The sequence below is a fragment of the Streptomyces echinatus genome, from assembly GCF_014203595.1.
GTDB lineage: Bacteria > Actinomycetota > Actinomycetes > Streptomycetales > Streptomycetaceae > Streptomyces > Streptomyces echinatus.
The window spans coordinates 1-110,274 of sequence record NZ_JACHJK010000005.1 but is presented as its reverse complement, the minus strand read 5'-3'; the positions used below and the strand labels follow the sequence as shown (position 1 = coordinate 110,274).

The 110,274-nt window shown below is 70.8% G+C and carries 117 protein-coding genes, 1 rRNA gene and 2 pseudogenes (1 of these 120 only partly in view); 64 read left to right on the top strand and 56 right to left on the bottom strand.

The genetic code is table 11. The features are described from left to right. The 5 genes from cysS to FHS34_RS15720 all read right to left on the bottom strand — a co-directional run. Positions 1-243, bottom strand: the beginning of a protein-coding gene (gene cysS / locus FHS34_RS15740) for a cysteine--tRNA ligase (protein WP_184965561.1). It extends 1,161 nt beyond the left edge of the window; only the first 243 of its 1,404 coding nucleotides appear in the window; it begins with the start codon at positions 241-243; its stop codon lies beyond the left edge, outside the window. 59 nt (positions 244-302) lie between these two features. Further along, positions 303-707: a PPOX class F420-dependent oxidoreductase gene (locus FHS34_RS15735; protein ID WP_184965558.1), complete on the bottom strand. Its 405-nt coding sequence runs from the start codon at positions 705-707 to the stop codon at positions 303-305. An 86-nt stretch (positions 708-793) separates the two neighbouring features. Next, a complete protein-coding gene (ispF, locus tag FHS34_RS15730) occupies positions 794-1,303 on the bottom strand; it encodes a 2-C-methyl-D-erythritol 2,4-cyclodiphosphate synthase (RefSeq protein WP_184965556.1) in 510 nt (169 codons plus the stop codon). After that, complete coding sequence (ispD, locus tag FHS34_RS15725; protein ID WP_184965554.1) at positions 1,293-2,045, bottom strand: 2-C-methyl-D-erythritol 4-phosphate cytidylyltransferase; 753 nt, start codon at positions 2,043-2,045, stop codon at positions 1,293-1,295. The genes ispF and ispD overlap by 11 nt, the downstream gene beginning before the upstream one ends. A 285-nt stretch (positions 2,046-2,330) precedes the next feature. After that, a complete protein-coding gene (locus FHS34_RS15720; RefSeq protein ID WP_003953493.1) occupies positions 2,331-2,813 on the bottom strand; it encodes a CarD family transcriptional regulator in 483 nt (160 codons plus the stop codon). 615 nt (positions 2,814-3,428) lie between these two features. On the opposite strand from FHS34_RS15720, the gene FHS34_RS15715 reads away from it, so the two are divergent. Next, on the top strand, positions 3,429-4,109 hold the full coding sequence (locus tag FHS34_RS15715; protein ID WP_184965552.1) for a copper chaperone PCu(A)C domain-containing protein: 681 nt from the start codon (positions 3,429-3,431) through the stop codon (positions 4,107-4,109). A gap of 75 nt (positions 4,110-4,184) precedes the next feature. Here the strand turns inward: FHS34_RS15715 and FHS34_RS44375 are convergent. The 3 genes and pseudogenes from FHS34_RS44375 to phoR all read right to left on the bottom strand — a co-directional run. Beyond that, a pseudogene (locus tag FHS34_RS44375) lies at positions 4,185-4,265 on the bottom strand (DNA-binding response regulator); the annotation flags it as partial. 77 nt (positions 4,266-4,342) lie between these two features. Continuing rightward, positions 4,343-5,014: a two-component system response regulator PhoP gene (gene phoP / locus FHS34_RS15705; RefSeq protein WP_466437636.1), complete on the bottom strand. Its 672-nt coding sequence runs from the start codon at positions 5,012-5,014 to the stop codon at positions 4,343-4,345. Positions 5,015-5,019: 5 nt separating this feature from the next. After that, on the bottom strand, positions 5,020-6,321 hold the full coding sequence (gene phoR / locus FHS34_RS15700) for a two-component system sensor histidine kinase PhoR (RefSeq protein WP_184965551.1): 1,302 nt from the start codon (positions 6,319-6,321) through the stop codon (positions 5,020-5,022). 248 nt (positions 6,322-6,569) lie between these two features. Between phoR and phoU the strand changes: the two genes are divergently transcribed. The 3 genes from phoU to FHS34_RS15685 all read left to right on the top strand — a co-directional run bounded on the left by phoU (position 6,570) and on the right by FHS34_RS15685 (position 7,931). Continuing rightward, positions 6,570-7,259, top strand: a complete 690-nt coding sequence (gene phoU / locus FHS34_RS15695; protein WP_184965549.1) for a phosphate signaling complex protein PhoU — start codon at positions 6,570-6,572, stop codon at positions 7,257-7,259. Positions 7,260-7,377: 118 nt separating this feature from the next. After that, entirely contained in the window at positions 7,378-7,533 is a 156-nt protein-coding gene (locus tag FHS34_RS15690; protein ID WP_184965547.1) for a hypothetical protein, read from the top strand. 149 nt (positions 7,534-7,682) lie between these two features. Further along, positions 7,683-7,931 carry an SCO4226 family nickel-binding protein gene (locus FHS34_RS15685; RefSeq protein WP_184965545.1) on the top strand — a complete coding sequence of 83 codons (249 nt, stop codon included), beginning with the start codon at positions 7,683-7,685 and terminating at the stop codon, positions 7,929-7,931. 83 nt (positions 7,932-8,014) lie between these two features. On the opposite strand, the gene FHS34_RS15680 is transcribed toward FHS34_RS15685, so the two are convergent. From FHS34_RS15680 to FHS34_RS15670, 3 genes are all read right to left on the bottom strand, one after another. Next, a complete protein-coding gene (locus FHS34_RS15680; RefSeq protein WP_184965543.1) occupies positions 8,015-9,199 on the bottom strand; it encodes a GAF and ANTAR domain-containing protein in 1,185 nt (394 codons plus the stop codon). Positions 9,200-9,309: 110 nt separating this feature from the next. Beyond that, entirely contained in the window at positions 9,310-10,059 is a 750-nt protein-coding gene (locus tag FHS34_RS15675; RefSeq protein WP_184965541.1) for a GAF and ANTAR domain-containing protein, read from the bottom strand. Beyond that, positions 10,059-10,973, bottom strand: coding sequence for a GAF and ANTAR domain-containing protein (locus tag FHS34_RS15670; protein WP_184965539.1), 915 nt, complete (start codon positions 10,971-10,973; stop codon positions 10,059-10,061). Before FHS34_RS15670 ends, FHS34_RS15675 begins: the two co-directional genes overlap by 1 nt. A 1,248-nt stretch (positions 10,974-12,221) precedes the next feature. Here FHS34_RS15670 and FHS34_RS44170 point away from each other — a divergent pair. The 3 genes from FHS34_RS44170 to FHS34_RS15655 are packed head-to-tail and all read left to right on the top strand — an operon-like array spanning position 12,222 to position 13,687. Continuing rightward, complete coding sequence (locus tag FHS34_RS44170) at positions 12,222-12,383, top strand: colicin E3/pyocin S6 family cytotoxin (protein WP_184966329.1); 162 nt, start codon at positions 12,222-12,224, stop codon at positions 12,381-12,383. Then, entirely contained in the window at positions 12,376-12,705 is a 330-nt protein-coding gene (locus tag FHS34_RS15660) for a hypothetical protein (RefSeq protein ID WP_184965537.1), read from the top strand. The genes FHS34_RS44170 and FHS34_RS15660 overlap by 8 nt, the downstream gene beginning before the upstream one ends. 1 nt (position 12,706) lies before the next feature. Further along, on the top strand, positions 12,707-13,687 hold the full coding sequence (locus tag FHS34_RS15655; RefSeq protein WP_308288292.1) for an ImmA/IrrE family metallo-endopeptidase: 981 nt from the start codon (positions 12,707-12,709) through the stop codon (positions 13,685-13,687). A gap of 267 nt (positions 13,688-13,954) precedes the next feature. Here the strand turns inward: FHS34_RS15655 and FHS34_RS15650 are convergent, their stop codons facing one another. The 5 genes from FHS34_RS15650 to FHS34_RS15630 all read right to left on the bottom strand — a co-directional run bounded on the left by FHS34_RS15650 (position 13,955) and on the right by FHS34_RS15630 (position 18,301). Further along, positions 13,955-15,748, bottom strand: a complete 1,794-nt coding sequence (locus FHS34_RS15650; protein ID WP_184965527.1) for a hypothetical protein — start codon at positions 15,746-15,748, stop codon at positions 13,955-13,957. 359 nt (positions 15,749-16,107) lie between these two features. Next, complete coding sequence (locus FHS34_RS15645; protein WP_184965513.1) at positions 16,108-16,503, bottom strand: hypothetical protein; 396 nt, start codon at positions 16,501-16,503, stop codon at positions 16,108-16,110. A 541-nt stretch (positions 16,504-17,044) separates the two neighbouring features. Further along, entirely contained in the window at positions 17,045-17,425 is a 381-nt protein-coding gene (locus FHS34_RS15640) for a hypothetical protein (protein WP_184965511.1), read from the bottom strand. Beyond that, the gene (locus FHS34_RS15635; RefSeq protein ID WP_184965509.1) at positions 17,419-17,847 is read right to left on the bottom strand and encodes an ATP-binding protein; all 429 of its coding nucleotides are present in this window, start codon (positions 17,845-17,847) and stop codon (positions 17,419-17,421) included. The genes FHS34_RS15640 and FHS34_RS15635 overlap by 7 nt, the downstream gene beginning before the upstream one ends. Before the next feature lie 46 nt (positions 17,848-17,893). Continuing rightward, positions 17,894-18,301 (bottom strand): NUDIX hydrolase, encoded by a 408-nt coding sequence (locus FHS34_RS15630; RefSeq protein ID WP_184966327.1) that lies wholly within the window; start codon positions 18,299-18,301, stop codon positions 17,894-17,896. A gap of 109 nt (positions 18,302-18,410) precedes the next feature. Here FHS34_RS15630 and FHS34_RS15625 point away from each other — a divergent pair, with 109 nt between their 5' ends. The 11 genes from FHS34_RS15625 to FHS34_RS15575 all read left to right on the top strand — a co-directional run bounded on the left by FHS34_RS15625 (position 18,411) and on the right by FHS34_RS15575 (position 26,039). Further along, positions 18,411-19,199, top strand: coding sequence for a GntR family transcriptional regulator (locus tag FHS34_RS15625; RefSeq protein WP_028421051.1), 789 nt, complete (start codon positions 18,411-18,413; stop codon positions 19,197-19,199). A 167-nt stretch (positions 19,200-19,366) separates the two neighbouring features. After that, a complete protein-coding gene (locus FHS34_RS15620; RefSeq protein WP_030790247.1) occupies positions 19,367-19,723 on the top strand; it encodes an SCO3933 family regulatory protein in 357 nt (118 codons plus the stop codon). Next, complete coding sequence (locus FHS34_RS15615) at positions 19,723-21,099, top strand: FtsK/SpoIIIE domain-containing protein (RefSeq protein ID WP_184965507.1); 1,377 nt, start codon at positions 19,723-19,725, stop codon at positions 21,097-21,099. Before FHS34_RS15620 ends, FHS34_RS15615 begins: the two co-directional genes overlap by 1 nt. 34 nt (positions 21,100-21,133) lie before the next feature. Then, positions 21,134-21,754 carry a DUF2637 domain-containing protein gene (locus FHS34_RS15610; protein ID WP_184965505.1) on the top strand — a complete coding sequence of 207 codons (621 nt, stop codon included), beginning with the start codon at positions 21,134-21,136 and terminating at the stop codon, positions 21,752-21,754. An 11-nt stretch (positions 21,755-21,765) separates the two neighbouring features. After that, entirely contained in the window at positions 21,766-21,957 is a 192-nt protein-coding gene (locus tag FHS34_RS15605; RefSeq protein ID WP_103809705.1) for a mobile element transfer protein, read from the top strand. Positions 21,958-21,973: 16 nt separating this feature from the next. Continuing rightward, positions 21,974-22,168, top strand: coding sequence for a hypothetical protein (locus tag FHS34_RS15600; protein WP_184965503.1), 195 nt, complete (start codon positions 21,974-21,976; stop codon positions 22,166-22,168). 25 nt (positions 22,169-22,193) lie between these two features. Further along, positions 22,194-22,439 (top strand): SpdD protein, encoded by a 246-nt coding sequence (locus FHS34_RS15595; RefSeq protein WP_184965501.1) that lies wholly within the window; start codon positions 22,194-22,196, stop codon positions 22,437-22,439. 140 nt (positions 22,440-22,579) lie between these two features. After that, the gene (locus FHS34_RS15590; protein WP_184966325.1) at positions 22,580-23,884 is read left to right on the top strand and encodes a replication initiator; all 1,305 of its coding nucleotides are present in this window, start codon (positions 22,580-22,582) and stop codon (positions 23,882-23,884) included. Then, positions 23,877-24,116 (top strand): helix-turn-helix transcriptional regulator, encoded by a 240-nt coding sequence (locus FHS34_RS15585; RefSeq protein ID WP_184965499.1) that lies wholly within the window; start codon positions 23,877-23,879, stop codon positions 24,114-24,116. The genes FHS34_RS15590 and FHS34_RS15585 overlap by 8 nt, the downstream gene beginning before the upstream one ends. Beyond that, entirely contained in the window at positions 24,116-25,333 is a 1,218-nt protein-coding gene (locus tag FHS34_RS15580; protein WP_184965497.1) for a tyrosine-type recombinase/integrase, read from the top strand. Before FHS34_RS15585 ends, FHS34_RS15580 begins: the two co-directional genes overlap by 1 nt. Before the next feature lie 541 nt (positions 25,334-25,874). Then, a complete protein-coding gene (locus FHS34_RS15575) occupies positions 25,875-26,039 on the top strand; it encodes a hypothetical protein (protein WP_184965495.1) in 165 nt (54 codons plus the stop codon). 136 nt (positions 26,040-26,175) lie between these two features. Here FHS34_RS15575 and FHS34_RS15570 read toward each other — a convergent pair whose 3' ends face one another. Then, the gene (locus FHS34_RS15570; RefSeq protein WP_184965493.1) at positions 26,176-26,937 is read right to left on the bottom strand and encodes a phosphoglyceromutase; all 762 of its coding nucleotides are present in this window, start codon (positions 26,935-26,937) and stop codon (positions 26,176-26,178) included. 191 nt (positions 26,938-27,128) lie between these two features. Here FHS34_RS15570 and FHS34_RS15565 point away from each other — a divergent pair, with 191 nt between their 5' ends. From FHS34_RS15565 to FHS34_RS15550, 4 genes are all read left to right on the top strand, one after another. Then, the gene (locus FHS34_RS15565; RefSeq protein WP_184965491.1) at positions 27,129-28,856 is read left to right on the top strand and encodes a stealth family protein; all 1,728 of its coding nucleotides are present in this window, start codon (positions 27,129-27,131) and stop codon (positions 28,854-28,856) included. 12 nt (positions 28,857-28,868) lie between these two features. Next, positions 28,869-30,950: a stealth family protein gene (locus FHS34_RS42585; protein WP_225817478.1), complete on the top strand. Its 2,082-nt coding sequence runs from the start codon at positions 28,869-28,871 to the stop codon at positions 30,948-30,950. A 90-nt stretch (positions 30,951-31,040) separates the two neighbouring features. Further along, a complete protein-coding gene (locus tag FHS34_RS15555; RefSeq protein WP_184965490.1) occupies positions 31,041-32,363 on the top strand; it encodes an MDR family MFS transporter in 1,323 nt (440 codons plus the stop codon). A gap of 94 nt (positions 32,364-32,457) precedes the next feature. Continuing rightward, on the top strand, positions 32,458-32,931 hold the full coding sequence (locus FHS34_RS15550) for a carboxymuconolactone decarboxylase family protein (protein ID WP_184965488.1): 474 nt from the start codon (positions 32,458-32,460) through the stop codon (positions 32,929-32,931). 16 nt (positions 32,932-32,947) lie between these two features. Here the strand turns inward: FHS34_RS15550 and FHS34_RS15545 are convergent, their stop codons facing one another. Continuing rightward, complete coding sequence (locus FHS34_RS15545) at positions 32,948-33,373, bottom strand: DUF2000 family protein (RefSeq protein ID WP_372478572.1); 426 nt, start codon at positions 33,371-33,373, stop codon at positions 32,948-32,950. A gap of 49 nt (positions 33,374-33,422) precedes the next feature. On the opposite strand from FHS34_RS15545, the gene FHS34_RS15540 reads away from it, so the two are divergent. Beyond that, positions 33,423-34,220, top strand: a complete 798-nt coding sequence (locus FHS34_RS15540) for a helix-turn-helix transcriptional regulator (protein WP_184965484.1) — start codon at positions 33,423-33,425, stop codon at positions 34,218-34,220. Here the strand turns inward: FHS34_RS15540 and FHS34_RS15535 are convergent. From FHS34_RS15535 to mshA, 3 genes and pseudogenes are all read right to left on the bottom strand, one after another. Further along, a pseudogene (locus FHS34_RS15535) lies at positions 34,199-34,972 on the bottom strand (hypothetical protein); the annotation flags it as partial. The gene FHS34_RS15540 and the pseudogene FHS34_RS15535 sit on opposite strands and share 22 nt — an antisense overlap. Before the next feature lie 149 nt (positions 34,973-35,121). Continuing rightward, on the bottom strand, positions 35,122-35,622 hold the full coding sequence (locus tag FHS34_RS15530; RefSeq protein ID WP_184965482.1) for a type III secretion system chaperone family protein: 501 nt from the start codon (positions 35,620-35,622) through the stop codon (positions 35,122-35,124). Continuing rightward, positions 35,615-36,985, bottom strand: a complete 1,371-nt coding sequence (gene mshA, locus FHS34_RS15525; protein WP_184965480.1) for a D-inositol-3-phosphate glycosyltransferase — start codon at positions 36,983-36,985, stop codon at positions 35,615-35,617. Before mshA ends, FHS34_RS15530 begins: the two co-directional genes overlap by 8 nt. A 226-nt stretch (positions 36,986-37,211) precedes the next feature. Between mshA and FHS34_RS15520 the strand changes: the two genes are divergently transcribed. From FHS34_RS15520 to FHS34_RS15510, 3 genes are all read left to right on the top strand, one after another. Continuing rightward, positions 37,212-38,051, top strand: a complete 840-nt coding sequence (locus tag FHS34_RS15520; RefSeq protein WP_221508990.1) for a class I SAM-dependent methyltransferase — start codon at positions 37,212-37,214, stop codon at positions 38,049-38,051. Positions 38,052-38,403: 352 nt separating this feature from the next. Then, positions 38,404-39,495 (top strand): C40 family peptidase, encoded by a 1,092-nt coding sequence (locus FHS34_RS15515; protein ID WP_184965478.1) that lies wholly within the window; start codon positions 38,404-38,406, stop codon positions 39,493-39,495. Between the two features lie 341 nt (positions 39,496-39,836). Next, complete coding sequence (locus FHS34_RS15510; protein WP_184965476.1) at positions 39,837-41,138, top strand: PP2C family protein-serine/threonine phosphatase; 1,302 nt, start codon at positions 39,837-39,839, stop codon at positions 41,136-41,138. 198 nt (positions 41,139-41,336) lie between these two features. Here FHS34_RS15510 and FHS34_RS15505 read toward each other — a convergent pair whose 3' ends face one another. The 3 genes from FHS34_RS15505 to FHS34_RS15495 all read right to left on the bottom strand — a co-directional run bounded on the left by FHS34_RS15505 (position 41,337) and on the right by FHS34_RS15495 (position 42,964). After that, the gene (locus FHS34_RS15505; protein ID WP_184966322.1) at positions 41,337-41,684 is read right to left on the bottom strand and encodes a DUF2516 family protein; all 348 of its coding nucleotides are present in this window, start codon (positions 41,682-41,684) and stop codon (positions 41,337-41,339) included. A gap of 109 nt (positions 41,685-41,793) precedes the next feature. Then, positions 41,794-42,393: a hypothetical protein gene (locus FHS34_RS15500; protein ID WP_184965474.1), complete on the bottom strand. Its 600-nt coding sequence runs from the start codon at positions 42,391-42,393 to the stop codon at positions 41,794-41,796. A gap of 82 nt (positions 42,394-42,475) precedes the next feature. Further along, positions 42,476-42,964 carry a helix-turn-helix domain-containing protein gene (locus tag FHS34_RS15495; RefSeq protein WP_184965472.1) on the bottom strand — a complete coding sequence of 163 codons (489 nt, stop codon included), beginning with the start codon at positions 42,962-42,964 and terminating at the stop codon, positions 42,476-42,478. Between the two features lie 176 nt (positions 42,965-43,140). Between FHS34_RS15495 and FHS34_RS15490 the strand changes: the two genes are divergently transcribed. Then, entirely contained in the window at positions 43,141-45,525 is a 2,385-nt protein-coding gene (locus FHS34_RS15490; RefSeq protein ID WP_184965470.1) for an ATP-binding cassette domain-containing protein, read from the top strand. A gap of 4 nt (positions 45,526-45,529) precedes the next feature. Here FHS34_RS15490 and FHS34_RS15485 read toward each other — a convergent pair whose 3' ends face one another. From FHS34_RS15485 to FHS34_RS15470, 4 genes are all read right to left on the bottom strand, one after another. Then, on the bottom strand, positions 45,530-47,560 hold the full coding sequence (locus FHS34_RS15485; RefSeq protein ID WP_184965468.1) for a HelD family protein: 2,031 nt from the start codon (positions 47,558-47,560) through the stop codon (positions 45,530-45,532). 50 nt (positions 47,561-47,610) lie between these two features. After that, positions 47,611-48,231 carry a TetR family transcriptional regulator gene (locus FHS34_RS15480; RefSeq protein WP_184965466.1) on the bottom strand — a complete coding sequence of 207 codons (621 nt, stop codon included), beginning with the start codon at positions 48,229-48,231 and terminating at the stop codon, positions 47,611-47,613. Positions 48,232-48,313: 82 nt separating this feature from the next. After that, complete coding sequence (locus FHS34_RS15475; protein ID WP_184965465.1) at positions 48,314-50,536, bottom strand: phosphotransferase family protein; 2,223 nt, start codon at positions 50,534-50,536, stop codon at positions 48,314-48,316. Positions 50,537-50,576: 40 nt separating this feature from the next. Beyond that, positions 50,577-51,716: a phosphotransferase gene (locus FHS34_RS15470; protein ID WP_184965463.1), complete on the bottom strand. Its 1,140-nt coding sequence runs from the start codon at positions 51,714-51,716 to the stop codon at positions 50,577-50,579. A gap of 193 nt (positions 51,717-51,909) precedes the next feature. Between FHS34_RS15470 and FHS34_RS15465 the strand changes: the two genes are divergently transcribed. After that, complete coding sequence (locus FHS34_RS15465) at positions 51,910-52,656, top strand: HAD family hydrolase (protein WP_184965461.1); 747 nt, start codon at positions 51,910-51,912, stop codon at positions 52,654-52,656. Positions 52,657-52,754: 98 nt separating this feature from the next. Further along, entirely contained in the window at positions 52,755-53,741 is a 987-nt protein-coding gene (locus FHS34_RS15460; protein ID WP_184965459.1) for a hypothetical protein, read from the top strand. Here FHS34_RS15460 and FHS34_RS15455 read toward each other — a convergent pair. The 3 genes from FHS34_RS15455 to FHS34_RS15445 form a co-directional block, all read right to left on the bottom strand. Next, positions 53,738-54,373, bottom strand: coding sequence for a GntR family transcriptional regulator (locus FHS34_RS15455; protein WP_184965457.1), 636 nt, complete (start codon positions 54,371-54,373; stop codon positions 53,738-53,740). The two genes, FHS34_RS15460 and FHS34_RS15455, sit on opposite strands and share 4 nt — an antisense overlap. Positions 54,374-54,449: 76 nt before the next feature. Next, positions 54,450-55,187 (bottom strand): HAD family hydrolase, encoded by a 738-nt coding sequence (locus FHS34_RS15450; RefSeq protein WP_225817477.1) that lies wholly within the window; start codon positions 55,185-55,187, stop codon positions 54,450-54,452. Next, on the bottom strand, positions 55,187-56,065 hold the full coding sequence (locus FHS34_RS15445; RefSeq protein ID WP_184965453.1) for a winged helix-turn-helix domain-containing protein: 879 nt from the start codon (positions 56,063-56,065) through the stop codon (positions 55,187-55,189). The genes FHS34_RS15450 and FHS34_RS15445 overlap by 1 nt, the downstream gene beginning before the upstream one ends. A gap of 130 nt (positions 56,066-56,195) precedes the next feature. On the opposite strand from FHS34_RS15445, the gene FHS34_RS15440 reads away from it, so the two are divergent. After that, positions 56,196-56,384, top strand: coding sequence for a hypothetical protein (locus tag FHS34_RS15440; protein ID WP_184965451.1), 189 nt, complete (start codon positions 56,196-56,198; stop codon positions 56,382-56,384). Here FHS34_RS15440 and FHS34_RS15435 read toward each other — a convergent pair. Together FHS34_RS15435 and FHS34_RS15430 are read right to left on the bottom strand one after the other, a co-directional pair. Further along, positions 56,379-57,287, bottom strand: coding sequence for a winged helix-turn-helix domain-containing protein (locus tag FHS34_RS15435; protein WP_184965449.1), 909 nt, complete (start codon positions 57,285-57,287; stop codon positions 56,379-56,381). The genes FHS34_RS15440 and FHS34_RS15435 overlap by 6 nt on opposite strands. 440 nt (positions 57,288-57,727) lie before the next feature. Next, positions 57,728-58,321, bottom strand: a complete 594-nt coding sequence (locus tag FHS34_RS15430) for an RsiG family protein (RefSeq protein WP_184965447.1) — start codon at positions 58,319-58,321, stop codon at positions 57,728-57,730. Positions 58,322-58,480: 159 nt separating this feature from the next. On the opposite strand from FHS34_RS15430, the gene dtd reads away from it, so the two are divergent. Beyond that, positions 58,481-58,906, top strand: coding sequence for a D-aminoacyl-tRNA deacylase (dtd, locus tag FHS34_RS15425; RefSeq protein ID WP_184965445.1), 426 nt, complete (start codon positions 58,481-58,483; stop codon positions 58,904-58,906). Positions 58,907-59,026: 120 nt separating this feature from the next. Here the strand turns inward: dtd and ygfZ are convergent, their stop codons facing one another. The 4 genes from ygfZ to FHS34_RS15405 form a co-directional block, all read right to left on the bottom strand. Further along, a complete protein-coding gene (gene ygfZ, locus FHS34_RS15420) occupies positions 59,027-59,992 on the bottom strand; it encodes a CAF17-like 4Fe-4S cluster assembly/insertion protein YgfZ (RefSeq protein ID WP_184965443.1) in 966 nt (321 codons plus the stop codon). A gap of 9 nt (positions 59,993-60,001) precedes the next feature. After that, positions 60,002-60,439, bottom strand: a complete 438-nt coding sequence (locus tag FHS34_RS15415) for a Fur family transcriptional regulator (protein ID WP_184965441.1) — start codon at positions 60,437-60,439, stop codon at positions 60,002-60,004. A 16-nt stretch (positions 60,440-60,455) separates the two neighbouring features. Then, positions 60,456-61,031 carry a heme-binding beta-barrel domain-containing protein gene (locus FHS34_RS15410; RefSeq protein ID WP_184965438.1) on the bottom strand — a complete coding sequence of 192 codons (576 nt, stop codon included), beginning with the start codon at positions 61,029-61,031 and terminating at the stop codon, positions 60,456-60,458. 210 nt (positions 61,032-61,241) lie between these two features. Beyond that, the gene (locus FHS34_RS15405) at positions 61,242-61,451 is read right to left on the bottom strand and encodes a hypothetical protein (protein ID WP_184966391.1); all 210 of its coding nucleotides are present in this window, start codon (positions 61,449-61,451) and stop codon (positions 61,242-61,244) included. An 18-nt stretch (positions 61,452-61,469) separates the two neighbouring features. Here FHS34_RS15405 and FHS34_RS15400 point away from each other — a divergent pair, with 18 nt between their 5' ends. Then, positions 61,470-61,832, top strand: a complete 363-nt coding sequence (locus FHS34_RS15400) for a DsrE family protein (RefSeq protein ID WP_184965436.1) — start codon at positions 61,470-61,472, stop codon at positions 61,830-61,832. A 16-nt stretch (positions 61,833-61,848) separates the two neighbouring features. On the opposite strand, the gene FHS34_RS15395 is transcribed toward FHS34_RS15400, so the two are convergent. After that, on the bottom strand, positions 61,849-62,112 hold the full coding sequence (locus tag FHS34_RS15395; protein ID WP_184965434.1) for a DUF3099 domain-containing protein: 264 nt from the start codon (positions 62,110-62,112) through the stop codon (positions 61,849-61,851). A 132-nt stretch (positions 62,113-62,244) separates the two neighbouring features. Here FHS34_RS15395 and FHS34_RS15390 point away from each other — a divergent pair, with 132 nt between their 5' ends. The 4 genes from FHS34_RS15390 (at position 62,245) to FHS34_RS15380 (ending at position 64,584) form a co-directional block, all read left to right on the top strand. Further along, positions 62,245-62,982: an LmeA family phospholipid-binding protein gene (locus FHS34_RS15390; protein WP_184965433.1), complete on the top strand. Its 738-nt coding sequence runs from the start codon at positions 62,245-62,247 to the stop codon at positions 62,980-62,982. A gap of 203 nt (positions 62,983-63,185) precedes the next feature. Further along, entirely contained in the window at positions 63,186-63,266 is an 81-nt protein-coding gene (locus FHS34_RS44165) for an Ms5788A family Cys-rich leader peptide (protein WP_350751515.1), read from the top strand. Positions 63,267-63,395: 129 nt separating this feature from the next. Further along, the gene (locus tag FHS34_RS15385; protein WP_184965431.1) at positions 63,396-64,241 is read left to right on the top strand and encodes a sulfurtransferase; all 846 of its coding nucleotides are present in this window, start codon (positions 63,396-63,398) and stop codon (positions 64,239-64,241) included. Positions 64,242-64,296: 55 nt separating this feature from the next. Continuing rightward, positions 64,297-64,584 carry a DUF1416 domain-containing protein gene (locus FHS34_RS15380; protein WP_004986406.1) on the top strand — a complete coding sequence of 96 codons (288 nt, stop codon included), beginning with the start codon at positions 64,297-64,299 and terminating at the stop codon, positions 64,582-64,584. Positions 64,585-64,706: 122 nt separating this feature from the next. On the opposite strand, the gene FHS34_RS15375 is transcribed toward FHS34_RS15380, so the two are convergent. The 3 genes from FHS34_RS15375 to FHS34_RS15365 are packed head-to-tail and all read right to left on the bottom strand — an operon-like array spanning position 64,707 to position 67,196. Next, entirely contained in the window at positions 64,707-66,029 is a 1,323-nt protein-coding gene (locus tag FHS34_RS15375; protein ID WP_184965429.1) for a hypothetical protein, read from the bottom strand. Between the two features lie 3 nt (positions 66,030-66,032). After that, on the bottom strand, positions 66,033-66,287 hold the full coding sequence (locus FHS34_RS15370; RefSeq protein ID WP_184965427.1) for a MoaD/ThiS family protein: 255 nt from the start codon (positions 66,285-66,287) through the stop codon (positions 66,033-66,035). A gap of 48 nt (positions 66,288-66,335) precedes the next feature. Then, positions 66,336-67,196, bottom strand: coding sequence for an alpha/beta hydrolase family protein (locus tag FHS34_RS15365; protein ID WP_184965425.1), 861 nt, complete (start codon positions 67,194-67,196; stop codon positions 66,336-66,338). A gap of 178 nt (positions 67,197-67,374) precedes the next feature. Between FHS34_RS15365 and FHS34_RS15360 the strand changes: the two genes are divergently transcribed. The 6 genes from FHS34_RS15360 (at position 67,375) to FHS34_RS15335 (ending at position 72,978) form a co-directional block, all read left to right on the top strand. Next, positions 67,375-68,154 carry a response regulator transcription factor gene (locus FHS34_RS15360; RefSeq protein WP_184965423.1) on the top strand — a complete coding sequence of 260 codons (780 nt, stop codon included), beginning with the start codon at positions 67,375-67,377 and terminating at the stop codon, positions 68,152-68,154. A 94-nt stretch (positions 68,155-68,248) separates the two neighbouring features. After that, on the top strand, positions 68,249-69,274 hold the full coding sequence (locus FHS34_RS15355) for a LacI family DNA-binding transcriptional regulator (RefSeq protein ID WP_184965421.1): 1,026 nt from the start codon (positions 68,249-68,251) through the stop codon (positions 69,272-69,274). A gap of 158 nt (positions 69,275-69,432) precedes the next feature. Next, a complete protein-coding gene (locus FHS34_RS15350) occupies positions 69,433-70,422 on the top strand; it encodes a S1C family serine protease (RefSeq protein ID WP_184965419.1) in 990 nt (329 codons plus the stop codon). 48 nt (positions 70,423-70,470) lie between these two features. Then, positions 70,471-70,701: a hypothetical protein gene (locus FHS34_RS15345; protein WP_184965417.1), complete on the top strand. Its 231-nt coding sequence runs from the start codon at positions 70,471-70,473 to the stop codon at positions 70,699-70,701. Positions 70,702-70,792: 91 nt separating this feature from the next. After that, positions 70,793-71,527: a response regulator transcription factor gene (locus tag FHS34_RS15340; protein ID WP_184965415.1), complete on the top strand. Its 735-nt coding sequence runs from the start codon at positions 70,793-70,795 to the stop codon at positions 71,525-71,527. Further along, positions 71,524-72,978 carry a HAMP domain-containing sensor histidine kinase gene (locus FHS34_RS15335; RefSeq protein ID WP_184965413.1) on the top strand — a complete coding sequence of 485 codons (1,455 nt, stop codon included), beginning with the start codon at positions 71,524-71,526 and terminating at the stop codon, positions 72,976-72,978. Before FHS34_RS15340 ends, FHS34_RS15335 begins: the two co-directional genes overlap by 4 nt. Before the next feature lie 9 nt (positions 72,979-72,987). Here FHS34_RS15335 and FHS34_RS15330 read toward each other — a convergent pair whose 3' ends face one another. Beyond that, positions 72,988-73,467, bottom strand: coding sequence for a MarR family winged helix-turn-helix transcriptional regulator (locus tag FHS34_RS15330; protein WP_184965411.1), 480 nt, complete (start codon positions 73,465-73,467; stop codon positions 72,988-72,990). Between the two features lie 106 nt (positions 73,468-73,573). Here FHS34_RS15330 and FHS34_RS15325 point away from each other — a divergent pair, with 106 nt between their 5' ends. Next, on the top strand, positions 73,574-74,440 hold the full coding sequence (locus FHS34_RS15325) for an NmrA/HSCARG family protein (protein WP_184965410.1): 867 nt from the start codon (positions 73,574-73,576) through the stop codon (positions 74,438-74,440). Positions 74,441-74,650: 210 nt separating this feature from the next. Here FHS34_RS15325 and FHS34_RS15320 read toward each other — a convergent pair whose 3' ends face one another. Further along, complete coding sequence (locus FHS34_RS15320) at positions 74,651-76,438, bottom strand: bifunctional metallophosphatase/5'-nucleotidase (RefSeq protein ID WP_184965409.1); 1,788 nt, start codon at positions 76,436-76,438, stop codon at positions 74,651-74,653. A gap of 160 nt (positions 76,439-76,598) precedes the next feature. Between FHS34_RS15320 and mshD the strand changes: the two genes are divergently transcribed. The 8 genes from mshD (at position 76,599) to FHS34_RS15280 (ending at position 84,747) form a co-directional block, all read left to right on the top strand. Next, positions 76,599-77,525, top strand: coding sequence for a mycothiol synthase (mshD, locus tag FHS34_RS15315; protein WP_184965408.1), 927 nt, complete (start codon positions 76,599-76,601; stop codon positions 77,523-77,525). Between the two features lie 92 nt (positions 77,526-77,617). Then, positions 77,618-78,004 (top strand): GntR family transcriptional regulator, encoded by a 387-nt coding sequence (locus tag FHS34_RS15310; RefSeq protein WP_184965406.1) that lies wholly within the window; start codon positions 77,618-77,620, stop codon positions 78,002-78,004. Further along, positions 78,001-78,882, top strand: coding sequence for an ABC transporter ATP-binding protein (locus tag FHS34_RS15305; RefSeq protein ID WP_184965404.1), 882 nt, complete (start codon positions 78,001-78,003; stop codon positions 78,880-78,882). Before FHS34_RS15310 ends, FHS34_RS15305 begins: the two co-directional genes overlap by 4 nt. Continuing rightward, positions 78,879-79,886 (top strand): ABC-2 membrane transporter-related protein, encoded by a 1,008-nt coding sequence (locus FHS34_RS15300; protein WP_184965403.1) that lies wholly within the window; start codon positions 78,879-78,881, stop codon positions 79,884-79,886. Before FHS34_RS15305 ends, FHS34_RS15300 begins: the two co-directional genes overlap by 4 nt. Continuing rightward, positions 79,883-80,629, top strand: a complete 747-nt coding sequence (locus tag FHS34_RS15295; RefSeq protein ID WP_184965401.1) for an ABC-2 membrane transporter-related protein — start codon at positions 79,883-79,885, stop codon at positions 80,627-80,629. Before FHS34_RS15300 ends, FHS34_RS15295 begins: the two co-directional genes overlap by 4 nt. A gap of 159 nt (positions 80,630-80,788) precedes the next feature. Continuing rightward, the gene (locus tag FHS34_RS15290) at positions 80,789-83,152 is read left to right on the top strand and encodes an RNA degradosome polyphosphate kinase (protein WP_184965399.1); all 2,364 of its coding nucleotides are present in this window, start codon (positions 80,789-80,791) and stop codon (positions 83,150-83,152) included. After that, entirely contained in the window at positions 83,133-84,302 is a 1,170-nt protein-coding gene (locus FHS34_RS15285; RefSeq protein ID WP_184965397.1) for a CHAD domain-containing protein, read from the top strand. Before FHS34_RS15290 ends, FHS34_RS15285 begins: the two co-directional genes overlap by 20 nt. 19 nt (positions 84,303-84,321) lie before the next feature. Then, positions 84,322-84,747, top strand: coding sequence for an NUDIX hydrolase (locus tag FHS34_RS15280; RefSeq protein WP_184965395.1), 426 nt, complete (start codon positions 84,322-84,324; stop codon positions 84,745-84,747). A 55-nt stretch (positions 84,748-84,802) separates the two neighbouring features. Here the strand turns inward: FHS34_RS15280 and FHS34_RS15275 are convergent, their stop codons facing one another. Next, positions 84,803-84,988 (bottom strand): hypothetical protein, encoded by a 186-nt coding sequence (locus FHS34_RS15275; protein WP_184965393.1) that lies wholly within the window; start codon positions 84,986-84,988, stop codon positions 84,803-84,805. A 143-nt stretch (positions 84,989-85,131) separates the two neighbouring features. On the opposite strand from FHS34_RS15275, the gene FHS34_RS15270 reads away from it, so the two are divergent. Together FHS34_RS15270 and FHS34_RS15265 are read left to right on the top strand one after the other, a co-directional pair. Beyond that, the gene (locus tag FHS34_RS15270) at positions 85,132-86,016 is read left to right on the top strand and encodes an SCO4651 family lipoprotein (RefSeq protein WP_184965391.1); all 885 of its coding nucleotides are present in this window, start codon (positions 85,132-85,134) and stop codon (positions 86,014-86,016) included. Positions 86,017-86,135: 119 nt separating this feature from the next. Then, positions 86,136-86,297, top strand: coding sequence for a hypothetical protein (locus tag FHS34_RS15265; protein ID WP_184966389.1), 162 nt, complete (start codon positions 86,136-86,138; stop codon positions 86,295-86,297). Between the two features lie 84 nt (positions 86,298-86,381). Here the strand turns inward: FHS34_RS15265 and FHS34_RS15260 are convergent, their stop codons facing one another. Continuing rightward, on the bottom strand, positions 86,382-86,690 hold the full coding sequence (locus tag FHS34_RS15260; protein WP_181795224.1) for a metal-sensitive transcriptional regulator: 309 nt from the start codon (positions 86,688-86,690) through the stop codon (positions 86,382-86,384). A 215-nt stretch (positions 86,691-86,905) separates the two neighbouring features. Here FHS34_RS15260 and FHS34_RS15255 point away from each other — a divergent pair, with 215 nt between their 5' ends. Together FHS34_RS15255 and FHS34_RS15250 are read left to right on the top strand one after the other, a co-directional pair. Next, on the top strand, positions 86,906-87,526 hold the full coding sequence (locus FHS34_RS15255; protein ID WP_184965389.1) for a DUF47 domain-containing protein: 621 nt from the start codon (positions 86,906-86,908) through the stop codon (positions 87,524-87,526). Between the two features lie 7 nt (positions 87,527-87,533). Next, on the top strand, positions 87,534-88,532 hold the full coding sequence (locus tag FHS34_RS15250) for an inorganic phosphate transporter (protein ID WP_184965387.1): 999 nt from the start codon (positions 87,534-87,536) through the stop codon (positions 88,530-88,532). Between the two features lie 345 nt (positions 88,533-88,877). Here the strand turns inward: FHS34_RS15250 and pstB are convergent, their stop codons facing one another. From pstB to pstS, 4 genes are all read right to left on the bottom strand, one after another. Continuing rightward, a complete protein-coding gene (gene pstB, locus FHS34_RS15245) occupies positions 88,878-89,654 on the bottom strand; it encodes a phosphate ABC transporter ATP-binding protein PstB (RefSeq protein ID WP_184965385.1) in 777 nt (258 codons plus the stop codon). A gap of 75 nt (positions 89,655-89,729) precedes the next feature. Further along, positions 89,730-90,791: a phosphate ABC transporter permease PstA gene (pstA, locus tag FHS34_RS15240; RefSeq protein WP_184965383.1), complete on the bottom strand. Its 1,062-nt coding sequence runs from the start codon at positions 90,789-90,791 to the stop codon at positions 89,730-89,732. Beyond that, positions 90,788-91,795: a phosphate ABC transporter permease subunit PstC gene (pstC, locus tag FHS34_RS15235; RefSeq protein WP_184965381.1), complete on the bottom strand. Its 1,008-nt coding sequence runs from the start codon at positions 91,793-91,795 to the stop codon at positions 90,788-90,790. The genes pstA and pstC overlap by 4 nt, the downstream gene beginning before the upstream one ends. Positions 91,796-91,911: 116 nt before the next feature. Further along, positions 91,912-93,042, bottom strand: coding sequence for a phosphate ABC transporter substrate-binding protein PstS (pstS, locus tag FHS34_RS15230; protein ID WP_184965378.1), 1,131 nt, complete (start codon positions 93,040-93,042; stop codon positions 91,912-91,914). Between the two features lie 320 nt (positions 93,043-93,362). Here pstS and FHS34_RS15225 point away from each other — a divergent pair, with 320 nt between their 5' ends. Next, the gene (locus tag FHS34_RS15225) at positions 93,363-94,931 is read left to right on the top strand and encodes an FAD-binding oxidoreductase (protein ID WP_184965377.1); all 1,569 of its coding nucleotides are present in this window, start codon (positions 93,363-93,365) and stop codon (positions 94,929-94,931) included. A gap of 197 nt (positions 94,932-95,128) precedes the next feature. Here FHS34_RS15225 and FHS34_RS15220 read toward each other — a convergent pair whose 3' ends face one another. The 5 genes from FHS34_RS15220 to FHS34_RS15200 form a co-directional block, all read right to left on the bottom strand. Then, positions 95,129-95,833: a phosphatase PAP2 family protein gene (locus tag FHS34_RS15220; protein WP_184965375.1), complete on the bottom strand. Its 705-nt coding sequence runs from the start codon at positions 95,831-95,833 to the stop codon at positions 95,129-95,131. A gap of 230 nt (positions 95,834-96,063) precedes the next feature. Further along, the gene (locus FHS34_RS15215; protein ID WP_184965373.1) at positions 96,064-97,065 is read right to left on the bottom strand and encodes a C40 family peptidase; all 1,002 of its coding nucleotides are present in this window, start codon (positions 97,063-97,065) and stop codon (positions 96,064-96,066) included. Between the two features lie 56 nt (positions 97,066-97,121). Next, positions 97,122-98,813, bottom strand: a complete 1,692-nt coding sequence (locus tag FHS34_RS15210; protein ID WP_184965372.1) for a serine/threonine-protein kinase — start codon at positions 98,811-98,813, stop codon at positions 97,122-97,124. A 53-nt stretch (positions 98,814-98,866) separates the two neighbouring features. Continuing rightward, a complete protein-coding gene (locus FHS34_RS15205) occupies positions 98,867-99,664 on the bottom strand; it encodes a trypsin-like serine peptidase (RefSeq protein WP_184965370.1) in 798 nt (265 codons plus the stop codon). Positions 99,665-99,790: 126 nt separating this feature from the next. Further along, the gene (locus FHS34_RS15200; protein ID WP_184965368.1) at positions 99,791-100,714 is read right to left on the bottom strand and encodes an oxidoreductase; all 924 of its coding nucleotides are present in this window, start codon (positions 100,712-100,714) and stop codon (positions 99,791-99,793) included. A gap of 89 nt (positions 100,715-100,803) precedes the next feature. On the opposite strand from FHS34_RS15200, the gene FHS34_RS15195 reads away from it, so the two are divergent. The 7 genes from FHS34_RS15195 (at position 100,804) to FHS34_RS15165 (ending at position 108,881) form a co-directional block, all read left to right on the top strand. Then, a complete protein-coding gene (locus FHS34_RS15195; RefSeq protein ID WP_184965366.1) occupies positions 100,804-101,409 on the top strand; it encodes a TetR/AcrR family transcriptional regulator in 606 nt (201 codons plus the stop codon). A 312-nt stretch (positions 101,410-101,721) separates the two neighbouring features. Beyond that, entirely contained in the window at positions 101,722-102,030 is a 309-nt protein-coding gene (locus FHS34_RS15190; RefSeq protein WP_014673544.1) for a DUF8827 family protein, read from the top strand. A 171-nt stretch (positions 102,031-102,201) separates the two neighbouring features. Next, positions 102,202-103,032 carry a DUF8175 domain-containg protein gene (locus tag FHS34_RS15185; protein WP_184965364.1) on the top strand — a complete coding sequence of 277 codons (831 nt, stop codon included), beginning with the start codon at positions 102,202-102,204 and terminating at the stop codon, positions 103,030-103,032. After that, positions 103,022-104,341, top strand: a complete 1,320-nt coding sequence (locus tag FHS34_RS15180) for a hypothetical protein (protein WP_184965362.1) — start codon at positions 103,022-103,024, stop codon at positions 104,339-104,341. The genes FHS34_RS15185 and FHS34_RS15180 overlap by 11 nt, the downstream gene beginning before the upstream one ends. Beyond that, a complete protein-coding gene (locus tag FHS34_RS15175; protein ID WP_184965360.1) occupies positions 104,338-105,894 on the top strand; it encodes an SCO6880 family protein in 1,557 nt (518 codons plus the stop codon). The genes FHS34_RS15180 and FHS34_RS15175 overlap by 4 nt, the downstream gene beginning before the upstream one ends. 14 nt (positions 105,895-105,908) lie before the next feature. Then, positions 105,909-107,321 carry an ATP-binding protein gene (locus tag FHS34_RS15170; protein WP_184965358.1) on the top strand — a complete coding sequence of 471 codons (1,413 nt, stop codon included), beginning with the start codon at positions 105,909-105,911 and terminating at the stop codon, positions 107,319-107,321. A gap of 12 nt (positions 107,322-107,333) precedes the next feature. Beyond that, positions 107,334-108,881, top strand: coding sequence for a type IV secretory system conjugative DNA transfer family protein (locus FHS34_RS15165; RefSeq protein WP_184965356.1), 1,548 nt, complete (start codon positions 107,334-107,336; stop codon positions 108,879-108,881). Here the strand turns inward: FHS34_RS15165 and FHS34_RS15160 are convergent. Then, positions 108,878-109,444, bottom strand: a complete 567-nt coding sequence (locus tag FHS34_RS15160; protein ID WP_184965354.1) for a GNAT family N-acetyltransferase — start codon at positions 109,442-109,444, stop codon at positions 108,878-108,880. The genes FHS34_RS15165 and FHS34_RS15160 overlap by 4 nt on opposite strands. An 83-nt stretch (positions 109,445-109,527) precedes the next feature. Between FHS34_RS15160 and FHS34_RS15155 the strand changes: the two genes are divergently transcribed. Then, the gene (locus tag FHS34_RS15155; protein WP_184965352.1) at positions 109,528-110,076 is read left to right on the top strand and encodes a cysteine hydrolase family protein; all 549 of its coding nucleotides are present in this window, start codon (positions 109,528-109,530) and stop codon (positions 110,074-110,076) included. Between the two features lie 105 nt (positions 110,077-110,181). Here FHS34_RS15155 and rrf read toward each other — a convergent pair. Continuing rightward, a 5S ribosomal RNA gene (gene rrf / locus FHS34_RS15150) occupies positions 110,182-110,274 on the bottom strand; the annotation flags it as partial.

Below are 110,274 nucleotides of genomic sequence, written 5' to 3'. Positions count from 1 at the left end.
CTCCCGGCTCTTGGTGATGATCTTGTCGTCGATGTCGGTGACGTTGCGGACGAACGTCACCTCGTAGCCGCGGTACGCGAACCAGCGGCGCATGATGTCGAAGTTGAGGCCCGAGCGGATGTGGCCGATGTGGGGGGCCGCCTGCACGGTGGCGCCACAGAGGTAGATCGAGACACAGCCCGGCTTGAGCGGGGTGAAGTCACGGATCTGCCGGGCGCTGGTGTCGTACAGGCGAATGGTCACCACTCCAGGGTAGTGGGCGCGAGAGAGTGCCTCACGCCCTTACCCGCGCTGCCGGGGCCTCAGAGCCGCCCGACGACCTTCCGCGCCGCGATCCGTACGACGACCCGCTGGGCGTCCTCCTTCGAGGCCGGGTTGAAGTCCGCGTACTTCTTGCCCGTGTACTTCAGGCTCAGTTCGTCGATGAGCTCCGGACCGCCCTCGGTGGTCAGCTCGGCGGTGCCGCGGATCTCGGCGTAGGTGTAGGGCGCGTCGAAGGGCTGGACGAGGACCGTCACCCGGGGGTCGCGGCGCAGGTTCTTCTCCTTCTGGCGGCCGATCGTCGTGGAGAAGAGGATGTCGTCGCCGTCCCGCTTCACCCAGACCGGGGACAGCTGCGGACTGCCGTCGGGCTGGATGGTGCCGACGATGACGAAGACCGGGGTGTCGAGCAGGCTCTTGAGGTCGTCGGACAGGGCCGCGGACATGGATACCTCCGGGGGTGCGGGACCTATGGTCACTCTCCGCGTACCCTCGCACGCCCGGAGTGTGTCCGCATCCGAATCGCGTGAGGTCACCCTCGGTCGTCCGGCACCCGCACCACGAGTGCCGTCGCCACCGCCATCAGCCCTTCCTCCCGGCCCGGGAAGCCGAGGCCGTCGGTCGTCGCGCCGGAGACGGACACCGGGGCGCCGGCCGCGTCGGAGAGGATCTTCTGCGCCTCGTCGCGGCGCTTGCCGATCTTCGGGCGGGGGCCGACGACCTGGACGGCGACGTTGCCGACGGCGAAACCCGCCTCGCGCACGATCCGGGCGGCCTCGGTGAGCAGGGTGACCCCTGAGGCGCCGGACCATTCCGGGCGGCCGGTCCCGAAGTGCTGCCCCAGGTCACCGAGGCCGGCGGCGGAGAAGAGCGCGTTGCAGGCGGCGTGGGCGACGACGTCGGCGTCGGAGTGGCCGGCCAGACCGGGCCCCTCCCCTTCCCACTTCAGGCCCGCGCACCACAGTTCGCGGCCTTCCTCGAAGGCGTGGATGTCGGTGCCGATGCCGACGCGGGGAAGCGCGTGGGAGAGCTCAGAAGCCATCGTTGAGCCTCCTGCGGGCCAGGACCGCCTCGGCGAGGACCAGGTCCAGGGGGCGGGTGACCTTGAAGGCCTCCTCATGGCCGGGGACGGCGACGACCGTCGGCCCCAGCTGCTCCACCATGCTCGCGTCGTCGGTGACGTTCTCGGTGACGGTCTCGTGGGCGCGGACCAGGGTCTCCCGGTCGAAGCCCTGCGGGGTCTGCACGGCGCGCAGCCGGGCCCGCTCCGGGGTGGCGAGGACCGCCTCCGGGTCCCCGGCCACGGCCGCGGGCTCGACCTCCTTGACCGTGTCGGCCAGCGGGAGCACGGGCACCACGGCGGGTGCGCCGTCGCGTACGGCCTCGATGACGGCGTCGACCGTGTCGACGGGGACGAGCGGCCGGGCCGCGTCGTGCACCAGGACGATGCCGTACTGCGGCGGCAGGGCGTCCAGGCCGAGCCGGACCGACTCCTGGCGGGACTCCCCGCCGGGGACGACCAGGAAGTCCGTGCGGTCGGGCAGCGCGTGCGCGTCGAGCAGGGACTTCACCTCGGCGGCACCGTCCGGCGGGGCCACGACGACGACCAGCGAGACATGGCGGGACGCGGCGAGGGCGCGGATCGCGTGGATGAGCATGGGCGTGCCGTTCAGCGCGCGCAGCGCCTTGGGGGCGCCCGGACCGAGGCGTACGCCCCGGCCGGCGGCGGGAATCACGGCGGCGACGGGGGTCTGCGCGGGTGTGGGGCGCGATTCGTCAGACATCGGATCCTGTCAGGTTTGTGTGCTCGACCTACGTGGGTATGGCCTGGAGGAGTGCCGGGCGCGACGCCTTGACCGGACCCTTTCCGTGACCCTGGTCGGGACATCCGCCCGGGCCCGGCACCTCAAGTATCAGGGGGTGGATCCGGCGTTCTCGCGGATTTCCGGGGACACCCGCTGCGGGGACGAACATGCCGCAGCGCCCGGCGACAGGATCAGTGTCATCGGGCACCGCGGCATTTCAGTGTGCTGAGCACGACGGAAGCGATGGTTCGCTGCCGCTGTGCGTCAGGAGGCGAGCACCTCGTCGAGCAGGGCCTCGGCCTTGTCCTCGTTGGTGTTCTCCGCGAGAGCCAGCTCGCTCACCAGGATCTGGCGGGCCTTGGCGAGCATGCGCTTCTCACCGGCGGACAGTCCGCGCTCGCGCTCGCGACGCCACAGGTCGCGCACGACCTCGGCGACCTTGATGACATCGCCGGAGGCGAGCTTCTCCAGGTTTGCCTTGTAGCGACGGGACCAGTTCGTGGGCTCCTCGGCGTACGGCGCGCGCAGCACCTCGAAGACCCGGTCCAGCCCGTCCTGACCGACCACATCACGCACGCCGACGAACTCCGCATTGTCCGCTGGCACACGTACCGTCAGGTCACCCTGGGCGACCTTCAGCACCAAGTAGGTCTTGTCCACGCCTTTGATCTGGCGAGTTTCGATGGCCTCGATCAGCGCGGCCCCGTGATGGGGATAGACCACGGTGTCGCCAACCTTGAACGTCATGTGACAGGTACCCCTTCCGTGGCTATCCAGGGTAACACGGAAACCGACGGTTCTGAATGGCGTTTTCGCAGGTCAGGGCATATCTCGGGGCTTGACAACAGCAACCGGAACGTGCTGCGAGGCGCCTGCGGAAGCGGGTATTCGCAGGTCGGAGGGGCTTCCCGGGCGAGGCGAAACACGTGCGTCACAGACCCCGACAGGCCACCCCAAGTGGCGGAACGTCCCGATTTGTCCGGTCTCAAGCGTACGACTTCCGCTACTCCGTTCGGTGACCGGAGGTCGATGTGAGACGAATCCAGAATTGATCAACGGCTGCCGGAGGCGTGTCCCGTGATCAATATCCGGAGGGCCGCGCATTCCTTCACGGAATTTTCGCGGACGCCGTTGAGAGGCGGACACCGTCGCGTTATGTGAATGACAGACGAGCGGCTCCGCAATGTGACCGCGGAGTCACTTGCGCCCTTCGGGGTACCCCCACCTGGAGGGAAGCCCGCGGCTTGGGGGAGGGTCGGGTGCGGTGACGGTGGAACGGCTCGGTAACCTGAGGCCGCTGACAGACACTTAGGGTGGCTTTATAAGGGGAGCCGCCCGCGCGTTCAAGGAGTTGCCGCCGCCGTGAGCAGCAGCCTTCGACGGGGCGCCCTCGCCGCCTCCGCCATCGTCTTCTCGATCGCCTCGCTCGCCGCCTGTGGCGCCGGCAACGACGCCCAGACCCTGGAGATCAAGCCGGACAACGCGGCGACCAGCGTCGGGGACATCAAGATCCAGAACGCCACGATCATCACGCAGCCCGATCTGAAGGCGAGCGGACCGGCCGCGGTCTCCGCGACCCTGTTCAACTCGGGCGACACCGCTCAGACGCTCCAGTCGATCGCCGTCCCGGGCTCGAACGAGAGCGTGAAGCTGAGCCCCGCCAAGGGCCAGAGCCTGACCGTCCCGGCCCACGGCTCCCTGGTCATCGGAGGCAAGGACAACGCCTCCGCGCTGATCCCCAACGGCCGCGAGTCGGTCCAGGACGGCAACGCCCAGAAGATCACCTTCACCCTCAGCAAGACCGGCGAGGTGAGCCTTCCGGCCTTCGTGGTCCCGGCGACCAGCTACTTCGACAAGTGGGGCCCGACCGAGATCCCGTCCGCCTCGCCGTCGGCCTCCGCCGGCAAGACCGGTGCCCCCGGCGCGAGCGCGTCGAGCAGCGGCAAGCCGGAGAAGAGCGGCAAGGCGACCCCGTCCGGTTCCGCCTCCGGCTCGCCCGCCGGCCCGAGCGACTCGGCGTCGCAGTCGGCCGCCGGCCACTGACCGGCCGTACGACAAAGGGCGGCACCCCGTGCGGGGTGCCGCCCTCCGTCGTAGGTGCCTGCCGGCAGGTGCGGCCTACGGCTCGAACTTGTAGCCCAGACCCCGCACCGTCACCAGGTACCGCGGCGCGCCGGGGTCGGGTTCGAGCACCGTCCTCGACGCACCCCTCGCACCGCTGCGCGGGCTTCGGAGTGCTGCGCCGGACTCCGTCCGGCCGTGAGGCAGCCCACGCTCTACGGCTCGAACTTGTAGCCCAGACCCCGCACCGTCACCAGGTACCGCGGCGCGCCGGGGTCGGGTTCGATCTTGGCGCGCAGGCGCTTGACGTGGACGTCGAGCGTCTTGGTGTCGCCCACGTAGTCGGCGCCCCAGACGCGGTCGATGAGCTGCATACGGGTGAGCACGCGGCCCGCGTTGCGCAGCAGCATCTCCAGGAGGTCGAACTCCTTCAGCGGGAGGTCGACCTTGGAGCCGGCGACGGTGACCACGTGGCGGTCGACGTCCATGCGGACCGGGCCCGCCTCCAGCGCGGCCGGGGTGACCTCCTCCGGCTCGCCGCGGCGGCGCAGCACCGCGCGGATGCGGGCGACCAGCTCGCGGGAGGAGAAGGGCTTGGTGACGTAGTCATCGGCTCCTATTTCGAGGCCGACGACCTTGTCGATCTCGCTGTCCTTCGCGGTCACCATGATCACGGGGACGTTGGAGCGGCCGCGCAGCTGGCGGCAGACCTCCGTGCCGGGCAGACCCGGCAGCATCAGGTCGAGGAGGACCAGGTCGGCGCCGTTGCGCTCGAACTCGTCCAGGCCGTCGGGGCCGGTCGCCGCGACGGCGACCTCGAAGCCCTCCTTGCGGAGCATGTACGACAGGGCGTCGGAGAAGGACTCCTCGTCCTCGACGACGAGCACTCGGGTCACGGAAGGACCTCCGGGGCGGGAAGCGGTTCGTACGGGGATGGGTCAGCGGGGCCCGCCTCGTCTTCGAGGTCGGGGTGCTGTTGCGCACGGTCGCGGGCCGCGCCCGCCTCCGGCAGTCTGAGGGTGAAGGTGGAGCCCTGGCCCTCGGCGCTCCAGACCGTGACCTCCCCGCCGTGCGAGGCGACCACGTGCTTGACGATCGCGAGACCCAGGCCGGTGCCGCCGGTGGCCCGGGAGCGGGCCGGGTCGACGCGGTAGAAGCGCTCGAAGATGCGCTCCTTGTCCCTGTCGGAGATACCGATGCCCTGGTCGGTCACGGCGAGTTCGATCATGTCGCCGCCCGGGGCGGTGAGCCGGCGGGCGGCTATGCCGACGCGGGTGCGGGCCGGGGAGTAGTTGACGGCGTTCTCGACCAGGTTGCCGAGGGCGGCGGCCAGCTGGCCCCGGTTTCCCCAGACGTGCAGGTCGGCGGCGGCGCCCGCCCGTCGACCGGGACCGCCCTGGTCGGGCCCTTCGGGCGCCCACACGTTCGTGGCCATCGTGATCTGCTTCGTGCCGGCCTGGTGGCGGCAGCGGTCGATGGCCTCGGCGACCAGTTCGTCCACGCGGACCGGCTCGGCGTCCTCCAGCGGGTCGTCGTTCTGCACCCGGGAGAGGTCGATCAGTTCCTGGACCAGGTTGGTCAGGCGGGTCGCCTCGATCTGCATACGGCCGGCGAAGCGCTGCACCGCCTCGGGGTCGTCGGAGGCGTCCATGACGGCCTCGGAGAGGAGGGAGAGCGCGCCGACGGGCGTCTTCAGCTCATGGCTGACGTTCGCCACGAAGTCGCGTCGCACCGCCTCGATCCTGCGGGCCTCGGTCAGATCCTCGACCAGCAGCAGGACCAGGCGAGAGCCGAGCGGGGCCACGCGCGCGGAGACGGCGAGGGCATCTCCGCGGCCGGTGCCGCGCCGGGGCAGATCCAGTTCGACCTGGCGTATCTCCCCGTCTCTTCGGGTGTCCCGGGCCATCTGGAGCATCGGCTCCACGGCGAGTTTGCCGCCGCGCACCAGCCCGAGGGCGTAGGCGGCGGAACTGGCCTTGACCACGGCGTCGGCCTCGTCGAGGACCACGGCGGAGGAGCGCAGCACCGACAAGACGGTGTCCACGCCGGGCGGGAGTACGGGATCGGTGTGCAAAGAAGTCCTGGTGGGTCGCTTCTGGTCGCGTTCGCTCCAGCGGAACGCCAGCATGGCGATGACACCGGTGAGCACCCCGGCGATCGCTGCCGCTGCGGCGACCGCCGCGTTCACGTCCATGCATCCAGGTTAGGCATGCCGTACGACATGCCCACAGCCGTCCAGCTGCGACCTCGAACACTCGTCGCCCAGAGTTCACCTTGGAGCCAGCATTGGTTCATTTGGGGTGGCGGAAACAGACGCGTACGGGGCACAGCGTGGCAGCGTGGGGTTCGTACCACCGGTTTCGCCGGGAGGCGCACGCTTGACGCGACGATCCCCGGACCCCGAATGAACCCCCGAACGATGACGCACGAGAGGGAACCCTGATGCGGGACGCGTACCACGAGGAACTTGACTCGATCGGCGACGGACTGGTGGAGATGGCCAGGCTGGTCGGCTCGGCCATCGGGCGCGCCACGACCGCCATCCTCGACTCCGATCTGAAGCTGGCCGAGAGCGTGATCGAGGCCGACCAGAAGGTCGACGAGCTCCAGCACGACCTGGAGGCCCGGGCGATAGCCCTGCTGGCCCGGCAGCAGCCGGTGGCGACGGATCTGCGGATAGTGGTCACGTCGCTGCGGATGTCGGCGGATCTGGAGCGCTCCGGCGACCTCGCCCAGCATGTGGCGAAGCTGGCCCGGCTGCGCTTCCCGGCGCGCGCGGTCCCGCAGGACCTGCACGCCACGATCCTGGAGATGGGCCAGCTCGCGCAGCGTCTGATGGCGAAGGCCGCCGAGGTGATCATCACGAAGGACGTCGACCTCGCGCTCCAGCTGGAGCAGGACGACGACGAGATGGACCTCCTGCACCGCACGCTCTTCCAGCACCTGATCGACGACCGATGGAAGCACGGCATCGAGACGGCCGTCGACGTCACCCTGCTGGGCCGCTACTACGAGCGGTACGCCGACCACGCCGTGGCCGTCGCCAAGCGCGTGGTCTACCTGGTCACCGGCGAGCACGCGGACGACCTCCAGCAGGACATCCAGCCGGTGACGGGCGTCGAGGGCGCGTAACTCCCCGGGGGGAGCCAGGGAGTTTCCGGCCGGGCGCCTCCGTGCGCCGTTGATGCGCCCGGCCGGACGGGCATGAAATGGGCGAGGGCACCCCTGCCCCGAGGTCTAGGAGGGACCCATGGCCGAATCCCCCGGAACCACGCCCGACCCCACACAGGAGCGCGAGACCGAGCAGCCCGTCGAGATCAGGAGCCTGCCGCTGTTCGGCGCGTGCGGCTGCGGCTCGGGCTGCGGCTGCGGGTGCCAGTCGGGCAACCCCTGCCAGTGCGGCTGAACGACGACTCTGGGCCGGTGGGAACGCGGTTCCCACCGGCCCTCCGCCGTACCGGGCCCACACCGGCCCTCCGCCGTACCGGATGCCCATCCTCCGCGCCGGGCGCAGCATGGACGTGTGGGACGGACCGGTCGGAAGGAGGCGTGGTCATGGCCAAGTTCATGGACGTGCACCGCGGCATGCAGGGCATCACGGCCGAGCAGCTGCTGGAGGCGCACAAGGCCGATCTCGCCATCGAGAAGGACGAGTCGGTGCACTTCGAGCACGCCTGGGCGGACCCGGAGTCGGGGCACATCTACTGCCTCTCCGAGGCCCCCTCGGCCGAAGCCGTCCAGCGCGTCCACGAACGCGCGGGGCACCGCGCGGACGAGGTCCATCCGGTACCGCTGCAGGTCTGAGGCTCGCCGTCGCTGCGCGTCGGGCTCCCGCCGGATCCCCGGTTCTCCGGATCCCCGGTTCTCCGGTTCTCCGGATCCCGGACTCAGGACAGGAGCGCGCGGCGGTGCAGATCCTCCAGGGCGCTGTGGAGCGTGATCTTCCGGTGCCAGTCCAGCCAGGCCCCCGCCTCCCGGGCGATCCGGTCCAGGGTGCCGAGTTCGGCCTCGGTGTAGGCGTGGCACGGCCGGGCGTGGTGGGTGGAGAACATGCCCTGCGGCAGGCCGCCGGCACCCGGGATCGGCGTGCTCTGCAGGGAGCGGCAGTGGGCGGCGAGCAGCACGGCCCGCGAGTCCTCGTCGAAGAAGGGTGCGGTGACGACGTCGTCCACGACGACGCGTTCGCTCTTGCGGGCGGCCTCGCCGCAGGCCGTCGTACCGGCGTCGTCGATCACCGCGAAGAAGCGGACGAACTCGTCGGAGAATCCGCAGTGGGACTCCAGCCACAGCGTGTTGTCGGCCCGGTCCAGGAGCTGGACGTCGGCCATCCGCGCGTGCGCGGCCGCGCAGACTGCGTCCCGCAGCGCGTCCAGGAAGGCCGCCTGGGTGAGCGGCCGGCCGTCCGGCGGGCCGAGGAAGCCGACGGCGGGCTGGGCGGTGGCTCCGGCGTCCGTGAACCACGGCTCGCCGGGCACCGGCGGCGGTGTCTTGGTGAGCGTGGCGGCCAGCCCCGCGCGGCTCAGCCCGTGCGTCCGGGCGACGCCGCGCAGCAGGACGCCGGCGGACCGCGGGTCCCGTAGGCCGTAGCGCTCCACCAGCAGCCCCTGCGCGCGGGCGATCCGGGCGTGCGCGAGCAGCTCGTGCCGCAGCCGCAGGGCGTGCGGACGCAGCGCGGGACTCGGCGCCGCGCCCGTGCCGGAGGCGGCGGCGGAGGTGACGGCGGCCGTCAGCGCTTCGGGCACCGTCGGATACAGCTCGGGCCCCGCGGTTCCGGTGCTGCGGGCGCGGGCCAGGACGGCGGCCGCGTCGGCGGTGCAGGCGGCCAGTCGCAGGAGGCGGCCCCGGGCGGCCCCGGCCGCGGCGAACCGCAGCAGGATCTCGGCCGCGTCCGGGGACAGCCGGTCCAGGCTGCCCAGGTCGACGACCAGCTGGGTGTCCCCCTGCGCGGCGAGCGCGAACTCCAGGGCGGTGCCGACTCCGGTGTCGCCGTACACCGCCAGCACGGTCAGCCGGCCCGTCACCAGGCCGGGCAGGTTCATGTCGAGCACAGTCCGGCAGGAGAAGTTCGGCATGACGGGCCTCCCGGCTGTATGCCTGCCGCCCGCCGCAAGAGTCCGGGGTCGCACGGCTCGCCACCCGGTGCGCGGCCCGGCACACCTCAAGGCTAGTCCGCTACGGGGGGCTAGTCAGCCCGGTCGGCGTCCGGTAGGCCCGCGAGGACGGTGTCCGGCCGCAGGGCGCGCCGGACCAGGGCGTGGGCGATGTCCGTGAGGCGTGCGTGGTGGTGCTCGGCGTACCGGCGCAGGGCCCTGCGGGCTTCCTCCAGGGTGAGGCCGCCGGTCTCCGCGAGCATGCCGGTGGCCATGTCGACGGTCGCCTTCGCCGCGAGGGCGACCTGGACGCGGTTGCTGATGTCGGTGGCCCGTGGCGCCTCCGGGCGCCAGCTGACCAGGGCGACGGCCGCGACGTCGGCGAGGGCCTGGGCCAGCTCCACGTCCAGCGCGGTCAGTCCCCCGGGCCGGCGCAGCAGCAGGTTGACCGCGCCGACGCTCTGCCGGTGCACGCGCAGCGGGAGCGCGTGCAGGGAGCGGTAGCCGCACCGGACGGCGAAGGGAGCCATGACGGGCCACCGTTCGGCGCTGCCCTCCAGGTCGGGTACGTCGATACGGTGGCCTTCCCGGAAGGCGTCCAGGCAGGGCCCCTCGTCGGCCTGCAGCTGGAAGAACTCCAGGAAGGCGGCCCGTTCCTCGGTGACCGCCATCGTGCGCAGGTCGCCGCGGGAGGAGACCGCCAGGACGCCGACCGCGTCCACGCCGGTGAGCTCGACGCAGTTGCGCGCCAGCCGGTCGGCCAGGACGACGGGGTCGATGTCGTCGGCGAACGAGTCGGCCAGCCCGACGAGCGCCTCGGCGAGCTGCTGTTCACGGCCCATCACCGTTCACCGTCCTTTCCCTCGTCACCGCTGTCCCGCTCGTCGTCCGCCCCGAGGGGGCGTCCGGGATCACCGCCGCGCCGCCCGGGGTCACCGCCGAGGGGAGGGCCCGGGTCGTCGTGCGCCTCCGGCCGGAAGCTCAGACGGCGGGCCAGGACGTCCCGGGCCACCTGGCTGACCGTGCGGCCCCCGGCGTACGCGCGGGCCCGCAGCCGGTCCAGGGCCTGCTCGGGATCCGTGTCCAGCTGCACCATCACCATGCCGACCGCCTGGTAGACCTCGGTGTGGTCGGTCTCGGACGCCGCCACCCAGGACGCTACCTCGTTCTCCGTGTCCTCCCCGGTGCCGCCGTGGTCGCCGTGGTCGGTGGCCTGGAGGTTCATCAGGGCGAAGGTGACCGCGTCGCGCACCCACAGCGCCGTCCGCAGGTCCGGTTCCGCGAGGCCGCCCGACCGGTGGCTGTACAGGTCGAGCGTGCCGACGGCGGCCCCGCTGACGCCGAGCGGCAGCGAGAACACCGCGCGGACGCCGAGTCCCACCGCCTCGTGCGCGAAGATCGGCCAGCGGCGGGCGTCGGGACCCGCGGCGAGGTCGGCCGCGAGGATCGGGGCGCCCTCGTCGAGCGCGCTCTGGCAGGGGCCGTCACCCAGGGTGTACTGCAGTTCGGCCAGCCGGGAGGCGACCCGGTCGCTGGCGCACCACGTCATCCGGATACCCGTGCCGCCGGAGATCGAGACGGAGGCCCCGGCGATGGGCAGCAGCCGCACGCAGGCGGCGCAGAGCGCGCTGGGCACCGCTTGCGGGTCATCGGCACCGCGTGCGGCGGCGGCCAGCGTCTCGCTGATCCTCAGCCGGACTTCGGCATCGGGCGGCAGGCCACCACCGGCCGGCGACCCGGATCCCTCGGGCGGCATGGATATCACCCCCGGTGCGGCGGATGTTCGACCGACATGGTTCGACCGACATGGATCTCCAGTATCCCGTCGCCTTCCGAGTTCCCAGGGCAGGGAAAGTAACTGCGCGTTTTCGCGTCCTGCCGGCCCGGCCCCCGGTCAATCCGCCGCCACGATGCGCTCCACTGCGGCCGTCTCCGGAACGGCGAGCGAACAACCAGCCAGGAGTGGCCTGCGGGATGACGCCTGCCTTCGCGAGAGCAGGCTTCCGGTGCCAAGCAGTCGCGACCGCGCCCGGAAGGCTCCCAACAGGGCACTCAGGCCGGAACGCCGGGGCTGAGCGCCTCTCCACGCGCCGGGGAGGGTACATCCCGAAGGACGGCGAACTCTTCTCATACCGGAGCGTGCACAAGCATGCGGGATGCAATCGGTGCGGTGAGCTCTGCCTTAAGCGTGTTATGCGTCGTCGCTGCGCTCGTCTTCGCGGCTCGCCAGGTTGGCGAGACCAAAGACTCACGCGCAATGACGACCTTGCTGGCAGTCCACAAGGAGTGCCAGTCACCGACCCTGAACAAGATCCGCAGGCGGCACACGATGCCGATTACGCAGCCAAGCTGAAGGCTCCTGACCTGCGCTGTAAGAGCAGGTCAGGGGCTTGATCACCGAACTTACTTCTTCTTGCCCTGGGTCTTGTCGGCGATCTTGATGAGCTGCGTTTTCGCTGCTCAGAGCCGGTCGGCTCCTGCGCCTGGTGGTCGTCATTGGTCGTCCTTGGCCGCTGTCGAGCAGCCTCGGACGGCCCAGAGACGGCCCAGCTTCGCCACACCCGGCCGACTGCTGGCACCCCTCGCTTCGACGCGCGTGAACCTCAGCCGACGACAGTCAGCCACGACGACGGGTGAGCCGACCGACGGCGCACGCGTATGCCTCGTTCCACCCCCGCCGGTCTCCGACGCGCTGCCATTACGGTCGACCAGCGAGCCACAATGGCCAGCCCATGCCAACGATGCGGGAGCCTCGGCTTGGGCAGCTCGACCGGTTGATGCTCTCGGGGTGCGGAAAGCCGTCACTAGAGACTGGCCGCGGGCATGGGGGGCAGGTCAAGGGCGCTCGCGACTGGATCCGAGCAAATCCTCAGCCTTGCAGGAGTGCTACGGGTAGCATCGATCTCTCACTGAGAGTTACCGGGAGTCGCTGTTGTCCTACATACCCAGGCCGCGTCCCTGCTTCCTCGACAACCAGGAGTACTTGGGCGCGTTCAACGGCGAGATGCGGTGGCGTTCTAAAGACAAGCAACGCTACTACACTTGGGACAGGCTCCACGGAGAGATCGAAGTGTTCAACGCGCGAGGTCGCCATCTCGGCGCGTTGGACGCCGTAACAGGAGTGAGGATCAAGGACGCAAGAAAGGAGAGGCGGATCGATGTCTAGTCAGGAAGCCACCTTCGTCGACCGGGTGATGTCAGGTCAGGCTCTACTCATGGACATCGACGACTACGTTGATGAGTGGCATGACTCATCCGATGATCTCGGTCCGCTACACCAGTTTCTCGGGCTTACCGACGTTGAATACTCTCTCTGGGTCGAGCGTCCGGAGTCGATTAGGTTTATCATCGCCGCCCGGCGGACAGGTGTCACGCCCCAGCGTGCCCAGGATCTTTCCAGCGTAGCCCTTGCCGCACGCGCAAAAGACGACAGCGAAGCGGCGGGCGTTTTGGATTGGCTGATCAAAACCGGACGAGTCGAAAACTGAAGTGCCCCCTGAAGAGCAGCTTGCAGTCACACTGGTTGATCGGTTTTCTCTGACTCCTCCAGTGGATATCCATTCACTTGCTGCCCGCTACGCGGATATCCAGGAATGTGATTGGCCGTTCTCCTGTGACGGCGTGGTCCTCGGTTTGGGATCGCCCCGACCTAAAATCTTCTTGAAGAAGATCGACAATAGTCGACGTATGCGGTTCACGCTCGCACATGAATTGGGTCATGTTTTGCTGCCCTGGCATGTTGAAACCGTGCAATGCGATATGCAGCAACAGGGGTACCCCGAAGAGGTCACAGTCGAGTCGCCCAACTCTATTGGTATTGCACAGGAACATCAGGCGAACTCATTCGCATCGCACGTGCTAGTGCCCCGCGCGTTCTTGCGTGATATTGCCCCGGGATACGTGCGGGTTCCGGATGCGCTGGCCCGCCTTGAACAGGCAAACGTCTCAGCCGCAGCCGGCGTAGTTGCTTTGGCTAGCAGCCTTCCAGCTGGATATGTGTTTCTTGTCCGGGGAATGTCTCGGATGATCAGGAGTCCTGGAACTGAACTACCATTCAACTGGGCGGGAATCACTCCAGAGCTTCGCCCTGCCCTCATGGAATCATCGGTTGACTTTGGTCAAGTTACACATCAAGGCCAGCTGGTCGAGTGGTTTGAGTTCATCGAGTCAGCTAATTACAAGCCTCTAGATAACGAGCCCCGCAGCAGCATGGAAATTCTCATAGCTGCACTGCAGGGTTCTTCTCTGTGTCATGACGTAGATGCTGCGGCGCGCTCAATTACAGCCAAAGTGGGTGGCGTTTTGTCGGCGAGGCGTGATCTATCTAGCGTTCCGGACATCCAGGCCCTGCTGGCGTATAAGTTCTCCATGGACGTCAGGTATTCCAAACTCTTGGATTCTGCCGAATTTCGGCTCTATCTGACGAAAAAGAGTATTGAGGTAGCTGCAAAGAGGGATGCCCGTAGTTAGTCGAGACCCCGACCTTGATTACGCCTCCTATGCCGGATCCACCCCTACCTGTTGCCCTATGGCTCGTTCTCCTGATCGTCTCGCAGGTGCTCCATGGCGAAAGGAAACTCCTCCGGGTGATCTGCTGTTCGCGCAAGTGCCCACGCGCTGCGCGCGTCCATCCCGAGGCCGTACCCTTTCGCCAGGCGTCGAGCACGCCAGGTCGTAAGCGGTGCCAGCACCCAACGAAGCAAGGAAAACCGAACTCGTCGACTCTCGGAGCTCAGGTCAGGTTCGAAGCTCACCTGGGCCCCCGGCGGTGCTGGAATCCGAGGAGGAGCCGGAGGAGGAGCCAGGAGCTTGTTTGAGGGGGCAGGATGGTTCGAGGCATTCCGCGTGATTGCAGGTCTGGAGATTGGCCAAGGCGAGCCGGGCTTCGATCAGAGCGCGATCGTCTTGGCCGGGGCTTCCATAAAGGAAGCGTGACATGGCATCGACTGGAGTGTGAGCATTTCGAACGTCGGTGAGAATTCCGAATGTAGTGCCACTTTCCAGTCGCCCCTCATGAGCGGCTTTGGCCCAACCGAGTAGGACTTGATACGCTCGGTCACGCACGTCTGCCTGTTCCAGCGTCTGCATCCAACCGCTGATTAAGAAATCACGGATCACCGGCGACACTTGAGCAGAGGCCATAAGCCGGTCCAGAACGTTGTATGAAGGATCGGTAAGGGCTAGAAATGCCCGCGGGCCCGCAGCGTGGTTCGGATATTTTTCGAGCCATGTCTCAATCGTTGCGACGATCCTCTTAAGGCCGTCGCTGCTCTTTCCTGCGTAGCTTTCGAGAGCGGTAGCTGCGATGTGAGTGGCGTCATCTTCCATCGCAAGGATGTGACGCAGCCGGACGAGGGCCATGTGAGGCCATCGCATGCCGTAGCGGCCGGCGCATACCTGAGCCACTACCTTCCGATGTGACAGTTGTGGCTTTCTAGCCCAATCCAGCAGTTGCTTATGGGCGTCACGGGCAAGCTCTCCTGTTTCAGCGGCTTGCGTCATGAGTCTGGCGATTACGTCTATGCGTCCAGTGTCCGGGGATGCGCTCGTCCAAGCATCAAGGACGGTGAAGAAGGGAGGGTCCACAGCGGTCTTGGACAGATCCAATAGCCGGGAGCCAACCTGTTCTGCCCATGCCCTGGCCACGCCGTCCGAGGCGGTGATGCGAGTGAGCCACTTAACGGTCTCTGCTCGTTCGTCGGCCCAGTGATGCCAGTCCATGTGGATGGCCGAGGAAGCGAGGCCTGGCCTGCTATCAAAGGCTGCCGTATCACTGGGAGTCACGTCGACTCCCACGTCCCGCAAACGGCGCCGAGGGCTGCGGCCTTCGCGATAGCGCCGCGCGATCGGCTCGTCACGAGAACCGAACGCGGTGGCCGCCTTAATGCAGAGTTCTAGGGGGGCACCTTCGAGGTAGGCGGCAGCAAGCAGCATCACCCGATCCTCGCCACGGGTGCCCGTATCCGTGAGCTTCTTCTCCAAGAAGCTTGTCCATAGAAGGACCTCTTCCCGAATGCGACGAATCTCATCGAGCCCTTGCTCGTCTTTGTTGTCCCTCAGCTCTACGGCTCGGACGACGCGTTCAGGGGCGATGTTGCGCAGGCGCTCAGCGATCGCAACGGCGTCAGACGGGCTCACGCTACGCGTGATGAGGTCGGCTAGGACGCCCACGGTGGGATCGGAAGGGACGGGCTGGCGGAGCAGCCCGCGTGACATAGTGCGCTGAGGGTCGAGTTGTAGCCACTGTGCTTGCGCCTGGCATCCCAGGTAAGCAAGGTGGTTTCGAGCAACTTGGCCTGCATCAGGCCGCACCGCGACAACCTCGATGCGGTTGTCGCCCTTCCACGCGCCTTGGTTGGCGATGATGACCAGACACCCACCCTGGTCGTGGAGCTCCTCTGCCCACGCTGTGAGTGCCCGAGCTGTGGGCTCAGAGACGACACGGGATGTCGCATCGATCAAGTAACCGTGCCCAGCAGCCGGCTCGGGCAGTACCTCTCGTTCCGGAACTTCGTCTTCGTCCCAGTCCACTGCGAGATCGAAGAGCAGGGCTGCTCTCGATGGAGTGGCAAGGTGAGTATGCAGAGCACGAACTGCCGAGATGCGGCGTCCTGTGCCGCGCTCTCCCGCGATGACGGCGAGACCGTGCGCGGCAATTAGGTTTGCCGCTTGCTGCGGGGTCGGTGTGTGAGCCCAACGCGGCTCCAAGGCCGCTTCCCGGTCGCCACGCGGGACGGCGGGATGCGGCAACTTGGCCCGTCGTGTGATGTTGATGATGCCGGTGTTGTCGCGGCCAACTTGGATATTCGCGCCGGTGTTATTGATTGAGAACTGTCCGGGAAGTGGTGGACCCTCGGGACGCGGGGGCGTGACGGGCCCCTCTGGGGCAGTCACCTTCTCTCCGTGTTCAGGTTGCCGGAGTTGTCCCTGCCGATCTGGATGACGGACCCAGTGTTGTTAGACGCCGACTGGTTTACTCCCGTTTGCGCGTCTTCTTGCCGACGGCTCGCCAGCTCAGCCAGGATCTCGGCTGCCTCTGGAAAATCCTCCACTAGGGTCAGTAGTCGGCGGCTCCACCTGTCGCGGAGAACCGCTGGATCAAGCGCTGCTGCCTGCGCCTGGTCGGTGTCGAGCCTGGCCAGTTGACGTTCTTCCTCCTCCGGACCTGCATGACGGAACAGTCGGGCGGCCAGGGACCTCACCGATGCCCAGGTGTCCTTGGCCATCTCCCCTACCAGCGCGGCTGCGGCTGCCGTCGCGGTGGCGACCAACTGTGCGTGTTCCATCACAAATCCCCCCGCCGGGCATTCGCTTCGTGATCAGGCAGCGACTCTGTGCAAGCACATAGAGTCGCAGAAGCGGCGCGGGGGGAGGGGCAGACTCTGGTGCAATGACCGAAAACGGATGCATGGCTGCATCTGATCGCTGACGAGGCTATCCAGCGGTTTCACGCGCTTGGGCAACATCGGTTGCCAGACCGTCGACGGGCGGTGGAGCGGCTTTGGGGTGGCGCTGCTTTGGCGCGAGTGATCATGGCCCCGTAAGCTTCCGGCGCGTCGGGCAGTCTGTGGACCTGCCCGGTAAAGCACGACGTTGGGGCCATGATCTTCGAGGCTCGCGCCAAAGTGGCTCCGTAAAGCCGTGGAGCCGACCGCCCCAGCCACGACGTACCCCTTCTCTGACAGCAGCGGCAGATTGCCTCAGCGCGCGGCACGGGCGCCGGCCGGGCTGGAGCGGGGCGGAGACAGGAGCGCAGGCCCGGCCGGGGGCCGGGCCGCGCGCGGTGAGCGGAGCGAGCCGCCTTGAACCAGTAGAGAAAGTTGTAACTCACTCAGCCTGACGGGGCTTGAAGTTGTATGCGCACGCGGGCAGTTCGGCTGCCTGGCGATGCACGAGTGGCAGGAATAGCACCGGTCGGATCGTCCAGGTGATGCGGGTATCCGCGTGGGCCACAGACACCGTGCACGGTTCGGCGCGCAGCAGGGCTCGGCGGGTTTCGATGCGGCCCTCGTACAGCCACTCCCATGCCTCGTCGGAGGCGTCCGCGTCCAGGGCCGGTGAGATCGTGCGGAGTGCGACCGCTACCCAACGGTCTGCCTGGGGTGCCGAGTACGCGTCGAATGATGCCAGCAGTGCCGGCCCCCACTGCTCGGTCAGGTCCTCGGTCCAGCACTCGCACCAGAAGCCCCACTGCGGCGGCTTCAGCATGGGTGGCCTCCCGGACGGGCGTCCGCGTACAGCTCCGCGGTGACCGTGTGGCCCTGCTCGCTGTCGTGGACGACGACCCGGTGGGCGATGGCGCTGACCATGCCCAGTCCTCGGCCGTTCTCGGCGTCCTGGTCCTGGTGCTCGACCTTCGGGGCCGTTGCCGTGCCGCCATCGTCCGTGACGGACACCGCGACCACCTGTGCCGAGACGGCAACCGCGAGGTGGAAGCTGCCGTACTCCCGGCCGCTGGCCGTGTGAAGGATCGCATTCGCGCTCAGCTCGCTCACGATCAGTTCGGCGTCTTCGGCTAAGGGGGAGCCGCGCAGGATGTCGCGGGTCCAGCGGCGGGCCCGGCTCACTTCTTCGGGGAATCCTGGGCAACTCAGGCCCCAGACCCGGGCTGTACTCGTATACTCATGCATACAAGTTCCTTCGTGCTGGTAGGCCGCCATGTGCAGCGGGTTCGGGCTAGACGAGTTTCACGCCGTCGTGGGCGCGGATGGCCGGCGGGGTCATGGCGTCGAGAGCGTCCAGGACGCGGATCGCGTACGCCTCGTCGGCAAGCTCGGTGACCTCTTCGCGGGTGGCCCAGCGCAGTGCGCGGGTCTCGTCACCGGTGGTGGGCACACCGTCGGCGGCTTCACAGCGGAAGACCAGCGAGACGATCAGGCCCTTCATGTTCTTGTAGACGCCGGTCAGGGTCGCCGGAAGGGCGATCTTGATTCCGGTCTCTTCGAGGACTTCGCGCTGGAGGGCTTCGGGGATGGTCTCCTCGCGTTCGAGGACGCCGCCCGGCGGCTCCCACTTGCCGTTGTCCCGGCGCTGGATCAGGAGGGCCCGGCCGTGGTCGTCCACGACGACCCCGGCGACGCTCACGGAGTGCGGGCGTTCTGTGCTCACGTTCCTCGGCCCTCTCGGCTGACTAGGCTCTCCACCGTAGCAACAACACTCGCCCACTCGTCTAGATACCTAAAGGATTACTCACGTGAGCCCTCTCCCTTCGGGCCTCCTCGGTGATCTCGACCCCACGAGCGATCGTGCGGTCTTCCGGCAGATCGCCGACCAACTGCGCGAGGCCATCGACCGTGGGCGATTCCGCGAGGGCGAGAAACTGCCCTCCGAAGCCGACCTTGTCGACCACTTCGGGGTGTCCCGGATGACGGTCCGCAACGCCTTCTCCATCCTCCAGGGTGAGGGCCTGGTGCACGCCGAGCACGGCAGGGGAGTCTTCGTACGACCACGACCGCCCGTGCGGCGGCTCGCCTCGGACCGTTTCGCCCGGCGGCACAGGGAGCAGGGCAAGTCCGCGTTCATCGTGGAGGCGGACGCGGCCGGCAGTCACCCCCAGGTGGACAGCCTGGAGGTGAAGGAGGAAAAGGCCAGTCAGGACGTCTCTGCCCGGTTGGGCTCGGTGCGGCGCGTGCTGGCTCGTCGGCGCCGGTATCTGCTCGACGGGCGGCCGGTGGAGTTCGCCACCTCCTACCTTCCGCTCGACATCGCCCGCGGGACCCCGATCGCGGAACCCAACCCCGGGCCCGGCGGCATCTACGCCCGCCTGGAAGAGCTGGGCCACCGCCTCGACCACTTCGAGGAGGAGATCCGCGCCCGGATGCCCTCGCCCGCAGAGGTGAAGACGCTCCGGCTGGCCGCCGGTGTGCCGGTCATCCACCTCATCCGGACGGCCTTCGACACCGAGGGGCGGGCCGTCGAGGTCTGCGACACGGTGATGGCGGCGGACGCGTACGTCCTCTCGTACCAGCTTCCTGCGACCTGATCGTCATGATTTGCGGTGGTGCGCGGGGACGCTTCTCCGAACTCGTACACCCCAACACGCTTACTCGTATAGACGAGTGGGCAAGTTGTGTGGCAAGGTGAGTGCACGATCCCGATCAAGGGACTCGCAGAAAGCATCTTGTATAGACGAGTGGATAGGAGTGTGCCTTGCGCACCATCCGCGTGGAGACCTCTGGAGCGACGATCCTCCTCACCGAGGCGCCCGAGCCGAAGGTCCGCGACCGGCAGACCGGCGAGATCGCCAAGGACGCCAACAGCGGTGAGGCGCTGATGACCATCGGTGTCGTCTACATCGAGGACGGCGAGTCCTCGCTGATCAAGGTCACCGTTCCGGAAGGCGGCATCTCCGAGGGGCTGACCCTCGGGGCCCCGGTCTCGCTGCCGGGCCTCGTCGCCCGGCCGTGGGAGTCCGTCTTCAACGGACAGCAGCGCCACGGCATCGCCTACCGCGCTGCCGCTGTCACTCCGGCCGCCTTCCCGGCCGCGACCGGGGCCGCCGCCTAATGTCCGACCTGACGACGCTTCTGGAAGTGGGTGGTCCTGTCGCCGCACTCGGCGGCGGGGCCGCCTGCGCCCGGGCCAAGCACCCGGCGGCGTACTGGTCCACGGTCGGTCTGCCGGTGTCCACGGTTCGGCTGCTCAGCTCGTACGGCTCGGTCATGGAGGCATGCGGCCTGACCGTGGCGCCCTCCAGGCTGCGGGTGCTCGCCATGAAGGCCATGACGCAGCGCGAGATACGGCCCGTGCCGCCGCGTCGGGGCCTCATTCGGCCCACCACGACTGGGCTGCGGATACGCCTCCGCCTGGCCCCGGGCCAGGAACCCGCCGACGTCGCCGCCTCCGCCGAACGGCTACGGCACGCGTGGGGCGTGCACGCCGTGTACGTCACCACCGTCAAGCCGGGGGTCGTCGAGCTGCGGCTCGTGGGCTACGACGTCTTACGGCGGGTGCGTATGCCGCGCAGGATCGCGGGCGGCTTCCTGAAGGTGCCGGTCGCACTGCGAGAGGACGCCACGCCCTTCGTCCGCGACTACCGCACCATCCCCCACCAACTCACCCTCGGTGCCACGCTCTCCGGCAAGTCCATGTACCTGCGGCACCTCATCGCCGGACTCGCTGCTCAGCCGGTCGCCCTCGTCGGCATCGACTGCAAGCGGGGTGTCGAGCTGGCGCCCTTCGCGCCCCGGCTCTCCGCACTCGCGACCGACCCGGAACAGGCGGCTGAGCTGCTGCCGGTGCTGGTCAAGGAAATGGAGGACCGGTACGACCTGATCAAGGCCCGACAGGGCATCGCCCCCGGCATCCCGGACGAGGAAATCACCTCCGACATCTGGGGCCTGCCCGAGCACGAACGCCCGGTGCCGGTAGTGCTGTTCGTGGACGAGGTGGCCGAACTCTTCATGGTGGCCACAAAGAAGGACGAGGAACGGCGCGACGAGATGGTCACCCAGCTCATCCGCCTCGCCCAGCTCGGCCGCGCCGCCGGCATCTACGTGGAAGTGTGCGGACAGCGCTTCGGCGCCGAACTCGGCAAGGGCGCCACCATGCTCCGCGCCCAGCTCACCGGCCGCGTTTGCCACCGCGTCAACGACGAAGCCTCCGCCAAGATGGCCCTGGGCGACATCGCCCCCGAAGCGGTCTCCGCCGCCTGCTCCATCGCTCCGGAACGGCCCGGTTTGGCAGTGGCGGGCGACACCTCCGGCGGCTGGTCCCGCATTCGCACGCCATACCTCTCCCTCGGCGACGCTGCCAAGGCCTGCCGCGAGTCGGCCCACCTGGTGCCCGATCTCTCCGCCCTGAAGCCGTTCCGGCCCGACGTGCCCGAGCATCCGGTCGAGAGCACGCCGCCGGTCGTCCTGCCTCACCCGGTAACCGGCTGACCTTCCCCTGCCCGACTCCGGAAGGAGCCGCATCATGCGTACCCACCTGGCCCGCGTCGACGCGGTGCTCGTCCAGGCGTTCATCGCCGCCGCGCTGTCATTCGCCCACCTCCACGACGTCGCCGTGGCCGCCGGGCAGGACGGATGGAAGGCGTGGGCCTACCCCGTCTCCGTCGACCTGCTGCTGGTCGCCGCCTGGCGTCGACTGCGCTCCGGGCACGGCAAAGCGGCGGCCTGGTGCTGGTTCGTCATCGCACTCGCCGCCTCCCTCGGTGCCAACGTCGCCACTGCCGGCCTCCTCGACCTCGGCAACGTCCCTGCCTGGCTGCGCATTCTCGTCGCGGGCTGGCCCGCAATCGCCTTCCTCGGCGGAACCCTGCTTGCCCACACCGCGCCCAAGACGGACACCGAACCCGAGGTCATCGAGGACCAGGAGGACGAGCCCGAAACCGCGCCCGAGCCACCTGCCCAACCGGCAATCGAGGCACCACCGCAACCCTCGCCCGTACCCGTCCCGTCCGCCCTGGTCGACCACGCCCGCAAGGTCGCCGCCGAGCACCACGCCCGTACCGGCGTCCCGATCGACACCCCTACCCTCCGCGCCCGCCTCGGCGTCCCGGCCCCGATGGCCGAAGCCATCGCCGCCCACCTCTGAGAGGAGACCGCGTGTCCGCCAACCGCAGCTTCCGCAACGTCACCCGCATCGGCCCCGTTCAGGTCGGCACCGCTTACGACAGCCGGGGCCGTGAGAAGCACACCGCGGCCTGCACCGCCCCGCGCTGCGGCTTCTCCGCCGACTACGACAGCCGCGCCGCCGCCGAACTGGCCGCCCGCACCCACCGCTGCCCCGTCCGCTGAAAGGACCCGGACAACCGTGACCGTCAGCCTGCCGCTCGTCGTCGTCCTCGGCTTCTTCGCCTGGGGAGCGATCAAGTTCCTCGGCGTGCGCACCTGGATCGTCGTCCTGATCGCCCTGTTCGGCTTCTGGCTCTCGCACACCTTCCTGGCTCCCGCCATCGAGTCCGGCACCCGCTCCGGCGTGAGCGTCGTAAACGGCTCACATGCCTAGACGAGTAGATAAGGAGACGCCCGCTGTGTTCCTGCCCAAGTACCCGGACAGCCCCACCCCGCCGCCCGCCCACACCCGCGCACCGACCGACCCGGCTCCCGCCCGACGCGGCCTCCCGTCGCTGCCCGTGGACCAGAAGACGGTGGCGACGGTGCTCGTCGCCGGTGTGGTCCTCACCGCGCTCCTGGCCGCCGTCGCCGTCACGGCCATATCCGTGGCCGTCGCCGCTGTCGTCGTGCGCTCCCTGCTCCGCGACCAGTACCGGCGCTGACAAGCCGAACCGCACCCGGGGCGGCCGCGACACGGCCAAGCATCCGGCCGCCCCGGGCCATCGCTCCTGACCGATCCAGTCAGAAGGAGATCGCCATCTTCACCCGCACCACCCCGCCCCCGCTCCCGGAACTCGCAAGGCTGGCCGAAGGCGGCACCCTGCCCGGTATCCTCCGGCAGCTCTCCGGGCTCGGCGGCTGCACCAACCCGATCCGCCTCGACGGCCACCGCACCGAGTACGACATCGACACCACCACCGGCGAGATCGGTCGCGTCCTGCACCACCTCGACTCGACCGCCCTCCCGGCCGGCCAACTCCTCGTCCGCTGCAACAACCGCCGCACCACCCGCTGCCCGGCCTGCGCCGAGGTCTACCGCCGCGACACCTTCCACCTCATCACCGCCGGACTGCGCGGCGGCAAGGGCACCCCGGAACATGTCGCCGCCCACCCCCGCGTCTTCGCCACCTTCACCGCCCCCGGCTTCGGCCCGGTCCACAACCGCCGCACCGACGGCCGCCCCTGCCGCTGCGGCACCCACCACGACCAGGACGACGACGCCCTTGGTACCCCGCTCGACCCGGACACCTACGACTACGAAGCGGCCGTCCTCTGGAACGCCCACGCCGGGCAGCTCTGGCGGCGCTTCTCCGTCTACCTGCGCCGAGAGGTCGCCAAGCGCGCGGGCCTGACACAGCGGCGATTCCGCGAGCACGCGCGCGTGTCGTTCGCCAAGGTCGCCGAATACCAAAAACGCGGAGCCGTCCACTTCCATGCGGTCATCCGCCTCGACGGCCCCAGCGGCGGGGACACCCCGCCCCCGGCCTGGGCAACGGCCGAACTCCTCACCGACGCCATCGAGGCCGCCGCTGCCAAGGTCCGCATCGACGGCCCGGTCATCGACGGCCGCGCCCACACCTTCACCTTCGGCCGACAGCTCGACGTCCGCACCATCCGCTCCGCCGACTTCAACGACGGCCAGGAACTCACCGAGCGGGCCGTAGCGGCGTACATCGCCAAGTACGCCACCAAAGGCGCCGAGACCGCGACGGGCGCCCTCGACCGCCCGCTGAAGTTCGCCGCCGAACTCGCCCAGCTCGACATCAGCGACCACGCTCGCCGCCTCATCCGAACCGCCTGGACCCTCGGCGCACGCAAAGACCTGGAACACCTCCGCCTGCGCGCCTGGGCCCACATGCTCGGCTTCCGCGGCCACTTCTCCACCAAGTCCCGCCGCTACTCCACCACCCTCCGCGCCCTCCGCGACGCCCGAGCCGAATGGCGCCGGGTACAGGCGGCGGCAGCGACCAACGGGCCCGAGACCGAGACGACGTACGTCCTCGCCCACTGGGTCTTCGCCGGCACTGGCCTGTCCGACACCGAAGCCTGGCTTGCCGCATCCCTCGAACCCGCCCCCGGAACGGAAGGAGAGCCCACGCATGGCTGATCGACGCCGTGCCTCTGTCGAAGTAGCCCCGGCACCGCGCGCCCTGCCCACGCGGTTCCTGACTCCTGACGACCTGGTGGAGATGTTCGAGCTGCCCAGTGTCGAGACGGTCTACCAGTGGCGCCGTAAGCGCACCGGTCCTCGGGGCTTCCGGGTCGGCCGGCACCTGCGGTTCGATCCGGACGACGTACGCGCCTGGGTGGAGTCCCAGATCAAGGGGGCCGCTGCCTGATGGCCGGACACATCCAAGACCGCTGGTACAAGGAAGAGAAGGGACCGGACGGCAAGACTCGCAAGGTCAAGACCGAGCGCTATGGCACGGGCATGCGCTACCGCGCCCGCTACGTCGGCCCGGACGGCACCGAGAAGTCCAAGAGCTTCCCCGACCGTCAGAAGCGGCTTGCTGAACAGTGGCTCTCGCAGACTGAGGCAGACATGGCGCGGGGGCAGTACATCGACCCCCGTGCGGCTCGGATCACCTTCCAGCAGTACGCCGAGAAGTGGGTCACCCACGCACCGGACCCGAATACCCAGGCCTCGATGGAGTCGCAGCTCCGGTTGCACGCCTATCCCTACCTGGGGTCGCGCCCTCTCGGGTCCTTCCAGCCCGCTCACATCCGCGACTGGGTGCGGCAGCTTCAGGAGAACGGCGTCCGTGGCTCGTACGCCCGGACGATCTACTCCAACGTGCGTGCCGTCCTGAGCGCGGCCGTGGACGACGGGCACCTTCCCCGGAACCCGTGCGCCGCCCGCTCGGTCCGTCCACCGGCTGTGGACAACAAGCGCGTCGTGCCCTGGACGCCGGAACGGGTCTTCGCCGTCCGGGCCGGCATGCCCGAGCGCTACCAAGCCATGGTCGACCTGGGCGGCGGCTGCGGCCTTCGACAGGGCGAGATCCTGGGCGTGGCCGTCGACGCGATCGACTTCGAGTCGGACACCCTCCACGTGGTCCAGCAGCTCAAGCTGAGCCGCAGCAAGCCGGTATTCGCCCCACCGAAGGGTGGCAAGCTCCGGGACGTACCGCTTCCCGGCCCAGTCGCTGACGCCCTTCGGGCCCACATGAAGCGGTTCCCTCCGGTCGAGATCACCTTGCCGTGGAAGGTGGCGGACGGGCCTCCGGTGACCAAGCGGCTGATCTTCACCGGGCCGCGCGGCGGGCACGTCTGGCGTACGTCGCTCAACGAAGAGGCGTGGAAGCGGGCGCTTGCCTCGGCTGGGGTGATCCCTGAGCGGGAGCCTGGCGAGCCGTACGCCGAGTCCCGCGAGAACGGCATGCACGCACTCCGTCACTTCTACGCCTCGGTGCTCCTGGACGCCGGAGAGAACATCAAGGCCCTCGCCGAGTACCTCGGCCACTCGGACCCGGGTCTGACCCTACGCGTGTACGCGCATCTCATGCCGTCCAGCCAGGAGCGGACCCGCAAGGCAATTACGGCGATCTTCGGCTGATCTGAAATCTTCAACCGTGAATACACGCCCCCCAAATTCACGGGACATGATTCGACGCCTGGAAGATTCCAAATCACCAGCCGTGAAAATGTGCGCCCCTCAAATTCGCGGGACATGATTCGATGCCTGGAAGATTTGAAATCACCAGCCGTGAAAATGTCCGCCCCTCAAATTCACGGGACATGATTCAACGCATGTCATCCGCCCGGTCGGGCGGCCGCCCGACCGGCCACCCACCTGCACGGTCGGCCGCCCGGCCGCCCGGCCGGGAGACACCGCGTTAGCGAATGAAGCGAGGCGAACGGTGGTTACAGGCGACGGCTACCGATATCCATCCAGACTTCCGCTCCTACGCACTGGAAGAACGGCAACAGGGCCCTAAGCTGCAGCGTTTGGAGGTACGGCGCTGGACGTCTATTGTCCATTGCGTCGCAGCGGAATCAAGAGGGGCCACCCACGGCAATGAGCGGCCCCTCGCTCCGTCGGCACATATTGTCCAACCTGCTACGGAGGAACCATGTGTCAACCGGATAAGGCCATAGTGCCACGTAACGGCCTACGCATCGAGCTGATCCCACGTGAGCCTGACAGCATCAGCCTCGGCGTCGGTGGCACGCTTCTGGCCCTGGCGGAGGGAGGCGCACCGATCATCGCCATCCCGGCCGGCTTCCTGCTGTCGTTCAGGGTGCGGTTCAGCCGCATCTGAGACCACGGCCCAAAGGCGCCAGGGCCGACTACGGCCCTGCCGTCTCTGTCCACCCACGGCCCAGAGACGGCCCAGAGGCAGCGAAAAGCCCCCTCCCAGCGGAGAACCCGCAGGTAGGGGGCTTACTCGTGGGCGCTTACTTCTTCTTGCCCTGGTTCTTGACCGCCTCGATCGCGGCCGCGGCCGCCTCCGGGTCGAGGTACTTGCCGCCCGAGGTCAGCGGCTTGAAGTCGGCGTCCAGCTCGTAGTAGAGCGGGATGCCCGTCGGGATGTTCAGGCCCGCGATGTCGGCGTCGGAGATGCCGTCGAGGTGCTTGACCAGGGCGCGCAGGCTGTTGCCGTGCGCGGCGACCAGGACCGTGCGGCCGGTCAGGAGGTCGGGGACGATCGAGTCGTACCAGTACGGGAGCATCCGGATGACGACGTCCTTGAGGCACTCCGTCCGCGGGCGCAGCTCCGGCGGGATCGTCGCGTAGCGCGCGTCGTGGGCCTGGGAGAACTCGGAGTCGTCCGACAGCGGCGGGGGCGGGGTGTCGTACGAGCGGCGCCAGAGCATGAACTGCTCCTCGCCGAACTCGGCGAGCGTCGCCGCCTTGTCCTTGCCCTGGAGGGCACCGTAGTGGCGCTCGTTCAGGCGCCAGGAGCGGTGGACCGGGATCCAGTGGCGGTCGGCGGCCTCCAGCGCCAGCTGGGCCGTGCGGATCGCGCGCTTCTGCAGGGACGTGTGGACCACGTCGGGCAGGAGGTCGGCGTCCTTCAGGAGCTCGCCGCCGCGGACTGCCTCCTTCTCGCCCTTCTCGTTCAGGTTCACGTCCACCCAGCCGGTGAACAGGTTCTTCGCGTTCCACTCGCTCTCGCCGTGGCGGAGGAGGATCAGCTTGTACGGTGCGTCGGCCATAGTCTTGAGCCTACCTAACGAACCTGAGGGCCGCGCCGCGCGTGTGGGCCCTGACACACCTGACGGCAGAAGGCCTGTTCACTCACTGGCCCCTGCACCAAAATCGGGTTAACTCATGTACAACCTTTCAGAACATACATCTGTCTGGTAGTCGCCAGTAGATCAGGCAGCAGGGAAGAGGAGCACTGAACGTGACCGTGCGTTCCTTTGCGCGGCGGATGCGACCGCGAGTCGAGCGGAAGGCCGCCGAGCGGGTGTGGCAGCTGCGTACCATGCGGCGGCGCCGCAAGGCAGCGGTCACGGACCCGGTACTGCGCCCGGTGGCGGTGCGCGGCCAGCAGTTCTACGGCCGCGTCGTCGACCGGTTCACCGCGGCCGAGGCAGCCGCCTCCAACCTTGATCTCGTGATCGCCGCACTGGAGCAGGAGGGCATCTCCTACTTCCTGGTGCCGCCGTCGCGGACCCGCTACACGGTCGGCGTGAACGTCGTCGACCGGGAGCGCTTCCTCGCCGCCCTGGAGGCCCGCAACGCCGGTACGGCCGTGTTCATCGGCCGGCCCCTGCCCGGCGGCCAGCTCAAGCACCCGGCGCTGTTCCTGGACGGCGTCCTGCCCGCCCAGCTGCGCACGGCCCCCGTGCTGCGCGTCGGCGAGAACTTCCTCGGCCCCGCCGGCCAGCTGCTCTCCGGTCCGGAGCTGGCCTGCGACATCGAGTTCTGGGAGGACGGCGCGGCGCTGCTCGCCTCCGCCGAGGGGCCCGCGCGCCTGGCCAAGGTGCAGCCGCAGGCCTCGGAGGACGTCTTCGCCGAGTCCCTTGTCACGCCCCGCAACAACGGCGTGACGGACGTGCTGCCGGCGAGCGAGCAGAAGCCCGCCACCGTGCGGGTCGGCGACCGGGAGGTGCCGAGCTTCCTCGCGCTCACCCTGCCGACCGTGAACCGGGTCACCTTCCCCGTCGACGTCGTCTACACCTGGGTCGACGGCGAGGAGCCGGAGATGCGGGCCAAGCGGGCCCGGTACCAGGGCGACGGCATCGCCGAGATCCTGGACAAGGAGACCAACGCCTCCCGCTACACCAGCCACGACGAGCTGAAGTACTCGCTGCGCTCGCTCGCGATGTACGCCGACTTCGTGCGGCACATCTACATCGTGACCGACGGTCAGAAGCCGCACTGGCTCGACGACTCCGTCGAGGGCATCACGGTCGTCGACCACCGCGACATCTTCCCCGAGGGCGTGCTGCCCGTCTTCAACTCGCACGCGATCGAGACCCGGCTGCACCATATTCCGGGCCTGTCCGAGCACTACCTGTACTTCAACGACGACGTGTTCGTCGGCCGCCGGGTCACCCCGGAGCACTTCTTCTTCGGCAGCGGCCTGATGAAGATCCCGGTCTCCCCGCTCAAGATCGGCATAGGCAAGCCGCACTCGGAGGAGACCGCGACCAACTCCGCCAGCAAGAACGTGCGTCAGCTGCTGCTGGACAAGTTCGGCCGGATGACGACGAACAACTTCATGCACACCCCGCTGCCGCAGCAGCGCGCGGCGCTGGAGGCGCTGGAGGAGCTGTTCCCGGAGGACGTCAAGCGCACGACCGCGTCCCGGTTCCGCTCGCCGCAGGACATCGCCATGACGGCGCCGCTGCTGTACCAGTACGCGCTGATGACCGGCCACGGTGTGCCCGGCAAGTTCAGCTTCCGGTACGTCAACATCAGCCGGCCGGACGCCGACCGGCGCCTGACGGACCTGCGCCGCAACCGCCGCTTCGACTTCTTCTGCCTCAACGACGTCGACGTGCCGCCGGAGGAGCGTGAGCAGGTCAGCGTCCGGATGCACGAGTTCCTCGAGAACTACTTCCCCTTCCCGAGCCCCTTCGAGAAGCAGGGACCGGCCTCCGGCTCCTCCGAGACGCAGAACTGACGGGCCACGGTCATGGCCATCGACATCCGCCACCGGCTCGCGGCGGCGCCGCCCGGCCTGCGGGCCGCCCGGAACCTCCTGCTGCGCCTGCGGCTGTGGCTGTCGGCCCGGCTCTGGGCGCTGCGCGTGGCTCCGGCCCGCCGCCGGCTGCGCTCCGCCGTCCCGGGGCTGCGTCCCACGGGCCGCGGCCCGGCGCGGCTGTACGGGCTCACGGTCACCGGATACACCTCCACTGACGCCGCCGCGGCCGATCTGGAGCAGGTGTGCGCCGTGCTGGAGGCGGCCGCCGTCCCGTACTTCCTGGTCCCCGCCGAGCAGGGGCCCGGGGTGCCGCGGCCGGTGGTCGGGGTGGAGGAGTCGTACCGTGGCGCGGTCCTCGGCCGCGCCCGGCAGCACTTCGCCCGCGGCGCCGAGTTCGTCGGCGCGGTGGGTCCGGACGGTGCCGTGACACGGGCCGTGCTGTGGGCCGACGGGCGGCTGCCGCGGGCGCTGCGCGGGGCGCCGGTCCTGCGGACCGGTGTGGTGCGGCTGGGGCCCCAGGGGCAGGTGCTCTCCGGTCTGGAGTCGGGCTGCGACATCGAGTTCTGGCGGTACGGCCGGGACCTGGGCGCGGAGCCCGCGTATCTCACCGTGCCCGGCACCCGGCTGCAGGACGACTTCGGCCCGGCCCTGGTCGCCCCGCGCCGCAATGCCGTCTCGGAGGTGCTGCCGGCGACCGCCTGGCAGCCCGCCGCGGTGGCGGGCCAGCGGCCGGCGACGGTGCCGGGGCAGCGCCTGGACACGGTGCCCGGGCAGCCGCCGGCCGTCACGGTCACAGGGCAGCAGGCCGAAGCGGTCGCCGGTGAGCAGGCCGAGGCGATCGCCGGGCAGCAGGCCGAAGAAGGCGCCGGACAGCAGGCCGGCGTGGTCGCCGGGCGGCAGGCCGACGCGGTCGCCGGGCAGCGGCCGGCCACGCCGGTGGAACAGCGGCCGGCGGCGGTCACGGGGCCGCTGCGCGGTGTGCCGACGTTCGCGGCGTTCGCCGAGCCCGGCATCGACCAGGTGTGCTTCCCCGTGGACGCCGTCTACACCTGGGTCGACGGTGACGACCCGGTGCTGGCCGCGAAGCGCCGCGCCCACCAGGCGGTCTCCGACAACGTCATAGCCCCGCGTGAGACCGGCGCCTCCCGCTACACCAGTCACGACGAACTGAAGTACGCGTTGCGGTCGCTGGAGATGTACGCCGGATTCGTCCGGCACATCTACCTGGTGACGGACTCCCAGACACCGGCCTGGCTGGACCCGGACGCGGCGGGCCTGACGGTCGTCGACCACCGGGACATCCTCCCGGCGGACGCGCTGCCCGTCTTCAACTCGCACGCGATCGAGAGCCGGCTGCACCACATACCGGGCCTGTCGGAGCAGTACCTCTACTTCAACGACGACGTCTTCATCAACCGCCCGGTGCGGGCCGAGCACTTCTTCCACGGCAGCGGCATCGCCCGGATCCCGTTCTCCCCGCTCAAGCTCGGGGTCGGCGCCCCGCACCCGCTGGAGCCGGCGCCGAACTCCGCCGGGAAGAACACCCGCGAGGTGATCCGGCGCTTCCACGGCAGGTACATCACACACAAGTCGCTGCACACCCCGCACCCGCAACTGCTGTCGGTCATGCGGGAGATGGAGGACCTCGGCATCGAGGAGCTCCAGCGCACGTCGTACTCGCGCTTCCGGTCCACCGCCGACGTCGCCCCGGCGTCCACGCTGCACCATCACTGGGCGATCGCGACGGGCCGCGCCGTGCCGGCCGACTACAGCTTCCGGTACGTGCAGCTGGGCACGCCCGACATGCGGCGCCGGCTGGCCCGGCTCGCGGCCGGCGAGGACGTGGACTTCTTCTGCCTCAACGACGTGGACACCGATCCGAAGGACCGGGCGGCGGCTCAGGCCGCCATCCACGCCTTCCTCGAGCGCAGGTTCCCGTTCCCGAGCCGCTTCGAGCGGGTCCCGGCGACCGCCGCGCGGGCGGCCGGGCCGCGCGAGGTCTCCGGGCGCCGTCCGGCCGGGCGTGGTGCGGGGCGGCGGGCCCAGCCGGCACAGGCGCAGCACGTCGATTGACGCTCCCTGCTAATTGAGTGGCGTCGCGGAGCTCCGCATTTGTAAGTTGTGGCCGCTGCTTGAGCCACTTACAGACGTGGGGGATCGTCGATGTCGCCAGCCCGTGTGAGACGTGCCGTCCGGGAGTCCGTCTCCGGGCTCCCGCGGGAGTTCTGGTGGCTGTGGACCAGCACCCTCGTCAACCGGCTGGGTGCCTTCGTGGCCACGTTCATGGCCCTCTACCTCACGCTCGACCGCGGCTACTCCGCCTCGTACGCCGGGCTCGTCGCCTCCCTGCACGGGCTCGGCGGGGTCGTGTCCTCGCTGGGCGCCGGGGTGATGGCCGACCGGCTCGGCAGGCGGCCCACGCTCCTGATCGCGCAGACCTCCACCGCCGTGTCCGTCGCCGTGCTCGGCTTCATGACCGGCCCGGCCGCCATCGCCGCCGTCGCCTTCGTCGTCGGCATGGCCTCCAACGCCTCCCGGCCGGCCGTGCAGGCGATGATGGCCGACATCGTCCGCCCCGAGGACCGGGTGCGCGCCTTCTCGCTCAACTACTGGGCCATCAACCTCGGTTTCGCCGTCTCCTCCATGGCCGCCGGGTTCATCGCCGAGGTCAGCTATCGCGCCGGTTTCCTGATCGAGGCCGGGATGACCCTGGTCTGCGCGCTCGTCGTCTTCGCCAAGCTGCCGGAGTCCCGGCCCACGGCCGCGGCCAGGCAGGAGGATGCGGACGTCAGCCTGGTCACGGTGCTGCGGGACGGGCGGTACATGGCTGTCGTCGGGCTGTCCTTCCTCGTCGCCGTGGTCTTCCAGCAGGGCTCGGTCGGGCTGCCGGTGGCCATGGGGCGGGCCGGGTTCTCCCCCGCCGACTACGGCCTGGCCATCGCCGTCAACGGCATCCTGATCGTCGCGCTCCAGCTCCCCGTCACCCGTTTCATCGAGCACCGCGACCCGCGCACGCTCCTGGTCGTCTCCTCGGTCCTGGCCGGGTACGGCTTCGGGCTGACCGCGTTCGCCGGGTCGGTCGGTGTCTTCATGCTGACCGTGTGCGTGTGGACCCTCGCCGAGATCGTCAACGCCCCGACCCAGACCAGCCTCGTCGTCCGCCTCTCCCCGGTGCACGGCCGCGGGCGCTACCAGGGCATGTTCACCCTGTCCTGGTCCGCCGCCGCCCTGATCGCCCCGCTGATGTCGGGCGCGGTCATCGACCGTGTCGGCGCGGAGTGGCTGTGGGGCATGTGCGCGGCGGTCGGCACGGTGGCCGGCTTCGGCTACGGCCTCCTCATGCGCCGACTGCCCCCGGAGCACCCGGCCGCGGCACCGGCCACAGCCCCGGAACAGGCACCGGCCACAGCCCCGGAACAGACCCCGGAGCAGGCGGACACGGGGGCCAAGGTCCCCACCGCCCAGACCGCCGGCGGCACCGCCTGACGGACGTGACCCAGGTCACTTCCACCGGTGTCACATCTCCCCGCTCCCCCGCGTCAATGAGGTGCAAGCAGCCGCAACCACACAGGAGCAGGTCATGGACGCTCGGCTCAACCTCTTCACCGTCCCCGTCGCCCAGAAGGTCTTCAAGCACCTCAACGCGGCGGGCAAGGCGATCGCGGACTCCACGCTGCCGGCCGCCACCCAGGAGCTGGTGAAGATCCGTGCCAGCCAGATCAACGGGTGCGGGTTCTGCACCGACATGCACACCAAGGACGCCACCGCGGCCGGAGAGACCGCCACCCGGCTGCACCTGGTCGCGGCCTGGCGCGAGGCCACCGTGTTCACCGAGGCCGAGCGGGCCGCCCTGGAGCTGACCGAGCAGGCCACCCGGATCGCCGACGCGGCCGGCGGGGTCACCGACGAGGCGTGGGCGGACGCCGCCAAGCACTACGACGAGGAGCAGCTCGCCGCCCTGGTGGGCATCATCGCCGTGATCAACGCCTACAACCGGGTCAACGTCATCGTCCGCCAGCCCGCCGGCGACTACGTGCCCGGCATGTTCGGCTGAGGCGGGACGGGCCGGCTCACGGGTGCATCCGCGCGCCCTTGAGCACCTTGTCCACGCCGCTCCGCGGGCCGTACACCGCCAGCCCCACCAGGTCCAGGTCGGCTGTCGGTACGGCCCGCACGGCCGCGCGGTTGTCGCGGTCGTTGCCCGTGGCGAACAGGTCCGCCGTGAACACCGCACAGGGCAGGGCCCGGTTCAGTGCCCTGCCGTGGGCCGCCTTCAGGGTCTCCTTGGTGCCCTCGAAGACCAGCACCGGCTGCCGGAACATCGGCAGGTAGGACACGCCGTCCGCGTCCTCGTACCGCTCTCCGGTCACCTCGGGGACCGTCGTGCCGAGGCCGCTGACCAGGAACGCGGTGACGTTCAGCCGCTGCCAGGGCTCCAGGTCCTCGCGCAGCAGTACGGCGATCTTCGTGTCGAAACGGATCGGTTCAGTGCTCATGGAACGAGACTGCCGACCGCCGTACGCGCCCGTCTTGTACGTTCTTTGCATGGCCGCCCGGCAGGAAGTCACCGCGTGGCGTCCCCGTGTCGCGGGCATCACGGAGGTCTTCCACGCCCGCTTCACCGAGTACGCCTACCCGATGCACGTCCACGACGCCTGGACGCTGCTCATCGTGGACGCCGGGGCCGTGCGGTACGACCTGGACCGGCACGAGCACGGCACCCCGCACGACGCCGTGTCGCTGCTGCCGCCGCACGTGCCGCACAACGGTTCGCCGGCCACGCCGGGCGGCTTCCGCAAGCGGGTCGTCTACCTCGACGGCAGCCTGCTGGGCGACGAGCTGATCGGTCCGGCCGTGGACACGCCCGATCTGCGGGACCCCGTGCTCCGGCTGCGCGTCGGGAAGCTGCACTCCGCCCTCGCCCTCGCCGGTGACGAGCTGGAGGCGGAGAGCAGGCTGACGCTCGTCGCGGAGCGGCTGCGGGGGCATCTGCGGCGCCGCACCGAGGCACCGCACCGGTTCCGGGACCCGGTGGTCGCCCGTGAGCTGCGGGAGTTGCTGGACGCGCGGGTCGTCGAGGGCGTCTCGCTGGAGGAGGCCGCCGGACTGCTGGGTGCCCATCCGGCGCACCTGGTGCGGGCGTTCAGCGGTGCGTACGGCATCGCCCCGCACCAGTACCTCATGTCGCGGCGGGTCGGCCGCGCCCGGCGGCTGCTGCTGGACGGGGTGCCGCCGGGCGAGGTGGCGCCGGTGACCGGGTTCTACGACCAGGCCCATCTCACCCGGCACTTCAAGAGGCTGGTCGGGGTCACCCCGGGGCGCTACCGGAGCAGGGTGCGCTGAGCCTCGTGCAGGTTGCGCGGGCGCACGGCGTCCGTGGTGCCGTACAGCTCCAGGCGGGAGTGCAGGTCGCCGGTGAAGTCGGGGACGTCGGTCTGGTCGAACTCCCTGACCTCGTTCACTCCCACCGTGGCCGAGTACGGGGCCAGGCCGTCGATCCTCATCAGGCCCGCCCGGCCGTTGGTGACCCGGATGTTCCAGTGGGTGAACCGGGCGCCGAAGAGCGGGCCGGCACTGGCGTCCCCGCCGTGCCGGCCGTTGTTGTTCACGGTGATGTCGGTGCGGACGTCGGCGAAAGGCAGCCCGCGGTGGCTGTCGAAGGTGCCCATCCGCATGTCGCCGCGCGACCAGACGTTGCAGGAGGACAGGCCCTCGACGTTGATGCCGTGCAGCTGGGTGCCCGCGGGCGCGGGGACCGTGCGCTCCTCGATGGTGAAGTCCTCGATCAGGTTGTCGTGGGAGCCCTCGCGGCAGAAGTACGGGTGGTGCGAGCCCCGGCCCGCGACCCGGGTGCGGCGCAGGGTGCAGGCGGAGGCGGCGACCAGGCCGAAGCCGTTGCCGACGTGCCGGACCGTGACGTCGTCCACCCAGCAGTCGTAGGCGCACTGCAGGACGACACCGTTGTGGCCCTTGTCGAGGAGGTGGGGCGACTGCGGGGCCTCGACCGCCTCCAGGGTCAGGCCCTCGACGCCCGATCCGGTCAGCTCCCCCACGTGCGTGGTCAGCCGGGGGTCCCACTCCGGGCGGACGTCCAGCGTCACGGAACTGGACAAGAAGGTCGACCAGTTGCCGACCAAGAAGGAACTGGCCGACGCCCTGCGGGCGTTCGCCGACGAACTCGACCGCGGCGGCGCCCACGCCACGCCGCAGCCGGACCCCTCCTGAACCTCCGGCCGGCTCCGGGTCAGTCCGCCGGGCGCTCGGTCAGGTGCTTGAACGCGTCCAGATTGCGCGTGGACTCGCCGCGCGCGACCCGCCAGGCGTACTCCTTGCGGATCGAGGAGGCGAAGCCCAGCTCCAGCAGGGTGTTGAAGGCGCCGTCGGCCGCTTCCAGGACCTGGCCGAGGAGCCGGTCGATGTCGTCCGGGGTGACGGAGGCGAGGGGCAGACGGGCGGTGACGTAGATGTCGCCGAGGCGGTCGACGGCGTAGCTCACGCCGTAGAGCCTGAGGTTGCGCTCCAGCAGCCAGCGGTGGACGCCCGGCTCGTTCTCGTCGGGGTGGCGGATGACGAAGGCGTTCAGCGACAGGGAGTGCCGGCCGACGCGGAAGGAGACCGTCGTGGACAGCTTGCGGGTGCCGGGGAGCTTGACCACGTAGTTCCCGGGCTCGGGGCTCTCCCACTCCAGCTCGGCGTCCCTGAGGACGTCCTCCAGGATCTGACCGGCCTTCTCCGCATCACCCATGGTGGGAGCGTACGCGACGGCGGTGGGACTGGGTCGCGGCCGTGTAGACGTCGGCGGTGGCGGCGGCGGCCGTGTCCCAGCCGAAGGACTGGGCGTGCCGGGCGGCGGCCCGCCCCATCCGCTCCGCGAGGCCCGGCTCGTCGGCGAACCGGCCCAGCAGGCGCGCGTAGTCGGCCGGATCGTGCCCCTGGACGAGGAACCCGGTCTCGCCGTCGCGCACGGCCACCGGCAGACCGCCGACCGAGGCGGCGAGCACCGGGGTCCCGGCCGCCTGCGCCTCTATGGCGACCAGGCCGAAGGACTCGCTGTACGACGGCATGACGAGGACGGACGCGGCCCGGAACCAGTCCGCCAGCTGCTCCTGGCCGACCGGCGGGCGGAACCGCACGACGTCCGCGATGCCCAGCCGGGCCGCGAGCTTCTGCAGCCCCTCCGGCTTGGCGAGCCCGCTGCCGCTGGGGCCGCCGACGACCGGGACGAGGATGCGGGAGCGCAGCTCGGGCCGGTCCTCCAGCAGGGCGGCCACGGCGCGCAGCAGCACGTCAGGCGCCTTCAGGGGCTGTATGCGGCCCGCGAAGAGCGGGATCAGGGCGTCCGGCGGGAGCCCGAGGCGGGCGCGGGCGGCGGCGCGGGAGCCGTCGGCGGCGGAGTCGTGCGGGCCGCCCGCCGGGAAGGGGCGGAAGCGCTCCAGGTTCACGCCGGGGTGGACGACGGCCACCTTGGCGGGGTCGGCGGCGTAGTGCCGTACCAGCTCGCCGGACTCCTCGGTGGTGTTGGCGATGAGCCGCTCGGCGGCGGCCACGATCTGGGTCTCGCCGATGACCCGGGCGGCGGGCTCGGGGGTGTCGCCGTCGGCCAGGCTGGCGTTCTTGACCTTGGCCATGGTGTGCATGGCGTGCACCAGGGGCACGCCCCAGCGCTGGGCGGCGAGCCAGCCGACGTGGCCGGAGAGCCAGTAGTGCGAGTGGACGAGGTCGTAGTAGCCGGGGCGGTGACCGGCCCACGCCTGCATCACGCCGTGCGTGAAGGCGCACAGCTGGGCCGGGAGGTCCTCCTTGGCGAGCCCCTCGTAGGGACCCGCGTCCACGTGCCGGACGAGGACGCCGGGGGCCAGCTCGACCGCGGGGGGCAGGCCGCCGGCGGTGGCCCGGGTGAAGATCTCGACCTCGATGTTGATCGCGGCCAGCCGCTGGGCCAGCTCCACGATGTAGACGTTCATGCCGCCGGCGTCGCCGGTGCCGGGCTGGTGGAGCGGGGAGGTGTGCACGGAGAGCATGGCGACCCGGCGGGGCCTGCGGTACAGCCGCAGCCGGGCGGCGGCCGACGGGGAGCGTCGCCCGAGCCTGTTGACGTACTGGCTCACCTGGCGGTCCTCCTTGCTGCGGGCATGCCTGCGGAGGGCCCACCGCACCCTCCAAGGGGGTCCAACAGCGAGCGGGTGCCCTGCCATTTCCCGATCAAGCGTCTTTGCCGAATCATTACCCTTTATCGGTCAACCGTTCGACGCGTTCCCGTGTCGGCCGTCACCACCGGCCCGCGGGTACGCCGTCGCCGCCGGTCCGGGGTGCGCCCCGCTTACCCTCGTACGCATGGCAGCCCGCGCAGCGACCCTCCCCCACTCCCGGCATCGGGGGACCCCCGTCGTGGGCACGGTGACGCGCGGGACGACCAACCCGAACCGGCTGCGCCGCATGGACCGCTGGATCGCGGCCACGCACGGCGCCGAGCTGCGCCGCGCGGGCGACCCGGTGGCGGTGGACCTGGGGTACGGCGCCGCGCCCTGGACCGCCGTGGAGCTGCTGACCCGGCTCCGCGCGGCCGCGCCCCGCGCACGCGTGGTCGGCATCGAGATCGAACCGGAACGGGTGGCGGCGGCACGGCCGTACGAGCGGGAGGGGCTCGCCTTCCGGCACGGCGGCTTCGAGATTCCGGTCCCCGGCAATCCGGTGCTCGTCCGGGCCGCCAACGTGCTGCGGCAGTACGACGAGGCCGAGGTCGCCGCGGTGTGGGAGCGGCTGTGCGCACGGCTCGCCCCGGCGGGCGGCGGCTCGCGCGGCGGGCTGCTGGTGGAGGGCACCTGCGACGAGATCGGCCGTCGGCACGTGTGGGTGGCGCTCGGCCCCGAAGGCCCCCGCACCGTCACCTTCGCCACCCGGCTGGGCTCCCTGGACCGTCCCTCCGACCTCGCCGAGCGCCTGCCGAAGGCGCTGATCCACCGCAACGTCCCGGGCGAGCCGGTGCACGCCTTCCTCCGTGACTTCGACCGCGCCTGGGCCGCCGCCGCCCCCTACGCCTCCTACGGCGCCCGGCAGCGCTGGATCCGCGCGGTGCGGGACCTGACGGCCGACTGGCCGGTGACCGACTCCCCGGCCCGCTGGCGGCAGGGCGAAGTGACCGTGGCCTGGGAGGCCTTGGCGCCGGTGCGCTGAACGCCCGGCGCCGACGCGCGGATCGTCCCTGATCCGCCTCGGCGCCCCTGGGCCCGTGGATCGCCGCCCGCCCCGCTTCGGCACCCCGAGTCCGCGGATCACCCCTTGGCCCGTGTCTCCCCCCCCCAAGTCCGCGGAGCCCCTCGCCCCACACCGGCACCTCAAGTCGGTATCGGCGACAAGGGAACGCCCCGCCCGCGTCGTTCGTCACATCGGCGGGGAGATCGCCATACCCGGCGGCCGGTGGGGGAATTCCGCTTTCCGACGGCCTCTGTCGCTTTGCGCGCGACCGTGGCACGATCCCTCGGACGACCGTAAGTTACTGACGGTAAATCAGTTTGGGGGAAGAGGTATGGGTTCGGGCAAGCGCGGCCTCCTCACGGCCGCCCTGACCGTGGTCTGCGCGGTGACCGTCCTCGCGGCGCCGGGCGCGGCGTTCGCGGCACCCGCCCCCACACCCACACCGACGGCCGGCGGATCCCCGTCGCCGACTCCGAGGCCCGGCAAGGACCTTGAGGAGATCCGCGAGAAGCTCGACAAGCTCTACCACGACGCCGCCGTGGCCACCGACGCCTACAACGCGGCCGAGGAGAAGGCCGAGAAGCAGTCCGCCGAGATCGTGGCACTGGCGAAGAAGATCGACCAGGGGCAGCAGCGGCTGGACAGGCTCAAGAACCAGGCGGGCGCCGCGGCCCGGGACCAGTACCGCACCGGCGGCCTGTCGTCCACCGCCCAGTTCCTGCTCAGCGACGACCCGGGGCAGTTCCTCGACGGCGCGGGCCGGGTCCTCCAGGGCCAGCAGGCGGCGACCAAGCTGATGTCCGAAATGACCCGCACCCAGGAGGACTTGCGGCAGTACGCCGCCGACGCCTCCGACCGGTGGAAGAAGCTGGACGCCAACCGCAAGACCAGGGCCGCCGCCAAGAAGAAGATCCAGCAGCAGATCGACGCGGCCGAGAAGCTGGAGTCCCGGCTGGAGAAGAAGGAGAAGGAACGGCTCGCCCAGCTGGAGCGGGAGGCCGCGGACAAGGCGCAGACCGCCTGGCTGGACACCGGCGTCCTCAAGGACATCGACGGCAAGGCCAGCACGCAGGGCAAGAAGGCCGTGCGGTACGCCACCGAGCAGCTCGGCAAGCCGTACGTGTGGGGCGCCGAGGGCCCGGACTTCTTCGACTGCTCGGGCCTGACCTCCCAGGCCTGGGCGACGGCCGGGCACCCCGTCCCGCGCACCTCGCAGGAGCAGTGGAAACAGCTCAGGCACGTCGACGTCAAGGACATGCGCCCCGGCGACCTCATCATCTACTTCGACGACGCCAGCCATGTCGCGATGTACATCGGCGACGGCGCGATCATCCACGCCCCGCGCCCCGGCCGCACGGTGACGATCGCGGGCGCCGGCTCGATGCCCATCCTGGGCGTCGTACGACCGGACGCGTCGGCCTGACGGCCGGGGCGGGCCCCGCGGCGCTCGCGGGTTCCCCGTGACGGGGGCCCCGCACATCCTTCCGGCGCACGCCGCACGCGCCCCCGTGACCCAGGCCACGTGACCCACCGCACCGCCAACCGCCGCCCAAAATCCAGCGGGACGTGAGCTTCGTCATCCCCTTCGGGCGGTCGTCGTGTCCAACTGCGGTACGGATCGCGGCATATGACAGCGGCGGGCGCCGGAGCGACGCGGCTCACACCATTCCATCGGGGCGGTCGCAGCCGCTATGGTCCCGGTCTGGTGGGTCGAGACCCCTCGACACCGCCGTGCCCTCGGGGGGAGGGAAGGAACCCGAAACGATGCCCGTACCCGTACCGCGGCAGAGAGCGATCCCGGCCGTGGAGAGTGGTCAGGCGCAGGCCGCCCACAGTGCCGGCGGCCCCCTCAAGGAAGAGGCCCACCGCGACACCACCGCCGTGCACAGCACCGGCACCACTCTCACCCTGCTGCTGATCGAGGACGATCCGGCCGGCTCGCCGATCGTGCCCGACCTGGTGGACCCGGCCGGCAAGCCCATCCGCGTCCGCACCGCCCGCAACCTCACCGAGGCCGAGCGGCTGCTCACCGACGACGTCCACTGCATCCTGCTGGACCTGGCGCTCCCGGCGCCGGGCGGCAGCGACACCGACGACGAGCTGGCCGTGCTCAAGCACGTCCTCCGGCTCGCGCCCCGGCACGCCGTGCTCGCGCTGACCGCCTCCGCGGACGCCGAGCGCGGCGCCGAGGCCGTGCGCGTGGGCGCACAGGACTACCTCTTCCGGGACGAGCTGGACGGCCGGCTGCTCAGCCGCGCCATCCGCTACGCGGTGGAACGGAAGCGCTCCGACACGGCCGAGCGGCGGCTCGCCGAGGGCCGGCTGCGCGCGCAGGAGAACCGCCGCCTGGAGCGCGGTCTGCTGCCCACCCCGCTGCTGGACGGCTCCTCGCTGCGGTTCGCCGCCCGCTACCGCCCGGGCCGCTCCCGGGCCCTGCTCGGCGGGGACTTCTACGACGCCGTCCGCACCCCGGACGGCACCGTGCACGCCATGATCGGCGACGTCTGCGGGCACGGCCCGGACGAGGCCGCGCTCGGTGTCGAGCTGCGCATCGCCTGGCGGGCACTGACCCTGGCCGGACTGTGCGGGGACGAGCTGCTGAACACCCTGCAGCAGGTGCTGGAGCACGAGCGCGCCGACGAGGAGATCTTCGCGACGGTGTGCACGGTGGACATAGCCCCCGACGGCCGCCGCGCGGGCCTGTGCCTGGCCGGCCATCCGGCGCCGCTGATCGCCCGCCCCGGCCGGACGGCGCGGCTGCTGCCCTACGACAACAACGGCCCCGCCCTGGGCCTGCTGCCCGGTGCCCGCTGGCCGCGGATGCAGGTGGAGCTGGGCGCCGAGTGGAGCCTGATGCTCTACACCGACGGCCTGATCGAGGGCCGGGTCGGTGCGGACGGGGAGCGGCTCGGCCAGGACGGCATGGTGGAGATGATCCGCCGGCAGCTCTCCGAGGGGCTGCGCGGGGAGGAACTGCTGCGGGCCGCGGTGAGCGAGGTCCGGGACCTCAACGGGGGCGAGCTGACCGACGACGTGGCGGTCGTGCTGCTGGACCGGGCGGCGTGAGCGGGGTCGCGAGCGGGTTCGCGCCGTAGGGCCGGCTCGCCGTCGCCGGGTGGCGCTGGGTGGGACCCGTTCGCGCGGTTCCCCGCGCCCCTTCCGGGTCGGCGAGCCATGGCGTGCCTTCAGGGGCGCGGGGACCGCGCGCACGGCCCCTGCGTGCCCGCACCTGCGACGGCAAGGTACTGCCGCGGCGGGATGCCGTCAGCGGCCGCCGTTGTACGGCCCGTACGGCCCGTCGCTGCTGCTTCCGCCGCGCCGGCGGCCCCAGCCGCGGCCGCCGCCGACCCGCTGGAGCGCGGGGCGTACGTCCACGATGTACACGATGCTCGCGACCGCGCCGGCGATCGGCAGGATGGACAGGAGCGAGAACAGATAGCTGACCACGAGCGCGATGCCGAGGATGATCAGCCAGAACACCTTGTTCTGCTTGTCGGCCGCGCGGAACGCGTCCTCGCGCCGGATCGCGGCGTCGAACAGCCCGAACGCGGCCAGGGCCATCAGAATGATCTTCAAGATGCCCATGAAGCCCGCGAAGCCCAACATCAGCATGCTGTCCACCGCCCGTTGAATCCCGATCCCTGCTACGCCGCCACCGTACCCATAGAACGGGCCGGACACCCCAAAGGTGCCCGGCCCGCGTCCGTCTCGCCGGTCGCGGTCACTTGGCCGGCGGGGTGGTCTTCTTCGTGGTGGGGAGCTTGCGGGCGGCCGGTGCCTTCCGCGCCGCGGGCTTCTTCTCCGCGGCGGGCTCGGCCTTCGCCTCGCCCGGCTTCGGCTCGTCGGTCCCGAACCGGACCGGCTCGGGCTTGCCCTCGACGGCGATCGCCAGGTCCTCGATCTCCTCGGCGGCCTCGCCGCGCCAGGTCTTCACGGTCTGCTCGCCGTGCTCGGCGACCCTCTCGTAGGTCTCGCGGGCCTTGACGGCGTACTCGGCGGCGACGCCGACGCCGCGCAGGGCGAGGTCCTGGGCGCTCTCGCCGAGCTTCTTCAGATCGACGTCGAGGGCGCCGATGAACTCGTTGACCTTGGTCTGCAGGGTCTCCTGCGCCTCCTTGGCGCGGGCAGCGGCCTTCTCCTGCACGGCCTTCGGGTCGGTGTTGCGCACGGCCTCGATGCGGGCCGGGGCCTCGACGCGCAGCTGCTCGACCAGGGCCGGCACCTTCTTGGCCTGCTGAATCGCCAGGTCGGCGGTGCCGGCAGCGAAGTAGAGCGGGGTCGGGTCGCTGAGGGTCTTGCGCAGGTCGTCGGTGATGGCCATGGTGAGGGGTCCTCCCGGATCGGATTCGCGTTCGACTGGGTTGATGTGGTCCGCGGCGGGCGTCCGGAGCCCTGGTCCGGCGTTATCCGGCCGTCTGCCGCGGACCGGTGTCCTTTTCGTGCACGACGGCATCGCCTCCGTCGGCCGTACGGCTGCCGCCGCCGGTCCCCTGGTCCATGGACCCGTCCCCGTCCGCCTCGCCCCCGGCGGGCTCGCCGGTCCCGAATCCGTTCTCCTTGCGGAAGGACTCGTAGATCTGCAGAAGCACCTGCTTCTGCCGCTCGTTGAGCGAGGGATCGGCGAGGATGACGGCACGCGTCTCCACCTCGTCGCGGTCCCGTTCGGCGTCCAGGATGCCGGCGCGGACGTACAGGGTCTCGGCGGAGATGCGCAGCGCCTTGGCGACCTGCTGGAGCACCTCCGCGGAGGGCTTGCGCAGCCCGCGCTCGATCTGGCTCAGGTACGGATTGGACACCCCGGCGGCGTCGGCGAGCTGCCGCAGCGACAGCTGGGCGTTGCGCCGCTGCTCGCGCAGGTACTCACCGAGATTGCCGACGTTCAGCGATGCCATGCCTCCACCTTGCCCCACTCTCGCTAACAATTGCAAGCACCTGCTTGCAGGAGTGTGTCGCGCGGCGCCGTCCGCGTGCCCGGGCCGGCCGTGGGACCGGTCAGGAATCGAGAAGCGGCGGGCGGGGCGCCGCGGCTAGCGTTGCGGGGCGGCCCCACGGAGGAGAGACGATGAGCATGACCACGAGGAACGGCGCGGCGGCGGACCCGGCGCACATCGCCGACAGCCATGAGCTGATCCGCGTGCACGGCGCGCGCGAGAACAACCTCAGGGACATCAGCGTCGAGATCCCCAAGCGCCGGCTGACGGTGTTCACGGGCGTCTCCGGCTCGGGCAAGAGCTCACTCGTCTTCGACACCATCGCCGCGGAGTCGCAGCGGCTGATCAACGAGACGTACAGCACGTTCGTCCAGGGCTTCATGCCCACGCTGGCGCGGCCCGACGTCGACGTGCTCGACGGACTGACCACCGCGATCATCGTCGACCAGCAGCGGATGGGCGCCGACCCGCGCTCCACGGTCGGCACGGCCACCGACGCCAACGCCATGCTGCGCATCCTCTTCAGCCGGCTCGGCACCCCGCACATCGGGCCGGCCAAGGCGTTCTCCTTCAACGTCGCCTCGATCAGCGGCGCGGGCGCGGTCACCGTGGAGCGCGGCGGGAAGACGGTCAAGGAGCGCCGCGCGTTCAGTGTCACCGGCGGCATGTGCCCGCGCTGCGAGGGCCGGGGCACGGTCACCGACATCGACCTGACCCAGCTCTACGACGAGGACAAGGCGCTGAGCGAGGGCGCGCTCACCATCCCCGGCTACAAGACGGGCGGCTGGAACCACCGCCTCTACACCGAGTCGGGCCTCTACGACGCGGACAGACCGATCCGCACGTTCACCAAGCGGCAGCTGGACGACTTCCTGTACCGCGAGCCGACCCGGATGAAGATCGCGGGCATCAACATGACCTACGAGGGTCTGGTCCCGCGGATCCAGAAGTCGATGCTCGCCAAGGACCGGGAGGCGATGCAGCCGCACATCCGGGAGTTCGTGGACCGGGCGGTCACCTTCACGGCCTGTCCCGAGTGCGACGGCACCCGGCTCAGCGAGGCGGCCCGCTCCTCGAAGATCAAGGGCATCAGCATCGCCGACGCCTGCGCCATGCAGATCAGCGACCTGGCCGAGTGGGTGCGCGGGCTGGCGGAGCCGTCCGTCGCGCCGCTGCTCATCGCGCTGGGCGAGACCCTCGACTCGTTCGTGGAGATCGGCCTCGGCTATCTCTCCCTCGACCGGCCCTCGGGCACCCTCTCGGGCGGCGAGGCGCAGCGTACGAAGATGATCCGCCACCTCGGCTCCTCGCTGACCGATGTCACGTACGTCTTCGACGAGCCGACCACTGGCCTGCACCCGCATGACATCCGGCGGATGAACGACCTGCTGCTGCGGCTGCGGGACAAGGGCAACACGGTGCTCGTCGTGGAGCACAAGCCGGAGGTCATCGCGATCGCCGACCATGTGGTGGACCTCGGCCCCGGCGCCGGCACGGCGGGCGGCACCGTCTGCTTCGAGGGCGGCGTCGCCGGACTGCGGGCGAGCGGCACGCTCACCGGCCGGCACCTGGACGACCGGGCGGCGCTGAAGAAGACGGTGCGCGAGCCGGCCGGGACGCTGGAGATCCGCGGCGCTTCGACGCACAACCTGCGGGATGTCGACGTGGACGTGCCGCTCGGCGTGCTGACCGTCGTCACCGGCGTCGCCGGCTCCGGAAAGAGTTCGCTCATCCACGGGTCGGTCCCGGCCCGGGAGGGCGTCGTCTCGGTCGACCAGGCTCCGATCCGCGGCTCGCGGCGCAGCAACCCGGCGACGTACACGGGGCTGCTGGAGCCGATCCGCAAGGCGTTCGCCAAGGCCAACGGGGTGAAGCCGGCGCTGTTCAGCGCCAACTCCGAGGGGGCCTGCCCCGGATGCAACGGCGCCGGTGTCGTCTACACCGACCTGGCGATGATGGCCGGGGTCGCCACGACCTGCGAGGACTGCGAGGGCAAGCGGTTCGAGGCGTCGGTGCTGGAGTACCACCTCGGGGGCCGGGACATCAGCGAGGTGCTGGCGATGCCGGTGTCGGAGGCCGAGGAGTTCTTCGGCGCCGGGGAGGCCCGGACCCCGGCCGCCCACCGGATCCTGCGGAACATGGCCGACGTCGGCCTCGGCTACCTCACGCTCGGGCAGCCGCTCACCACGCTCTCCGGTGGTGAGCGGCAGCGGCTGAAGCTGGCCACGCACATGGCCGAGAAGGGCGGGATCTACGTCCTGGACGAGCCGACCACCGGGCTGCACCTGGCCGATGTGGAGCAGTTGCTGGGCCTGCTCGACCGGTTGGTGGACGCGGGCAAGTCGGTGATCGTCATCGAGCACCACCAGGCGGTCATGGCGCACGCGGACTGGATCATCGACCTCGGTCCCGGTGCGGGCCACGACGGCGGCCGGATCGTCTTCGAGGGCACGCCGGCGGAGCTGGTAGCCGCGCGGTCCACGGTGACGGGGGAGCACTTGGCGGAGTACGTCGCCGGGTGACGCCTCAGAAGGGCAGCGGCCGGGCGTGGACCACGTCCAGGCGGGAGACTGCCCGGGTCAGGACCACGTAGAGGCGGTGGAGGCCCCGCTCCTCCGCCTCTGCCACGGTGGCCGGTTCGACGGCGACGACGTGGTCGTACTCCAGGCCCTTGACCACGCTCGCGGGTACGACGGTCAGCCGGGCGCCGAGCGCGTCCGGTCCGGCCGGGTCGAGGCCGGCTTCGGTGAGCGCCGCCCGCACCCGGTCCGCGTCCGCGTCGGCCGTGACCACCCCGACCGAGCCCTCCCGGGCCAGGGCGTCGCGTACGGCGGCGACGGTCGTGCCGAGCAGGTCCTCGGCCGGCCGGAGAGTCAGCTCCCCGTCGGTGCGCAGCGAGGTGGCGGCGGGTACGGCGACGCCGAGGCGGGCGAGCAGCCGGTTGGCCAGCCCCACGACCGCCGCCGGCACCCGGAACCCCGTGGTCAGCGGCACCACGACCGCGTCCGGCCGGCCGAGGTGGCGCAGCTGCACGGACCAGTCCCGGGCGGCCCACGGGGTGGTGCCCTGGGCGAGGTCGCCGAGGACGGTCAGCGAGCCGAAGACCGCGCGGCGGGCGATGGCCCGGCACTCCATCGGCGACAGGTCCTGGGCCTCGTCCACGACGATGTGACCGTAGCCCTCGGGGTGTTCGATCAGCCCGGCGAGTTCGTCGAGCAGGACCAGGTCGGCGGCCGACCAGCGGGCCGATTTGTACGACCGCGGCGGCCGGGGCCACAGCAGCGCCGCCTGCTCGCCGGGGTCCAGCAGGCCGTCCGCGGCCCGGGCCAGCGCCGCGCCGTCGGTGAGGAGTCCGGCGAGGATTTCCTCGGGGCGGACCTTCGGCCAGACCGCGTCGAGGTGGGCGGTGAGCGGCCGGGCCCGTTCGACGCGGCGCACCCAGGCGGCGGGCAGTACCCCGGAGCGCCGTTCGGCCTGCTCGCGCAGCCGCCGTACCACCCGGGTGCGTACCCGCTCACGGCCGATGGCGTAGGGCGGTTCCTCGGCGCGGACCTCGGCGACGAGGCCGGCCAGTTCGCCGGCGGGCACCCGCCACCGGTAGGAGCCGTCCGGTACGGCGAGGTCCGTGACGCCGTCGGTGGTCACGCGCGCGTACAGGGCCCGGCGCAGCACCTCGGCCATGCGCGGGTCGTGTTTGACGGTGGCCGTGGGAACGGGATCGGTGCCGGTGACCGGGTGCCGGGTGATCTCCGCCAGGAGGGTCGACTGGCGGACGCCCGTCTCGCCGAGCGAGGGCAGGACCTCGGCGATGTAGCGCAGGAAGGTGCGGTTGGGGCCGAGGATGAGCAGGCCGGAGCGCTGGAGCCGCTTGGGGTGGGTGTACAGGAGGTAGGCGGCGCGGTGCAGGCCGACGGCGGTCTTGCCGGTGCCGGGCGCCCCCTGGACGCACACCGAGTCGGTGAGGGCGGCGCGTACGAGGTCGTCCTGCTCGGGCTGGATGGTGGCGGCGATGTCCCGCATGGGTCCGACGCGGGGCCGCTCGATCTCGCGGGCCACGATGTCGCTGGTCCGTGACTCGCCCCGGCCCAGGTGCTCGTCCTCCAGCCCGGTGAGGTCGGCGGACGCGCCGCGGCTGCCCGGCGCCCAGCCGAACCGGCGCCGGGTCCCGACGCCCCGCGGGTCGCGGGCGCTCGCCTGGTAGAAGGCGCGGGAGACGGGGGCCCGCCAGTCGATGACGAGGGGCGGGGCGGCCGGGTCCTCGGTGATGCGCAGCCGGCCGACGTGGTAGCTCTGGCCGCCGTGCTCGGGGTCACCGCCGGTGAAGTCGAGCCGGCCGAAGAACAGCGGGCCCGGCGGGAGTTCGCGCATGGCCTTGGCCTGGCTGCGCAGGCGGTGGCCGAGGACCTCGGCGTCGGCTCCGGAGGCGGAGACGTCCTCGCCGATGACGACCTGTTCGGCGGCTCCCTCGACCATCGCGGTGAGGGCCGTGCGGCAGGTGTCGTGGTAGGCGCGCTCGGTGTGCAGGGTGTCCGTGAGGGCGGGCTCGAGTGACGTCATGACGCCAGCCTATCCGCAAAACGTTACCGAGTTACTTTTTTAACCGAGTCTCAGTCAGTGTCGGTGGATCCCGGCTCCGCGAGCGCCCCGGCCAGCCGCCGGAACGCCCGCTCGGCGGCCCGGACGGCGTCCGGCGCCACCTCCTCGACCGGCTCCCCCGCCGCGACCCGTCGCCAGTTCTCCTGGGCGAGGACGCGCTGGACCGCGGTGATCTGCCCGGCGGCCAGCCGCGCGTCCAGCCCGCCTCCGAGCGCCTCGGCGAGCGCCGCCTCCGACCGCTCCATATGCGCGTACGCCCGCGCCACCAGGGACGGAGTGCCGTAGAGCAGGGTGTGGAAGGCGAGCACCTCGGGGTGGTCGTTCAGCCCGGTGACCGGATCGCGCCGCTCCAGCCCGGCGAGGAAGCTCCGGCGCAGCGCGTCCACCGGGTCGGCCGCACCGGCGACCAGCCGCGCGGCCTCCGTCTCGTGGTCCGCGATCCGGTGCAGGACCAGGTCCTCCTTGGCCGGGAAGTACCGGAACAGGGTCGGCTTGGAGATCCCGGCCGCGGCGGCGACCTCCGCCACGGACACCGCGTCGAAGCCGCGCTCCAGGAACAGCCGTACGGCGATGTCCGACACGTCCTGGTACATCCGCCGCTTCTTGCGCTCACGCAGACCCATCTCGCCCATGCCGCCGAGCCTACGCACCGCGCGGCGGTGCACGACGGACGCCGGCGTCCCCGGCGGAACGGCCTCGGTTCGTCGCGGTCCGCTATGCCAGGGCACGAGCGAGGTACGGATTCGCCCTCGGCCGGACGGTCAGGCCCAAAGACGCGGTGGCCGCCGAGAGGGTCATGGCGTACGAGTCGACCGCGCGGCGCACGTTCGGCGCGTCGAGCCCCTTCCGGGTGGCCATGCGGTCCAGGTCCACGTAGGCCGAGCGGACGATCTCGATCCAGCGGTACACCTGCACGTCGTGCTGCCAGTCGCAGGTGTACCGCGCGGGCAGCAGGCGCTCCCAGCGGCGGAACATCCGGTGGCGGATCTCCGGCCGGGTCGGGGTCAGGTGCATGTGCCGGACCAGGTCGTACAGCGGATCGCCGACCAGGGCCATCTCCCAGTCGATGAGCCTCAGGCCGAGACGGTCCTCCCGGCGCACCAGGTTCCAGGGGTGAAGATCGCCGTGCAGCAGGGCGGGAGCGCGTTCGGCCACCCTGTGCCGGGCGAGGATCCCGTGGAGCCGGGCGGCGTCGGGCAGGCCGAGGAAGCGGGCCAGCTGCCGGGACTCCTCGGGCAGACCGGCGACCAGCGCGACGAGCTGGTCGCTGAGCCAGTGATAGAAGCCGGTCCGACCCGTCACCGGGTCGATGGCGGTGTAGTCGATCGCCGTCAGCCCGGCGAGCTGATCGACGAGGGCGTCCGCCTCGTGCGGGCGCAGTCCGCCCACCGGATGGCTCGGGTACTGCCAGGGGCCGGGGGGTCCCTCGTAGGTGAGGATGGTGAACCGGTCGTCGAGACGCGTCCGGCCCCCGCCGCTCCCGGTCAGGTTCTGCCCCAGCGCGAGCACCCGGGGCGCGTTCACCGGCACGGCAGACCGCTCGATCGCCCGGAGCACCGCGTGCTCGCTGAGGTAACTGGGCTCCCGACGGCCGGCGTCCACCCGTGGACGGCGAACCACCACGGGGCAGTCGATGCCCGCGACCCGGACGACCGAGTTCACATGCGTGACGCCCTTGAACACCTGGGCGGACGGGGCCGCGGCCTCCAGTGCCAGGGCCTCCGCGACCGCGGAGTCCGGGAAATCCGGGCGCTCGGGAAGGCGCCGGTCGGGCACCCAGGCGACCGGCGTGCGGATCCGGCCCCGCCGGCCCTCGCCGAGTGCCTGCGCGGCCGCACGCCAGCGCAGCAGAACACTCTCGATCTCCCCCGTCCCAGGCACCCGGGAGAGCCGCAGCGGCTCCGCGGCGGCCTCCAGGGCGCTCGTCACGGCGTTCGTCGCCCTGTCCAGACTCCGCTGGTCGAAGGAACCCTCCAGGGACTTCGCCGCCCGCATCACGTCCGGGTAGACAGACTGCGCCCGCTCGAAGTCCACGTAGTGCCGCAGATCCCCGGCCAGCCCTCGTGCGGCGGCGGGCCGGACCTTCCCCACGGCCTCCGCCCAGGCCCCCACGACCTCGTCCCACTGATGGTGCGGGTACTGCATCCGGACCAGGTGGGTCGCGAGATCGTGCAGGGGGTCGCCGTAGGTGGCCAGTTCCCAGTCGACGCATATGAGGGGCGGATCACCGCCGTACGACATGATCACGTTGTCGCGGTGCAGGTCGGCGTGGAGCAGGCTGAACGGCCGCCGGGTCATGACGGGCACCCGGCCCGCGAACTCGGTCAGGGCGGTCTCCGGGACGCCGAGGGTCATGAACAGACCGCCGAAGTAGGGCCAGTTGGGCTGCCGGACCTGGGTCTCCGCCAGGTGGGCCAGCGTCCGCAGGAAGCCCTGGCTGTCGGCGTGGTCCTCGGGCCAGACCCGCGGCAGGGCGGGCAGACGGCCCGGGCGGACCCGGGCGGTGCCGGCCAGCAGCCCGGCCAGCGCCTTGATCAGCATTCCGTCCACCGGCATCCCGTTGGGGCAGATCGACGAGAGCGGCACCCCCTCCACATAGCTGTGGACGGCGAACCCGTCCCCCTGGGCCAGGCACTCCGGCACATTGGGCAGCGCCACCCGGAGGGCCCGGAGGATCGCCGGCTCGTCGTCCCAGGTCCGGATCACCACGGGCAGTGCGTCCACCCGCCGGACGCGCGCGGTCACCAAAGTACCCGCCGCACGGCCGACCAGCTGTGCCATCCGATCCGTCAGCGGCAGCACGTAGTTGTGGTTGTGGAAGCCGTGGGTCACCCGCCCTTCTTCGTAGGCGAACTCGAGGAATGCTTCCAGCACGGCGGCGGCCCGGACACCGTCGGCACGCCCCGGCCGGGTGCGGGGTTCGGGTGGTGCGTCCACTGGCCGCTCCTGGTGCTCCGGCGGAGAACGGACGTAGTACTCACACGATACGGCCGGCGCCGCTCGGCCCCGCCGGAATCACGGCAGACCTCGCCGCCGCGGACCCGTGCTCGCGACACCAGCGCACAAGTGCCGAAGCGATCCTGCGGGTTCCGGGAACCGGGTCGAGCCCGAGCGGCAGCGCGGCGTCCGCCAGGACCCCGCGCAGCCTGAACGCGGCCGGGGCGATCTGCCGCCGGCCCACCTCCGGACCGGCGTCCAGGTGCAGGGCCGTCCGGATCACGTCGGTGAAGACGGACTGCGCCCTCTTGTAGGCGAGCAGACGTCCCAGATCGCCCTCCCAGCCGCCGGCGCTGCCGGCCCTGACCCCTTCGACGGTCTCGCACCAGTGCCGGACGACGGCACGCACCTGCCGTGCGGGGTAGCGCATCAGATGGAGGTGGGTCGCCAGGTCGTACAGCGGGTCGCCGAACATCGCCAGCTCCCAGTCGATCGTCCACAGACGCTGCATGGCGTCGACGATGAAGTTCTCGCGGTGCAGATCGGCGTGCAGCAGGCAGAACGGCCGTTCCTTGAGGCCGGAAACGTTCTTTCGCAGGTACCTGAACGACTCCGCTCCCAGCCCGAGGTCCTCGAACAGTCCGGCGAACCTCTGCTGGTTCGCGAGATAGACGCGCTGCTCGGTGAAATGGACGAGACGCTCCAGGAAGCCGTCGGTGTCGCCGTCCTCGGGACGGTCGTCCGGCTCGCAGCGCCGATCCGCCGCGAGCGCGTCGGGCCGGACCGAGACCAACTGCCGGAACAGAGTCATGATCTGGCGGAGGTAGACATCGGGGACCGCGGCACCCGACCGGTGGAAAGAGCCGAGCGTGTGCCCTTCGATGAAGCGCTGCAGCCCGATTCCACCCACCTGGATGATGTCGGGAATCCCCTGGATCAGCCCCCTGAGGCCCTGCAACAGCTGCTCCTCCGACGTGAAGCAGCGGCGGTCGAACCAGAGCAGGTCGGCCCGCGGTTCCCGGCATTTCCATCGCCCCGACCGCTCGTCCTCCATGGCGTCGGACAGCGGGAACACGTAGGTCTCGTGGTGGTAGCCGTGGAGCGGTCCCTCGACCGTACTCTCGTCACCACTCGCCTCGACCGCGTGCAGTCGGGCAAGGGAAGGTGGTTCGGGTGGCATTTCCTGTTTCTCTCGCCATGCCCCTGCCGAAGGAGGCTGAAGTGGGAGCACGGTACTCCTCTTCGGGCGGTTTCCGTGTCAGACCTCCACGACACGACGGGGCCGACCGGGACCCGCAGGCCGAGGTGAGCTGCGGTGCTGGCCGCGACGCCCGGCGTGGTCCACACTGGCCGAGGGGACAGGAGGAGGACCCATGGGCAGCGCAGTCGACCAACGTGCGGCTCTCCAGCGGTTGCTGGCAGACGTGCGTGCCGTGCTGCTCGACTTCGACGGCCCGGTCACCGACCTGTTCGGTGACGAGTCGACGGCTCCGGTCGCCCGCAAGATCAAGACGACCGTACGGGCGCTCTGGGGAACCCTCGATGCCGATGTCCAGGAATGCGACGACTCCCATGGCATCCTGCGCCGCCTGAGGGACATGTACGACCGGCCGGCCCCTGGGCCACGCGACCCGCGAGCCCTCGTGGCGGCCGAGGCCATCGTCACCGACTACGAGTACGAAGCCGTCAAGTCGGCCGTTCCGGCGCCCCGGGTGGGCCGCCTCATCGACGCACTCTTCGACCGCAAGCTCCCCCTCGTGATCGTCAGCAACAACGCGGACGGCCCCATCTGGGAGTTCCTCAAGGGCGAGCGGCTCCAGCGGCAGGCCAAGATCGACTTCGTCGTGGGGCGGGACCCGTTCGAACTCCGGCACATGAAGCCAGACCCCGATCCGGTGTACCGCGCCATGGAACATCTCGGCCTGCCCGGCGGATCCTGCCTCCTCGTCGGGGACCAGCTGACGGACCTCGAGGCCGCCCGGGCGGCCGGCGCCCTCTTCCTGGGCTATACGCAGTCACCCGAACGCGCGGCGGAGATGCTGGACCTGGGCGCCGATTGCGTCGTGTCCTCGCACGAGCCCCTCATCGAGGCCGTGAAGAGCTTGCCCGGTCCCAACTGACCCCTTTTTAGCGGCACGACGACCCGGGCATGATGGTTCCCAGGGGATCCACGGGGACTCGCGCCGGACGGCAGCAGCGGCGCGCACAGGGGGTACGAGTGTCTTCTCGCAGTCCGGGCGGCAACGGGCCCAGCAGACTCGACCGTATCCGGTACACGCTCAGCGAGTGGAAACCCCGCCTCGTCAAGTCCCTGCTCGCACTGGTGGCCGCCCTCGGAGTCGCCGCCGAACTCATCGAGCCGCTCGGCAACGCGCTCAAGGGTCAGCAATTACTGGGAGGATCCTTCGCGGCGCTGATCGCGCTCGTCCTTTTCGACGCCATCAGTGAGCCGGAGTCGAAAGAGGTACCGGGCGTCTATGTGTTCGCCGACCGGAACAAACTGCACGACGAGTTCAGGGAGGCGTTCGAGGCCCGCCGCGTACGTGTCGACTTCTCCGGCTTCACCATGGAGACACTGCTCGAGGCGCTCGCCGTGCCGCTGGGAAAGATGGCCGACCGCGAGGTGCGCACGGTCGAACTGAAGTTATGCCTCATCATCGCCCATCTCAACCTTCCGATGGGACTCCCGGGCGGCCTCGTACCCGCACCGCGGAACGGGGACTCCGAGACCACGAGGTTCTATTTCCGGGACTCCCCGGAGAACCGCGAACGCATGCGGGAGGAGTTCACGGAGCGGAATTGGTCCAGACTCAAGGCCCTGCTCAACCAAGTGCAGGACCGGAATCCGCACATGACCATATCCTGCGAGGTCCGGGAGTCGCCGCAGATACCGGAGCGGAAGATGTACATCCTGAATCAGGAGAGGGTCTTCACCACTCCGTACGGGATCGAACCGCACAACATCGACTGGCGGGGCAGCGCCTACGAGATCCTCGACACCCCGGGGTTCGCACCGCTGTACGGCCGGGCTCGCTACATCGGCTGGGACCTGCGTTCGACATCGCGCTCGACCAAGCAGATCGCGGAACACCACATGGAGTGTCACCGGAACCTGTGGAAGAAGCTCGCCGAGATCAAGCCGGAGCGGCCGGTGATCAGTGACCCGCGGTGGACGCGTCCGAGACGACAGGACGCATCCTCCTAGCGGGACTCTTCCGAGAGCAGCGTCCAGACCCCTTCGAACCAGTCGGTCATCGTGTCCACGAAGACCGAGCCCGGGGAGTCGGGCCTGCCGTCGCGCACATGCCGGGTGAGCGTGGCCCCGAGGCCGAGGACGTCCACGGCCACGACCTCCTCGCCCGTGTCGAGTACCACCGGGCGCTCGACGGGTATGTAGGCGCCGTGCAGCACCTCGTCGCCGTTGAGGACGTACAGCTTGAACGCCGGTGTCAGCGTGACGTGCCGGAACTCGTACTCCACCGACGGGACCAGCTTCTCGGTACGCAGTTCGCCGAGGACCCTGCGCAGCGAGGCGGCGTGCCGTTCCGCGATGCCGCGCAGCCGGTCCTTCAGCAGGGCGTCGTACCCGGCGTCCCTGCCCCGCGGGTGCGGCAGCAGCTCCATGGCGGCGGGCGAGGGGAGCAGCATGCGCAGGGCGATGCGCCGGGGCTCGATGATGTTGGCCCGGATGCGCTCGGCCTGCGCGTGAATGTGGATGTCCACGCTCTCCGAGGTCAGCGTGTAGATGTCCAGCGTCACCTCGCTGCGCTCGAACGCCTCGGCGATCAGCGGGCCCAGCGTCATCGGGTGCCGGGACCGACCGGCCGTGTCCGTCACAGCCTGTTGGTACCTCTCTCGGTCCTGGGGCAAACAGCACCCGGCGGGCGACCGGCCCACTTGCCGGGGGCCGGGGTCACCGCTTGCGCAGGGCCAGGAGCAGGGGCTCCAGGGAGCCGGTCACGCACCCGGCTCCGGCCTCCCGCAAAAGCTTCCCCTTCCGTTCGTTACGCGCGTAGCCGAGGAACGGCACGCCGGCGTCGTTCGCGGCGGCGAGGTCGGAGGGCGAGTCGCCGATCATCAGGGCCGCCGAGGGCGCGGAGCCCATCGCGCTCAGGGCCCGGTTGAGGCAGTGCGGGTCGGGCTTGAGCAGGTGCAGGTCGGTCGTGCGGCCGTAGATGTGGGGGGCGAAGCAGGCGGTGAGGCCGCGGCCGTCCAGGTAGGCGCGGACCACCTTGGGCGAGTTGTTGGTGGTGATGGCCAGGCGGGAGCCGGTCGCGGTCCAGGTGCGTATCAGGGGGTCGGCGTAGGCGGTGGGCCACGCGGAGCCGGCGGCCTTCAGCTCCTCCTGGGTGAGACGCTCCTCCAACTCGGCCACGAGGTCGCTGCCGGGGCGCCGCAGGTCCACGGCGCGCAGCACCGCGTGCGGATCCAGCGCATCGTGCTCGGAGCCGCCGAGCAGGTCGTGCAGCCCGCGCCCGGCCAGCCAGTCCACCAGCTCGGCCGCCACCCGCTCCGCCTTGTGCCGCGCGAACAGACGGCAGATCGGTCCGTCGAAGTCCCACAGCACCACCCGGGCACCTTCGATCAGACTCCGAAGCCTGCCGATCTCGTTCGCGGTCTGTTCGGTCCGCGTCTTCGCATCAGAAGTCACTAGGAGAGTGTCAGGTCCGTCGTGATGGTTTCCCAGAGGGCGTCGAACCACTTCTGCGACTCCTCCACGAACGCGGCGTCCCGCTGCCCGGCCCGCCGCGCGAAGGAGAAGAGGAGGGATTCGGAGCCGAGGGTGTCGTACATCTCCAGCGTCCCGCTCTCGGTCGGCTCCTCCCGGCGCGTGACCATGTAGTACGCGTACAGCGCCTCCGTGCCGTTGAGCAGGTACAGCTTCGCCGGAGGGGTGAACGGCAGGGCCCGGAAGGTGACGTGCACGTCGATGTCGTGGGTGCCGCGCAGGGCCTGGAGGTTGTACTGGAGCACCTGGCCCTGGGCGTTGCGCATCGCCAGCCAGCGCTGGTGGACGGCGTCGTCGTCCCCCCGGGCGTCGACCGGGACGGGGAAGGCGAGGTTGATGTCCCGGGACGGGAGCAGGATCCGGGCGTCGATCCGCTCGGGCCGGATGCGTCCCTCGTGGATCAGGCGCAGCGGCTCGCCGAGGGCGGGGATCAGGCTCTGCGCGGTCAGGCAGACGGCGTCGATACGCACGTGGGACGCGGAGAACGCCTCGGTCAGCCGGGGGGCGAGGGCGACCATGGTCGGCTGCGGCTCGGCGCGCCCGGGGGCCGGCCCGGCGACCCGGGGCGGGCTGCCCTTGCTGACATCGCTGAGCAGGCCGTCCTCCTGCAGCGTCCGCAGGGCCTGGCGTACGGCGCCCCGCTCCACCCCGAACTCCTCGGCCAGCTCGGCCTGGGTCGGCAGGCGCTCGCCGGCCCGCAGGACGCCGGTGCGGATGCGTTCGCGCAGGGTGTCGGCGATCACCTGGGGCGCGAGCCTTCTGCTGCCGTTCACTGCCACGTTCTCCTGGGTCACGACCAAACGCTACAACCCCCTTCCATCTACCGGGAGTTGTCTGGAAGTTGTTTGTAATGCTTAGCCAAGTGGGGACAACTTAAACAGAGTTGGTTGCCAACTTGGTCAAGTTGGTGAACCGAAAGGGGGAACGTCCATGCCTGTTCTCGCGCTCCTCTCCGCCGTCCTGGTCGTCGGCTTCGAGCAGCTCGTCCAGTGGCGGTTCGGCGCGGCCGGGATCGTCGGCCTGCTGCTGCTCACCGTCGGCATCAAGGCGAAGAGCCCGGCCGTCAGCTCCGCCGGCGCGGTCCTGCTCGCGGTGCTCCTGGCCGGGCCCGCCCTATAGCGTCAGCACCAGATCCGAACTGATCGTCCCCCACAGCGCGTCGAACCACAGGTGCGACTGCTCCACGAACGCCGCGTCCCGCTCCCCGGCCCGCCGCTCGAAGGCGAACAGCATCGACCGGGTGCCGTCGGCGTCGTACAGCTCCACGTGCTCGTGCTCGATCTCCCGCTCACGGCGCCCCAGCGTGTAGTACGCGAACAGCGCCTCCACGCCGTTGACCAGGTACAGCTTCACCGGCGGGGTGAACGGCAGCGCCCGGAAGGAGACCCGTACGTCCATGCCGTGCGTGGTGCACAGCGCCAGCAGGTTCTGCCGCAGCACCATGCCCTGGGCGTTGCGCTGCGCCAGCCACCGCCGGTGCAGCAGGCCACCGTCGTCGGCGTCCACCGGTGCCGGGAAGGCGAGGTCGATGTTCCGGCCGGGCAGCAGCAGCCGGACGTCGATCTTGGCTGGTTTCAACCGTCCCGCGTGGATCTGTCGCAGCGGCTCGCCGATCGCCAGCGTGAGCGAGACCGAGGTCAGACAGAGCGCGTCGATCCGCACGTGCGGGGCGGCGAAGGCGGCGGCGATCCGCGGGGCCAGGCCCACCATGGTGGGCTCCGGCGGGGCCGCGGGCCCGGCCGGGGGGTGCCACGGCGCCGCACCGGCCGCCACCGTGGCGGGGCTGCCCTTGGAGACGTCGGTGAGCAGCCGCTCCGACTGCAGGATGCGCAGCGCCTGCCGCACGGCACCCCGCTCGACGCCGAACTCGTCGGCCAGCTTGGCCTGCGTGGGCATGCGCTCACCCGGCCGCAGCACCCCGGACCTGATCCGGCTGCGCAGTTCGTCGGCGATCTCGCGATGGGACGAACGGGACCGCTGTGACCTCGTCCGTCCACTGGCGGAGGCGTGCTCCGGGTCCACGATCGAACCCTACAACTTCCCGCCAACTTGCGGCAGTTCACCGACAGCTGGTTATGAGTCGCGTCCCGGCGGAGATAAGTACAGTGAAGTTGGTCGCCAACTTGAACAACATGGTCAAGCTTTCCTGTGGTTGGCCGACCGGGCTCCCTTCCGGAGGGGAGCCGGGAGTCCGGGCAGGGGACGGCCACCGGAGCGCACAGTCACAACTGAACATCCCGCACAGTCACAACTGAACACCGACAGCTGCATACGGACATCGCACAGCCACAACTGAACAGCTCGCTACGGATGCACAGCACGGATGTACAGCACGGAGGGACCATCGGCGCGATCGGCGCGGTCCGCGTGAACGGCGCGGCCGGCGCGATCGGCGCGTGCCGGAAGAAAGGAACCAGTGAAGGACAGGGCGTCGGCCTCACCGGGCGGCGCCCTTTCGTCCGTCACGTCAGCAGATCGTCCACCTGCGCCTCGCCCACCCGGTACCGGCGCGCGATCTCCCCGCTGCAGTCGTCGGCCGTACGCTGCAGCCGCTGCCGGCGCCGCGAGACCTCCTGCTCGTAACGCACCAGCCGCCCCAGGGCGGCGCTCAGTTCCAGGTCCGTCCGGGCCGTCAGGTCCGACAGCTCGACCTCGGCGAGCATCTCGGCGGCCAGCCGCCCGTACTCCTCGTTGTGCGGGGTGCCGAGCGTGACATGGCGGGCCGAGGAGCGCTGCCGGGCCGGGGCGTCCTGGAGGATCTCCGGGAGCCGGTCGACCACGGAGCCGTCCGCGGGCGCCGGCACGGACACCCGGCCGCGCCGGCCCAGCTCCGCGTGCAGGATGTCGATCCGGCCCTGCAGCAGCCGCCGCACATAGCTGAGGTCCGCCTCGTCACGCTGGGCGTCGCGGCGCAGCACCCGCAGCTCGGGCAGGCTCAGCCGGGCCAGGTCGTGCTCGGGAGGCTCGACGGGCAGCTTCGGGCCCGCGGTGCCGTCGGCGCGTTGCGCGGGCGGCCGGTGCGTCCCCAGCCGCCCGCTGGTACTCGGTGTGCTCATCTGCCTGTGACCGTCCCCTCGACCGGCGTGTGGAAGCATGGTGCCACCCCAACCGACCACAATGTGACCGAGTCCCCCCGAACGGCCCTAGATGGTGGGTAACAGATCCATATTGGGCCCCCCGTGGGCAGGCGCGGAGCACCGGGCATGATGGTCCGCATGCGTGCGGTGGTGCAGAGGGTGGACGGCGCGAGCGTCGTCGTGGACGGCGAGACGGTGGGCTCGATCGAGGGCGAGGGGCTGTGCGTCCTCGTCGGGGTGACCCATGAGGACACCAAGGAGAAGGCCGCGCAACTGGCCCGCAAGCTGTGGACGATCCGCATGCTGCACGACGAGAGGTCGTGCAGCGACATCGCCGCCCCGCTGCTGGTGATCAGCCAGTTCACCCTCTATGGCGACGCCCGCAAGGGCCGCCGCCCGACCTGGAACGCGGCGGCCCCGGGAGACGTGGCCGAGCCGCTCGTGGACGAGGTGGTGGCACAGCTGCGCGCCCTCGGCGCGACCGTGGCGACGGGCCGGTTCGGCGCGCAGATGCGGGTGTCGCTGACGAACGACGGCCCGTTCACGGTGCTGCTGGAGATCTAGCGGGCCACGAGCGGCACGCACCCCCGGCCACGCGGGCCACGAGCGGGACGGACCCACCGGCCACGCGGGCCACGAGCGGGACGGGTCCACCGGACCCGTCCCGGCAGGGCGTGCCCGACGCTACGGCTCGACCACGACCTCCTGCGCCGCCGCCGTCTCCCCGGCCATGAGCCGCGCGTCGACCGGCACGTTCCGCTTCACCAGCGCCAGGGCCACCGGGCCCAGCTCGTGATGCCGGGCCGACGTCGTCACGAAGCCGATCCTGCGGCCGTCCGGGCCCTCGTCCGCGACGCGGATCTCCGTGCCCGGCACCGGCAGATGGACCTCGCTGCCGTCGAGGTGGAGGAAGACCAGGCGGCGCGGTGGCTTGCCCAGGTTCTGGACGCGGGCGACCGTCTCCTGACCCCGGTAGCAGCCCTTCTGCAGATGCACGGCCGTGCCGATCCAGCCCAGCTCGTGCGGGATGGTCCGGTGGTCGGTCTCGAAGCCGAGGCGGGGGCGGTGGTGCTCCACGCGCAGCGCCTCGTGGGCGAGGAGGCCGGCCGCGGGACCGTGGGTCTCGGCGAAGGACTCCAGGTCGGCGCGGGGCAGGAACAGGTCGCGGCCGTACGCCGTCTCGCGCACGACGACGCCCTCGGGCACCTCGGCGATGGATCCGGCGGGCAGGTGCACGACCGCGTACCCGTCGGTCCGGTCGGCGACCTCCACCCGGTAGAAGAACTTCATCGACTCCAGGTACGCGATCAGCGCGTCCTGGGTGCCGGGCTCCACGTGCGCCCACACGGTCGTGCCGTCGTCCACGAGATACAGCGCGTGCTCGATGTGCCCGTGCGCGGAGAGGATCAGGGCCTCGGTGGCCTCTCCCACGGGGAGGTCGCTGACGTGCTGGGTGAGCAGCAGGTGCAGCCAGCTCAGCCGGTCCTCGCCGGTGACGGTGACGACACCGCGGTGCGAGAGGTCGACGAAGCCGGTGCCGTCGGCGAGGGCACGCTGCTCGCGGAACAGGTCGCCGTAATGGGCGGCGACACCTTCGTCCACGCCCTCGGCGGGGACGGCGCCGGGCAGGGACAGCAGTGGGCTCTTCATACGGCAAGCCTACGACGTGGTAGTTGAACTCTTCAGTGAGCAGTCCCGGCACCGGCCGAAGATCGCGAAGTGCTTCATGTCGGTGTCGAACCCGAACTGCCGGCGCAGCTTGGCCGTGAACTCCGCGGCCACCTCCATGTCCGCCTCGATGACGTCCTCGCAGTCCCGGCAGACCAGGTGCAGATGGTGGTGGCGGTCGGCCAGGTGGTAGGTGGGCGCGCCGTGCCCGAGGTGGGCGTGGCTGACCAGACCCAGCTCCTCCAGCAGCTCCAGCGTCCGGTAGACCGTGGAAATGTTGACCCCCGACGCCGTCTTCCTCACTTCCACGAGGATGTCGTCGGGGGTCGCGTGTTCGAGGGCGTCGACAGCTTCGAGCACAAGCTGCCGCTGCGGCGTCAGTCGGTAGCCGCGCTGCCTGAGGTCGCTCTTCCAGTCGGTGCTCACCACACCGACGAGTCTAGGACTACTTGAAGAAGGCGATGCCGTCGTCCGGCATGTCGTCCGGCAGGGCCTTGGCCCAGCGCTCGACGTCCTCGGGGGTGACGACCTTCTTGAGCTGGGCCGACATGTAGGGGCGCAGGGGGACCTCGGGGGTCTGCTTCTCCCCGACCCACATGAGGTCGCTCTTCACGTAGCCGTACAGCCGCTTGCCGCCGCTGTACGGCTGGGAGGCGGCGGTGCGGGCGACGGCGTCGGTCACCAGGTCGATCTGCGGCTTCTTGTCGGCCATCTCGCCGTACCAGATCTCGATGACACCGTCGTCGCGGGTCATCGTCACCTCGACCTTGCGGTCGGCGTCGATCCGCCAGAAGCCGGACTCCGTCTCCAGCGGGCGGACCTTGTTGCCGTTCTCGTCCAGCACCCAGGTGCGGGAGTGGTACTCCAGGAAGTCCCGGCCGTCGTGGCCGAAGGTGACCTCCTGCCCGAAGTTGCACTTCTCCGAGCCGGGGAAGTCGTGCACGCCCGCGCCGGCCCAGTTGCCGAGCAGGAAGGCGAGGGGGACGAGGTCCTTGTGCAGGTCGGACGGGATCTCGATCATGAGCGGAAGCTTTCCTGGTTCGGGGTCAGCGCTGGCCCTGGTACAGCTTCTTCACGGTCAGACCGGCGAAGGCGAGCACGCCGACGCAGACCAGGACCAGCAGGGTTTCGAAGAAGATCTCCACGGGTGCTCCTTGAGCGAGGGTGGGCATACGACAGAGCCGCAGCCCAGCTTACGCGGCCGGGGCCGGGGCCTCCCGGCGAGGTCCGCTCAGGTGACCAGCTCGGTCTGCCGGAACGGGACGGCGCCCACACCGCCCTTCCGGGACGGCGTGATCACGGCGGCGGTGCCGAACTGGAGCAGCTGGTTCCGGGTGCGGGTGCGGGTGCCGTCCGGGGTGCTCCAGCCGCGGGCCGCGACGCGGCTTCCTCGTCCGCGCCCCGCAGGCGACGCGTGGCATGCACATGCAGATGTAGCCAAGCGGATTACGATTCGGGTATGGCGAAGAAGCTCGTGATCAAGGTGACGGCGGGGGCGGACGCCCCCGAACGCTGCTCCCAGGCGTTCACGGTGGCCGCGGTGGCCGTGGCCAGCGGGGTGGAGGTCTCTCTGTGGCTCACCGGCGAGTCGTCCTGGTTCGCGCTGCCGGGCCGGGCCGCCGAGTTCGAGCTGCCCCACGCGGCCCCGCTGCCGGACCTGATCGAGTCGGTCCTGGCCGCCGGGCGCATCACGCTGTGCACGCAGTGCGCCGCCCGCCGGGAGATCACGGAGAAGGACGTCATCGAGGGCGTGCGGATCGCGGGCGCGCAGGTCTTCGTGCAGGAGGCGCTGGGGGACGAGACACAGGCGCTCGTCTACTGACCGCCCCGGAACGCGGTCACTGCCTCGGACGCTTCTTGCCGTCCAGCTCGTCCCACCACTCGTCCGACTGCGGGTCGCCGGAGGGGTCGTCCCACCAGCGGTCGTCCGGGCCCCGCCGGTTGGCGACCATCGCGGCGACCGGCGGGATGATCATGGCCACGACGCACAGCCCCACGGCGGCCGGCACGGACCAGATGCGCACGACCGCCCACGCCAGGACGAAGAGGCCGATGCAGGTCCCCATCATGGCGAAGTAGAGGTGCCGTCGCCGGGCGTACATGGTTCCAGGGTAGGGCCGGCGGCGCCTGTCACAACTGATCCACAATTTACGTTCGGCCGGGTCCCGCAGGGTTACCGTGGCGTATCCGTTCCGGACTCCTGAATCCGTCACCGACCCGGGGGAAACCACCTCATGCGAGCCCTGCGAATACTGCTGATCGTCGTCGTGATCCTGGGCGCGCTGTTCGTGGTCGTGGACCGGGTCGCGGTGCACTTCGCCGAGGGTGAGGCCGCGGACAAGCTGAAGTCGACGGAGAACCTGGCCTCGACCCCGGACGTGGACATCAAGGGCTTCCCCTTCCTCACCCAGGTCGCGGGCGGCTCCCTGGACGACGTCGAGGTCGGCATCGACGACTACGAGGCGGCGACGGGCAAGCCCGGCCAGACCATCCGGGTCGACAACCTCAAGGCCGACATGAAGGGCGTCGAGTTCTCCGGCGACTACAGCTCCGCCACCGCGGCCACCGCGACCGGCACCGCGATGGTCTCCTACGACGAGCTGCTGAAGACCGCCCGGTCCGAACCGACCGAGGTCGCCCCCGGGATCATGGCCAAGGTCGTCGGCCTCTCGGACGGCGGCAACGGGAAGATCAAGGTCGCGGTGGAGGGCACCGTGTCGGCGCTGGGGATCAAGCAGACGGTGTCCGTGCTCAGCTCGGTGACCGTGGTGAACGACAAGGTCGAGGTCCACGCGGACTCCCTGCCGAAGCTGGGCAGCGCCGCGATCGCCGAGGACCGCATCCGCACGATCACCGACTTCCAGCAGGCCATCGACCAGCTGCCCGGCGGCATCAAGCTGGACAAGGTGCAGGCCGCGCCGGACGGCGTGGAGATCAGCGTGAAGGGTTCCGGCGTGCGGCTGGCGGGGTAGGGACCGGTAAGAGCCGGTATGGACACCCGATGTCCGACTGGCGAGACGATCTCGTCCGCAGCGTAGATGCATGACCTGTCGAGCGCCCGGAGGTCCCGCGAGGGATGCCCGGGCGCTCTTTGCGTACCACCATTCGGACGATCGCATCTCGCCATATGACACACCGGTGACATGTCCGCCCGTACGTCCCTACGATCGAGGCCATGAAGCGACAGGCGGATCTCACGAAGCGGCGGGCAGTGGACCTGTGCCGCGTTGCCGCCATGCTCTGTCGCCCCTTCTGAGCGGAAGCTCCGGCTCCCGCGTCTCACCCCAGCCCTGTCGTCAGGGCACCCGTGCGCCGCTCGGCCACCGAGCACGCGCCCCTCTCTACTTCGCACGCCCCGCCGCGACTGCCCCGGAGGAGAAAGAGCATGAGCCGCAGCGACGTCCTGGTCGACGCCGACTGGCTGCAGGACCACCTGGACGACGAGAACATCGCCATCGTCGAGGTGGACGAGGACACGTCCGCCTACGAGAAGAACCACATCAAGAACGCGATCCGCATCGACTGGACCAAGGATCTCCAGGACCCGGTCCGCCGCGACTTCATCGACCAGGAGGGCTTCGAGAAGCTCCTGTCGAAGAAGGGCATCGCCAACGACACGCTGGTGATCCTCTACGGCGGCAACAACAACTGGTTCGCGTCGTACGCCTACTGGTACTTCAAGCTGTACGGCCACGAGAGCGTCAAGCTCCTCGACGGCGGCCGCAAGAAGTGGGAGCTGGACGCCCGCGAGCTGGTCGACGGCGACGACGTTCCCGAGCGCCCGGCCACCGACTACAAGGCCAAGCCGCAGGACGCCTCGATCCGCGCCTTCCGCGACGACGTCGTGGCGGCCATCGGCTCGCAGAACCTCGTCGACGTCCGCTCGCCCGACGAGTTCTCCGGCAAGCTGCTCGCGCCGGCCCACCTGCCGCAGGAGCAGTCGCAGCGCCCGGGGCACGTGCCGAGCGCCCGCAACATCCCGTGGTCGAAGAACGCCAACGACGACGGCACCTTCAAGTCGGACGAGGAGCTCAAGGAGCTCTACGCCGAGGAGAGCGTCGACCTGGCCAAGGACACGATCGCCTACTGCCGCATCGGTGAGCGCTCGGCCCTGACCTGGTTCGTGCTGCACGAGCTGCTCGGCGTGGAGAACGTCAAGAACTACGACGGCTCCTGGACCGAGTACGGCTCCCTCGTCGGCGTGCCGATCGAGCTCGGCGCGAACAAGTAAGCCCTCACCCACCCATCCGACCGACCTCCCGGTCAGACCCCTCTGGAGAAACAGCATGTGCGGAGCTAAGGCCGGCGGCCCGGACGCCTCGACGATCAAGCCCGGTGAGACCACGATCCAGGGCCAGGTGACCCGCGACGGCGAGCCGGTGACGGGCTACGTCCGTCTCCTCGACTCGACCGGCGAGTTCACCGCGGAGGTCCCCACCTCCGCGACCGGCCAGTTCCGCTTCTACGCGGCCGAGGGCACGTGGACCGTCCGGGCGCTGGTGCCCGGCGGCACCGCCGACCGCACGGTCGTCGCCCAGCAGGGCGGGCTCGCCGAGGTCGCGATCGCGGTCTGAGCGGGCCACGAGGGCTCAGTGACGAGCCGAAGGGCCGTATCCCCCGGGTTGGACGCCACTGGGGATACGGCCCTTCGGCTGTCTTGCCAATCCCCGCCCCCGCCGGAGGGGGGAGGCGGGGGTCAGCCCAGGGCCCGGCCCAGGATCCAGGCGACGGGGGCCGCCGCCGACAGGGGGAGGGCCACGCCCGCTGTGAAGTGGACGAAGCGGGAGGGGTAGTCGTAGCTCGCCACCCGGTGGCCGATGAGCGCGCAGACACCCGCCGCCGCGCCGATGGCGGCGCCCTTCGTGTCGTAGCCGGTCATCCCGCCCACGGCGATGCCCGCGCCCGCCGCGGCCAGCAGCGCGACCACGACCGACGCCGGGGTCGGCAGGGGCAGGGCCCGGGCGAGGACGGCGACCGCCACGGCCGCCGCGCCGACCGACACCGCGTGCGGGTCGGCGGCCAGGAAGCCCGTCGCCATGACCGCGAGCGCCGCGGAGGCGACCGTCGCCATCAGGCCGTACATGCGCTCGTCCGGGGAGGCGTGCGAGCGCAGCTGGAGGACCAGGGACAGCAGGACCCAGAGGCCGAGCGAACCGAGGATGGCCACCAGGGCGTGGTCGCGGCCGGCCGCCAGGACCGCCACGTCGGCCGTCAGCGCGCCCGCGAAGGCCAGCGCGATGCCCTGCCGGGCGGGCCACATGCCGTTCAGCCGGAACCAGCCCGCGGCCGTGACCGCCTGGAGCAGCACCAGCGGCACGACGAGGGCGTACGAGGCGACGGGCGCCGCCGCGGCCAGCAGCAGGCCCAGCAGCGCGGTGAGCGCGGCGGGCTGCATGCCCGGCTCGATGACCGGGGAGCGGCCCTCCAGGCGCGCCCGCTGGGCATCGGTGATCCGCGCGTTGCCGGCGATGGTGGCGGGGCCGTAGGCGGGCCCGGCGGAGTCACCGGCCGGTGCCGCCGGATGCGCCGGCTCCTCCGGTTCGGCCGCCGGCGCCGGTGCCGGAGCGGGTGCGTACGGCTCGGTGGCGTACGGCTCGGTGGCGTACGGCTCCGGCGCGTACGTCCCGTGCCCGTACGTCCCCGCCGGCTGCTGAGGCTGCTGGGACTGCTCCTGCTGGTACTGCTGAGGCCGCTGGAGGTGCTCCTGCCGGTACTGCGGCTGCTGGTGGTGCTCCTCCTGGAACTGCTGCGACTGGTACGGCTGCGGCTGGTACTGCTGCTCCTGAGGGGAGGGCTGCTGCTGGTACTGCTGCTGTTCCTGCCGCGGCAGGTATGCCGTCTCCGGCGCCTGCACCGGGGCGTGGGTCTGCGTCTCCCAGGTCTGGCCCTGCCACTGCTGGGTCAGCTCGGCGTCGTGGCCGGGCTGCTGCCCGTACTGCTGCTCATGGCCGGGCCAGTGCTGCTGCTGGTAGGGGTCGTAGCCCTCGTACGGGCCGCCCTGGTACGGCTGATCGGTCATCGCTCACCCTCCTGCGAACGGCGGGAGCACCTCGACCGTGCCGCCCTCGGCCAGCCGTACCGTCTCATGCGCGCGGGTCCCGACGGGGTCGCCGTCGACGAGGAAGGAGCAGCGCTGCAGCACGCGCGTGAGTTCACCGGGGTGGCGCTCGCGCACGGCGGCCAGCGCGCCGGCCAGCGTGTCCGCCTCGTACGGCTCCTCGGCGACCTGGGCCGCGGCCTTCGCGGCGGCCCAGTAGCGCACCGTGACCTTGGGCATCTCGATCCTCAATCGACGGCAGGGACGGTAAGTCTGTGTGGGCTCAGGCTAGCCCGCCGCCGACACCGCCCAGTCCCCGATCCGGGCCATCAGGGCGTCGTCCGCCGCGTGCTCCGCGTGGCCCATGCCCGGTTCGACCCAGAGTTCGCCGTGGTCGCCGGCCGCCTCGGCGAGCATCCGGGGATGGTCGAGCGGGAAGTAGCCGTCGCGGTCGCCGTGCACGAGGAGGAGCGGGGTCGGGGCCAGCCCGGGGACCGCCTCCACCGGCGACAGGGGCACCGGGTCCCAGTCGCGGTGGTGGATGCGGGTGCGCAGGCCGTAGCGGCTCACCAGGCGGCCCCCGGGGCGGGTGACCAGCCAGTGCAGGCGGCGCATGGGGGCCGTGCCCCGGTAGTACCAGCGGGCCGGCGAGCTCACCGAGACCACCGCGTCGACCGTGCCGGGGCGCAGGGCCGCGTGCCGCAGGACCACCGAGCCGCCCATGGAGAAGCCGACGGTGACCACGCGCGCATGCCCGAGGCCGCGGGCCCACTCGACGGCGGCGGCGAGGTCCAGCACCTCCTTGTCACCGACCGTGGACCGGCCGCCGGAGCGTCCGTGGCCGCGGAAGGAGAAGGTGACGACCGCGCCGTAACCGCGCAGTACGCCGGCCACCCGTCGTACGTGTGGCCGGTCCACGTCCCCGGTGAAGCCGTGGGCGATGACGAACACCAGGCCGCCGGAGGGGAAAGCGGAGGCTTCCGGAGCGGGCGATGCTGCTTCGTATACGACGGGGCCCGGATCGTATACGGAATCGACCGGAATTCCGTCCGCGGTGTGCAGGAACGTCCGTATAGGGCCCTGTCTGCCTGTCTCGCGATTCGGACGAACGGTGGAACGCGCCACATGACCTGCCGGACCGTTGCTCATGTGGGCTATTCTGCTGGGCAGAGGACTCGGGCAGCGTAGCCCCCGGGTCCTTTTGTGCTTTCGGAAGCGTTGTATACACAGTGGGAAACCTCAGGTGACCGCCGGTGTACGGGGCCCCGGGATCGCAGAGCAGTACCCGTCCGCACAGTCCTCGCAGGGACCGAGGAGGAACCGACGTATGAGTTCTCTGCTGCTCCTGACCAACGCCCTCCAGCCGTCGACGGAGGTCCTCCCGGCCCTCGGCCTGCTCCTGCACAACGTGCGGGTGGCCCCGGCGGAGGGGCCCGCCCTGGTCGACACCCCCGGTGCCGACGTGATCCTGGTGGACGGCCGGCGCGACCTGCCCCAGGTGCGCAGCCTCTGTCAGCTGCTGCGGTCCACCGGTCCCGGCTGTCCGCTGGTCCTCGTCGTCACGGAGGGCGGCCTCGCCGCCGTCACCGCCGACTGGGGCATCGACGACGTCCTCCTCGACACCGCGGGTCCCGCGGAGGTGGAGGCACGGCTGCGGCTCGCCATGGGCCGGCAGCAGATCGTCAACGACGACTCCCCCATGGAGATCCGCAACGGCGACCTGTCGGTGGACGAGGCGACCTACTCCGCCAAGCTCAAGGGCCGGGTCCTGGACCTGACCTTCAAGGAGTTCGAGCTGCTCAAATACCTCGCGCAGCACCCCGGCCGGGTCTTCACCCGTGCCCAGCTGCTGCAGGAGGTGTGGGGCTACGACTACTTCGGCGGCACCCGGACGGTCGACGTGCACGTACGGCGGCTGCGCGCCAAGCTCGGCCCGGAGCACGAGTCGCTGATCGGGACCGTCCGGAACGTCGGTTATCGATTCGTTACGCCTGAGAAGGCCGACCGGTCGGCCGAGGACGCCAAGGGCAGGTCCGGTCGGGCAAAGCGGGAGGATGCGGACGCATCCGCCGCCCCGGACGCCGCCGAGGTCCACGCGGAGGCGTAGCCGCGCGGGCGGTGCCCGGACGGGGCGGTCCGCTCGCCGGGCCGCCATGTGATACGCCCTGCCCAGAGGCGGTCAATCCGCGTAGACTCCGCGCGTGGCCAAGGTGACTCGGGATGACGTGGCACGGCTGGCGGGGACCTCCACCGCCGTCGTCAGTTATGTCATCAACAACGGACCCCGGCCGGTCGCCCCGGCCACGCGCGAGCGTGTCCTCGCCGCGATCAAGGAACTGGGGTACCGCCCCGACCGGGTCGCCCAGGCGATGGCCTCCCGGCGCACCGACCTCATAGGGCTGATCATCCCGGACGCCCGCCAGCCCTTCTTCGGGGAGATGGCGCACGCGGTCGAGCAGGCCGCCTCCGAGCGCGGGAAGATGGTCCTGGTCGGCAACACCGACTACATCGGCGAGCGCGAGGTCCACTATCTGCGTGCCTTCCTCGGCATGCGCGTCTCGGGCCTGATCCTGGTCTCCCACGCGCTGAACGACCTCGCCGCGGCCGAGATCGACGCCTGGGACGCCCGGGTGGTGCTGCTGCACGAGCGTCCGGAGGCCATCGACGACGTGGCCGTGGTGACGGACGACCTGGGCGGCGCCCAGCTCGCCGTGCGCCACCTGCTGGAGCACGGCTACGAGTACGTCGCCTGTATGGGCGGCACGGCGGAGACTCCGGCCGTCGGCGACCCGGTCTCCGACCACGTCGAGGGCTGGAAGCGGGCCATGGCCGAGGCGGGCCTGCCCACCGAGGGCCGGCTGTTCGAGGCGCCGTACAACCGCTACGACGCCTATCGCGTGGCCCTGGATGTCCTCTCCGGCCCGAACCGGCCGCCCGCGGTCTTCTGTTCCACCGACGACCAGGCGATCGGTCTGCTGCGGGCGGCGCGCGAGCTGCGCATCGACGTGCCCGGGCAGCTGGGCGTGGCCGGGTTCGACGACATCAAGGAGGCCGCGCTCGCCGACCCACCGCTGACCACGGTCGCCTCGGACCGCTCGGCGATGGCGCGGGCGGCGGTCGACCTGGTGCTGGACGACGGGCTGCGGATCGCCGGGTCGCGGCGCGAGCGGCTGAAGACCTTCCCCTCGCGGCTGGTGCTGCGCACGAGCTGCGGCTGCACCGGCTGACCGGTCCCAGCGCGGGGCCGCTCGGCGCGGTTTCACGGGTCCGGCGGGGCCCGGTCCGGTTTCGTCCGGGACCGTCTTCATAACGGGCAAACGAGGTTCTGCCGGGCTTCTCAGGGAGCACTCAGGAAGCTCTCATGGTCACGGGGGACTCTTCTGTCATGACCGAGAGCCAGGGCACTTACGAGCAGCCGTACTCCCACCCCGCCCCCGTGAACCCGGAGTGGCCGCCCCCGCCGTCGCACCAGCCGGCCGTGCAGCCCGCTCCGCACGGGAAGAAGCGCCCCCGTGGCCCCGTCGCCCTTCTCGCGGCGGTCGCGATCGTGGCGGCGGCGGTCGGCGGCGGCACGGCGTACGCCTTCCAGGAGCTGGCCGGCAAGGACACGGTCGCCACCGGGGGCAGCGGCACCACCGTGGTGCCGACCGCCAAGCGGGGCGACGTCGCCGCGATAGCCGCCGCGGTCAGCCCGAGCGTGGTCGAGATCAACGCGACGCTCGCGAACGGCTCCTCCACCGGCTCCGGTGTGATCATCACCTCCGGCGGTGAGATCGTCACCAACAACCACGTCGTCTCCGGCGCCGACTCCATCAAGGTGCGCACCAGCGACGGCAAGAGCTACACCGCCGAGGTGGTCGGCACCGACAGCTCCAAGGACCTCGCGCTGATCAAGCTGGCGGGCGCTTCGGGGCTGAAGGCGGCGGCGCTCGGTGACTCCAGCGGCGTCCAGGTCGGCGACTCGGTCGTGGCGATCGGCTCCCCCGAGGGTCTGACCGGCACGGTCACCAGCGGCATCGTCTCCGCCCTGGACCGGGACGTCACCGTGTCCACCGACGAGAACCAGGGGCAGGGCCGGAGCGGCGGCGGCCAGTGGCCGTTCCAGTTCGGCGGCCGTGAGTTCAACGGTGACACCGGCTCGTCCACGACCACCTACAAGGCCCTCCAGACCGACGCGTCCCTGAACCCCGGCAACTCCGGCGGTGCGCTGATCGACGCCGCCGGCCGGGTGGTCGGCATCAACTCCGCGATGTACTCGTCGAGTTCCCAGGCGTCCTCGTCCTCGGACGCGGGCAGCATCGGCCTCGGCTTCGCCATCCCCGTCAACACCGTCAAGTCCGACCTGGCCGCACTGCGGGCGGGCTCCGACAGCTAGCAGCACACCGCGCGACAGCCAGCGCGACCGTCAGCAAGGAGCAAGGTCATGATCAATCACTTCCCCCACCACATGGCCGAACGCGGCCCGGCCGGCATCACCCTGGCCCTCTCCATCGCGTCCGAACTGCACGTGCCCGTCCCCGCGCCCCGCCCGGCGCCCCGCGCCGCCGAGGTGGCCGTGACCCCGGTTCCCCAGCTGATGGGCCTGCGCACCTCCGCGGCCCGCCCGCACCGCCGCAAGGTGCCGCTGCACCGGCTGAGCACGGTGCGGGCCTGACCGGCCCGCGTGCCCCTCAACGGCGGCGGGACGTGGCACGCTGAGAGACACCCGAGACCCGCCCCACCGCACCCCGAGGAAACCGCGAGCGATGAGCCCCGCCGAAGGCGACCGTGACCCCCAGCGCATCCTGATCGTCGACGACGAGCCGGCCGTACGCGAGGCACTGCAGCGCAGTCTCGCCTTCGAGGGGTACGGCACGGAGGTCGCCGTCGACGGCGCGGACGCCCTGGAGAAGGCCACCGCCTACCGGCCCGACCTGGTCGTGCTGGACATCCAGATGCCGCGCATGGACGGACTGACGGCGGCCCGCCGGATCCGGGGCGCGGGGGACACCACCCCGATCCTGATGCTCACGGCCCGCGACACGGTCGGCGACCGGGTGACCGGACTGGACGCGGGCGCCGACGACTACCTGGTCAAGCCCTTCGAACTGGACGAGCTCTTCGCCCGTATCCGCGCGCTGCTGCGCCGCAGCTCGTACGCGACGACGGTGTCCGCCGAGGCGCAGGAGGACGAGGCGCTCACCTTCGGCGACCTGCGCATGGACCTCGCGACCCGGGAGGTGACGCGCGGCGGCCGGCAGGTGGAGCTGACCCGCACGGAGTTCACCCTGCTGGAGATGTTCATGGCACACCCGCGGCAGGTCCTCACCCGCGAGCAGATCCTGAAGGCCGTCTGGGGCTTCGACTTCGAGCCCTCGTCCAACTCCCTCGACGTCTACGTGATGTACCTGCGCCGCAAGACCGAGGCCGGCGGCGAGGCGCGGCTGGTGCACACCGTGCGCGGAGTGGGGTACGTCCTGCGGCAGGGCGGCGCCGAGTGAAGCACCTGGTGCGCCGGTACCGGGCACTGCCCATCCGGGCCCGGCTCGCCATGCTGGTCGCGGCGGCGGTGGCGTTCGCGGTGGCGGCGGTGTCGGTGACGTGCTGGTTCATCGTGGAGCGCAAGCTGTACGAGCAGCTCGACGGGGACCTGCAGAAGTCGCTGCGGAACACCACGCAGATGGGGCAGTTGCAGTACACCCTCGACAACTGCACGGACACCCCGCAGGCGGGGGACTTCCTCCTCCGGGACCGGTACTCCCAGCTGGTCACGGAGGACGGCAAGGTCTGTCTCTTCGGATCCGCCTCGGGCAAGATCAAGGTCACCCAGGCGGACAAGTCCGAGATCGAGCGCCTGGACCCCGACACGCTCTACTTCCGCAACGGCAACGACGCCGAGGGCAACGAGCTGCGGGTGCTCACCAAGCCCTTCGGCCCCACCACGACCGCGGGCGGCGGGCGCGGGCCCAATGTCGGCGTGCTCATCGCCGTACCGCTCACGAGCACCCAGAAGAACCTCAACGACCTCGCCCTGATCCTCCTGCTGGTGTCCGCCGTCGGAGTCGTCGGTGCCGGGGCCGCGGGGCTCGCGGTGGCCCGGGTCGGGCTCCGGCCCGTCGACAAGCTCACCGAGGCCGTGGAGCACGTGGCCCGCACGGAGGACCTCAGTGTCCGGATCCCCGTGGAGGACGACAGCGAGGACGAGGTGGCCCGGCTCTCGCGGTCCTTCAACTCGATGACCGCCTCGCTGGCCAGCTCGCGCGAGCTCCAGCAGCAGCTGATCGCGGACGCGGGCCACGAGCTGCGCACTCCCCTGACCTCGTTGCGGACCAACATCGAACTCCTCACCCGCAGCGAGGAGACGGGCCGGCCGATCCCCCCGGAGGACCGCAAGGCGCTGCTCGCCTCGGTGAAGGCGCAGATGACCGAACTGGCGGCCCTGATCGGGGACTTGCAGGAGCTGTCCCGCTCGGAGGGGCAGCGCGGCGAGCGGGTCCAGGTGGTGGCCTTCCAGGACACCGTCGAGGCGGCCCTGCGCCGGGCCCGGCTGCGCGGTCCGGAGCTGTCGATCACCGCGGACCTGGAGCCCTGGTTCGTCCGGGCGGAGCCCTCCGCGCTGGAGCGGGCGGTCGTCAACGTCCTCGACAACGCGGTGAAGTTCAGCCCCGAGGGCGGCACGGTCGAGGTGCGGCTCGGCGAGGGGGTGCTGACCGTCCGCGACCACGGCCCCGGCATTCCGGAGGACGAACTGCCGCACGTCTTCGACCGCTTCTGGCGCTCCCCGGACGCGCGGGCCCTCCCGGGCTCCGGCCTGGGCCTGTCCATCGTGGCCCGTACGGTCCGGGAGGCGGGCGGCGAGGTGGCCCTGGCCCGCGCGGAGGGCGGCGGCACGGTGGCGACGGTACGGCTGCCGGGGGCGCCGACCCCGCCGCCGGAGACGCCCGCCGGCTGATCCTGCCCCTCAGTCGGGCCTGGGCATGGCGCGCAGGCGCTCGATCTGGGTCCGGCTGATGTCGATCGCCCGGCGCATGTGCCGGGTGATCACCCGCAGCTCGTCCTCGCTGTGGTCGTCGAAGACCGTCTGCCAGGTCTGTCCGAGGTCGTCCCACAGCGCGGTGACGCGCGCGACGCTCTCCGGGACCGGGGTGACCAGCACGCGGCGGCGGTCCTGCCGGTCGGGGGTGCGGGTGACGTAGCCCGCCCGTTCCAGCCGGTCCACGAGGCGGGTGGCCGAGCCCGTGGTGAGGCCGGTCATCCCGGCGATCTGCTTGACCGTGAGCGGTTCCGGCTCCGCGGTCAGCAGGCTCAGGCACTGCACGTCGGTCGGGTGCAGTCCGAGGTGGTCGGCGACGGCCTGGTTGAACAGCACGTACGCGGCCAGATAGCGCCGGGACTCCGAGGAAAGCTCCTCGTACAGCCGGGCCCGGTTCGGGTCCCTCATGGATTCCCTCCCAGAAATCGCTGCGTGGCGCAGCGAACTGCGCTACTCTTCTGCGTGACGCAGCTAATGCGTCACACAGCAATACTACCGATCCCGGGGGAGAACCATGCTCACCATCGCCGTCACCGGCGCCACCGGCGCCCAGGGCGGAGCCACCGCCCGCGCCGCACTCGCCGCCGGCCACCGCGTCCGCGCCCTGACCCGGCGCCCGGACTCAGCCGCCGCCGACGCCCTGTGCGAGCTGGGGGCCGAGGTCCGGCACGCCGACTTCGACGACCGCGCCTCCCTCGACGCGGCCCTCACCGGCGCCGACGCGCTCTTCGCCGTCACCACCCCGTTCGGCACCGACACCGACACCGAGATCCGTCAGGGCCGGGCCCTGGTGGACGCCGCGGCCGGCGCCCGGCTCGGCCATGTCGTCCTCACCTCCGCCGCCCACGCCGACCGCGGCACGGGCATCCCGCACTACGAGAGCAAGTGGGTGATCGAGGGGCATCTGCGCGCCAGCGGCCTGCCCTGGACGGTGATCGCCCCGGCGGCGTTCATGGACAACTACGCCGGCGGCTGGACCCTCGACGGTCTGCGCACCGGCACCTTCGCCTGGCCCATGCCGTCCGACGTGCCGCTCACGCTCATCCCGGCCGCCGACATCGGCGCGTTCGCCGCCCTGGTCCTCCAGCGCCGGGACGACTTCGCCGGCCACCGCCTCGACATCGCCTCCGACACCCTCACCCCCGCGCAGATCGCGAGCGCCCTCGGCACCGCCGCGGGCCGCCCGATCACGCACGAGGAGGTCCCGCATGCCCATGTCCGCAGCCACTCGGAGGATCTGGCGGCGATGTTCGCCTACTTCACCGGCAAGGGTCTCGACGTCGACGTCGCCGGCCTGCGCCGCGCGTACCCCGAGGCCGGCTGGCACACCTTCGCCGAGTGGGCGGCCGGGCAGGACTGGGACGCGCTGCTGGACGGATGACGGCCGACGCCACCGCGCCCCGCGGACCATTCTGAGCGGGGCTCGCCCCGACGGCGGCCACGATCTGGTTCGACCGGCGCAGGCGGAACTGACCGCCGTCGGCGGGACCGACCGCCGCCGGCGCGGGACCGTCGTGCGAGATCCCGACGAAATACCCCTGAGAGGGACTCTCAGGGGTATTCGGGAACCGCTCAGGTGTTCACACGGGCTCTACTGCACGACGGTGATCCGGTCGGCCTTCGGCGGGGCGATCGGGTTCGTGGCCGACGAGTTCGCCGTCAGGTACTTCTCCAGCGCCGTCAGGTCGTCCTTGCCCACCAGGTCGCCCGTGCCCTGGCCCAGCGTCGGGAAGCCGTCGCCGCCGCCCGCGAGGAAGCTGTTGGTGGCGACGCGGTAGGTGGCCGCCGGGTCGAGCGGCGCGCCGTTCAGCCGGATGGAGTCGGTGACCACGCGGTCCGCGCCGGACTTGGTGAGGTCCAGGGTGTAGGTGAGGTTCGCCGACGGCTGGAGGATCTTCGGGGCCGCCGCGTTGGGGCCGCTGACCTGCTCCTTGAGCGCCTGGACCAGCTGGGCGCCGGTGAAGTCCTGGAGGTTCACGGTGTTCGCGAACGGCTGGACCGTGAAGCCCTCGGCGTAGGTGACCACGCCGTCGCCCTCGGCGCCCTTGGCCGCGTAGGTCAGGCCGGCCCGGACCCCGCCCGGGTTCATCAGGGCCAGGCTGGTCCTCGGGTCCAGCTCACGGCCGTAGGCGAGCTGCGCGTCGGCGATCAGGTCGCCCATCGGGGACTCGGTGCCCGTGTTGTTGATGTCGGCGGAGATGTAGCCGATGGCGCGGTTGCCGATCGGGGCGGCCAGGGTGTTCCACCTGCCGATCAGGTCCGTCATGTCCGGGGCCTTGGGCACGTCCCGGGTGACCACGCGGTTGGCGGACTTCACCGCCGTGCGCACGATGTCGCCGGTGCGGCGGTCGTACGTCAGCGTGGTGTCGGTGTACAGGCGGCCGAAGGAGGCGGCCGAGGTGACCATGCGGGGCCGGCCCGACGGGTCCGGGACCGTGCACACGTACGCGGTGTGGGTGTGGCCGGTGACCAGGGCGTCCACCGCCGGGGTCACGTTCTTGGCGATGTCCACGATCGGGCCGGAGAGGCCGGCGCCGGCGCCCGGGGAGTCGCAGTCGTAGTTGTAGGAGCCGGACGCCGGGAAGCCGCCCTCGTGGATCAGGGCCACGATGGACTGGACGCCCTGGCGCTGGAGCACCTTGGCGTACTTGTTGATGGTCTCGGCCTCGTCCTTGAAGGTCAGGCCCTTGACGCCGTCGGCGGAGACGATGCCCGGGGTGCCTTCGAGCGTGACACCGATGAAGCCGATCTTGACGCCGTTCTTCTTCCAGACCCAGTACGGGTCCAGGATCGGCTTGCGGGTCTTGTCGTTCAGGACGTTCGCGGCCAGGTACGGGAAGTCGGCGCCCTGGAACCTCTTGTCCGTGTAGCAGCCGTCCGTCGGGTGGCAGCCGCCGTTCTGCAGGCGGCCCAGCTCCCGCGCGCCCTCGTCGAACTCGTGGTTGCCGACCGAGGTGACGTCCAGGTCCAGCTCGTTGAGCGCCTCGACGGTGGGCTCGTCGTGGAACAGGCCCGACAGCAGCGGGGAGGCGCCGACCATGTCGCCGCCGGCCGCCGTGATCGAGTAGGGGTGACCCTTGCGGGCCTGGCGGAGGTGGGTGGCGAGGTACTCGACACCGCCCGCGTCGATCGTCTTCGTCGTGCCGTCCGGCTGGAGTTCGGTGACCCGGCCGGAAGAGCCGGACGGGGGTTCCAGGTTGCCGTGCAGGTCGTTGAAGGAGAGGAGCTGGACGTCCTGGTAGCGGCCCGGACGGTGGTGGTGGCTCTCGTGCGCGTCCGCCGGGAGCGCGCTGGTCAGTGCCGCCGCGGTGGCGAGACCGGCGGCGGCGGAGAGCAGGCCGTACGTACGGCGTCTGGTGCGCCGGGGCGCGGCTGACATGGGACCCCCCTGTGGGTCGGCTGTGGTGGCTCGGCGCAGCCTAGGGTCAACGCGCGTAGCGCGACAGGGGGTTCAGGGTTACATCCTGGTTTACCTTTACCGATTCCTTTGCGGCCGGTATGCCGGGACTTCGCCCCGGCCGCCCCGTACCCTCGTACGCATGAGCAGCGACGACACCGTACGGGGCTTCCCCGCCCGTTCCATCGAGACCTACTCCGCGCTCACCCCGGACCGGGCCGAGGCGGTCCTGCGCCTGCTCGGCGAGGCCGTCCGGGTCGACGGGCAGCAGCCGGTGTCCGAGCAGGGCCGGCTGCAGCTGCGCGGGGAGGCCCGCGAGGGCGTCTCGCATCTGCTGCTGAAGGTCGACGGCGAACTCGTCGGGTACGCCCAGCTGGAGGACACCGACCCGGTCGAGGCGCCGGCCGCCGAGCTGGTGGTGCATCCCACGCACCGCGGACACGGGCACGGCCGGGCGCTCGGCTCGGCCCTGCTCGCCGCCTCCGGCAAGCGGCTGCGGGTGTGGGCGCACGGCGGGCACCCCGCCGCCCGGCATCTCGCGCAGGTGCTCGGCCTGACCCTGTTCCGCGAACTGCGCCAGATGCGCCGGTCGTTGGCCGACCTGGAGCTGCCCGAGCCGGCACTGGCGGAGGGCGTGACCGTGCGCGCCTTCGTGCCCGGCAAGGACGACGCGGCCTGGCTCGCGGTGAACGCCGCGGCCTTCGCCCACCACCCCGAACAGGGCTCGCTGACCCAGCGGGACCTGGACGACCGCAAGGCCGAGCCGTGGTTCGACCCGGCCGGGTTCTTCCTCGCCGAGCGGCGCGGGGAGCTGATCGGCTTCCACTGGACCAAGGTGCACGCGGAGGAGGGGCTCGGCGAGGTGTACGTCCTCGGGGTCCGGCCCGGCGAGCAGGGGGGCGGGCTGGGCAAGTCGCTCACCACGATCGGACTGCGCCACCTGGCCGCCCAGCAGCTGCCGACCGCGATGCTCTACGTCGACGCCGACAACAGCGCGGCGGTGTCGGTGTACGAGCGGCTGGGGTTCAGGGTCCACGAGACGGACCTGATGTACCGCACGGAAACCTGACATTCCCGCACATGAGGGGCGGCCGCCTTGACGACCGCCCCTCTTTTGCAACACCCTTTCACTACTCAATTAGTGAAAGGGTGGTTGTACCGATGGTCGAGTACCGCATCGACCGGCACAGCGGCGTGGCCACCTACGTGCAGATCGTCCAGCAGACCAAGCAGGCCCTCCGCCTCGGCCTGCTTCAGCCCGGTGACCGGCTGCCCACGGCCCGCGAGGTGGTGGAGGCGACCGCCATCAACCCCAACACGGTCCTGAAGGCGTACCGCGAACTGGAGCGCGAGGGCCTGGTGGAGGCGCGGCGCGGGCTCGGCACCTTCGTCCGGCGGTCCCTCGGCACCGCCCCCGCCGACTCCCCGCTGCGCACGGAGCTGGAGGCGTGGGCCGAGCGCGCCCGCGCCGCCGGGCTGGAGCGGGACGACGTGGCCGCACTCTTCACTGCCGTACTCGACACGCACTTCCAGGGAGACCCGTCATGAGCAGCGACGCGGCGTTGAGGGCCGACGCTCTGGGGAAACGATTCGGCCGCCGTGAAAACTGGGCCCTGCGGGACTGCTCGTTCCGGCTGCCCACCGGACGCGTATGCGCCGTCGTCGGCCCCAACGGCGCCGGCAAGTCCACCCTGCTGGCCCTGGCCGCCGGGCTCACGGCACCCACCGAGGGCAGCGTCACCGTCCTCGGCACCACGCCCGCCGCAGCCCGCCCCCGGGTCGGCTTCGTCGCCCAGGACAAGCCGCTCTACCCGCAGCTCACCGTCGCCGAGACGCTGCGCATGGGCGCCGACCTCAACCCGGAACACTGGGACGCTGCCGTCGCCGAAGAGGTCGTCGCGGGCGGTGACCTGAACCCGAAGGCCCGCATCCGCTCCCTCTCCGGCGGCCAGCGCACCCGGGTCGCGCTCGCCCTCGCCGTCGGCAAGCGGCCCGAGCTCCTGCTGCTGGACGAGCCGATGGCCGACCTCGACCCCCTGGCCCGGCACGAACTGATGGGCACGCTGATGGCGCAGGCCGCCCAGTACGGCACCACCATCGTGATGTCCTCCCACGTCGTCGCCGAGCTGGAGGACTCCTGCGACCACCTGCTGCTGGTCGGCGGCGGCCGGATCCGGCTGGCCGGCGAGATCGACGAGCTGCTCGCCGCCCATCTGCGGGTGGCCGGCGCCGCCGACGCCACCGGCCTCGGCGCGCACACGGTGGTGGAGTCCAAGGTCACCGGCCGCCAGCTCACCGCACTGATCCGCCCGGCCGGACCGCTCTCCGGCGAGTGGCGCGCCTTTGCCCCCTCGCTGGACGAACTCATCCTCGCCCACCTGCGCAATCCCGGCGCGCCGGCGCTGCCCGAGAGGAGTGCCGCATGACCGCCGTCCTGACCGGCACCCCCGTACCGCGGGCCGCCGGAAAACCGCGCCTCACCCGATGGGTGCTGCGCCTGCACCGGCCCGCGCTGTACGCCTGGGCGGGCCTGCTGGTGGCGCTGACCGCCCTGCTGCTCGGCCTGCGCGGGCCGCTCGCCGACGCGGCGGCCGAGGGCTGGCGGCAGTACAACTCCTGCACGGGCACCGCCAGGTGCTCCTACGACCAGGACGCCATCGTCCGCTACAAGGACTACTACAACTACGCCACCGTCGCACTGAACGCGCTGCCCATGCTGGTGGCCGGCTGGGCGGGCGCCGCGCTGGTCGGCCGGGAGCTGGAGTCCGGCACGGCCCTGCTGGCCTGGACCCAGGGCACGTCACCGGCGCGCTGGCTGGCGGTCCGGCTCGCCGTGCCGGCGATCGCCGTCGCCGCGGGAGCCGCGCTGCTGTCCTGGCTGCACCACCTCGCCTGGAGCGCGGGCCGGGGCCGCATCGACACCGCCAAGGACTGGTACGACCGCTTCACCTTCTACGCGGGCGGCCCCACCGCCGTCGTCCTGGCCCTCGCCGGACTCGCGGCCGGCGTGCTCGCGGGCCTGGTGCTCCGCCGGACGCTGCCCGCCCTCCTCGTCGGCATGACGGTCACCGCGGCCCTGCGGGGTGTCACCGAGATCGCCCTGCCGCACCTGTGGCCCGCGGTCACCCGCGTCTCCACGACGGACCAGGTCCCCCTCGGCGCGGGACTCGGCGTCGACGAGGGCGTGATCACCCGCTCCGGCGCCCGGACACCCGTCCCCGCGTGCCACACCGAGGCCCAGTGCCGGGCCGCGTACGCCGACATCACCGGGCGCTGGAGCACCTACCACCCCTACTCCCACCACTGGCCGCTCCAGCTCACCACCAGCGCGCTGGTCCTGGCCGTCGCCGCGCTGCTGGCGCTCGGCTCCTTCCTGGCGCTGCGCCACAGCACGGGCGCCCCCCGAACCACGGAGAAGGCCACCGCATGACCGCCCTCGCCCCCGCCCGCCCGGCCACCCGCCGCGCCCTGCTGCGACTGCACCGCCCGGCCCTGCTCGTGTGGACCGCCTTCGTCCTCCTCGCGGCCGGGGAACTGCTCTGGGTCCACTACTCGGCCGCACCCCAGGAGCGGACCTGCGCACGGCACTGGTGCGCCTACACCACGTTCGCCGACGCCGACAGCGTCATGCGGCTCCTCGGCGAGGCCCTCTGCTACGCACCCTGCGCGGTGGCCGCCTGGGCCGGTGCCGCGCTGATCGGCCGCGAGCTGGAGTCCGGTACCGCGCGGCTGGTCTGGACCCAGGCCGTCACCCCGGTCCACTGGCTGACCGCGAAGCTGACGGCGGCCGCGCTGCCGCTGCTCGCCGGCGCCTCGGCGCTCGCCCTGGTCTTCGACTCGGTCTGGTCCGCCGACCAGGACGTCCTGGCCGCGCACTGGACCTGGGACCGCGTCTTCGTCCCGCGGGGCCCGCTGCTGCCCGCGCTCGTGCTGTTCGGGCTGGCCGCCGGAGCCCTGGCCGGCCTGGCCCTGCGCCGTGCGCTCCCCGCCCTGGCCGTCGCCTGCGCGGCCTGCGTGGCCCTGCGGCTGTACCTGCGCGACCTGTGGCAGCCGCTGCGCGGCCCGCTGAGCGGTTTCTGGCCCCTGCACCTGGCCGCCACCGGTACGGTCCTGGCCCTCACCGCGGCCGCCACCGTCGCCGCGTACGCCGTCCTGCGCCGCCGGACCGCCTGAGCCACCGGAACGACACCGGTCCGGCGCGTCCCGCCACGGGGGGCGGGACGCGGCGGACCGGTGTGCTCGCGCCCGGGATCCCCTTCGAGCCGCTCCCCGCTATCCCGCACGTCATGTCGCCGTAACCATTGATTCAGCCAGGCTTGCGACGCTCGGCCAATGAAGCCCGCCGTGCCAGAACCTTCGCCGCCCCCCGAGGGGGCCGCCGCGGGGAACGGGGCCGTCAAGCTCCCACCCGCGCGTTCCGACGCGCCTGTGACGCCCGTCGCGCGGAAGAATGGGTTCATGAGCCAGTCAGAAACCCAGGCGGACGTCCAGCACCCGCAGCCCTCCGTGGGTTCCATCGCCGCGCACCGCCCGCACACCGTCGCCGCCGCGGTCTCCGACCTGGAACCGGACATCGACGCGGACCTCGACGCGTACGAGGAGTCCCAGGCCGAGGGCGCCCCGCTGCCCCAGGGCCGTTTCCTCGACCGTGAGCGCAGCTGGCTCGCCTTCAACGAGCGCGTCCTGGAGCTGGCCGAGGACCCCGCCACGCCGCTGCTGGAGCGCGCGAACTTCCTCGCCATCTTCGCCAGCAACCTGGACGAGTTCTTCATGGTCCGGGTGGCCGGCCTGAAGCGCCGCATCGCCACCGGCGTCGCCACCCGCTCCGCCTCCGGCCTGCAGCCCCGCGAGGTGCTGGAGATGATCTGGGCCCGCTCCCGCGAGCTCATGGCCCGGCACGCGGCCTGCTACCACGACGACGTCGCCCCCGCACTCGCGGAGGAGGGCATCCACCTGGTCCGCTGGACCGAGCTGACCGAGAAGGAGCAGGCCCGCCTCTTCACGCTCTTCCGGCACCAGATCTTCCCGGTCCTCACCCCGCTGGCCGTCGACCCCGCGCACCCCTTCCCGTACATCTCCGGCCTCTCGCTGAACCTGGCCGTCGTCGTACGCAACCCGGTCAGCGGCCACAAGCACTTCGCGCGCGTGAAGGTGCCGCCGCTGCTCACCCGCTTCCTGGAGGCCTCCCCGGGCCGCTACGTCCCCATAGAGGACGTCATCGCGGCCCCGAACCACCTGGAAGAGCTGTTCCCGGGCATGGAGATCCTGGAGCACCACGCCTTCCGGATCACCCGCAACGAGGACCTGGAGGTCGAGGAGGACGACACCGAGAACCTCCTGCAGGCCCTGGAGAAGGAGCTCATGCGGCGCCGCTTCGGGCCGCCGGTGCGCCTGGAGGTCGAGGAGTCCATCGACCGCGAGGTGCTGGACCTGCTGGTCCGCGAGCTGAAGATCTCCGAGGCCGAGGTCTACCCGCTGCCCGGCCCGCTGGACCTCACCGGCCTCTTCCGCATCCACAGCCTCGACCGGTCCGAGCTGAAGTACCCGAAGTTCATCGCCGGCACCCACCGCGACCTCGCCGAGGTCGAGTCGGCGTCCGCGCCGGACATCTTCGCCGCCCTGCGCGCCCGGGACGTGCTGCTGCACCACCCGTACGACAGCTTCTCCACCTCCGTGCAGGCGTTCCTGGAGCAGGCGGCGGCCGACCCCGACGTCCTCGCGATCAAGCAGACCCTGTACCGCACCTCCGGCGACTCCCCCATAGTCGACGCGCTCATCGACGCCGCCGAGTCCGGCAAGCAGGTCCTGGTCCTGGTCGAGATCAAGGCCCGCTTCGACGAGCACGCCAACATCAAGTGGGCCCGCAAGCTGGAGGAGTCCGGCTGCCACGTCGTCTACGGCCTGGTCGGCCTGAAGACGCACTGCAAGCTGTCCCTGGTGGTCCGCCAGGAGGGCGAGACCCTGCGCCGCTACAGCCACGTCGGCACGGGCAACTACCACCCGAAGACGGCCCGTCTGTACGAGGACCTCGGACTGCTCACCGCGGACCCGCAGGTCGGCGCGGACCTCTCCGACCTCTTCAACCGGCTGTCCGGCTACTCGCGCCGGGAGACCTACCGCCGGCTCCTCGTCGCTCCCAAGTCCCTGCGGGACGGCCTGATAGCCCGGATCAACAAGGAGGTCCAGCACCACCGTGCGGGCCGGCCGGCCTTCGTCCGCATCAAGGTCAACTCGATGGTCGACGAGGCGGTCATCGACGCCCTCTACCGGGCCTCCCAGGCGGGCGTGCCGGTCGACATCTGGGTACGCGGCATCTGCGCCGTGCGCCCCGGCGTCACGGGCCTCTCGGAGAACATCCGGGTGCGCTCGATCCTCGGCCGCTTCCTCGAGCACTCCCGGGTCTTCGCCTTCGGCAACGGCGGCGAGCCCGAGGTGTGGATCGGCAGCGCCGACATGATGCACCGCAACCTCGACCGCCGGATAGAGGCCCTGGTCCGGGTCGTCGACCCCGGTCACCGCGCAGCCCTCAACCGGCTGCTGGACACCGGCATGTCCGACGGCACCGCCTCCTGGCACCTCGGCCCGGACGGCGAGTGGACACGGCACGCGGCCGACGCGGACGGCCAACCCCTGCGCAACGTCCAGGAGATGCTCATAGACGCCCGGAGGCGCCGGCGTGGCACAGCAACACCTTGACCCGACGGACCCCACGGCCGAGGCGGTGACCGGGGACGCCCTCGCGGGTTACCTGCGCGCCCAGGCCACGGAGTTCCTGCGCGCCCTGCGCCTGCACCGGGACACCGGCGGCAACGGCGCGGGCGGCTCCGTGCGCGGCCACGCGGGCGCGGGGACGGGCGGCGCGGAGGGGTCCGCCGACGCGGCACGCGCCCTGCGCCGCTCGGCCCGCCGCATCAGCGGCAGCCTGCACACGTTCCGTCCCCTCCTCGACCCGGACTGGTCGGAGGAGATGCGCCCCGAACTGGCCTGGCTGTCCGGCACGCTGGGCCTGGAGCACGCGTACGAGAGCCGCCTGGACCGGCTGTTGCTGGCCCTGCACCGGCTGTCGGGTTCCACGGCCTTCCCCGCGCAGCCGGTCGCCGCCGCTGCCGACCCGGTCGACGTGGCCGTGGCCGGTCGCGTCGCCGGTGCTGCGCCCGTGCCGCTGAAAGCGGCACCCGCCCACGGCAGCGGCCCGGCCGGACAGACGGCGGCACCGGAGCGCGGCAACCTCACCGTGGGCGCCGCCAAAGCGGGCGCCCTGCTCGAACGCCAGCTCACCCTCGCCCGGACCCGGGCCCACTCCACCGCCCTGCAGGCCCTCGGCTCCTCCCGCTTCCACGCCGTCGCCGACAAGGTCGCCGTACTCGCCAGCGAGGTCCCCCTCACCCCCCACGCCCCCCTCACCGGGCTGCGCCCCCTCGCCGGCGCGGCCGAGGAACGCCTCACGGACGCCGTCGCCGCGCTGCCCCTGGTCACCGCCGGCCACCCCTACAACGCGCAGGCCCTGGTCCACGGTCTGTCCCCGGACCCGTCCCCGCACCCCCAGGACGGCCCCTGGCACCAGGTCCGCCTGTTGCTGCGGCTGCACCGGTACGCCCGTGAGGTGCTGCACGGCGGCGACGCCCCCATGGACATCCGGCTGCTGACGGCGGGCCAGGCGCTGAACCGGCACCGGGACGCCTCGGAGGCGGCAGCGGCGGCGGCCCAGGCGGCCCGTACCCCCCGGATCACTCCGGCCACCGCGTACGCGCTCGGTGTGCTCCACGCCGACCAGCGGCACGAGGTGGAGGCGGCCAGGTTCGCGTTCCAGCAGGCGTGGCAGAGGCAGACCGTCGACGCGCCCTGATCTTCCACGAGGAGGCGGTGTGAACGACACCGTGGTCCAGGCGGCCGGCTGTGTGCTGTGGCGCCGTTCCCCGGTCTCCGGCGACCTGGAGATCTGCGTGGTCCACCGCCCGAAGTACGACGACTGGTCCCACCCCAAGGGCAAGCTCAAGCGGGGTGAGGACGCGCTCGCCGGTGCGCTGCGCGAGGTCGCGGAGGAGACCGGGTACGCGGCCGAGCCCGGGGGCGAACTGCCGACCGTGCACTATGCGGCGGGCGGCCGCCCGAAGCGGGTGCGGTACTGGGCCGCGGAGGCGGTTTCCGGCCACTTCACGCCGAACTCCGAGGTGGACCGCATCCTGTGGCTCTCCCCGGCCGCGGCCCGCTCCCGGCTCACCCAGCCCCGTGACCGGGACCTGGTGGACGCGCTCGGCCGGCCGTCGGACCGGCGGGAGCGGCAGGTCTGAGCCCCCGCCCGGGCCGCGGGGGCCGCCGTCGCGGCGACGTCACCGCCCGGCCCCGTCACAGGCCCGCCGGGTGCCCCTCCGCGTCCGCACGGGCCTGACTGCGGGCCCGGCGGGCGGGGCCTCGCCAGCCGCAGCTGCACCGGGCCACGCAGAAGCGGCCCTGCTCGGTCGTCGTCGTGAGGTGTTCCTGCCCGGACCGATCCGGCTCCGGCCCGTCCTGCTGCGCCGAGGTGAATGCCACCCGGACAACGTTACCCAGCGCGCGGGGAAAGCTGTCGGGCGGCTTCCCCCCGCCCGCGGGCGGCGCGTGACGACGCCCCCCACCCGTCGTTATCCGAGCGACGGGGGCCCGTGACGGACACACCGGCTGGGGGTAGGCAGGCGATGGATGGGCGGCAGCACAGGCGCGCGGGCAGGACGGTCGCGGCGGTGGGCATCCTCCTCGGCCTCGGGACGGGCGCCGCGGGCTGTTCCGGCAGCGGGGCCGCCGCCGAGGACGTCAAGGGCGGGATCGACCCCGTGACCGCCCTGCACCGGGCCGCCGACGCGCTGCGGGGCGCGGGCGGCTCCAAGGCCACCACCTCGATGGAGATGGCCACCGGCGGCACCCGGGTCACCATCCGCGGCAGGGGCGTCTACGACTACCGGCACCGCCTCGGCCGGCTGACCGTGATGCTGCCCGAGGATCCCGCGGGGGCGGCCGAACACCGGCCCATCACCGAACTGCTCGCGCCGGGCGCCCTGTTCATGAAGAACCGGGGCGCGGGCGTCCCGGCCGACAAGTGGGTGCGGGTGGACACCGCGACGCTGTCCGACGGCAACCTGGTCACCGGGGGCGCGACCGACCCCTACGTGGCGGCCGAGGTGCTGCGCGGGACGCGGGACGCGGCCTTCGTCGAGCGGACCGAGGTCGCCGGGACGCCGGTGCGGCACTACCGGGGCACCGCCGACCTGGGCCGTGCGGCCCGGTACGCGTCGGCCGGGAACCGGGCGTCCCTGGCCGCGGCGGCGAGAGGGTTCGCCGCGGCCGAGGTCCCGTTCGACGCCTACCTGGACGACCAGGGCCGCATCCGCAAGCTCCGGCAGCGCTTCAGCTTCGTCAACGGCCACGAGAAGACCAGCGTGGCGGTCGCCTCGACCCTGCTGCTGTACGCCTTCGGCACACCCGTGGACATCCGGCTGCCGGCCCCGGCGGACATCTACGCGGGCCGGATCGCCGAGGAGGAATCCGGGCAGGAGACCGGGGAGAAGTCCGGGGACGGCGCCTGAAACCGGCCGGTGCACTAGTCCGGGACGCCCTCCCGTAAGTAGCCCGTCCGTGCCATGCGCGGTGTGTAGACCGCTGCCTACCCTAGGAAGCGGGTGACGGCAGAGAAGAGGTGAGGCGGGTGGCTCCGGTCGGCGGCACGGCGGTTCAGGACCACGTGGCCCTCGCCGAGATCGAGCTGTGCGGAGAGCTGATCATCGCGGCCTCGGCCGCCGAGGACCGGCTCAGCCTGGAGAGCATCGACGAGGTGCTGCGGGTCGCCGAGGAGAAGAATCCGGCCTGAGCGCGGTCCGCGCGGCCGGGCCGGCCGCGCGGACCAGGTGATCGCCGCCGGGCGGCCGGGCCGGGTACGGAACCGGCGGCCGGCTCAGGTGCGGAGCAGGCGGCCGATCGCCTTCGTCGCCTCGTCCACCTTCGCGTCGATCTCGTCACCGCCCTTGAGGGCGGCGTCCGCCACGCAGTGCCGCAGGTGCTCCTCCAGCAGCTGCAGCGCGAAGGACTGCAGGGCCTTGGTGGAGGCGGAGACCTGGGTGAGTATGTCGATGCAGTAGGTGTCCTCGTCCACCATCCGCTGCAGGCCACGGATCTGCCCCTCGATCCGGCGCAGCCGCTTGAGGTGCTCGTCCTTCTGCTTGTGGTAGCCGTGCGTGGCGCCGGCCTCGGTCGTCGTCGTCATCGCGGGCCTCCGTCTCGGGGCGAGCTGCGGACAAAAGGGATCCATACCCCTACTGGGTATATGGTAACGAACTTTGCGGGGTAAGGAGCCCTTGGTACGCCCCCGTGCTGATCACTCTGCCCGATGGGCGACACTGGGATGCGGCCCGATAGCCGTGGCCGGATGATGCGCCTAGCATCAGCCTGACCGAAACCGAAGCACCCCGAGGACCCCACGTGCGCTTTCGTCTGACCCCCAGGGAGACGAGCTTCTACGACATGTTCGCCGCGTCCGCGGACAACATCGTCACCGGCTCGAAACTCCTGATGGAACTGCTCGGGGCGGACGCGTCTGCCCGGGCCGAGATCGCAGAGCGTATGCGGGCCGCGGAACACGCAGGTGACGACGCCACGCACGCGATCTTCCACCAGCTGAACTCCTCGTTCATCACGCCGTTCGACCGCGAGGACATCTACGCCCTCGCCGGTTCCCTGGACGACATCATGGACTTCATGGAGGAAGCCGTCGACCTGGTCGTCCTCTACAACGTCGAGGAACTCCCCAAGGGCGTCGAGCAGCAGATCGAGGTCCTGGCCCGGGCGGCCGAGCTCACGGCGGAGGCCATGCCGAACCTCCGCACGCTGGACAACCTCACCGAGTACTGGATCGAGGTCAACCGGCTGGAGAACCAGGCCGACCAGATCCACCGCAAGCTGCTCGCCCACCTCTTCAACGGCAAGTACGACGCGATCGAGGTGCTGAAGCTCAAGCAGATCGTGGACGTCCTGGAAGAGGCGGCGGACGCGTTCGAGCACGTGGCGAACACGGTGGAGACCATCGCCGTCAAGGAGTCCTGAGGCGTCGATGGACACCTTCGCTCTGATCGTGACCATCGCGGTCGCGCTCTTCTTCACGTACACGAACGGTTTCCACGACTCGGCGAACGCGATCGCGACGTCGGTGTCGACGCGGGCGCTGACCCCGCGGGCGGCCCTCGCCATGGCCGCGGTGATGAACCTCGCCGGCGCCTTCCTGGGTTCCGGGGTCGCCAAGACGGTCAGTGAGGGCCTGATCGAGACGCCGAAGGGCTCCACGGGGATGGGCATCCTCTTCGCGGCGCTGATCGGTGCGATCGTGTGGAACCTCGCCACCTGGTACTTCGGCCTGCCGTCCTCCTCCTCGCACGCCCTGTTCGGCGGCATGGTGGGCGCGGCGCTGGCGGGCGGTACGGACGTGCTGTGGAACGGCGTCCTGAACAAGATCGTCATTCCGATGTTCCTGTCCCCGATCGTCGGCCTGGTCGTCGGTTACCTGGTCATGACGGCGATCATGTGGCTGTTCCGCCGGTCCAACCCGCACAAGGCCAAGCGTGGCTTCCGTATCGCCCAGACCGTCTCGGCCGCGGGCATGGCCCTCGGCCACGGCCTCCAGGACGCCCAGAAGACGATGGGTGTCGTGGTGCTGGCACTGGTCATTTCCGGCCATGAGACGTTCGGCGACCCGATCCCGGTCTGGGTGAAGATCGTCTGCGCGGTGATGCTGTCCCTGGGCACGTACGCCGGCGGCTGGCGGATCATGCGCACGCTGGGCCGCAAGATCATCGAGCTCGATCCGCCGCAGGGGTTCGCCGCGGAGGCGACGGGCGCGTCGATCATGTTCACGACCGCGTTCATCTTCAAGGCGCCGATCTCCACGACCCATGTCATCACCTCGGCGATCATGGGTGTGGGCGCGACGAAGCGGGTCAACGCCGTCCGCTGGGGCGTGGCCAAGAACATCGTCCTGGGCTGGTTCATCACGATGCCGGCGGCCGGGCTGGTCGCCGCACTGGCCTTCGGAGTGGTCAAACTGGTCGCCCTCTGACCCCCTCCACCACCCCGCCCCTCCACCCTCCCGGCCGGCCGGGAGGGTGGACGCGTATCCGGACCCCCCACGCCGCCAGGACCGCGGTGGTCCGGGCCGTCGTCCACACAGTGTGTGCTCTCGGCCGGCCGAGTCCGGCGGGCGGGCGAGGAACCACCCCGAAGCCGAGCGCGACGGGTCCCTGAGGGCCTGGGAACGCAACGAGTCCGCCCCCGGGTGCCGGGGAACGCAACGGGCCCGCCCCCGGGAGCCAGGGGCGGGCCCTTTTGCATCCTCGCGGTGGCACCGCCATGCAGCACCGCGAGGGGTCCATCCGCGCCGCCCCGGCCGGGGCGGCGGCGTCTGTCAGCCGAAGCGCCCGGAGATGTAGTCCTCCGTGGCCTGGACCGACGGGTTCGAGAAGATCCGCTCGGTGTCGTCGATCTCGATCAGGCGGCCCGGCTGGCCCACCGCGGCCAGGTTGAAGAACGCCGTACGGTCCGACACACGCGCGGCCTGCTGCATGTTGTGCGTCACGATGACGATCGTGAACCGCTCCTTCAGCTCACCGATCAGGTCCTCGATGGCGAGCGTGGAGATCGGGTCCAGGGCCGAGCAGGGCTCGTCCATGAGCAGGACCTTCGGCTCGACCGCGATCGCCCGGGCTATGCACAGACGCTGCTGCTGACCACCCGAGAGGCCGGAGCCCGGCTTGTTCAGACGGTCCTTGACCTCGTTCCAGAGGTTCGCGCCCCTGAGCGACTTCTCGACGATGTCGCTCAGCTCGCTCTTGCGGTAGTTGCCGTTCAGCCGCAGGCCCGCCGCCACATTGTCGAAGATCGACATCGTGGGGAACGGGTTCGGGCGCTGGAAGACCATGCCCACCTCGCGGCGGACGGACACCGGGTCGACACCGGTGCCGTACAGGTCCTCGTCGTCCAGCAGCACCTTGCCCTCGACGCGGCCGCCGGGGGTGACCTCGTGCATACGGTTCAGCGTGCGCAGGAACGTCGACTTGCCGCAGCCGGAGGGACCGATGAACGCCGTCACCGAGCGCGGCTCGACGGTCATCGAGATGTCTTCGATCGCCTTGTGGGAGCCGTAGTAGGCGGTGAGTCCGCTTACGTCGATTCGCTTGGCCATGTCTACTTCACTTCCAGAAAAATCAAGCTCGGTCGCTGAGGGGGCCGCCGCGCGGCCGTAGCCGCTAATCGATGCTTAGCGACCGGTCTTGGGGGCCTTCCAGCGGGCGATCCCGCGAGCCACCAGGTTGAGGATCATCACGAAGGCGATCAGCGTGAGCGACGCCGCCCACGCGCGGTCGTACGCCGCACCCGAGCCCGCGCTGTTGGCGAACTGCTGGTAGATGTACAGCGGCAGCGAGGCCTGCGCGCCCTCGAAGGGGTTGTTGTTGATGAACGGGTTGCCGAACACCAGCAGCAGCACCGGCGCGGTCTCACCGGCGATACGCGCGACCGCCAGCATGATGCCGGTGGTGATGCCGCCGATGGAGGTCGGCAGGACCACCTTCAGGATGGTCCGCCACTTCGGCACACCGAGTGCCAGGGATGCCTCGCGCAGCTCGTTCGGGACGAGCTTGAGCATCTCCTCGGTGGAGCGGACGACCACCGGCATCATCAGGATGGCCAGGGCCAGCGACCCGGCGAAGCCGAAGGGCTGCATCTCGAAGATGAGCATCAGGCTGAGGATGAACAGACCCGCGACGATCGACGGGATGCCCGTCATCACGTCGACGAAGAACGTGACGGCCTTGGCGAGCTTGCCCCGGCCGTACTCGACCAGGTAGATCGCGGTGAGCACGCCGATCGGGGCGCCGATGAGGGTGGCGAGGCCGACCTGCTCCAGGCTGCCGATGATGGCGTGGTAGATGCCGCCGCCGGGCTCGGTGTCGGCGACGATGCCCATCGAGTGGGTCAGGAAGTGGATGTCGAGGACCTTCACGCCGCGCGCGACGGTCACCCAGATCAGGGAGACCAGCGGGATCACGGCGAGCAGGAAGGCGACCCAGACGAGGCTGGTCGCGACGCGGTCCTTGGCCTGGCGGCGGCCCTCGACGCGCGCGGCGACGCCGTAGGTGCCCAGGATGAACAGGAGGGCGGCGATCAGGGCCCACTGGATCTTGCTGTCCAGGCCGGCGGCCGCGCTGATGCCGAGGCCCAGGGCGATGGAGCCCGCGGCGATCGCCCACGGCGTCCACTTGGGCAGGCTGGCGGCGCGCAGGGTGCTGGGGCGCTTGTCGGTGACGGCTGCGGTGCTCATGCGTTGGCCCCCGAGTACTCCGCGCGGCGGGCGATGATGAGCCGGGCCGCGCCGTTGACCACCAGGGTGATCACGAACAGGATGAGACCGGAGGCGATGAGCGCGTCACGGCCGAACTCGTTCGCCTCGCTGAACTTGCTGGCGATGTTCTGGGCGAAGGTGCCGCCGCCCGGGTTGAGCAGGCTGGCCTGGATGTCGAACGACGGGGAGAGGACGGTGGCCACGGCCATCGTCTCGCCGAGCGCGCGGCCGAGGCCGAGCATGGAGGCGGAGATCACGCCGGAGCGGCCGAACGGCAGCACGGACATGCGGATGACCTCCCAGCGCGTGGCGCCGAGGGCCAGGGCCGCCTCCTCGTGCATCTGCGGGACCTGGCGGAAGACCTCGCGGCTCACGTTGGTGATGATCGGCAGGATCATGATCGCGAGCAGGATGCCGACGGTCAGCATCGAGCGCGGCGCGCCCTCCTCCCAGGAGAAGAGCCCGGTCCAGCCGAAAAAGTCGTTGAGCCAGCCGAAGAGGCCGTTCATGTGCGGCACGAGGACGAGCGCGCCCCAGAGGCCGTACACGATGGACGGCACGGCGGCGAGCAGGTCGATCACGTAGGCGACCGGGCCGGACATGCGGCGCGGTGCGTAGTGCGTGATGAACAGCGCGATCGCGACCGCGACCGGGACCGCGAGGGCCATGGCGACGACCGAGGAGACGATCGTGCCGAAGGCCAGCACCGCGATGCCGAAGGTCGGCGGCTGGACGTTGGTGTTCCACTCGAAGGTGGTCAGGAAGTTGCCGTGGTCCTTGCCGATGGCGATGGCGGCGCGGTAGGTGAGGAAGCCCGCGATCGCGGCCATGATCACCAGCAGCAGGATGCCCGAGCCACGGGACAGGCCGAGGAAGATGCGGTCACCGGGGCGGGTCGCGCCGCGGGCGTCGCGCTTCCGCTCGGCCGGCTTGTGCTGGGGCGGAGTGGGGGGAGAGGCGTCTGTTGTCGTCGATATGTCCATCGGGATCTCCGGTCTGCGGAGCCGTACACCCGTGAGGGGGTCCGGCTCGTGGCGGCGGTGCACCGGACGGTGCGGCCCGGTGTCGTGAAGAAACCGGGCCGCACTTACGGATCAGGTCAGCTCAGGCCGTCGACGGTCGTGCGGACCTTGGCGATGATCTCCTCGGGCACGGGCGCGTAGCCGATGCTCGGGAGGATCTTCTGGCCGTCCTCGCTGGCGATGTAGCGCAGGAAGGCCTTGGTGGCGGGCAGCGTGTCGGCCTTGTTGCCCTTGTCGCAGACGATCTCGTAGGTGACCAGGGTGATCGGGTAGGCGCCCTCGGCCTTGGTCTTGTAGTCCAGCTTGAGGGAGAGGTCCTTGCCGGTGCCGACGACCTTCGCGGCGGCGATGTCGGCGGTGGCGCTCTCGGAGCTGGGGGCGACCGGCTTGCTGGCACCCGTGTCGATGGAGACGGCCTTGATGCCGTCCTTGACGTAGGACAGCTCGAAGTAGCCGATGGCGCCGGAGGTCTGCTTCACCTGCTGGGCCACGCCCGCGGACTGCGGAGCGGACTGGCCGCCCTTGGCCTGCCAGGCCTTGCCGCCCTCGTACTTCCAGTTGTCCGGGGTGGTGGCGATCAGGTACTTGGTGAAGTTGTCCGTGGTGCCGGACTCGTCCGAGCGGTGGAAGGCCTGGATCTTCAGGTCGGGAAGCTTCACGCCCTTGTTCAGCGCGGCGATCGCCGGGTCGTTCCACTTGGTGATCTTGCTGTCGAAGATCTTGGCGAGCGTCGGGGCGTCCAGGACCAGGTTGTCGACACCCGGGACGTTGTAACCGATGGCGATCGGGCCGCCGACCATGGGCAGGTCGATGCCCTGGCCGCCGGAGCAGATCTTCTTGGAGGTGGCGACCTCTTCGGGCTTCAGCGCCGAGTCGGAGCCGGCGAAGGCGACCTGCCCCTGCGTGAACGCGGTGACACCGGCGCCGGAGCCGCCGCCCTTGTAGTTGATCTGCACCTTGCAGGCCTGGGAGAACTGCTTGACCCAGGCGTCGATCGCGTTCTTCTGCGCGGAGGAGCCGTCTGCGAGCAGCTGACCCTTGGCGTCGTCGCACTTGATCGATCCGGCGGCGGCGGTGGACGGGTTGCCCGACGCGTTGCCGTCGCCGCCGTTGTCGTCGGAGCCGCACGCCGTCAGAGCCAGGGCGCCGGTGACGGCGACAGCACCGAGGGAGAGGGCGCGCAGCCGGTTCTTGCGCTGAAGCATCACTTTCGGGAGTTCCTTCCAGGAGCCGCCGCTGTCGGCGGCGCGCGAGGGTAAGTGGTGCCGGAGCCCGTCCAAGGCCGCACTCCGCACCGTGCACGGCCGAAATTAGGCAGGACAGGTGAAGCGGCCGATGGCCATAAATGAACGGAGGGTGAACCCCTGCCGTCGGCCTGGTTAGGTCACGGAATGCTCACGGGGAGAACACATGGAGGGTCCGACGAGCGGGTTGCCTGCACATGCATTCGACGTTCTCACCCGTTCGGCGGAACCTCTTCGCGCGGGCCGCCGTCTCGTTCCACGAGAGCCGAGGAAAGGCGACGGACATGGAACGGCGTACGTTCATCTCGGGCGGCGCGGCCGCCCTGGCGACCACCGCGCTGACCGCGTGCAGTGCGGGCGGAGACTCTTCCGCCCCGGCGGCGCACACCGGTACGCCGTCGCGCTCATCCTCTCTTGCCTCCCTGAAGACCACCAGCGCAAGCGCCGCCGCGAACTGGGCGGCCCTCGCCCGTGACCTGGACGGCACCCTGGTGCGGCCCGGCGACGCCTCCTGGAAGACGGCCCACCAGCTGTACAACACCCGCTTCGACGGCCTGAGGCCGGCCGCGGTGGCCTACGTCGCGCACCCCGCCGACATCCGTACGACGCTGGCCTACGCCCACGCGCACCGGATCAAGGTGTCGATACGCAACGGCGGCCACTCCTACGCGGGCTACTCCTCCGGCGACAACCGGCTGATCGTCGACGTGTCCCGGCTGAACCGGATCCGGGTCAGCGGCGGCCAGGCCGTCGTCGGCGCCGGCGCCAAGCTGATCGACGTCTACCGCGGACTGGCCGCGAAGGGCGTGACCATACCCGCCGGCTCCTGCCCCACGGTCGGCGTCTCCGGTCTGGTCCTCGGCGGCGGCCACGGCGTCGCCTCCCGCGCCTACGGACTGACCTGCGACAGCCTCACCCAGGCCACCCTGATCACCGCGGACGGCACCCAGGTCACCGCCGACGCCACCCACCACTCCGACCTGTTCTGGGCGCTGCGCGGCGCCGGCAACGGCAACTTCGGCGTGGTTACCGAGCTGCACTTCAAGACCCACACCGCTCCCCAGGCCGTGACCGCCTATATGACGTGGCCCTGGTCCAAGGCCGCCAAGGTGCTCAAGGCCTGGCAGGAGTGGGGACCGAGCCAGCCCGACGAGATCTGGTCCTCCCTGCACCTGTCCTGCTCCCCCGGCCGCACCCCGGCCATCTCCGTGTCCTGCTTCTCCCTCGGCACCTACGGCGAACTCCAGAACGCCGTGGACCGCCTGGCCCACCTGGCCGGCGCGAACGCCGCCTCCGTCTCCCTGCGGCGCCGGGGCTACGAGGACGCGATGGAGATCTACGCCGGCTGCTCCTCCTTCTCCACCGACGCCCAGTGCCATCTGCCCGGCTCCACGCCGGGCCGCTCCCCGCAGGGCAAGCTGGACCGGGAGACGTACGCGGCCCGCTCCGACTTCTTCGACCGCTCGCTGTCCGCGGCGGGCATCCAGACCGTCCTGAAGCAGATCGCCGCGGTGCGCGGCGGCGCGGGCAGCATCGCGTTCACCGCGCTCGGCGGCGCGGTCAACCGGGTCTCCCCGACCGCGACCGCGTTCGTGCACCGCCGCTCCCGGATGCTGACCCAGTACATCGCCTCCTGGGGCGCGGGCGGCTCCGGCGGCACCGCCCAGTCCTGGCTGACCGCGGCCCACGACGCGATGAAGCCGTACGCCTCGGGCGCCGCCTACCAGAACTACACCGACCCGACGCTGAAGGACTGGAAGAAGGCGTACTACGGGGACGCGGCGGCCCGGCTGGCCAAGGTGAAGAAGGCCTACGACCCGCAGCGCTTCTTCTCCGCCGCGCAAGGTCTGTAGCGGCCGGACCACAGCGGCGCGACCGCTGCCCGGGGGAGCCGCGGGGGCCCGCCCCACTCCCCCACCGGGTTCCAGTCGTCCGTGGCGTTCATGTCGTACGGCGCCATGGCCACGGCCACCGCGTCGGCACCCGGCGGGGCGGGGTGGGCGGCAGGCACACCGTGGCGAAGAACCTGCTCACGCGGCGGAGCGTACGGTCACGCCGCCAGGTCGCGCTCCTCGGATTCCAGCGGCTTGCGGGCGCTGGGCAGCAGGGTGTCCCGGCCGCTTCCGGCGGCCGGCCGGCGCCGGACGAGCCGGCCCGCCCTCGGTGACCGCTCCACGGCCCGCATCAGCGGGGTGAGCAGGGCCGTGGCCGGCGGGGACAGCAGCAGGACGACCGCCGTACCGAGGGCGAAGCCGCCGACGACGTCCGTCGGGTAGTGCACGCCCATGTAGACCCGGCAGAAGCCCTCCAGCAGGGCCAGGCCGATACCGGCGAGACCGAAGCGGCGGTCGGCCACGAAGAGCCCGACCCCGAGCGCCATCGTGATCGTCGCGTGGTCGCTGACGAAGGAGAAGTCGGTCTTGCCGTCGACGAGGACGTCCAGGCCCCGGTGGTCCACGAAGGGTCGGGGGCGCTCCACGAAACCGCGTATCGGGACGTTCACGAGCACCGCGAGGCCGGCCGCGAGCGGGGCCCAGACCAGCGCGGCCACCGAGGGCGCCGCGTCCTCTCCGCCCCGGCGCCGCACCGACCACCAGCACCACAGGACGAGCAGCGCCATGGCGAGCAACAGCCCGTATTCACCGATGAATTCCATGACCCGGTCGAACCAGCCGGGGGCGTCCTTGGCCAGGCCGTTGATGTCGTAGAGCAGGTCGACGTCGGGGTTCGATCCGGATTCGGCGAGTACAGCCATGGTGCTGCGGCCCCTTCGTCGTTCGTCCGGACGCACCGGGTGTGCGTCGCTCCTGCCCCCCGTGGTTCGTAGATCCGCTTCCGCTGCACTGCCGTACTGACGTCCGCTCGGCTACGTCAACAGGAACGCACGGGCACCATCAATACGTTCCACTCTCCACTGAATGATCACGCAGACGTTATCGAAGAGAGACTCGTCCTTGCAGCTCAGGGGGTGACTTCACGCTCTGTTCACACGGTCGTGGGGAGCGCTTTCGCGCCATCCTCGGTCACCCGGGTGGCGCCGAAGTAGTCGGGGGTGTCGACCGGGTCGAAGCGGATCACCGCGCCGGTGCGCGGAGCGTCGATCATGTAACCGCCGCCGACGTAGATGCCCACGTGCCGGATGGCCCGGGAGTCGGTGAGGTTGTCCGAGAAGAACACCAGGTCACCGGGGAGCAACTGGTCCCGCGAGGGGTGCGGTCCCGCGTTGTACTGGTCGTTGGCGACCCGGGGCAGCGTGATGCCGACCTTGTCGTACGCGGCCTTGGTCAGACCCGAGCAGTCGAAGCGCCCGCCCTGGTCGGCCGTCCCGTTGCCGCCCCACAGGTAGGGCGTGCCGAGCCGGCTCTGCGCGAAGGAGATGGCACCGGCGGCCTGCCGGGTGGGGTCGATCCTGGTGACCGGCGCGGCGAAGCTCTTCTCCAGACTGCGGATCCGCTGCACGTAGTTCTGCGTCTCGCTGATGGCCGGGACCCCACCGGCCCTGATGACGCGGTAGGCACCGGCGTTGTAGGCGGCGAGCATGTTGTCGGAGACGTTGCCCGGCACGTCCTTCACGTACTTCGCCAACTCGCAGTCGTACGAGGCGGCCGAGGGGATCGCGTCGTCCGGGTCCCAGATGTCGCGCTTGCCGTCACCGTCGCCGTCGATGCCGTGGGTCGCCCAGGTGCTGGGGATGAACTGCGCGATACCGCGGGCGTCGGCCGGGCTGACGACGGTCGGGTTCCAGCCGCTCTCCTGGTACAGCTGGGCGGCGAGCAGCGCCGGGCTCAGCGCCGGGCACAGATTGCCCCATTGCTGCACGAGCTGCTTGTAGGCGGCCGGCACGGCCCCCTTGGCCAGCCCCCGGCCGCCCGAGGTCACCCCGTTGACCAGGTTCCCGGCCACGATGTAGACGCCGACGACGAGCAGCATGACGAAGCCCGTGCCGAGCGCGACAGCCGCCCCACCGAACACCCATACCTTCCGCACGGTTCAACTTTCCCCCATGCCGAGCGGATCCAGGACCCCTTTCGCGTGATGTGGCGTCATTTCACGGTGAAGCCCGCGCACATGATGCTGCGGTAGTCGCCGGGCGTGCGGATGTGATGCCACTGCACGGTCCAGTCGCCCGGGTCGTTGGTGAGCGGGACGGCGGGGTACGGCCTGCCCCTCACCCACTGCCGGAAGTCGTCCGGGTAGGTGACGTACTTCCAGTCCCCCTGGTCGGCACCGCCGTAGAGGTCGAGGGGCTTGCTGGTGTAGCCCGAGCTCACGTCGGCCGTCAGCAGTCCGGCGACGGGCCTGCCGGTGTCGGGGTCGATGTCGTGCGGCGGCTTGACGCTCACCGTCACGTAGTACGGCTCGTTCTTCCCGAAGGCGTACTTGTCGCGGAAGCCGATCTTCACCTTGTGGTGGAGCGAGAGGACGCCTGCCTGGTCGTCCGGGTCGTCGGGGTTCTCGACCGCCATCATGAAACCGTCGGAACCCCGTTCCTCGGCGGGCACTTGGCACTGCCCCGCCGCCGCGTCGAACAGCGTCCGGTCGAGCTTCATCTCCGCGTAGGCCGGGACACCCGTTCCGCCCGCCGGGGACGAAGCCGTGGCGCCCGGGCCGGACGCCGTGCGCTTCGGACCCGACGACACCCGGCCCTGCGCACCGCTCCGCGCGGTGTCCGCACCGTCGCCCCGCTGGGCGAGCACCACCACCGCTCCGGCCGCGACCCCCACCGCGAGCCCCGCCGCCACGGCCACCGCCCAACGCCCGCCCCGGGCCCGGTTCGCCGGCTGCACCGCCGGGGCCGGTACGTGGCCGGAACCGCCGTACGACGCGGGGCCCACCGTCGGCAGGGCATGCAGCCCGGCCGGTGGCGGCGGCACCTGCGGCACGGCCTCGCCCAGGGTGCCCAGTCCGGCGTAGTGCGGGTCCTCCACCAGCGCGGTCCGCACCCCGCAGCGCGCGATCACCTCGGCGAGCCCCGGTCTGGCGGCGGGGTCCTTCGCCGCGCACGCCTCGATCAGTGCCGCCAGCTCCGGCTCCACCCCCGCCACGTCGACCGGCTCGTGAACGGCGCGGTAACCGACCCCGGACGGGTCTCCGGCGCCGAAGGGCGCCCGGCCGGTCGCTGCGAAGGCGAGGGTGGCGCCGAGCGCGAAGACGTCCGCCGGCGGACCGACCTCGTTGCGCAGCAGCACCTCGGGCGCGGTGTATCCGGGCGTGCCGGGCGCACGCCCGGTGTCGGTGAGTGCGGCGTGGCCCGCGCCCCGGGCGATCCCGAAGTCGATGAGCTGCGGCCCCTGGGCGGCGAGGATGACGTTCTGCGGCTTCAGGTCCCGGTGGGTGACACCGTGCGCGTGCACGGCGGCGAGCCCTTCGGCGAGCGCCGCGCACAGCCCGCGGCAGGTCTCGGCGGGCAGCGGCCCGCGCCGTGTGACGGCACCGGCGAGGGTGGGCCCGGCGACGTACTCGGTGGCCAGCCAGTAGGGCGCGGCGTCCAGCGAGGCGTCGATCAGATTGGCCGTGTACGCGCTCCGGACCGTGGCGGCGGTCTCCACCTCGCGCCGGAAGCGTGCCAGCGCCTCGGGGTGGTCCGTGATCTCGTCGCGGATCACCTTGATGGCGACGAGCCGCCCGCCCGGCGAACGGCCGAGGTAGACCTGCCCCATCCCGCCCGCGCCGAGTCGGGCGAGAAGTGCGTGCGTACCTATGTGCGGGGGGTCCTGAGGCTTGAGTGCGTCCACGGGACAGACCCTGCCACACAGATCACGAACCCGTCCCGGACGTTCATGCCCCGTCAGGAACCGGCCGTGGCCTCCCGGTACAGCGTCTCCGCCCTGCCGCCGAGCACCACGCTGTAGGAGATGTCGGCCGTGGCGCCGCCCCTCTCGTGGCCGCCGAGGACGCCGACCACCTGGTCGTCGCCGTTGACCCAGGGGCTGCCGCTGGTGCCGCTGGTGAACGCCGGGCAGGCGATGCGCTGTTGGGTGGCGCTGTGCACGGCGGGCCGGCTGGTGCAGGTGATGGGCGCCTCGCCGGACTCGGGATAGCCGGTGACCGTCACCGCGGTGGCACCGGTGTCGGTACCGGTCGTGAACCGGTTGGCCCCGACCACGTCCTCCAGCCGCCGGCCGTCCCGGTCGGCGACGGTGAAGAAGGCGAGGTCGCTGTCCTCGTCCTCGTCCTCGGTCCACCCGTCGGCCAGGAACCGCCGCGTCACCTCCCACATCCCGTACGGCGCCCGCCCGTCCCGGTACCCCGGCGCGTACACCAGGTCCAGGTCGTCGTCGCTCACGCAGTGCGCCGCGGTGACGACGAGGTCGCCCCGCGGGCTGTGCACCACCGACGCGGTGCAGAAGTGGCCGCCGACCGGCCCGCCCGCCCCGTCCGCCACGAACAGCGTGCCGACCCGGTCACCGGGCCGGGCGGGAGAGGCGTGGGCGGTGCGGGTGGTGACGGTACGGGTGGTGCCGGCGGCGTGGGACCCCCGCCGGTCGTCGGCCGTGGCCACGGAGACCGAGGTCAGCGCGAGCAGCGCCACGGCTCCGAGCAGTGCGGGCCGTGCGGTCGGCGAGATGCGTGGGGCGCGCTTCATCACGCCCCATCTCTTTCCCGCGAACCTGAGAATCGCGCATCGGGTTGCCTGAGATTTTTCTATGAGACGTTTTTTCCACGGCTCGGTGCCCGGCCGTCCGATGACCTCCGGCAGGCACGCGCCGCGTCACCGCACCGGCGCCGCGATCCCCCACTCCACGCCCGTCAGCTCCTCGGACAGCGTCCACAGCCGCCGGGCCGCCGCCGGATCGCTCGCCGCCGCGCTGCGGCCGACCAGGGTCGGGGCGCCGCGCATCTCGGCCGGGCCGTCCGGGCCGACGTAGGCCGCACCGGGCAGGTCCTGGGTCGCCGCGTAGAGGGTGGGCAGGGCGCCCGCCTTGTCGTCCTGGGCGAGGAACCTGTTGCCGACCGCCATCAGGGCCCGGGCCAAGGGGTTCGCGGCGTGGCTCTGGAGGTTGGTGGAGGCGTAGCCGGGGTGGGCCGCGAGAGCGCGGACGCCCGAGCCGGCCTCGGTCAGCCGGCGCTGGAGCTCCAGGGTGAACAGCAGGTTGGCCAGCTTGGACTGGGCGTAGGCGCGGATGGGGGCGTAGTTGCGGCGCAGGTTCACGTCGTCGAAGTGGATCACCTTGTCGCCCATGCGGTGCGCGCCGGAGGACACGGTCACCACGCGGTCGGTGACATACGGGAGCAGCAGGTTGGTCAGGGCGAAGTGCCCGAGGTGGTTGGTGCCGAACTGCATCTCGAAGCCCTGCGCGGTCCGCCGCTCCGGCAGCATCATGACGCCGGCGTTGTTGATCAGCAGATCCAGCGGGCGGTCCCAGCCGGCGGCGAACTCGCGGACCGAGTCGAGATCCGCCAGGTCCAGCCGGCGCACCTCGGTGCTGCCGCTCACCCGTGCCGCCGCGGCGCCGCCCCGGGCGAGGTCCCGTACGGCGAACACCACATGTGCCCCGGCCCCGGCCAGCGCCCGGGCGGCGGCGAGGCCGATGCCGCTGTTGGCACCGGTGACCACGGCCGTACGGCCGGTCAGATCAGGGAGGTGGGTCGCGTTCCATGTGCGCGCACCGCGCGCTTCGCTCGTGTCAGCCATACCCACAATGTAGGCAACGACAACAATGCTGTCAACGACAACAATGCTGGCGCCGCCAACAAAGATGCCACCGTCAACATCGAGATACGATGGTCCTCATGCCCACGAGCCGCCCCTACCACCACGGAGACCTGCGCGCCGCCCTGCTGCGGAGCGCCGAACGCACCCTGCGTGAGAAGGGGTCCGGCGCGCTCTCCCTGCGCGAACTGGCCCGGGACATCGGCGTGAGCCATGCCGCTCCGGGCCGCCACTTCAAGGACAAGCAGGCCCTGCTGGACGCCCTGGCGCTCGACGGGTACGAGCGCATGAACCATGCCCTGGCCACCGCCGCCGACCACCCGGACCAGACCTTCGAGGAACGGGTGACCGCCCTCGCGCGCGCCTACCTCGGCTTCGCCGTCGACAACCCCGAGCTCCTGGAGCTGATGTTCGCGCGCAAGCACGACCCGGACAGCTCCGCCCAGCTCGCGGCCGCCGTCGACCGCTCCCTCGGCTCCTTCACCCGGATGATCGCGGACGGCCAGGAGCGCGGCGAGATCGTCCAGGGCGACCCCGAACGCATCACCACCGTCGCCGCCGCGAGCCTGCACGGCCTGGCCGCCCTCATCGCCGGCTGCGCGCTCGACGCGCAGGAGACCCTGGCCGGCCTCGACGGGCACGTCCACCTGCTGCTGCACGGCCTGCGCCCACGCTGAGCCACACCGTCCGCCGCCCCTCGGCACCCGTGAGAACATCAACGCGACGCCTCACCCGACCGGCCGTCAGAAACCGTGCCAGGTCGTGAAGAAGGACAACGACGGAACCACACGACAGGTTCCGGTCGGACCTCATTGCCCGGCGTGACCTGCCGTGATACACAGAGTGACCGTACGTGCCATGCGTACGAAACCCGCCAGTCAATGACGTCAAGTCGACATACGTTGGCGGCGTTGTCGGCGACAATGAGGCCTGACCTCTGCACACCGCAGGGGCACTCGCGGAACTACCCACCAGGGGCGGTGACTTACATGCTCTTTGCGGCCGACAAGGGAGACATCAACACCATCATCGGCGGGATCGCTCCGGACTGGGGCCCCTTCGGCAGCCTGGGCAACGAGGCCAAGGTGATGATCGAGGTGGTCATGGCCGTCGCCATCCTCCTCTGCCTCGGCATCGCGGTATGGGGCGCGGCGAAGCAGCGCATCGGCGCCACGGCCCTCCGGGACACCTTCAGCGCGGAACAGGGCAAGGGCCTGATCATCGCCGGCCTCACCGGGGTCTTCATCATCGGCTCCCTCGGCACACTGTTCACGATCGTGTACGGCATGGCGGTGTAGCCCCACCGCTTCCGGGCACGCCCGGCCGCGGCTGTCCCCTCCACCCCACCCACCCGTCGTGCCCACCGGCTGAGGTTGCGTTTCCCTGATGTCGAGTCACCACACCGCGCCCGCGCGGGAACCAGCACGGCTACCGTCGTATGTCTACGAGGTGGAGGGGGCGTACGCGGCATGAGTCCCGGAGACGAGCAGGGCTACAGCGACTACGCGGAGACGGGCCACACCCGGACCCGCCTCCCGGAGACCGACCCCTACGGCGGCGCCCCCCGCCGCCCCCACCGCTCCTCCTCCAGAAGCCTGGTGACGGTCGTCGGCGTGGTCGTCCTCCTCATCGCCGCCATCGCCTTCGCCAACCGGGGGGGCGGTTCGTCCGCGGACGAGGCGTCGCCGAAGAACGACCAGCCGAGGACCTCGACCACCGCGGCAAGCGGGACCAAGCCGGTGGAAACAAAGTCCGCCAACATCCCCACAGGCTTCGCCCACACACCCCAGGGAGCCCAGAGCGCAGCGGCAAACTACGCGGTGGCACTGGGGTCGGCGGACATGTTCAACACCGCGTGGCGGCACCAGATCGTGAACACGGTCTACACCCCGGATGCGGCCGCCGCCAAGCAGTCGGCCATGGACAGTGCCTACTCCAACGAGAAGTTCCTCGCCAACATCGGCTTGGCCAAAGGCGGCACAGCCCCGAACGGCCAGACCTTCGTCTCCCGGGTCATCCCCGTCGGCACCAAAGTCACCTCCGCGGGCGCGGACGGCACAACGGTCGAGGTCTGGTACACCTCGCTGTTCGGCCTCTCTGGCGAAGCCTCCAAGAATCCGGTGACCGAGAGCTGGTACACCACCACGTACAAGCTGCAGTGGGTCGACGGCGACTGGAAGATCACCGACTTCCAGCAGAAGGACGGTCCGGTCCCCGTAGGCCGTGATCAGACGGCATCCACCGCTGACGACATGACGAAGGCTGTCGAGGGGTACGGAGGGTTCACGTATGCGCGCTAACCACCGCGTCCTCAGGATCACGGCTGTTCTGGGAGCCGCGCAGACGCTCCCGTTCCTGCTGGCGGCCCACGCTTTTGCGGCGCCCACTCCTACTCCCTCGAAGAGCAGCGACCCCTGTGCACTGATCCGCGATGCCGCCAAGGAATTCTGCGAGAAGGACAACGGCTCCAAGGGCTCCACCGGCTCGCCCAACGCCCCCCTCACCGACACCCTCGATCCCCTCTCCTCGCTTGCCAAGGGATGTGCGGACGCCGCTTCGTGGACCGTGGGCAAGCTCAGTGACGCCGTGAAGGAGACCGCCAGTGTCGACTTCACCAATCAGGCGTTTTTGAAGCAGTACGCGATCGTCTTCGCCGCGTCCACCATCCTGACCCTCCTGCTGTGGCTGCTCGCCGTCGCCAAGCGGGCCGTGCGGGGCGTGCCGCTGACCACCGCCATCTCCGAAGCCGTCGGCTTCCTCTGGCTCACCGTGCTCGCCTCCGCCTTCACCCCGCTCATCCTCTACACCGTCGTATCGGCGACGGACGGAGTGACGGACGTCCTCGCGAAGGCCACCGGCGACCAGGCCGACACCTTCTTCGGCACCTTCTCCGGCGCCCTGAACAAGGGCACCGACATCGGCGGCGGCCCCATCATGCTGATCGTCGTCTCCCTGGTCAGCATCCTCGCCGCCGGCGTCCTGTGGCTGGAGCTCGTCATCAGGGCCGCGCTCCTCTACGTCGGCGCCCTCCTCGGCACCGTCGTCTACGCCGGCCTCGTCGACAAGAACCTGTGGGGCCACGTACGCCGCTGGGCCGGCATCATGATCGCCGTCATCCTGGTCAAGCCCGTCATCGTCATCGTCCTCGGCCTCGCCGGCGCGCTCTCCGGCGGCAACGGCCCCGACGCCTTCTCCGCCGTCGTCTCCGGCCTCGCCATCATCCTGCTGGCCATCTTCGCCAGCGCGATGATCTACCGCTTCGTCCCCGGCTTCGGCGACGAGATCGCCAGCGGCCGCAACAACCGCATCATGCAGGGCGCCGAGGGCAAGGCCGCCGCCGTCATCAGCTCCCCCGCCAGCCTCGTCGCCCAGGGCATCAAGACCCACAGCACCCGCGCCGACAGCAACGGAGGCGGCCAAGGCGGCAGCACCCCCCGCCCGGCCAACCCCGTCACCGGCGGCGTCGCCGCCCACAGCAGCCGTACCCCCACCGGTGGCACCGGCGGAGCCGTCCCCTCCGCCACGCCCGCGCCCCGCGCGTCCAGCCCGGTCAACACCCCGCACGCCAGCAACGCCCGCAACAACCGCTCGGGAGGTGAAGGGCGTTGACGACCGAGTCCCACCTGTCCCATCCGGTCACGCCCCGCCGTACGTATCTCATCGGCCGCGCCCGGCCGAACGCGATCGTCGGCCGGAACCGCGAATCCGGCGAGATCGCGCTGATCATCGCCGGCGCGTTCCTCGGCATGATGTGCGGCCTGCTCGTACCGGTCCTGTCCCTGCGGATCGTGCTGCTGACGGGCTTCCCGCTGCTCGCGCTCATGGCCGTCTACGTGCCGTACAAGCGCCGCACCTTCTACAAGTGGTTCGAGATCAACCGCAGCTACAAGCGGACCCTCAAAACCGGCTCCGTCTACCGGTCCGGCGCCGCGGAGGCCGGCACCCGGCTCGACGGGCGGGAGATCGAGGTCGGGCCACCGCCCGGCATCGGCCGGATCACCTGGCTCGCCGCGCCCTTCGGACCGGACGAGATCGCCGTACTCCTGCACGCCGACCGCAAGACGGTCACGGCCGCCATCGAGATCGAGGGCCCCGGCGTCGGCCTGCGCGACTCCGAGGACCAGGAGGCCCTGGTCGACCGCTTCGGCACCCTGCTCAAGCACGTCGCCAACGGGGACGGCTTCGTCACCCGGCTGCAGATGCTCGCCAGGACCCTGCCCGCCGACCCGGACGCGCACGCCAAGGACGTCGCCCTGCGCGGCAACGACCGCTCCCTGGACTGGCTCCAGCAGTCCTACGACCAGCTGCAGTCCATGGTGTCCACCAGCAGCGAGCAGCACCGCGCCTATCTCGTCGCCTGCATGCACTACAACCGCGAACTGGCCGCCGAGGCACACGCCATGGCCCGCGCCGCCCGCGCCCACGGCGCCAAGGCCGACCGGGACGCCGGGCTCGCCGTCGTCATGGCCCGTGAGCTGACCGACATCTGCTCGCGGCTCCAGGAGGCCGACATCCGGGTCCGGCAGCCGCTCGGCCAAGGGCGGCTGGCCTCCCTCATCCACTCCATGTACGACCCGGACCACCCCATCGACCACATCCAGGCAATGACCCAGCGCAACGCCTGGCCGGCCGAGCTGGACGCCATGGAGCCCACCTACCTCCAGGCCAAGACCCGGGAGTCCCGCACCCGCGCGCCCTGGTGCCACTCCACGGCCTGGGTGAAGGAATGGCCCATGACCCCGGTCGGCGTGAACTTCCTCGCCCCGCTCCTCGTCCACACCCCCGACGTCATCCGCACGGTCGCGGTCACGATGGACCTCGAACCCACCGAGGTCGCCATCGAGCGGATGCTGACCGAGAAGACCAACGACGAGGCCGAGGCGTCCCGCGCCGCCAAGATGAACCGCACCGTCGACCCCCGCGACATCGCCGCCCACAACCGCCTCGACCAGCGGGGCGAGGACCTCGCCAGCGGCGCGGCGGGCGTCAACCTCGTCGGCTACATCACCGTCTCCTCCCGCTCCCCGGAGGCCCTGGCCCGCGACAAGCGCACGATAAGAGCCTCCGCCGGCAAGTCGTACCTCAAGCTGGAGTGGTGCGACCGAGAGCACCACCGCGCCTTCGTGAACACACTTCCCTTCGCCACCGGCATCCGAAGGTAGGGGCTGATTCACCGATGCGGGATCCGCTGTCCGTCCTCACCGAGGCCTTCACCTCCTTCCTCTTCGGGAAGGTCGAGACGACCCGGCTGCCGGTGCGCACCTCCACGGGCCAGGCCCAGGCCGTCTACCTGCCCACGGCCGCGCCCGGCCTCGGTGACTCCGGCGTCATCATCGGCCGCGAGGTGTACTCCGGAAAGGGCTACATCTACGACCCCTTCCAGCTCTACGGCCAGCAGCTCCCGGCCCCCCACTGGCTGGTCCTCGGCGAGTCCGGCAACGGCAAGTCGGCGCTGGAGAAGACGTACGTCCTGCGCCAGCTGCGGTTCAGGGACCGCCAGGTCGTCGTCCTGGACGCGCAGGGCGAGGACGGCGTCGGCGAGTGGAACCTCATCGCGCAGGAGCTGGGGATAACTCCCATCCGGCTGGACCCGACGGCCGCCCTGGACCACGGGATCCGGCTCAACCCCCTGGATCCGGCGATCACCACCACCGGCCAGCTCGCGCTGCTGCGGACCATCATCGAGGTCGCGATGGGCCACGGCCTGGACGAACGCTCCGGCTTCGCCCTGAAGGTCGCGCACTCGTACGTCAACGAGACCATCGTCGACCGCCAGCCCGTCCTGACCGACATCGTCGAGCAACTACGGCACCCCGAACCGGAGTCGGCCGAGGCGATGAACGTCGCCATAGACGACGTACGGGCCTGGGGCCTGGACGTCGCCCTGGTGCTCGACCGGCTCGTCGACGGTGACCTGCGCGGCATGTTCGACGGCCCGACCACGGTCGGCATCGACCTCGACGCGCCCCTCATCGTCTTCGACCTGTCCCACATCGACCGCAACTCCATCGCCATGCCCATCCTCATGGCGATCGTCGGCGTGTGGCTGGAGCACACCTGGATCCGCCCCGACCGGAAGAAGCGCATCTTCCTGGTCGAGGAGGCCTGGCACATCATCAACAGCCCCTTCGTCGCCCAGCTGTTCCAGCGGCTGCTGAAGTTCGGGCGCCGGCTGGGCCTGTCCTTCGTGGCGGTCGTCCACCACCTGTCCGACGTGGTCGACGGGGCCGCGGCGAAGGAGGCGGCGGCGATCCTGAAGATGGCGTCGACCAGGACGATCTACGCCCAGAAGGCGGACGAGGCCAGAGCGACGGGCCGGGTGCTCGGCCTGCCCAGGTGGGCCGTGGAGATCATCCCCACCCTCACCCCCGGCATCGCCGTCTGGGACGTCAACGGCAACGTCCAGGTGGTCAAACACCTGATCACGGAGACGGAACGGCCACTGGTCTTCACCGACCGCGCGATGACCGAGTCCTCCAGCGACCTGACGGCCGACGACGCCCTGCACGCGGCCGAGCTGGAGGCCGAGCAGCGGGCCGCGGCCTTCGTGGAACAGCACCTGGGCGACTCCGAGTCGACGGTGGCGTAAGGGGAGCGCAGGGTGAGACCGGACGATCGCCGTGACAGCCGCCGGGAGAGCCGGGGCGGCATCCCCGACGGCCTGCTGATCGGCAGCCTCGCGTTCCTCCTCGGCATGACCGTCCTGGTGTGGACCGCCACGGGCCTCGCCGCCTGGTTCGCCCAGGGCGCCTGGCCCGACGGCGTCTCCTTCACCCGCACCCCCCTGGCCATGCGCCATCTCATCGGCCGGCCGCACGACATCACCGGCGCCTGGCCGGACACCCCACCGGCTCAGCTCTCCGGCTGGGGCCTGTTCTGGGGCCTGCTCATCGGCCAGCTGATGCTCCTCCTCGTCCTCACCGTGTTCGCCATGGGCACGGTGGCCCGCTGGCGCGCGGGCAGGACCCGCCGGTCCGCCACCGGCACCGCGGGGCAGCACGCACCCACGGCGCCCCCCTACGAGGCTCGGCGGGCCTCCGGCGACACCGCGGACCCGCACACACCCCCGGAGCCCCGCCACGAGGTGCCGGCGCCCCGCTCCGAGCCGCAGCCGCCCGCGCCCGCGCCCGCGCCCGCGCTCGCGCCGGAAACGATCGCGCACGTACCCCCTCCCGCCCCCTCACCCGAGGGGGAACGAACGCATGGCCGGGAAACCGACCGGGCCGACGGCCCGGTGCTCTACGCGCCGCCCGCGGCCCGCCGGACGACCGCGGCCCAGGCCATCCGGGACGCGTCCGGCCCCACGCTCGTGGTGACGTCGGACCCGGACCTGTGGGCGGAGACGAAGGACGCCAAGGCCAAACTGGGCCCCGTCCTCCTCTACGACCCGACCCACCGCTGCGACACCCCGGCCCGTCTCCACTGGTCCCCCACCGCCGGCTGCGAGGACAGACAGACGGCACTGCACCGGGCGACGGCACTGCTCGCCCCCGTACGGCCCACCGCCAGGATCGACCAGGCGGTGGCGGACACGGCGGTCACCCTCCTGCGCAGCTACCTCCACGCCGCCGCCCTCGAGAACCGCACCATCCGCCACGTCCACCGCTGGGCGCAGGGCACCCAGATCCAGGACGCCGTCCGCACCCTGCGTACGCACCCCAAGGCCGCGCCCGGCGCCGCCGGCGAGCTGGAGGCCGCGCTCACCGCGCACCCGGAACGCCGGGACATCGCCCAGGAGCTCACGAGCAGGGCGCTGTCGGCGCTGTTCACGGTCAACGTCCGCGAGTCCTGCACACCGAACCGAACTGATGCGCTGGCCCTGGATTCCTTCGTCCACGAAGGGGGCAGCCTCTATGCGGTCGGTGAATCCATCGAGGACCCCAGGAGCAATCCGGGCGCGATGCCCCTCCTGACGGCCCTCGTCTCCAGCGTGGTCGAGCGCGGCCGGCGCATGGCCGAACGGTCATCCTCCGGTCGGCTCGACCCACCACTCACCCTGGTCCTGGACGACATCGCGGCCGTGGCGCCGTTCCCCGAGCTGCCGGACCTGCTCGCCACCGGAACGGGCCAGGGCCTGCCCACGCTCGCCCTGCTCCGCTCCCGCGAACAGGCCCGCTCCCGCTGGCCGCACCAGGAGCTGCCGGTCTAGGACCGCCGCTCCAGGACGAACTCCAGCTCGGTCTCCTCCTCGTTCTTCGAGAACGACACGACACGGCCACTGGGCTCGAACCCGAACCTCCGGTACGCCCCCTGGGCGCGCGCGTTCTCCTGGTGGACGAACAGCCGCACCCGCTCGGCCCGTTGCTCCCACGCCCACCGCACGCCGGCCTCGAACAGCGCCCCGATCAGGCCGTTCCCCCGGTGCTCGGGCCGCACGAAGACGCCGACCACGTGCCCCTGGCGCCGGTCGACGGGGTCGCCGGCCCAGTCCTTGGTGCCGGCTTCCTCGACGAGCACGGTCAGCGTGCCGGCCCAGGTTCCGTCCGGCGTCTCGGCGATGATCTGCCGAGCCGCGGCGGAGCCCTCGCCCGACCCGGTCGCCCGGTCCTGCCAGAACGCGTCCGTCCTGGCCGCGGCCTCCTCGTACGTCTCCAGGAAGGCGAGGTGCGCCACCGGGTCGCGCAGTGCGTCGAGGCGCAACTGCCGCACCGCGGCCCACTCGTCGGGTCGTATCGCTCGGACGACGTACGCGTCACTGATGGGGGTGCTCATGGAGCTACGGTAGCCAGGTCACGCAGCCCGCTCATCCGAGAATCGGGCGGCTGGTGTCCGTGCCGGGTCCTAGGGTGTGCCCCATGACCACGATTCCCGATCGCCCCCGCACCGCCGTCCTCGTCATCGACGTCCAGAACGGCGTCGTGGACGGAGCGCACAACCGCGACGATGTCATCGCGAACATCAACACCCTGATCGACAAGGCCCGGACGGCGGACGTGCCGGTGGTGTGGGTGCAGCACTCGGACGACGAGCTGGAACACGGCTCCGAGAGCTGGCAGTACGTTCCGGATCTGGTCCGACGGGACGGCGAGCCCCTGGTCCACAAGAGCTACACCGACTCCTTCGAGGAGACCGACCTGGAGTCGGTGCTGGCCGAGCACAAGGTGGGCCGGCTCATCGTGGCGGGCGCGCAGACGGACGCGTGCATCCGCTCGACCCTGCACGGAGCCATCGTCCGCGGGTACGACGCGACGCTGGTCGCCGACGCTCACACCACGGAGGACCTGGGCAAGTACGGTGCTCCCGCTCCGGAGCAGGTGATCGCCCACACCAATCTCTACTGGGAGCGGCACGGAGCGCCCGGCCGGCGGGGCGGGACCGTGAACACCGCGGACGTCACCTTCTGACCCCGTGACGGGCTCTTCCGACCTCGGAAGGGCCTTGCTGGCCCGGAATCGGCCCTGAACGCAGAAAACCCCCGCACCTGAGGTGCGGGGGTTTTCCCAAAGATTGTTCGGCGGCGTCCTACTCTCCCACAGGGTCCCCCCTGCAGTACCATCGGCGCTGTGAGGCTTAGCTTCCGGGTTCGGAATGTAACCGGGCGT

What these genes read in the sequence shown, in the direction of transcription:
- phoU (WP_184965549.1), top strand. Translation starts at nt 6,570, where the DNA reads ATGCGGGACGCGTACCACGAGGAACTTGACTCGATCGGCGACGGACTG.
- FHS34_RS15545 (WP_372478572.1), bottom strand. Translation starts at nt 33,373, where the DNA reads ATGAGCACTGAACCGATCCGTTTCGACACGAAGATCGCCGTACTGCTG.
- FHS34_RS15500 (WP_184965474.1), bottom strand. Translation starts at nt 42,393, where the DNA reads ATGGCCATCACCGACGACCTGCGCAAGACCCTCAGCGACCCGACCCCG.
- FHS34_RS15200 (WP_184965368.1), bottom strand. Translation starts at nt 100,714, where the DNA reads ATGGCTGACACGAGCGAAGCGCGCGGTGCGCGCACATGGAACGCGACC.
- FHS34_RS15300 (WP_184965403.1), top strand. Translation starts at nt 78,879, where the DNA reads ATGACCGCCGTCCTGACCGGCACCCCCGTACCGCGGGCCGCCGGAAAA.
- FHS34_RS15660 (WP_184965537.1), top strand. Translation starts at nt 12,376, where the DNA reads ATGTCTAGTCAGGAAGCCACCTTCGTCGACCGGGTGATGTCAGGTCAG.
- FHS34_RS15530 (WP_184965482.1), bottom strand. Translation starts at nt 35,622, where the DNA reads ATGGGTGATGCGGAGAAGGCCGGTCAGATCCTGGAGGACGTCCTCAGG.
- ygfZ (WP_184965443.1), bottom strand. Translation starts at nt 59,992, where the DNA reads ATGAAGAGCCCACTGCTGTCCCTGCCCGGCGCCGTCCCCGCCGAGGGC.
- FHS34_RS15400 (WP_184965436.1), top strand. Translation starts at nt 61,470, where the DNA reads ATGGCGAAGAAGCTCGTGATCAAGGTGACGGCGGGGGCGGACGCCCCC.
- FHS34_RS15180 (WP_184965362.1), top strand. Translation starts at nt 103,022, where the DNA reads ATGCGCGCTAACCACCGCGTCCTCAGGATCACGGCTGTTCTGGGAGCC.
- FHS34_RS15635 (WP_184965509.1), bottom strand. Translation starts at nt 17,847, where the DNA reads ATGCATGAGTATACGAGTACAGCCCGGGTCTGGGGCCTGAGTTGCCCA.
- FHS34_RS15360 (WP_184965423.1), top strand. Translation starts at nt 67,375, where the DNA reads ATGAGTTCTCTGCTGCTCCTGACCAACGCCCTCCAGCCGTCGACGGAG.
- FHS34_RS15485 (WP_184965468.1), bottom strand. Translation starts at nt 47,560, where the DNA reads ATGACGTCACTCGAGCCCGCCCTCACGGACACCCTGCACACCGAGCGC.
- FHS34_RS15155 (WP_184965352.1), top strand. Translation starts at nt 109,528, where the DNA reads ATGACCACGATTCCCGATCGCCCCCGCACCGCCGTCCTCGTCATCGAC.
- FHS34_RS15570 (WP_184965493.1), bottom strand. Translation starts at nt 26,937, where the DNA reads ATGGCCGACGCACCGTACAAGCTGATCCTCCTCCGCCACGGCGAGAGC.
- FHS34_RS15495 (WP_184965472.1), bottom strand. Translation starts at nt 42,964, where the DNA reads ATGGCATCGCTGAACGTCGGCAATCTCGGTGAGTACCTGCGCGAGCAG.
- phoR (WP_184965551.1), bottom strand. Translation starts at nt 6,321, where the DNA reads ATGGACGTGAACGCGGCGGTCGCCGCAGCGGCAGCGATCGCCGGGGTG.
- pstC (WP_184965381.1), bottom strand. Translation starts at nt 91,795, where the DNA reads ATGGACATATCGACGACAACAGACGCCTCTCCCCCCACTCCGCCCCAG.
- FHS34_RS15675 (WP_184965541.1), bottom strand. Translation starts at nt 10,059, where the DNA reads ATGGGCCGTGAACAGCAGCTCGCCGAGGCGCTCGTCGGGCTGGCCGAC.
- FHS34_RS15735 (WP_184965558.1), bottom strand. Translation starts at nt 707, where the DNA reads ATGTCCGCGGCCCTGTCCGACGACCTCAAGAGCCTGCTCGACACCCCG.
- FHS34_RS15685 (WP_184965545.1), top strand. Translation starts at nt 7,683, where the DNA reads ATGGCCAAGTTCATGGACGTGCACCGCGGCATGCAGGGCATCACGGCC.
- FHS34_RS15680 (WP_184965543.1), bottom strand. Translation starts at nt 9,199, where the DNA reads ATGCCGAACTTCTCCTGCCGGACTGTGCTCGACATGAACCTGCCCGGC.
- FHS34_RS15550 (WP_184965488.1), top strand. Translation starts at nt 32,458, where the DNA reads ATGGACGCTCGGCTCAACCTCTTCACCGTCCCCGTCGCCCAGAAGGTC.
- FHS34_RS15365 (WP_184965425.1), bottom strand. Translation starts at nt 67,196, where the DNA reads ATGAGCAACGGTCCGGCAGGTCATGTGGCGCGTTCCACCGTTCGTCCG.
- FHS34_RS15490 (WP_184965470.1), top strand. Translation starts at nt 43,141, where the DNA reads ATGACCACGAGGAACGGCGCGGCGGCGGACCCGGCGCACATCGCCGAC.
- FHS34_RS15160 (WP_184965354.1), bottom strand. Translation starts at nt 109,444, where the DNA reads ATGAGCACCCCCATCAGTGACGCGTACGTCGTCCGAGCGATACGACCC.
- FHS34_RS15310 (WP_184965406.1), top strand. Translation starts at nt 77,618, where the DNA reads ATGGTCGAGTACCGCATCGACCGGCACAGCGGCGTGGCCACCTACGTG.
- pstB (WP_184965385.1), bottom strand. Translation starts at nt 89,654, where the DNA reads ATGGCCAAGCGAATCGACGTAAGCGGACTCACCGCCTACTACGGCTCC.
- FHS34_RS15670 (WP_184965539.1), bottom strand. Translation starts at nt 10,973, where the DNA reads ATGCCGCCCGAGGGATCCGGGTCGCCGGCCGGTGGTGGCCTGCCGCCC.
- FHS34_RS15615 (WP_184965507.1), top strand. Translation starts at nt 19,723, where the DNA reads ATGTCCGACCTGACGACGCTTCTGGAAGTGGGTGGTCCTGTCGCCGCA.
- FHS34_RS15380 (WP_004986406.1), top strand. Translation starts at nt 64,297, where the DNA reads ATGTGCGGAGCTAAGGCCGGCGGCCCGGACGCCTCGACGATCAAGCCC.
- FHS34_RS15640 (WP_184965511.1), bottom strand. Translation starts at nt 17,425, where the DNA reads ATGCTGAAGCCGCCGCAGTGGGGCTTCTGGTGCGAGTGCTGGACCGAG.
- FHS34_RS15370 (WP_184965427.1), bottom strand. Translation starts at nt 66,287, where the DNA reads ATGCCCAAGGTCACGGTGCGCTACTGGGCCGCCGCGAAGGCCGCGGCC.
- FHS34_RS15390 (WP_184965433.1), top strand. Translation starts at nt 62,245, where the DNA reads ATGCGAGCCCTGCGAATACTGCTGATCGTCGTCGTGATCCTGGGCGCG.
- FHS34_RS15330 (WP_184965411.1), bottom strand. Translation starts at nt 73,467, where the DNA reads ATGAGGGACCCGAACCGGGCCCGGCTGTACGAGGAGCTTTCCTCGGAG.
- mshD (WP_184965408.1), top strand. Translation starts at nt 76,599, where the DNA reads ATGAGCAGCGACGACACCGTACGGGGCTTCCCCGCCCGTTCCATCGAG.
- FHS34_RS15290 (WP_184965399.1), top strand. Translation starts at nt 80,789, where the DNA reads ATGAAGCCCGCCGTGCCAGAACCTTCGCCGCCCCCCGAGGGGGCCGCC.
- FHS34_RS15555 (WP_184965490.1), top strand. Translation starts at nt 31,041, where the DNA reads ATGTCGCCAGCCCGTGTGAGACGTGCCGTCCGGGAGTCCGTCTCCGGG.
- FHS34_RS15720 (WP_003953493.1), bottom strand. Translation starts at nt 2,813, where the DNA reads ATGACGTTCAAGGTTGGCGACACCGTGGTCTATCCCCATCACGGGGCC.
- FHS34_RS15610 (WP_184965505.1), top strand. Translation starts at nt 21,134, where the DNA reads ATGCGTACCCACCTGGCCCGCGTCGACGCGGTGCTCGTCCAGGCGTTC.
- FHS34_RS15385 (WP_184965431.1), top strand. Translation starts at nt 63,396, where the DNA reads ATGAGCCGCAGCGACGTCCTGGTCGACGCCGACTGGCTGCAGGACCAC.
- FHS34_RS15260 (WP_181795224.1), bottom strand. Translation starts at nt 86,690, where the DNA reads ATGACGACGACGACCGAGGCCGGCGCCACGCACGGCTACCACAAGCAG.
- dtd (WP_184965445.1), top strand. Translation starts at nt 58,481, where the DNA reads ATGCGTGCGGTGGTGCAGAGGGTGGACGGCGCGAGCGTCGTCGTGGAC.
- FHS34_RS15345 (WP_184965417.1), top strand. Translation starts at nt 70,471, where the DNA reads ATGATCAATCACTTCCCCCACCACATGGCCGAACGCGGCCCGGCCGGC.
- FHS34_RS15185 (WP_184965364.1), top strand. Translation starts at nt 102,202, where the DNA reads ATGAGTCCCGGAGACGAGCAGGGCTACAGCGACTACGCGGAGACGGGC.
- FHS34_RS15645 (WP_184965513.1), bottom strand. Translation starts at nt 16,503, where the DNA reads ATGGAACACGCACAGTTGGTCGCCACCGCGACGGCAGCCGCAGCCGCG.
- FHS34_RS15505 (WP_184966322.1), bottom strand. Translation starts at nt 41,684, where the DNA reads ATGCTGATGTTGGGCTTCGCGGGCTTCATGGGCATCTTGAAGATCATT.
- FHS34_RS15480 (WP_184965466.1), bottom strand. Translation starts at nt 48,231, where the DNA reads ATGGGCGAGATGGGTCTGCGTGAGCGCAAGAAGCGGCGGATGTACCAG.
- FHS34_RS15440 (WP_184965451.1), top strand. Translation starts at nt 56,196, where the DNA reads ATGCCTGTTCTCGCGCTCCTCTCCGCCGTCCTGGTCGTCGGCTTCGAG.
- FHS34_RS15295 (WP_184965401.1), top strand. Translation starts at nt 79,883, where the DNA reads ATGACCGCCCTCGCCCCCGCCCGCCCGGCCACCCGCCGCGCCCTGCTG.
- FHS34_RS15190 (WP_014673544.1), top strand. Translation starts at nt 101,722, where the DNA reads ATGCTCTTTGCGGCCGACAAGGGAGACATCAACACCATCATCGGCGGG.
- FHS34_RS15585 (WP_184965499.1), top strand. Translation starts at nt 23,877, where the DNA reads ATGGCTGATCGACGCCGTGCCTCTGTCGAAGTAGCCCCGGCACCGCGC.
- FHS34_RS42585 (WP_225817478.1), top strand. Translation starts at nt 28,869, where the DNA reads ATGGCCATCGACATCCGCCACCGGCTCGCGGCGGCGCCGCCCGGCCTG.
- FHS34_RS15580 (WP_184965497.1), top strand. Translation starts at nt 24,116, where the DNA reads ATGGCCGGACACATCCAAGACCGCTGGTACAAGGAAGAGAAGGGACCG.
- FHS34_RS15340 (WP_184965415.1), top strand. Translation starts at nt 70,793, where the DNA reads ATGAGCCCCGCCGAAGGCGACCGTGACCCCCAGCGCATCCTGATCGTC.
- FHS34_RS15225 (WP_184965377.1), top strand. Translation starts at nt 93,363, where the DNA reads ATGGAACGGCGTACGTTCATCTCGGGCGGCGCGGCCGCCCTGGCGACC.
- FHS34_RS44170 (WP_184966329.1), top strand. Translation starts at nt 12,222, where the DNA reads ATGCGGTGGCGTTCTAAAGACAAGCAACGCTACTACACTTGGGACAGG.
- FHS34_RS15430 (WP_184965447.1), bottom strand. Translation starts at nt 58,321, where the DNA reads ATGAGCACACCGAGTACCAGCGGGCGGCTGGGGACGCACCGGCCGCCC.
- FHS34_RS15520 (WP_221508990.1), top strand. Translation starts at nt 37,212, where the DNA reads ATGGCAGCCCGCGCAGCGACCCTCCCCCACTCCCGGCATCGGGGGACC.
- FHS34_RS15540 (WP_184965484.1), top strand. Translation starts at nt 33,423, where the DNA reads ATGGCCGCCCGGCAGGAAGTCACCGCGTGGCGTCCCCGTGTCGCGGGC.
- pstA (WP_184965383.1), bottom strand. Translation starts at nt 90,791, where the DNA reads ATGAGCACCGCAGCCGTCACCGACAAGCGCCCCAGCACCCTGCGCGCC.
- FHS34_RS15195 (WP_184965366.1), top strand. Translation starts at nt 100,804, where the DNA reads ATGGTCCTCATGCCCACGAGCCGCCCCTACCACCACGGAGACCTGCGC.
- FHS34_RS15320 (WP_184965409.1), bottom strand. Translation starts at nt 76,438, where the DNA reads ATGTCAGCCGCGCCCCGGCGCACCAGACGCCGTACGTACGGCCTGCTC.
- FHS34_RS15375 (WP_184965429.1), bottom strand. Translation starts at nt 66,029, where the DNA reads ATGACCGATCAGCCGTACCAGGGCGGCCCGTACGAGGGCTACGACCCC.
- FHS34_RS15250 (WP_184965387.1), top strand. Translation starts at nt 87,534, where the DNA reads ATGGACACCTTCGCTCTGATCGTGACCATCGCGGTCGCGCTCTTCTTC.
- ispF (WP_184965556.1), bottom strand. Translation starts at nt 1,303, where the DNA reads ATGGCTTCTGAGCTCTCCCACGCGCTTCCCCGCGTCGGCATCGGCACC.
- FHS34_RS15270 (WP_184965391.1), top strand. Translation starts at nt 85,132, where the DNA reads ATGGATGGGCGGCAGCACAGGCGCGCGGGCAGGACGGTCGCGGCGGTG.
- ispD (WP_184965554.1), bottom strand. Translation starts at nt 2,045, where the DNA reads ATGTCTGACGAATCGCGCCCCACACCCGCGCAGACCCCCGTCGCCGCC.
- FHS34_RS15170 (WP_184965358.1), top strand. Translation starts at nt 105,909, where the DNA reads ATGCGGGATCCGCTGTCCGTCCTCACCGAGGCCTTCACCTCCTTCCTC.
- FHS34_RS15465 (WP_184965461.1), top strand. Translation starts at nt 51,910, where the DNA reads ATGGGCAGCGCAGTCGACCAACGTGCGGCTCTCCAGCGGTTGCTGGCA.
- FHS34_RS15350 (WP_184965419.1), top strand. Translation starts at nt 69,433, where the DNA reads ATGACCGAGAGCCAGGGCACTTACGAGCAGCCGTACTCCCACCCCGCC.
- FHS34_RS15220 (WP_184965375.1), bottom strand. Translation starts at nt 95,833, where the DNA reads ATGGCTGTACTCGCCGAATCCGGATCGAACCCCGACGTCGACCTGCTC.
- FHS34_RS15395 (WP_184965434.1), bottom strand. Translation starts at nt 62,112, where the DNA reads ATGTACGCCCGGCGACGGCACCTCTACTTCGCCATGATGGGGACCTGC.
- FHS34_RS15305 (WP_184965404.1), top strand. Translation starts at nt 78,001, where the DNA reads ATGAGCAGCGACGCGGCGTTGAGGGCCGACGCTCTGGGGAAACGATTC.
- FHS34_RS15510 (WP_184965476.1), top strand. Translation starts at nt 39,837, where the DNA reads ATGCCCGTACCCGTACCGCGGCAGAGAGCGATCCCGGCCGTGGAGAGT.
- FHS34_RS44165 (WP_350751515.1), top strand. Translation starts at nt 63,186, where the DNA reads ATGAAGCGACAGGCGGATCTCACGAAGCGGCGGGCAGTGGACCTGTGC.
- FHS34_RS15515 (WP_184965478.1), top strand. Translation starts at nt 38,404, where the DNA reads ATGGGTTCGGGCAAGCGCGGCCTCCTCACGGCCGCCCTGACCGTGGTC.
- FHS34_RS15690 (WP_184965547.1), top strand. Translation starts at nt 7,378, where the DNA reads ATGGCCGAATCCCCCGGAACCACGCCCGACCCCACACAGGAGCGCGAG.
- FHS34_RS15410 (WP_184965438.1), bottom strand. Translation starts at nt 61,031, where the DNA reads ATGATCGAGATCCCGTCCGACCTGCACAAGGACCTCGTCCCCCTCGCC.
- FHS34_RS15205 (WP_184965370.1), bottom strand. Translation starts at nt 99,664, where the DNA reads ATGAAGCGCGCCCCACGCATCTCGCCGACCGCACGGCCCGCACTGCTC.
- FHS34_RS15470 (WP_184965463.1), bottom strand. Translation starts at nt 51,716, where the DNA reads ATGCCACCCGAACCACCTTCCCTTGCCCGACTGCACGCGGTCGAGGCG.
- FHS34_RS15325 (WP_184965410.1), top strand. Translation starts at nt 73,574, where the DNA reads ATGCTCACCATCGCCGTCACCGGCGCCACCGGCGCCCAGGGCGGAGCC.